Annotated in this window: 112 protein-coding genes, 3 pseudogenes and 1 riboswitch (1 of these 116 cut by a window edge); of the genes and pseudogenes, 44 read left to right on the forward strand and 71 right to left on the reverse strand. The window is 70.3% G+C overall.

The genetic code is table 11. The annotated features are described in order from the left end of the window. Positions 1-54 precede the first annotated feature (54 nt). The gene (locus tag NAG42_RS04115) at positions 55-1,368 is read left to right on the forward strand and encodes an MDR family MFS transporter (RefSeq protein ID WP_250028016.1); all 1,314 of its coding nucleotides are present in this window, start codon (positions 55-57) and stop codon (positions 1,366-1,368) included. A 43-nt stretch (positions 1,369-1,411) separates the two neighbouring features. Further along, positions 1,412-2,629, forward strand: a complete 1,218-nt coding sequence (locus NAG42_RS04120; RefSeq protein WP_250028018.1) for an MFS transporter — start codon at positions 1,412-1,414, stop codon at positions 2,627-2,629. 452 nt (positions 2,630-3,081) lie between these two features. Here the strand turns inward: NAG42_RS04120 and NAG42_RS04125 are convergent, their stop codons facing one another. From NAG42_RS04125 to mshA, 3 genes are all read right to left on the reverse strand, one after another. Beyond that, on the reverse strand, positions 3,082-4,281 hold the full coding sequence (locus tag NAG42_RS04125) for a hypothetical protein (protein WP_250028020.1): 1,200 nt from the start codon (positions 4,279-4,281) through the stop codon (positions 3,082-3,084). A 73-nt stretch (positions 4,282-4,354) separates the two neighbouring features. Further along, positions 4,355-4,846 carry a type III secretion system chaperone family protein gene (locus NAG42_RS04130; RefSeq protein ID WP_250028022.1) on the reverse strand — a complete coding sequence of 164 codons (492 nt, stop codon included), beginning with the start codon at positions 4,844-4,846 and terminating at the stop codon, positions 4,355-4,357. Then, positions 4,840-6,108 (reverse strand): D-inositol-3-phosphate glycosyltransferase, encoded by a 1,269-nt coding sequence (mshA, locus tag NAG42_RS04135; RefSeq protein WP_250028023.1) that lies wholly within the window; start codon positions 6,106-6,108, stop codon positions 4,840-4,842. The genes NAG42_RS04130 and mshA overlap by 7 nt, the downstream gene beginning before the upstream one ends. Positions 6,109-6,266: 158 nt before the next feature. Between mshA and NAG42_RS04140 the strand changes: the two genes are divergently transcribed. Then, entirely contained in the window at positions 6,267-7,022 is a 756-nt protein-coding gene (locus NAG42_RS04140; RefSeq protein WP_250028026.1) for an SDR family oxidoreductase, read from the forward strand. A gap of 3 nt (positions 7,023-7,025) precedes the next feature. Beyond that, positions 7,026-7,778: a class I SAM-dependent methyltransferase gene (locus tag NAG42_RS04145; protein WP_250028028.1), complete on the forward strand. Its 753-nt coding sequence runs from the start codon at positions 7,026-7,028 to the stop codon at positions 7,776-7,778. 121 nt (positions 7,779-7,899) lie between these two features. Here NAG42_RS04145 and NAG42_RS04150 read toward each other — a convergent pair whose 3' ends face one another. Continuing rightward, positions 7,900-8,304: a response regulator gene (locus NAG42_RS04150; protein WP_250028030.1), complete on the reverse strand. Its 405-nt coding sequence runs from the start codon at positions 8,302-8,304 to the stop codon at positions 7,900-7,902. A 315-nt stretch (positions 8,305-8,619) separates the two neighbouring features. On the opposite strand from NAG42_RS04150, the gene NAG42_RS04155 reads away from it, so the two are divergent. After that, positions 8,620-8,832, forward strand: coding sequence for a DUF7455 domain-containing protein (locus NAG42_RS04155; protein WP_250028033.1), 213 nt, complete (start codon positions 8,620-8,622; stop codon positions 8,830-8,832). 98 nt (positions 8,833-8,930) lie between these two features. Continuing rightward, on the forward strand, positions 8,931-10,238 hold the full coding sequence (locus tag NAG42_RS04160; RefSeq protein ID WP_250028035.1) for a sensor histidine kinase: 1,308 nt from the start codon (positions 8,931-8,933) through the stop codon (positions 10,236-10,238). Positions 10,239-10,283: 45 nt separating this feature from the next. Here NAG42_RS04160 and NAG42_RS04165 read toward each other — a convergent pair whose 3' ends face one another. From NAG42_RS04165 to NAG42_RS04200, 8 genes are all read right to left on the reverse strand, one after another. Next, complete coding sequence (locus tag NAG42_RS04165; RefSeq protein WP_250028037.1) at positions 10,284-11,075, reverse strand: SRPBCC family protein; 792 nt, start codon at positions 11,073-11,075, stop codon at positions 10,284-10,286. Positions 11,076-11,158: 83 nt separating this feature from the next. Then, complete coding sequence (locus tag NAG42_RS04170; protein ID WP_250028038.1) at positions 11,159-11,902, reverse strand: hydrolase; 744 nt, start codon at positions 11,900-11,902, stop codon at positions 11,159-11,161. 110 nt (positions 11,903-12,012) lie between these two features. After that, entirely contained in the window at positions 12,013-13,563 is a 1,551-nt protein-coding gene (locus NAG42_RS04175) for a methyl-accepting chemotaxis protein (protein WP_250028040.1), read from the reverse strand. Between the two features lie 124 nt (positions 13,564-13,687). Beyond that, positions 13,688-13,966, reverse strand: a complete 279-nt coding sequence (gene csrA / locus NAG42_RS04180) for a carbon storage regulator CsrA (protein ID WP_438872363.1) — start codon at positions 13,964-13,966, stop codon at positions 13,688-13,690. A 46-nt stretch (positions 13,967-14,012) separates the two neighbouring features. Continuing rightward, entirely contained in the window at positions 14,013-14,450 is a 438-nt protein-coding gene (gene fliW, locus NAG42_RS04185; RefSeq protein WP_250028041.1) for a flagellar assembly protein FliW, read from the reverse strand. Positions 14,451-14,452: 2 nt separating this feature from the next. Further along, entirely contained in the window at positions 14,453-15,349 is an 897-nt protein-coding gene (flgL, locus tag NAG42_RS04190; RefSeq protein WP_250028043.1) for a flagellar hook-associated protein FlgL, read from the reverse strand. Between the two features lie 28 nt (positions 15,350-15,377). Next, positions 15,378-16,787 (reverse strand): flagellar hook-associated protein FlgK, encoded by a 1,410-nt coding sequence (gene flgK, locus NAG42_RS04195; protein WP_250028044.1) that lies wholly within the window; start codon positions 16,785-16,787, stop codon positions 15,378-15,380. Between the two features lies 1 nt (position 16,788). Further along, positions 16,789-17,274 carry a flagellar protein FlgN gene (locus NAG42_RS04200; RefSeq protein WP_250003385.1) on the reverse strand — a complete coding sequence of 162 codons (486 nt, stop codon included), beginning with the start codon at positions 17,272-17,274 and terminating at the stop codon, positions 16,789-16,791. Positions 17,275-17,555: 281 nt separating this feature from the next. On the opposite strand from NAG42_RS04200, the gene NAG42_RS04205 reads away from it, so the two are divergent. The 14 genes from NAG42_RS04205 (at position 17,556) to NAG42_RS43915 (ending at position 30,694) form a co-directional block, all read left to right on the forward strand. Then, positions 17,556-18,836: a flagellin N-terminal helical domain-containing protein gene (locus NAG42_RS04205; RefSeq protein WP_250028046.1), complete on the forward strand. Its 1,281-nt coding sequence runs from the start codon at positions 17,556-17,558 to the stop codon at positions 18,834-18,836. 112 nt (positions 18,837-18,948) lie between these two features. After that, positions 18,949-20,337 carry a flagellar filament capping protein FliD gene (gene fliD, locus NAG42_RS04210; RefSeq protein WP_308201107.1) on the forward strand — a complete coding sequence of 463 codons (1,389 nt, stop codon included), beginning with the start codon at positions 18,949-18,951 and terminating at the stop codon, positions 20,335-20,337. A gap of 52 nt (positions 20,338-20,389) precedes the next feature. Further along, positions 20,390-20,770, forward strand: a complete 381-nt coding sequence (gene fliS / locus NAG42_RS04215; protein WP_250028050.1) for a flagellar export chaperone FliS — start codon at positions 20,390-20,392, stop codon at positions 20,768-20,770. Positions 20,771-20,786: 16 nt separating this feature from the next. Further along, positions 20,787-21,110 carry a hypothetical protein gene (locus NAG42_RS04220; protein WP_250028053.1) on the forward strand — a complete coding sequence of 108 codons (324 nt, stop codon included), beginning with the start codon at positions 20,787-20,789 and terminating at the stop codon, positions 21,108-21,110. Positions 21,111-21,286: 176 nt separating this feature from the next. Continuing rightward, entirely contained in the window at positions 21,287-21,634 is a 348-nt protein-coding gene (gene flgB, locus NAG42_RS04225; protein ID WP_250028055.1) for a flagellar basal body rod protein FlgB, read from the forward strand. A gap of 2 nt (positions 21,635-21,636) precedes the next feature. Beyond that, a complete protein-coding gene (locus tag NAG42_RS04230; protein ID WP_250028057.1) occupies positions 21,637-22,029 on the forward strand; it encodes a flagellar basal body rod protein FlgC in 393 nt (130 codons plus the stop codon). Positions 22,030-22,037: 8 nt separating this feature from the next. Beyond that, a complete protein-coding gene (gene fliE / locus NAG42_RS04235) occupies positions 22,038-22,382 on the forward strand; it encodes a flagellar hook-basal body complex protein FliE (RefSeq protein ID WP_250028060.1) in 345 nt (114 codons plus the stop codon). A 1-nt stretch (position 22,383) separates the two neighbouring features. Further along, positions 22,384-24,009, forward strand: coding sequence for a flagellar basal-body MS-ring/collar protein FliF (gene fliF, locus NAG42_RS04240; protein WP_250028062.1), 1,626 nt, complete (start codon positions 22,384-22,386; stop codon positions 24,007-24,009). A gap of 73 nt (positions 24,010-24,082) precedes the next feature. Next, positions 24,083-25,108 (forward strand): flagellar motor switch protein FliG, encoded by a 1,026-nt coding sequence (gene fliG / locus NAG42_RS04245; RefSeq protein ID WP_250028065.1) that lies wholly within the window; start codon positions 24,083-24,085, stop codon positions 25,106-25,108. After that, positions 25,092-25,772, forward strand: coding sequence for a FliH/SctL family protein (locus NAG42_RS04250; RefSeq protein ID WP_250028066.1), 681 nt, complete (start codon positions 25,092-25,094; stop codon positions 25,770-25,772). Before fliG ends, NAG42_RS04250 begins: the two co-directional genes overlap by 17 nt. Before the next feature lie 36 nt (positions 25,773-25,808). Then, the gene (locus NAG42_RS04255; RefSeq protein ID WP_250028067.1) at positions 25,809-27,116 is read left to right on the forward strand and encodes a FliI/YscN family ATPase; all 1,308 of its coding nucleotides are present in this window, start codon (positions 25,809-25,811) and stop codon (positions 27,114-27,116) included. Positions 27,117-27,389: 273 nt separating this feature from the next. Further along, on the forward strand, positions 27,390-27,830 hold the full coding sequence (locus tag NAG42_RS04260) for a flagellar FliJ family protein (protein WP_250028069.1): 441 nt from the start codon (positions 27,390-27,392) through the stop codon (positions 27,828-27,830). Continuing rightward, positions 27,827-28,822: a transglycosylase SLT domain-containing protein gene (locus NAG42_RS04265; RefSeq protein ID WP_250028070.1), complete on the forward strand. Its 996-nt coding sequence runs from the start codon at positions 27,827-27,829 to the stop codon at positions 28,820-28,822. Before NAG42_RS04260 ends, NAG42_RS04265 begins: the two co-directional genes overlap by 4 nt. A gap of 33 nt (positions 28,823-28,855) precedes the next feature. Then, the gene (locus NAG42_RS43915; RefSeq protein ID WP_284044706.1) at positions 28,856-30,694 is read left to right on the forward strand and encodes a flagellar hook-length control protein FliK; all 1,839 of its coding nucleotides are present in this window, start codon (positions 28,856-28,858) and stop codon (positions 30,692-30,694) included. A 276-nt stretch (positions 30,695-30,970) separates the two neighbouring features. Here NAG42_RS43915 and NAG42_RS45275 read toward each other — a convergent pair. The 26 genes and pseudogenes from NAG42_RS45275 to NAG42_RS04395 all read right to left on the reverse strand — a co-directional run. Then, positions 30,971-31,207, reverse strand: a pseudogene (locus NAG42_RS45275) (zinc ribbon domain-containing protein); the annotation flags it as partial. A gap of 297 nt (positions 31,208-31,504) precedes the next feature. Next, complete coding sequence (locus NAG42_RS04275; RefSeq protein WP_250028072.1) at positions 31,505-31,744, reverse strand: hypothetical protein; 240 nt, start codon at positions 31,742-31,744, stop codon at positions 31,505-31,507. Beyond that, positions 31,741-33,261, reverse strand: a complete 1,521-nt coding sequence (locus tag NAG42_RS04280) for a hypothetical protein (protein ID WP_250028073.1) — start codon at positions 33,259-33,261, stop codon at positions 31,741-31,743. The genes NAG42_RS04275 and NAG42_RS04280 overlap by 4 nt, the downstream gene beginning before the upstream one ends. A gap of 169 nt (positions 33,262-33,430) precedes the next feature. After that, complete coding sequence (gene flhA / locus NAG42_RS04285; protein ID WP_250028075.1) at positions 33,431-35,485, reverse strand: flagellar biosynthesis protein FlhA; 2,055 nt, start codon at positions 35,483-35,485, stop codon at positions 33,431-33,433. Positions 35,486-35,651: 166 nt separating this feature from the next. Then, positions 35,652-36,743 carry an EscU/YscU/HrcU family type III secretion system export apparatus switch protein gene (locus NAG42_RS04290; protein ID WP_250028076.1) on the reverse strand — a complete coding sequence of 364 codons (1,092 nt, stop codon included), beginning with the start codon at positions 36,741-36,743 and terminating at the stop codon, positions 35,652-35,654. Positions 36,744-36,751: 8 nt separating this feature from the next. After that, positions 36,752-37,516 carry a flagellar biosynthetic protein FliR gene (gene fliR, locus NAG42_RS04295; protein ID WP_250028079.1) on the reverse strand — a complete coding sequence of 255 codons (765 nt, stop codon included), beginning with the start codon at positions 37,514-37,516 and terminating at the stop codon, positions 36,752-36,754. Continuing rightward, positions 37,513-38,403 (reverse strand): flagellar type III secretion system pore protein FliP, encoded by an 891-nt coding sequence (gene fliP, locus NAG42_RS04300; RefSeq protein WP_250028080.1) that lies wholly within the window; start codon positions 38,401-38,403, stop codon positions 37,513-37,515. The genes fliR and fliP overlap by 4 nt, the downstream gene beginning before the upstream one ends. Then, positions 38,400-38,843 carry a flagellar biosynthetic protein FliO gene (locus NAG42_RS04305; protein ID WP_250028083.1) on the reverse strand — a complete coding sequence of 148 codons (444 nt, stop codon included), beginning with the start codon at positions 38,841-38,843 and terminating at the stop codon, positions 38,400-38,402. The genes fliP and NAG42_RS04305 overlap by 4 nt, the downstream gene beginning before the upstream one ends. Before the next feature lie 5 nt (positions 38,844-38,848). Further along, on the reverse strand, positions 38,849-39,604 hold the full coding sequence (gene fliN, locus NAG42_RS04310) for a flagellar motor switch protein FliN (protein WP_250028085.1): 756 nt from the start codon (positions 39,602-39,604) through the stop codon (positions 38,849-38,851). Continuing rightward, entirely contained in the window at positions 39,601-40,551 is a 951-nt protein-coding gene (locus NAG42_RS44800) for a flagellar motor switch protein FliM (RefSeq protein ID WP_250028087.1), read from the reverse strand. Before NAG42_RS44800 ends, fliN begins: the two co-directional genes overlap by 4 nt. Positions 40,552-40,673: 122 nt before the next feature. Beyond that, positions 40,674-41,129 carry a flagellar basal body-associated FliL family protein gene (locus tag NAG42_RS04320; RefSeq protein WP_250028089.1) on the reverse strand — a complete coding sequence of 152 codons (456 nt, stop codon included), beginning with the start codon at positions 41,127-41,129 and terminating at the stop codon, positions 40,674-40,676. Positions 41,130-41,141: 12 nt separating this feature from the next. Continuing rightward, complete coding sequence (locus NAG42_RS04325) at positions 41,142-42,170, reverse strand: flagellar motor protein MotB (RefSeq protein ID WP_250028091.1); 1,029 nt, start codon at positions 42,168-42,170, stop codon at positions 41,142-41,144. 3 nt (positions 42,171-42,173) lie between these two features. Then, positions 42,174-42,965: a flagellar motor protein gene (locus NAG42_RS04330; RefSeq protein ID WP_250028094.1), complete on the reverse strand. Its 792-nt coding sequence runs from the start codon at positions 42,963-42,965 to the stop codon at positions 42,174-42,176. Continuing rightward, positions 42,965-43,252: a flagellar FlbD family protein gene (locus tag NAG42_RS04335; RefSeq protein WP_250028096.1), complete on the reverse strand. Its 288-nt coding sequence runs from the start codon at positions 43,250-43,252 to the stop codon at positions 42,965-42,967. The genes NAG42_RS04330 and NAG42_RS04335 overlap by 1 nt, the downstream gene beginning before the upstream one ends. 195 nt (positions 43,253-43,447) lie before the next feature. Further along, entirely contained in the window at positions 43,448-44,731 is a 1,284-nt protein-coding gene (locus tag NAG42_RS04340) for a flagellar hook protein FlgE (RefSeq protein WP_250028098.1), read from the reverse strand. A 40-nt stretch (positions 44,732-44,771) separates the two neighbouring features. Next, the gene (locus tag NAG42_RS04345) at positions 44,772-45,227 is read right to left on the reverse strand and encodes a flagellar hook assembly protein FlgD (protein ID WP_250028100.1); all 456 of its coding nucleotides are present in this window, start codon (positions 45,225-45,227) and stop codon (positions 44,772-44,774) included. 121 nt (positions 45,228-45,348) lie between these two features. After that, positions 45,349-45,837 carry a hypothetical protein gene (locus NAG42_RS04350; RefSeq protein ID WP_250028102.1) on the reverse strand — a complete coding sequence of 163 codons (489 nt, stop codon included), beginning with the start codon at positions 45,835-45,837 and terminating at the stop codon, positions 45,349-45,351. Positions 45,838-45,844: 7 nt separating this feature from the next. Beyond that, positions 45,845-46,207 carry a response regulator gene (locus NAG42_RS04355; RefSeq protein WP_250028105.1) on the reverse strand — a complete coding sequence of 121 codons (363 nt, stop codon included), beginning with the start codon at positions 46,205-46,207 and terminating at the stop codon, positions 45,845-45,847. Beyond that, on the reverse strand, positions 46,204-46,689 hold the full coding sequence (locus NAG42_RS04360) for a chemotaxis protein CheX (RefSeq protein WP_250028107.1): 486 nt from the start codon (positions 46,687-46,689) through the stop codon (positions 46,204-46,206). Before NAG42_RS04360 ends, NAG42_RS04355 begins: the two co-directional genes overlap by 4 nt. Continuing rightward, entirely contained in the window at positions 46,686-47,072 is a 387-nt protein-coding gene (locus NAG42_RS04365) for a response regulator (protein WP_250028109.1), read from the reverse strand. Before NAG42_RS04365 ends, NAG42_RS04360 begins: the two co-directional genes overlap by 4 nt. A gap of 5 nt (positions 47,073-47,077) precedes the next feature. Further along, a complete protein-coding gene (locus NAG42_RS04370) occupies positions 47,078-47,923 on the reverse strand; it encodes a CheR family methyltransferase (RefSeq protein WP_250028110.1) in 846 nt (281 codons plus the stop codon). Then, positions 47,920-49,092 (reverse strand): protein-glutamate methylesterase/protein-glutamine glutaminase, encoded by a 1,173-nt coding sequence (locus tag NAG42_RS04375; protein WP_250028113.1) that lies wholly within the window; start codon positions 49,090-49,092, stop codon positions 47,920-47,922. Before NAG42_RS04375 ends, NAG42_RS04370 begins: the two co-directional genes overlap by 4 nt. A 13-nt stretch (positions 49,093-49,105) precedes the next feature. Further along, positions 49,106-49,978, reverse strand: coding sequence for a hypothetical protein (locus tag NAG42_RS04380; RefSeq protein ID WP_250028116.1), 873 nt, complete (start codon positions 49,976-49,978; stop codon positions 49,106-49,108). Next, positions 49,978-50,415 (reverse strand): chemotaxis protein CheW, encoded by a 438-nt coding sequence (locus tag NAG42_RS04385; protein WP_250028118.1) that lies wholly within the window; start codon positions 50,413-50,415, stop codon positions 49,978-49,980. The genes NAG42_RS04380 and NAG42_RS04385 overlap by 1 nt, the downstream gene beginning before the upstream one ends. Position 50,416: 1 nt before the next feature. Continuing rightward, on the reverse strand, positions 50,417-52,765 hold the full coding sequence (locus NAG42_RS04390; RefSeq protein ID WP_250028120.1) for a chemotaxis protein CheW: 2,349 nt from the start codon (positions 52,763-52,765) through the stop codon (positions 50,417-50,419). Between the two features lie 88 nt (positions 52,766-52,853). Continuing rightward, positions 52,854-53,552: a response regulator transcription factor gene (locus tag NAG42_RS04395; protein WP_250028122.1), complete on the reverse strand. Its 699-nt coding sequence runs from the start codon at positions 53,550-53,552 to the stop codon at positions 52,854-52,856. A gap of 390 nt (positions 53,553-53,942) precedes the next feature. Here NAG42_RS04395 and NAG42_RS04400 point away from each other — a divergent pair, with 390 nt between their 5' ends. After that, positions 53,943-54,452: a CAP domain-containing protein gene (locus tag NAG42_RS04400; RefSeq protein ID WP_250028123.1), complete on the forward strand. Its 510-nt coding sequence runs from the start codon at positions 53,943-53,945 to the stop codon at positions 54,450-54,452. A gap of 3 nt (positions 54,453-54,455) precedes the next feature. On the opposite strand, the gene NAG42_RS04405 is transcribed toward NAG42_RS04400, so the two are convergent. Beyond that, positions 54,456-55,499, reverse strand: coding sequence for a UDP-N-acetylmuramate dehydrogenase (locus NAG42_RS04405; RefSeq protein WP_250028125.1), 1,044 nt, complete (start codon positions 55,497-55,499; stop codon positions 54,456-54,458). 58 nt (positions 55,500-55,557) lie between these two features. Here NAG42_RS04405 and NAG42_RS04410 point away from each other — a divergent pair, with 58 nt between their 5' ends. The 3 genes from NAG42_RS04410 to NAG42_RS04420 all read left to right on the forward strand — a co-directional run bounded on the left by NAG42_RS04410 (position 55,558) and on the right by NAG42_RS04420 (position 58,860). After that, positions 55,558-56,316: a maleylpyruvate isomerase family mycothiol-dependent enzyme gene (locus NAG42_RS04410; protein WP_250028126.1), complete on the forward strand. Its 759-nt coding sequence runs from the start codon at positions 55,558-55,560 to the stop codon at positions 56,314-56,316. 102 nt (positions 56,317-56,418) lie between these two features. Then, positions 56,419-57,843, forward strand: a complete 1,425-nt coding sequence (locus NAG42_RS04415; RefSeq protein WP_250028128.1) for a GH1 family beta-glucosidase — start codon at positions 56,419-56,421, stop codon at positions 57,841-57,843. A 6-nt stretch (positions 57,844-57,849) separates the two neighbouring features. Further along, positions 57,850-58,860: a LacI family DNA-binding transcriptional regulator gene (locus NAG42_RS04420; RefSeq protein WP_250028129.1), complete on the forward strand. Its 1,011-nt coding sequence runs from the start codon at positions 57,850-57,852 to the stop codon at positions 58,858-58,860. Here the strand turns inward: NAG42_RS04420 and NAG42_RS04425 are convergent. After that, the gene (locus tag NAG42_RS04425) at positions 58,825-59,652 is read right to left on the reverse strand and encodes an EI24 domain-containing protein (RefSeq protein ID WP_438872364.1); all 828 of its coding nucleotides are present in this window, start codon (positions 59,650-59,652) and stop codon (positions 58,825-58,827) included. The genes NAG42_RS04420 and NAG42_RS04425 overlap by 36 nt on opposite strands. Positions 59,653-59,690: 38 nt before the next feature. Here NAG42_RS04425 and NAG42_RS04430 point away from each other — a divergent pair, with 38 nt between their 5' ends. Both NAG42_RS04430 and NAG42_RS04435 read left to right on the forward strand, forming a co-directional pair. Further along, positions 59,691-59,930, forward strand: a complete 240-nt coding sequence (locus tag NAG42_RS04430; RefSeq protein WP_250028134.1) for a hypothetical protein — start codon at positions 59,691-59,693, stop codon at positions 59,928-59,930. 334 nt (positions 59,931-60,264) lie between these two features. Then, entirely contained in the window at positions 60,265-61,323 is a 1,059-nt protein-coding gene (locus NAG42_RS04435; protein ID WP_250028136.1) for a hypothetical protein, read from the forward strand. Positions 61,324-61,369: 46 nt separating this feature from the next. Here NAG42_RS04435 and NAG42_RS04440 read toward each other — a convergent pair whose 3' ends face one another. From NAG42_RS04440 to mtfM, 10 genes and pseudogenes are all read right to left on the reverse strand, one after another. Continuing rightward, positions 61,370-62,254 carry an alpha/beta fold hydrolase gene (locus NAG42_RS04440; RefSeq protein ID WP_250028139.1) on the reverse strand — a complete coding sequence of 295 codons (885 nt, stop codon included), beginning with the start codon at positions 62,252-62,254 and terminating at the stop codon, positions 61,370-61,372. After that, positions 62,251-62,565 (reverse strand): DUF2516 family protein, encoded by a 315-nt coding sequence (locus NAG42_RS04445; protein WP_250028141.1) that lies wholly within the window; start codon positions 62,563-62,565, stop codon positions 62,251-62,253. The genes NAG42_RS04440 and NAG42_RS04445 overlap by 4 nt, the downstream gene beginning before the upstream one ends. Positions 62,566-62,631: 66 nt before the next feature. Continuing rightward, a complete protein-coding gene (locus NAG42_RS04450) occupies positions 62,632-63,078 on the reverse strand; it encodes a hypothetical protein (protein WP_250028144.1) in 447 nt (148 codons plus the stop codon). Continuing rightward, positions 63,078-63,512, reverse strand: a pseudogene (locus NAG42_RS04455) (helix-turn-helix domain-containing protein); the annotation flags it as partial. The gene NAG42_RS04450 and the pseudogene NAG42_RS04455, both read right to left, overlap by 1 nt. 69 nt (positions 63,513-63,581) lie before the next feature. Beyond that, positions 63,582-64,489, reverse strand: a pseudogene (locus NAG42_RS04460) (asparaginase). Further along, positions 64,486-65,319, reverse strand: coding sequence for a beta-keto acid cleavage family enzyme (locus NAG42_RS04465; RefSeq protein ID WP_250028149.1), 834 nt, complete (start codon positions 65,317-65,319; stop codon positions 64,486-64,488). Before NAG42_RS04465 ends, NAG42_RS04460 begins: the two are co-directional and overlap by 4 nt. A 15-nt stretch (positions 65,320-65,334) precedes the next feature. Continuing rightward, positions 65,335-66,375 carry a CAF17-like 4Fe-4S cluster assembly/insertion protein YgfZ gene (gene ygfZ, locus NAG42_RS04470; protein WP_250028150.1) on the reverse strand — a complete coding sequence of 347 codons (1,041 nt, stop codon included), beginning with the start codon at positions 66,373-66,375 and terminating at the stop codon, positions 65,335-65,337. 1 nt (position 66,376) lies between these two features. Further along, positions 66,377-66,772 (reverse strand): Fur family transcriptional regulator, encoded by a 396-nt coding sequence (locus NAG42_RS04475; protein ID WP_250028364.1) that lies wholly within the window; start codon positions 66,770-66,772, stop codon positions 66,377-66,379. Positions 66,773-66,892: 120 nt separating this feature from the next. After that, positions 66,893-67,498 carry a heme-binding beta-barrel domain-containing protein gene (locus tag NAG42_RS04480; protein WP_250028153.1) on the reverse strand — a complete coding sequence of 202 codons (606 nt, stop codon included), beginning with the start codon at positions 67,496-67,498 and terminating at the stop codon, positions 66,893-66,895. Continuing rightward, positions 67,492-67,596, reverse strand: a complete 105-nt coding sequence (mtfM, locus tag NAG42_RS43935; RefSeq protein ID WP_284044707.1) for a small membrane protein MtfM — start codon at positions 67,594-67,596, stop codon at positions 67,492-67,494. Before mtfM ends, NAG42_RS04480 begins: the two co-directional genes overlap by 7 nt. A 14-nt stretch (positions 67,597-67,610) precedes the next feature. On the opposite strand from mtfM, the gene NAG42_RS04485 reads away from it, so the two are divergent. Then, positions 67,611-67,985: a DsrE family protein gene (locus tag NAG42_RS04485; RefSeq protein ID WP_250028155.1), complete on the forward strand. Its 375-nt coding sequence runs from the start codon at positions 67,611-67,613 to the stop codon at positions 67,983-67,985. Here NAG42_RS04485 and NAG42_RS04490 read toward each other — a convergent pair. From NAG42_RS04490 to NAG42_RS04500, 3 genes are read right to left on the reverse strand one after another with little or no spacing between them, the layout of a single operon-like run. Continuing rightward, complete coding sequence (locus tag NAG42_RS04490) at positions 67,979-68,788, reverse strand: hypothetical protein (protein WP_250028158.1); 810 nt, start codon at positions 68,786-68,788, stop codon at positions 67,979-67,981. The two genes, NAG42_RS04485 and NAG42_RS04490, sit on opposite strands and share 7 nt — an antisense overlap. Beyond that, a complete protein-coding gene (locus NAG42_RS04495; protein ID WP_250028161.1) occupies positions 68,785-69,195 on the reverse strand; it encodes an NUDIX hydrolase in 411 nt (136 codons plus the stop codon). Before NAG42_RS04495 ends, NAG42_RS04490 begins: the two co-directional genes overlap by 4 nt. A 5-nt stretch (positions 69,196-69,200) precedes the next feature. Further along, positions 69,201-71,234: an ATP-dependent DNA helicase gene (locus NAG42_RS04500; RefSeq protein WP_498370590.1), complete on the reverse strand. Its 2,034-nt coding sequence runs from the start codon at positions 71,232-71,234 to the stop codon at positions 69,201-69,203. A gap of 55 nt (positions 71,235-71,289) precedes the next feature. Between NAG42_RS04500 and NAG42_RS04505 the strand changes: the two genes are divergently transcribed. Next, on the forward strand, positions 71,290-71,796 hold the full coding sequence (locus tag NAG42_RS04505; protein ID WP_250028164.1) for a DUF402 domain-containing protein: 507 nt from the start codon (positions 71,290-71,292) through the stop codon (positions 71,794-71,796). Here NAG42_RS04505 and sigJ read toward each other — a convergent pair. After that, positions 71,776-72,639, reverse strand: coding sequence for an RNA polymerase sigma factor SigJ (gene sigJ / locus NAG42_RS04510; RefSeq protein ID WP_250028166.1), 864 nt, complete (start codon positions 72,637-72,639; stop codon positions 71,776-71,778). The two genes, NAG42_RS04505 and sigJ, sit on opposite strands and share 21 nt — an antisense overlap. Positions 72,640-72,728: 89 nt before the next feature. On the opposite strand from sigJ, the gene NAG42_RS04515 reads away from it, so the two are divergent. The 4 genes from NAG42_RS04515 to NAG42_RS04530 all read left to right on the forward strand — a co-directional run bounded on the left by NAG42_RS04515 (position 72,729) and on the right by NAG42_RS04530 (position 76,816). Next, positions 72,729-73,691 carry a PI-PLC domain-containing protein gene (locus NAG42_RS04515; RefSeq protein WP_250028167.1) on the forward strand — a complete coding sequence of 321 codons (963 nt, stop codon included), beginning with the start codon at positions 72,729-72,731 and terminating at the stop codon, positions 73,689-73,691. A gap of 79 nt (positions 73,692-73,770) precedes the next feature. Beyond that, positions 73,771-74,397 carry a DUF47 domain-containing protein gene (locus NAG42_RS04520; RefSeq protein ID WP_250028170.1) on the forward strand — a complete coding sequence of 209 codons (627 nt, stop codon included), beginning with the start codon at positions 73,771-73,773 and terminating at the stop codon, positions 74,395-74,397. Positions 74,398-74,400: 3 nt separating this feature from the next. Continuing rightward, positions 74,401-75,414, forward strand: coding sequence for an inorganic phosphate transporter (locus NAG42_RS04525; protein WP_250028172.1), 1,014 nt, complete (start codon positions 74,401-74,403; stop codon positions 75,412-75,414). 103 nt (positions 75,415-75,517) lie between these two features. Then, a complete protein-coding gene (locus NAG42_RS04530; protein ID WP_250028173.1) occupies positions 75,518-76,816 on the forward strand; it encodes a Fic family protein in 1,299 nt (432 codons plus the stop codon). Between the two features lie 4 nt (positions 76,817-76,820). On the opposite strand, the gene NAG42_RS04535 is transcribed toward NAG42_RS04530, so the two are convergent. Next, positions 76,821-77,798 carry a Gfo/Idh/MocA family protein gene (locus NAG42_RS04535; RefSeq protein WP_250028175.1) on the reverse strand — a complete coding sequence of 326 codons (978 nt, stop codon included), beginning with the start codon at positions 77,796-77,798 and terminating at the stop codon, positions 76,821-76,823. 83 nt (positions 77,799-77,881) lie between these two features. Here NAG42_RS04535 and NAG42_RS04540 point away from each other — a divergent pair, with 83 nt between their 5' ends. Further along, positions 77,882-78,637, forward strand: a complete 756-nt coding sequence (locus NAG42_RS04540) for an NUDIX hydrolase (RefSeq protein ID WP_250028368.1) — start codon at positions 77,882-77,884, stop codon at positions 78,635-78,637. A gap of 127 nt (positions 78,638-78,764) precedes the next feature. Here the strand turns inward: NAG42_RS04540 and pstB are convergent, their stop codons facing one another. From pstB to NAG42_RS04570, 6 genes are all read right to left on the reverse strand, one after another. Then, positions 78,765-79,541, reverse strand: a complete 777-nt coding sequence (pstB, locus tag NAG42_RS04545; protein ID WP_250028176.1) for a phosphate ABC transporter ATP-binding protein PstB — start codon at positions 79,539-79,541, stop codon at positions 78,765-78,767. 11 nt (positions 79,542-79,552) lie between these two features. Then, entirely contained in the window at positions 79,553-80,602 is a 1,050-nt protein-coding gene (pstA, locus tag NAG42_RS04550; RefSeq protein ID WP_438872365.1) for a phosphate ABC transporter permease PstA, read from the reverse strand. 208 nt (positions 80,603-80,810) lie between these two features. Continuing rightward, entirely contained in the window at positions 80,811-81,881 is a 1,071-nt protein-coding gene (gene pstC / locus NAG42_RS04555; RefSeq protein WP_250028180.1) for a phosphate ABC transporter permease subunit PstC, read from the reverse strand. Positions 81,882-81,919: 38 nt separating this feature from the next. Next, positions 81,920-83,017, reverse strand: a complete 1,098-nt coding sequence (gene pstS, locus NAG42_RS04560; RefSeq protein WP_250028182.1) for a phosphate ABC transporter substrate-binding protein PstS — start codon at positions 83,015-83,017, stop codon at positions 81,920-81,922. Positions 83,018-83,297: 280 nt separating this feature from the next. Further along, the gene (gene mshD, locus NAG42_RS04565; protein WP_250028184.1) at positions 83,298-84,179 is read right to left on the reverse strand and encodes a mycothiol synthase; all 882 of its coding nucleotides are present in this window, start codon (positions 84,177-84,179) and stop codon (positions 83,298-83,300) included. A 10-nt stretch (positions 84,180-84,189) separates the two neighbouring features. Then, the gene (locus tag NAG42_RS04570) at positions 84,190-84,912 is read right to left on the reverse strand and encodes a winged helix-turn-helix transcriptional regulator (RefSeq protein WP_308201108.1); all 723 of its coding nucleotides are present in this window, start codon (positions 84,910-84,912) and stop codon (positions 84,190-84,192) included. Between the two features lie 259 nt (positions 84,913-85,171). Here NAG42_RS04570 and NAG42_RS04575 point away from each other — a divergent pair, with 259 nt between their 5' ends. The 5 genes from NAG42_RS04575 (at position 85,172) to NAG42_RS04590 (ending at position 88,552) form a co-directional block, all read left to right on the forward strand. Beyond that, entirely contained in the window at positions 85,172-86,170 is a 999-nt protein-coding gene (locus NAG42_RS04575; protein ID WP_308201109.1) for a hypothetical protein, read from the forward strand. A gap of 69 nt (positions 86,171-86,239) precedes the next feature. After that, entirely contained in the window at positions 86,240-87,037 is a 798-nt protein-coding gene (locus NAG42_RS04580; protein WP_250028190.1) for an LmeA family phospholipid-binding protein, read from the forward strand. Positions 87,038-87,107: 70 nt separating this feature from the next. Beyond that, positions 87,108-87,185, forward strand: a complete 78-nt coding sequence (locus NAG42_RS45280) for an Ms5788A family Cys-rich leader peptide (RefSeq protein WP_322112171.1) — start codon at positions 87,108-87,110, stop codon at positions 87,183-87,185. A gap of 181 nt (positions 87,186-87,366) precedes the next feature. Next, entirely contained in the window at positions 87,367-88,215 is an 849-nt protein-coding gene (locus NAG42_RS04585) for a sulfurtransferase (protein ID WP_250028193.1), read from the forward strand. Positions 88,216-88,219: 4 nt separating this feature from the next. Then, positions 88,220-88,552, forward strand: a complete 333-nt coding sequence (locus NAG42_RS04590) for a DUF1416 domain-containing protein (protein WP_250028195.1) — start codon at positions 88,220-88,222, stop codon at positions 88,550-88,552. Positions 88,553-88,559: 7 nt separating this feature from the next. On the opposite strand, the gene NAG42_RS04595 is transcribed toward NAG42_RS04590, so the two are convergent. Then, on the reverse strand, positions 88,560-89,813 hold the full coding sequence (locus NAG42_RS04595) for an AI-2E family transporter (protein ID WP_250028198.1): 1,254 nt from the start codon (positions 89,811-89,813) through the stop codon (positions 88,560-88,562). A gap of 139 nt (positions 89,814-89,952) precedes the next feature. Here NAG42_RS04595 and NAG42_RS04600 point away from each other — a divergent pair, with 139 nt between their 5' ends. Continuing rightward, a complete protein-coding gene (locus tag NAG42_RS04600) occupies positions 89,953-90,249 on the forward strand; it encodes a GroES family chaperonin (protein ID WP_249999670.1) in 297 nt (98 codons plus the stop codon). 56 nt (positions 90,250-90,305) lie between these two features. Beyond that, the gene (locus NAG42_RS45455) at positions 90,306-92,738 is read left to right on the forward strand and encodes a PrsW family glutamic-type intramembrane protease (protein WP_438872355.1); all 2,433 of its coding nucleotides are present in this window, start codon (positions 90,306-90,308) and stop codon (positions 92,736-92,738) included. Positions 92,739-92,748: 10 nt separating this feature from the next. Here NAG42_RS45455 and NAG42_RS04610 read toward each other — a convergent pair whose 3' ends face one another. After that, positions 92,749-93,927, reverse strand: a complete 1,179-nt coding sequence (locus tag NAG42_RS04610) for an FUSC family protein (RefSeq protein ID WP_250028200.1) — start codon at positions 93,925-93,927, stop codon at positions 92,749-92,751. A gap of 197 nt (positions 93,928-94,124) precedes the next feature. Between NAG42_RS04610 and NAG42_RS04615 the strand changes: the two genes are divergently transcribed. Continuing rightward, positions 94,125-94,760, forward strand: coding sequence for an HD domain-containing protein (locus tag NAG42_RS04615; RefSeq protein WP_250028203.1), 636 nt, complete (start codon positions 94,125-94,127; stop codon positions 94,758-94,760). Between the two features lie 2 nt (positions 94,761-94,762). Here the strand turns inward: NAG42_RS04615 and NAG42_RS04620 are convergent, their stop codons facing one another. Then, entirely contained in the window at positions 94,763-95,038 is a 276-nt protein-coding gene (locus NAG42_RS04620) for a DUF4031 domain-containing protein (RefSeq protein ID WP_250028205.1), read from the reverse strand. Beyond that, positions 95,035-96,831: a glycerol-3-phosphate dehydrogenase/oxidase gene (locus tag NAG42_RS04625; RefSeq protein ID WP_250028208.1), complete on the reverse strand. Its 1,797-nt coding sequence runs from the start codon at positions 96,829-96,831 to the stop codon at positions 95,035-95,037. Before NAG42_RS04625 ends, NAG42_RS04620 begins: the two co-directional genes overlap by 4 nt. Positions 96,832-96,964: 133 nt before the next feature. Here NAG42_RS04625 and NAG42_RS04630 point away from each other — a divergent pair, with 133 nt between their 5' ends. After that, positions 96,965-102,316: an Ig-like domain-containing protein gene (locus NAG42_RS04630; protein ID WP_250028212.1), complete on the forward strand. Its 5,352-nt coding sequence runs from the start codon at positions 96,965-96,967 to the stop codon at positions 102,314-102,316. A 66-nt stretch (positions 102,317-102,382) separates the two neighbouring features. Here the strand turns inward: NAG42_RS04630 and groL are convergent, their stop codons facing one another. Together groL and NAG42_RS04640 are read right to left on the reverse strand one after the other, a co-directional pair. Beyond that, positions 102,383-104,005 carry a chaperonin GroEL gene (groL, locus tag NAG42_RS04635; protein ID WP_249999546.1) on the reverse strand — a complete coding sequence of 541 codons (1,623 nt, stop codon included), beginning with the start codon at positions 104,003-104,005 and terminating at the stop codon, positions 102,383-102,385. Positions 104,006-104,297: 292 nt separating this feature from the next. Beyond that, positions 104,298-105,218: a hypothetical protein gene (locus tag NAG42_RS04640; protein WP_250028216.1), complete on the reverse strand. Its 921-nt coding sequence runs from the start codon at positions 105,216-105,218 to the stop codon at positions 104,298-104,300. 98 nt (positions 105,219-105,316) lie between these two features. On the opposite strand from NAG42_RS04640, the gene NAG42_RS04645 reads away from it, so the two are divergent. Together NAG42_RS04645 and NAG42_RS04650 are read left to right on the forward strand one after the other, a co-directional pair. After that, positions 105,317-105,826 carry a GNAT family N-acetyltransferase gene (locus NAG42_RS04645; protein WP_250028219.1) on the forward strand — a complete coding sequence of 170 codons (510 nt, stop codon included), beginning with the start codon at positions 105,317-105,319 and terminating at the stop codon, positions 105,824-105,826. Continuing rightward, the gene (locus tag NAG42_RS04650; RefSeq protein ID WP_250028221.1) at positions 105,826-106,323 is read left to right on the forward strand and encodes a hypothetical protein; all 498 of its coding nucleotides are present in this window, start codon (positions 105,826-105,828) and stop codon (positions 106,321-106,323) included. Before NAG42_RS04645 ends, NAG42_RS04650 begins: the two co-directional genes overlap by 1 nt. Here NAG42_RS04650 and NAG42_RS04655 read toward each other — a convergent pair. The 4 genes from NAG42_RS04655 to NAG42_RS04670 all read right to left on the reverse strand — a co-directional run. After that, positions 106,262-107,239, reverse strand: a complete 978-nt coding sequence (locus tag NAG42_RS04655; protein ID WP_250028224.1) for a GNAT family N-acetyltransferase — start codon at positions 107,237-107,239, stop codon at positions 106,262-106,264. The two genes, NAG42_RS04650 and NAG42_RS04655, sit on opposite strands and share 62 nt — an antisense overlap. A 256-nt stretch (positions 107,240-107,495) precedes the next feature. Beyond that, entirely contained in the window at positions 107,496-108,779 is a 1,284-nt protein-coding gene (gene thrC / locus NAG42_RS04660; protein ID WP_250028227.1) for a threonine synthase, read from the reverse strand. A gap of 14 nt (positions 108,780-108,793) precedes the next feature. After that, positions 108,794-108,929, reverse strand: a riboswitch (SAM riboswitch). Between the two features lie 81 nt (positions 108,930-109,010). After that, the gene (locus NAG42_RS04665; protein ID WP_250028229.1) at positions 109,011-109,874 is read right to left on the reverse strand and encodes an ABC transporter permease; all 864 of its coding nucleotides are present in this window, start codon (positions 109,872-109,874) and stop codon (positions 109,011-109,013) included. Beyond that, positions 109,871-112,396, reverse strand: the 3' portion of a protein-coding gene (locus tag NAG42_RS04670; RefSeq protein WP_250028232.1) for an alpha/beta fold hydrolase. It continues 237 nt past the right edge of the window; 2,526 of the gene's 2,763 nt are visible here — the last part of the coding sequence; its start codon lies beyond the right edge, outside the window — the gene reads right to left on this strand; its stop codon occupies positions 109,871-109,873. The genes NAG42_RS04665 and NAG42_RS04670 overlap by 4 nt, the downstream gene beginning before the upstream one ends.

The raw sequence follows: 112,396 nt of genomic DNA on the forward strand, positions 1-112,396 counted from the left end.
CGGCCGTTTAAGTTGTAAGGCAGCAGGAGCCGAGCGCTACTTACGGGGGCACGTGTGCGGGGTTGGTACGAGCAGGCCGTCGGCGGCCTGCCCCGGCAGTTCTGGCTGCTCTGGACCGGGACGCTGATCAACCGGCTCGGTTCGTTCGTGGTGATCTTCCTGGCCATCTACCTGACCGGCGAGCGGCACTTCTCGCAGAGCGAGGCCGGGCTGGTCATCGGCCTCTACGGCGTCGGCGGCGCACTCGGCACCACGGTCGGCGGGGTGCTGGCCGACCGCTGGGGGCGCAAGCCGACGATGCTGACCGCCCAGTTCGGTGCGGCCGCGCTGATGCTCGCGCTCGGCTTCGCCCACGACTACGGCCAGATCATCTCGGTCACGTTCCTGCTCGGCTTCTTCAGCGAGGCGGTGCGGCCGGCCTTCTCGGCGATGATGGTCGACGTCGTGCCCGAGCGTGACCGGGTCCGGGCGTTCTCGCTCAACTACTGGGCCATCAACCTGGGCTTCGCGCTGGCCGCGGTGGGTGCGGGCCTGGCCGCCAAGGCCGATTACCTGCTGCTCTTCGTGGTCGACGCGGGCACGACCCTGATCACCGCGCTGATCTGCCTGACCTTCATCCGGGAGACCAAGCCCTCCCGTACGGCTGTCCGGCTGCCCCACGACAGCGCGGGCGGCGGCATGATGACCGTGCTGCGCGACCGGGTCTTCGTCACCTACCTGCTGGTCTCGCTGGGCGGCATCGTCGTGATGATGCAGCACCTGTCGACGCTGCCGATCGCGATGACCGCCGACGGCCTGTCCGCCGCGACGTACGGCTGGGTGATCGCCGTCAACGGGGTGCTCATCGTCCTCGGCCAGCTGTTCATCCCCAAGCTGATCGGCGGGCGCGAGCCGTCCCGGGTGCTGGCCCTGGGCTCGCTGATCATCGGCGTCGGGTTCGGGCTCAACGCCTTCGCCGACGCGTCCTGGTTCTTCGCGCTGAGCGTGGTGATCTGGACGCTCGGCGAGATGATCCAGTCGCCCAGCAACGCGACCACCGTGGCCGCCCTCTCCCCCGCCGCCCTGCGAGGTCGTTACCAGGGGCTCAACTCGCTCTCGTGGTCGGCCGGAGCGGCCCTGGCCCCGATCGCCGGCGGCTTCACCCAGCAGCACTTCGGCGACACGGTGCTGTGGCTCGGGTGTTTCGTGGTGTGCGCGCTGGTCGCCGGTGGCCACCTGCTCGCCGGGCCGAGCCGGCAGCGCCGGATGAGTGCGATCGCGCCGGCGGTGGCCTCACCGGTCGAGCTCGCGACGTCGTCCGAAACGCACCCGGTGCCCACCGTGGCCGAGCCGGTGGCCGACGCCCCGGCCAAGCTGCCGGCGCGGTAACGTCGCTATCTGTTAAGACGGTTACCGATAGAGGGAGCGGCCCGTGCGGGCTTGGCTTCGGGACACGGCCGGCGGCCTCTCCGCGACGTACTGGTATCTCTGGACCGGCCTGCTGATCAACAAGGTCGGCGGCTTCGCGGTGTTGTTCCTGTCGCTCTACCTGACCTCACAGCGCCACGCCGGCACCGCGCTGGCCGGGCTCATCGTGGGGACGTACGGGATCGGGGGTCTGCTCGGCACCCTGGCCGGCGGCGTCCTGACCGACCGCTGGGGCCGCCGCCGCACCCTGCTCGTGTCCCACTTCGCCACCGTCGTCGCGCTGACCGCCCTGGCCTTCAGCACCAGCCTCGCGGCGATCGCCGTGCTCTGCGCCCTGCTCGGCGTCGCCCAGTCGATGGCCGCCCCCGCCTTCGTCGCCGCGATCATCGACGTGACCCCCGCCGAGAAGCGGTCCCGCGCCTTCAACCTGCAGTTCTGGGCGCTGAACCTCGGGCTGGCGGGCGCCTCGCTGCTGGCCGGGCTGCTGGCGCAATGGAGCTACCAGGGCCTGTTCCTGATCGACGCGGCCTGCACCCTGGCCACCGGCGTGCTGATCACCTGGAAGGTGCCGGAGACGCTGCGCCGCCCGGTGACCCGCTCACCGGGCGGGCTCGGCACGGTGCTGACCGACCGGATCTTCCTGGTCTTCGTGGGGCTGACGCTGCTGCAGGCACTGATCTACACCCAGGCGAGCACGATCGTGCCGCTGGCGATGCACGCGGACGGGTTGAGCCCCTCGGCCTACGGGTCGGTGGTCGCCCTGGGCGGCGCCCTGATCGTGGTCGGCCAGCTCTTCGTGCCGCGCCTGATCGACGGCCGCCGCAAGGCCCGGGTGCTGGCGCTGGCGTTGCTGACCAACGGGGTGGGCTTCGCCGTGCTGGCCGCCGCCGACAGCGTGGTGCTCTATCTCGGCGCGGCGGTGATCTGGACGATCGGCAGCATGCTGGCCGCCCCACCCAACGCCGAGATCAACTCGGAGCTGGCGCCGCTCGCTCTGCGCGGTCGCTACCAGGCCGTGTTCTTCCTGACGTTCCCGGCCGCGTCGTTCCTGGCGCCGTCGCTGGGCGGGGCCGGCTTGCAGTACCTCGGGGACGCCCACTGGATCGTCGTGGGCGTGCTGGGGGCGGCCGCCGCGGCCCTGCACCTGTTGGCCGGACCATCCCGGGAGCGCCGGGTGGCCACAATCCGCGCCGAAACCGCGGTGACCTCGGACGTGGGTTGAGCCCGAATCCACTCCAGCCCCGCGCGGCGCACGCGGGTTGAACCCGAACCACCTCGAGCCAGCGCGGCGCACGCGGGTTGAGCCCCATCCAGTCCGAGCGCGGCGCACAAAAAAGGACGGCCCGAAGGCCGTCCCTTGGCACCGGCGGCGGCGGACGACGCCCATCCCCATAGGCGTCGCCCGCACTAACCGCCGGTCTCGGGTCGCGCCGTCCCCCAACGGCATATGCCACCCGTCCCCAAACGCCGGCCGCGGCGATCGTCTCCGATCAACCAGTTCCCCGAACTAACGGTCCGACGTCCATTGATTACGCTAGTTGGGCCGGTCAAGGCAGACAAGCCAACTGGCTGTCCGCCATCTGTCTGCACCATCACAGTCACCCACTACTGGCCGATCGGCGGATGACCTGTCCCACATCTGGGCTGGACAAATGCGACAGTCCGGACGTTCGTCTATTCGTCGGGATTCTCGAGCTGGAAGAAGTTGCTGCGCTCGCCGCCCGATCGCCGTTCCTGGTAGATGAAGTTCAGCCGGCGCTTGTCGAACGCGTCGAACCATTCCGCCCAGCTGACCTCGACCAGCCCGTCACCTGAATACCCCGGGAAATCGAAACGCAGCACACCGAGATGGCCGTCGTGCTGGGTGCCGGCCACGGTCGACGGCACGGCGCGCCGGGACTTGGCCCACTGACGAATCACTTCGTGATCGGTCGTGACAAGACTGCGACCGTCGCGTTCCGGCCGGTCGCTGGTCGACTTGATCTCCTGGGAGTAGTCGAGCGACTTCGACGCCTTCTTGCCGGTCCGCTTGCCGCCGTCCGCGCTCTTCTTCGCCGTGCTCGACGACTTGGCCGAGTTCGGCGCCTTGGCCGGACTCGACGCCTTGGCCGAGTTCGACGACTTCGCCGTGCTCGACGACTTGGCTGAGTTGGACGACTTGGCGGGACTCGACGCCTTGGCCGAGTTCGACGGTTTCGCCGTGCTCGACGACTTGGCCGAGTTGGACGACGACTTCGCGGGACTCGACGATTTCGCGGAGCTTGACGACTTCGCGGGGCTCGACGACTTCGCGGAGCCTGACGACTTCGCCGACTTCGCCGACTTCGCCGACTTGGCCGACGCGGACGACGACGCCTTCGCGGGCTTGACCGACGCAGACGGCGCCTTCGCAGACTTGGCCGACGCGGACCGTGCCGCGGCGGACGGCGACGACTTGGTGGACTTCGAAGCCGAGGCGGACTTCGACGCCTTCGCGACCTTGAGGCGAGCCTTCACATACCGCTCGACCAGCTCGGCCTTCTTCATCTCAGCGGTGCCCTTGACCCCCAGCTTGGTCAGCTGGGTACGCAGGTTGGCCACCTTCATGCCGGCGATCTTGGACTCGCTCACCTCGGGGGTGTCCGGGGTGTCGTTGTGGCTGGTCGGGTTCTTCCCGCCGCTCTTGGCACCCTTGGCGTCCTTGAGCTCGGCCTTGACCATCTTCTTGACCAGGTCGGGTTTCTTCAGGTCGGCGGTTCCCTTGACGCCGCGGTTCTTCAGTTCCCGGCGCAGCTCGTCGACCTTCATCCGGGCGATCTTGCTTTCGTTGACGTCCGGGGTGTTCGGAGTCTCGTTGCGGCTCGTCCGGTTCTTCGTGGTCTTCGTGGCGGCCACGCCATTCACCTCTTCTTCATCGGCGGATTTCTCTTCCCGTTCACCTACCCGGTTCCCGGAGCGCCGACACGACCTAGGAGGACGAATCCTCGGACGGTGCGAGGTGCTTGAACGCCTGCAGATTGGCCACCGACTCGCCGCGCTTGACCCGCCACTCCCACTCGCGCGTGATGGACGAGCCGAATCCGATCTCGAGCATGGTGTCGAACGATTCGTCGGCGTACGTCAGCACCGACCCCAGCAGTCGGTCGAGCTCGTCCTCGTCGAGCCCGGCCAGCGACACCCGCCCGGTCAGATAGACGTCGCCCGCGGCATCGATCGAGAACGCCACCGCGTACATGCGGGCGTTGCGCCGCAGCAGCCACGCCCACAGTTCCTCGTGCCGCTCGTCGGGGTGGCGCATCACGAACGCCTCGATGCGCAGGGCATGCTCACCGACGATCAGGTTGCACGCCGTCTTGAGCTTGTGCGTGCCGGGCAGGGTCACGACGTAGGCCCCCGGGCCGGTGGACTCCCACTCGAGCTCCCGGTCGGTCAGCGCCTTCTCGATCAGGTCGGTCACCATGCGTACGCCTCCAAGCGCTTCGCGATCAATGCGCGGTGCCCGGTCACGGCCTCACGGTAGACCCGCAGCAGCCCCTCGGCCGTCCGGTCCCAGGAGAAGTCGGAGGCGTGCGCGACCGCCCCGGCCGACAGCTTCTCGCGCAGCGCGGGTGCGGCGAGCAGGTCGTCGAGCACGCGGGCCCAGTCACCCGGATCGTGCCCGTCGACCAGGACCCCGCTCAACCCATCGCGTACGGCGGTGACCAGACCGCCGACCGCGGCCGCGACCACCGGCGTGCCGCAGGCCTGCGCCTCGAGCGCGACCAGCCCGAACGACTCGTTGAAGGACGGGACGGCGACCAGGTCGGCGCTGCGATAGAGCGCGGCCAGCCCGGCCCCGTCCTGCGGCGGCAGGAAGACCACCGAGTCGCTGACGCCCAGCGAGTCGGCGAGCTCGATGAGCGCGGTCGGCCGGTCGAGCCCACTGCCGCTCGGACCGCCGCAGATGACCAGCGTGGTATCCGGTTCACGCATCTTGGCCAGCGCCGAGATGAGGACATCGGGCGCCTTGAGCGGCTGGATGCGGCCGACGAAGGCGATCACCCGGCCGCGCTCGGGCAGGCCGAAACGGGCCCGGTCGGCCGGCCCGGGACGGAACCGGTCGAGGTCGACGCCGGGCTGGACGACGGTGACCCGGGCCGGGTCGGCGTCGTAGTAGGCGACCAGGTCCTGCGCCTCGAAGCGGGTGTTGGCCACCAGCTGGTCGGACTCGGCGACCACCTGCTCCTCGCCGATCACGCGGGCCTTGGGCTCGGGCCGGTCACCGGCCGCGATCAGCCGGTTCTTGACCTTGGCCAGGGTGTGCGCGGTGTGCACGTGCGGCACGCCCCAGCGCTCGCGAGCGAGCCAGCCGACCTGGCCGGACAGCCAGTAGTGGGAGTGGATCAGGTCGTAGCGGCCCGGCGGGTGCGCCGCCTCGGCCCGCAGCACGCCGTGGGTGAAGGCACAGAGCTGGGCCGGCAGCTCCTCCTTGGAAAGGCCCTCGAACGGGCCCGAGGTGATGTGCCGGACGGTGACGCCCGGGGCCATCTCGACGACCGGGGGAAGGTCGCCACGGGTGGCCCGGGTGAAGATCTCGACCTCCACGCCCAGGCCGGCGAGCCGCTTGCTGACCTCGACGATGTACACGTTCATGCCGCCGGCGTCGCCGGTGCCCGGTTGCTCGAGCGGGGACGTGTGAACCGAGAGGGTGGCAATGCGCCGGGGGGTCGGCCATTCTGCCACGATTGTTCCTCCTGGACGGGTGACACGGGGATTGTTGCGCCGTCATTAATCTTCCCCGCCCACGGGCACCGAACCCCCATCGCGCCACCCGGGGGTGACTCATTTCATCGGCGGGCACGCGGCGCCGGGACCGGTGGGACATCGGGAAGGATGGGGGTATGCAGAACATCGCTGTGGTCACGGGAGCGTCGAGCGGTATCGGGGCGGCGACCGCCCGCCGGCTCGCGACCGAGGGATTCCACGTCGTCGCGGCGGCGCGGCGGGCCGACCGGCTCCGGGAGCTGACCGACGAGATCGGGCCGGCCGCGACCGCGGTCGAGTGCGACGTCACCTCCGACGAGTCGGTCGCGGCGCTGGCGGCGGCGGTGGACGCGCTCGGCGGACCGGTGACGCTGCTGGTCAACAACGCGGGTGGGGCGGTCGGCCTCGACCCGGTGGAGTCCGGCTCGCCCGAGGACTGGCAGGCGATGTTCGACGTCAACGTCCTCGGCACGCTGCGTGTGACGAAGGCACTGCTGCCGGCTCTGATCGCCGGTGGCAACGGGACGATCGTGACGGTCGGCTCGACCGCGGCGTTCACGGTCTATGAGGGCGGCGGCGGATACACGGCGGCCAAGCACGCGCAGACCGCCCTGGTCGGCACGCTGCGGCTGGAGTTGTCGGGTAAGCCGGTGCGGATCGTCGAGGTCGACCCCGGCATGGTGCGCACCGACGAGTTCTCGCTCAAGCGTTTCGGCGGCGACCGGGCCAAGGCCGACGCGATCTACGAGGGTGTGCGCGAACCGCTGGTGGCCGACGACATCGCCGACATCATCGCCTTCGCCGCGACCCGGCCGCACCACGTCAATCTCGACCGCATCGTGGTGCGCCCGATCGCGCAGGCCGCCCAGCACAAGGTCTACCGGGAGAAGTAGGCGGTGAAGCCGGTCGGCGCGATCACCCGGGGGACGACCAATCCCAACCGGTTGCGCCGCGTCGACAACTACGTGGCCTACCGCTGCGGCGATCTGCTGCGGGCCGCGGCGGCGCCCCTGGTGATCGATCTGGGCTACGGCGCGACCCCGGTCACCGCCGTGGAGTTGCGGGCCCGCCTGGCGGCGGCCGTTCGCCCGGATGTCTCCGTGGTGGGTCTCGAGATCGATCCCGTACGGGTCGAAGCCGCCCAGCCCCGGGCCGACCCCCCACTCCTGGAGTTCCGGCGGGGCGGCTTCGAGCTGGCCGGCCTGCGCCCGGTGGTGGTGCGTGCGTTCAACGTGCTCCGGCAGTACGCCGAGGACGAGGTGGCCGCGGCCTGGACGGCGATGACCGCGACCGGCGCTGTCCTGGTCGAGGGCACCTGTGACGAGCTGGGCCGGGTCGCCACGTGGGTCGTGGTCGAGGCCGGCCGGCCGAGCACTCTGACGTTTTCCGCCCGGTTGTCCGATCTGGACCACCCGGCGACATTCGCCGAGCGGCTGCCGAAGGCGTTGATCCACCACAACGTGCCCGGCGAGCCCGTGCACGAGCTGCTGCAGGCGCTGGGCCGCGCGTGGGAGTCCGAGGCGACACCGTTCGGGCCGCGCCAGCGATGGCTGGCGACCTGCCGGCGGATGCGCTCGGAGGGTCTGGTGGTGCTCGACGGCCCGGCTCGCTGGCGGCTGGGTGAGCTCACTGTGCCGTACCCGGCCTGAAGGTTTTGCGAAACCGGGCCGGTCCTCCGCAGCGGACCGGCCCGGCCTCAGGGGGTGAGCAATGCCTGCCACCCAGATTGCTGGGCGGCAGGTGCCGTCGGGGTGGACGAGCCGGTGCGGTTCAGTTGTCGTCCGACGCGTCGAGCACAGCCCGCAGTGTCTGCACGAGGACCTCACTGCTGAACGGCTTCTTCACGAGCAGCGCGTCCTCGCCGATCAGCCCGTCGGCCACCGCGATCTCCTTGGGCAGCCCCGAGATGTAGACGACGCTCATCTCCGGCCGCAGCTGGGTGGCCGACCGGGACAGCTCACCACCCGAGACGCCGGGCAACCCGAGGTCGGTGACCAGGATGTCGATGTCGCCCGGATGCTCACGGCAAGCGGCGATGGCCTGCTGGGAGTCGCCCGCGGTCAGGGTGGCGAAGCCGCGGCGCTCGAGCATCCGGCGCATGATGTCGCGCAGGTCCTCCTCGTCGTCCACGACCAGGACCGTGGGCCGCGTCTCGGGTGCGGGCGCCTGCGACATGGATCCTCCTGGTGGTTCGGATGTCACGTTCCGTGCCGGTTCGCGACCTCACGCTATCGGCACCGAGTTGCACGGTCTGGCCTTTGCCGCATCAGTGCGCCGAAGCCATGCCCTGTCACGTACTTCACCCGTTGGAATACGCATGCACGTACGGGGTTGAGGGAATCGTGGAGTTGCCCGGTTGCACCTGGGTTGCAACGCCTTCGGGGCCGTACGCAGAGCCTGGAAGATCGAAGAGAAGAGCTAAAGCGGTGTGGCGCGGAGCCGATCAACTCGGAGTACCGCTACACACCGCCACTGAGCAAGGAGTGCGATATGTCCAGCCTGCTGTCGCCAGAGATCACCACCGTTGCCGCCATGACCGAGCGTTGTGACCGTTGCGGCGCCGCCGCCAAGCTGGTGGTCACCCTGACCAGCGGCGGCGAGCTGGCGTTCTGCGGCCACCACGCCAACCGGCACAGCGACGACATCGTCCGGATCGCCGAGCGCATCGTCCTCGAGGACGGCTTCGAGTGGGCCGGAAAGTAACCGCTTGATCCGCTTGCGTCGCGTTATGCTGGTTTCCTCAGCTCTTGAGGGGATTGTCCTTGAGAGCTCTTGAGGGGATTAGTCCTTGAGGGGACCACGTGCATGATGCGGCGCGTGATCTGGGCAGGCCGTCCCGGCTGATTGCCGGGAGCGCCGGAGCCGCGGTCGCCCTCGCCGGCGTCGCGGCCCTGCTCACGTCACTCCGAGGCGATCCGCCGGACGGCTTGCTCGCCGTGCCGGCGGCCGCGCTCGTCCCGGCCGGACTCGCCCTGATCCTGGGGGCGCTGCCGGCGATCGACCGGACCGCCGGCCGGGTCGTGCACGGCTTCACCGCACTTCTTTTTCTCTTCGCCGCGGTCATCTGTGTCGCGGCTCTCGGCCGGCAGCCGGCCGCCTCCCTCCTGACGCTGGCCGCCGTGGCTCTCCTGGCACTGGCGTTTCGCGCCGCCGACACCGCCGGCCGGCGGCATCTCGCCGACCGTCGAGCGGCTGAGCTCGCCGACGAGCAAGCGGTCGCGGCGGCCGACGAACACGCTGCCGCGCTCGCCGGCGAAAGCGCGGCCGTGCTGGCCGGCGAGCAGGCTGCCGCACTCGCCGGCGAACAGGTTGCTGTGCTGGCCGGCGAACAGGCTGCTGCCCAGGCTGAGATCGGCCGCTTGCGCGAGGAGCACACGGCCGAGGTCGCGCGCCTGCGGGACGAGAACGCGGCGGTCCGCGCGGAGGCCGACCGGCTGCGGGTGGCGCACGGCAACCTCGAGGCCGCCCTCACCTTCAAGAACGACCTCACGTCGATGCTGACCCACGATGTCGCGCAGCCGATCAGCTCCATCGCCAGCCTGGCCGAGCTGCTGCGGGAGGACTGGGCCGAGCTGCCCGACGACCTCCGGCTCGAGCTGACGACGAAGATCGACAAGAACACGCAGCGCCTGATCAAGATGATGAACGATCTGCAGCTGCTGTTCCGGCTGGACACCGGCTCGGTCACGGCGCGGCGTAATCCGGTGCCGCTGAAGGAGGTCGCCGATGCTGTGGTCGCGGCGTCGGCGGGTGCACCGGAGGACGTACGGGTCGAATCGGCCGACGACCTGTCGGTGCTGGCCGATCGGGGGCACGTCCAGGTCGTGCTGCGGAGCCTGGTCACCAACGCCATCACGTACGGGGCCGCGCCGATCATCCTGAGCGCGGTGCGGCACGACGACCGGGTCGAGGTGGTGGTCCAGGACAACGGGCCGGGCATCGCCGACGACCTGGTGCCGACGCTGTTCGGGCGTTTCGTGCGCGGCGCCGGTCTGGGCCTGTTCATCGTCCGCCACCTGGTCGAGGCCAACGGCGGCACGGTCCGCTACGAACACGCCACGCCCCACGGCGCGCGCCTGATCGTGACCCTGGAAGCCGCTCCGGTCTGACGCGGGCGGAGGCCGGCTCGCGGAGGAGCCGGCCCCGGGTCTGAGTCACATGTCGTGGGCGCTGCCGCGGTCCTCTTCGTTGATCATGCCGTCGCCCCAAGTGTCCCGGGTCGGCCGGCCACCCATCGGCGCGGTGGCGCCGGCGGCCGGGCCACCGCTGACGGTGCCGGCCCGGGCGATGCGGCGGCCGGGAGCCAGAACGTCGTCGAGGTCGTGCGCGCTGGTGATGCCGGGTGCACTGGTGATGTCGACGCTGGTGCCCATCGTGGACGCGGACATCCCGTGATAGGGCAGATCGACCCGGCTGGCGTTGCTGTGCTCGGCCGCGCTGGTCCCCCAGCCGGCGCCGGGGTGCGCCCGGTTGCGGGTGCGAGCGGCGATCGCGGCGGGGGACGGCACCGGCCGGGCCAGCTTCTTCGTGCTGGCCCCGCTCTCGACCAGTCCCTTGAACGCGGTCAGGTCGGCCTTCAGCCGCTTGTTCAGCGAGGCCTGGCCGTGCCGGTCGTTGGGCATCAGAAAGGCGATGTCGGCCTCGAGCTGGGCGACCACCTGGGTCTTGGTCTCGCCCATCGGCCGCAGGGTGATCGTCTCGGCGAGCAGCGGCCCCTCCGTGGTCGCCCACGAGACCCGCTCGTCCATCGACCGTTCGATGATCTGGGCGTCGAACTCGCGCCGCTTCCCCTCGACGTCCATGATCCAGTGGGTGCGGTCACCGCCGATCGGGGTGACCTCTCGGACACCGCTCATGAACTGCGGGTAGTTCTCGAACGCGGCGAGTTGCTCGTACACCGTGTGCAACGGTGCACTCACCTCGATGGCCTGCTGAACCATGCTCATCGCATCTCTCCCATGCCTTCGCGAGCTGACTTGTCGGCATAACTGAGAGTACGGAGGCGATTACGGGCTGAGTTCGGTTTCGCTCAGACCCGGCGGAGGTACTGCCACTGGCCGACCTCGGTCGCGTACCGGGCGTCACTCGCGGGGACCAGCGGCACCTCAGCCGCACGGAGCAGAGCGACGAGACGGGCGGACGGCGACCGCCACGCCTCGCTGATCTCGACCACGGTGCCGGTCTCGCGGCAGGCCGCGGCCAGGAAGTCGATCAGGTCGAGGCCGAGCACGGCGTCGTCCAGACCGACCTGGGCGAGCAGGCTCAGCGGGCGCGCGAGCTGGGTCGGGGCGTATCGGGAGGCGCGCTCGATGCCGCGGGCCGTCGCCGTCACCAGGGTCTCGGCCACCTGGTCGGCGGTGAGCCGGCCGGCGGCCAGCAGGGCGCGCAGCTCGCGCGGGCCGGCGACGCCGGTGGGCAGCGGCAGACCGGAGACGGCGACCGAGACGGCCTCGAGGTGACTCAGGTCGGCGGGCAGGGCGAGCCACCCGTCGGGCCGGACGACCTCGATCTCGGCCGCGATGCGCAGCCGGATCTCGGTCCGCCGCTGGGCCCGTCGCACCGAGTCGGCGTAGGCGGGCAGCCAGGTGGTGTCCGGACCGACCTGGTCGGCGAAGGTGACCGCGGTGAGCCCGGCCAGGTCGGCCGCCGAGACGACGACCCCGACCGCGTCCCGCCCGGCCGAGAAGCCGGTGTGCACGTGGGCATCGGTGGTCAGATCCAGGGCGTCGACGGCGCTCACGACGCCGATGACCGATTCCCGCTTCGCGCTCACTGTGTCTCCCCGCACCTGATGCCCGACGGGCTCCTCCCGTCTGAGGATGAGAATGCGGGTGCGGCGTTGTCAGCCCCGGTCACGTGGCGGTGCAGTCCGGGTGCGCGGCCTCACAGCCGGAAGGCGCTGACCAGGCTGCGCAGTTCGTCGGCGGTGCGGGCCACCCCGGTGGAGGCGGTGCGGGTCTGCTCGACGCCATGCACGGCTTCGGCACTCGCCGTCGAGACGTCCGAGATGTTGGTGGCGATGCGGGCCGAGCCGTTGGCCACCTCGGCGATGCTGCGGCTCATCTCGCCGGTCGTCGCCGTCTGCTCCTCGACGGCCGACGCGATGGTGGTCTGGAAGTCGTTGATCTGGGCGATCACCTCGCTGATCCGCGAGATCACCTCGACCGCCCCGCCGGTGTCCTGCTGGATGGCGGCGACCCGGGTCCCGATGTCCTCGGTCGCGCGGGCCGTCTCCTGAGCCAGATCCTTGACCTCGCTGGCGACCACGGCGAACCCCTTGCCCGCCTCGCCGGCCCGCGCGGCCTCGATGGTCGCGTTCAGGGCCAGCAGGTTCGTCTGCTCGGCGATCGACGTGATCAGCTTGATGACGTTGCCGATCTCGGCCGACGACGTGCCGAGCTGACGAACGGTCTCGGTGGCCCGGGCCGCCTCGGACACGGCCACCGACGCGATCTGGGCCGACTCGCTGGTGTTGCGGGAGATCTCCCGGATGGCCAGACCCATCTCCTCGGCCCCGGCCGCCACCGACTGCACGTTACGGGAGATCTCGTCCGCCTCGAGCGAGGCCGACGCCGACCGCTGATCGGTGCGCTGAGCCGCCTCGGCGATCTGTGCCGCCACCGCCGACAGCTCACCGGCCGCGCCGGCCAGAGCATCGGCGTCCCGGCCGATCGTCGTCAGCGAACCGCGGATCGACTCCAGCGCCCCGTCGAGCCCGATGGCCATCCGGCCCAGCTCGTCGCGGGTGGTGATGCCGCTGCGGTTGGTCAGGTCGCCGCGGGCCAGCGCGTCGATGACGGCGCCGAGCCGGCGGACCGGCACCAGGATCGAGCGAGCCAGCGGGATCGCCATCCCGATCAGCAGGGCCAGGCCGAGCACGGCCACCACGATCGAGATCGTACGGGTGTCGCTGACCGTGGTCGCCATGTCGGCGCGCTCGGTCTCGACCGCGGCGCTGACCTGGTCGACCAAGCCACCCAGAGCGTCGTCGGTGACGTTGTTGCGCTCGGAGACCTCGCCGATCCGGGCCCGGAGCGAGGCGGGGTCACCGGCCACGAAGTCGGAGATGAAGGTGCCGAAGTCGACGAAGTCCTGACGGCTCTGGGCGAACGTCGCAGCCAGGTCGTCCGGCAGTCCGGCGGCCACCACGGCATCGGCGGCCTCGGTGGCCGACTGCACGTCGTCGACCACGTCCTGGCTGACGTCCTGGCCCAGCGCGGCCCGGCCGGCGTCGAACTTGAGCTCGCTCTGCCGGGTGTCGAGGTGATTGAGCGCGGCCAGGCCGGTCTGCAGCCGCGAGAGATGATCGGCCTGCTCGTTCAACCGGTTCTGGCCGAGCAGCGTGATGCCGGCCTGGACGCCCAGCAGGAGGGCACCCACCAGCACGATCAGGCCGAGCCGTTTGGCAATGCCGAGTTGCGCCAGTCGCGACATCCATCCCCCTTCGAGCCGATCAGACTTGAGCGGTAATGAACATTTTTCACATTTATTGCGACCGCCGGGGGCTTTTGTCCAAAAAGAAGCCCCGCCGCGGCGCGACGGGGCTTCCGTACAGCATTCAGTCCGATGTGGCCGGTGGTCGCAGCATCTTGCTGACCGCTCGGACTTCGTCCTGTGTGGGCGAGGCGGCCTCCCGATTCGAGGCCTGCAGCTCCCGGTACACCTCTTCGCGATGCACCTGTACGTCACGCGGAGCCTGGATGCCCAGCCGGATCACGTCGCCACGCGCCTCGAGCACGGTGATGACGACAGTGTCGCCGATCATCACGCTCTCTCCGGAGCGCCGGGTCAGAACGAGCATCGTCGGTGCCCTCCTCCATCCGTGGACGGACAGCATCGCCAACCGGACGCGGCCGCTGCCCCGCGACCGCGCCCGCTGTTGATCAGTAGACCGGGTTCATGACCGCGCGGACCGGGAAGCCCGAGCCGCTCAGCACGACCTGGATGGCCCGCATGCTGTCGCGGTCGACCACGATCGGAGCCATCAGGTTGGCCGTGGTCTCGTTGGTGCCGGCCGTGATCACGGTCAGCAGCAGCAGACGGTCGGCGTCCTTGGTGTTCAGCGCGGCGAAGACGTCGGCCTCGATCTCGGGCGCGTAGTCCGGGAAGAAGGGCTCCGGCGGCGCGACGAGGAAGCGCAGGTCGGGGTCCTCAGTGGACGTGAACGCGTAGAGCAGGCCGTCTTCGTTGAGCCGCACCAGGACGAATTCCCGGTGGGCCGGGAAACCGGGCATGGGCACCGCCATCGTGATGGTCGGCAGGCCCAGCGACGGGTCGATCATGGTGTCCTCAATCGTTCGGGACGCGGTGCGAGTAGTCATGGTCACCTCAGGAAATCGATGAGCGAGGGCTGGATCACCTTGGCCGAGGCGGCCAGGGCGGCCTGATAAGACGTCTGCTGGATCTGCAATTCCATGATCGCCTTGGGCAGGTCGACATCCTCGATGTCGGACAGCTGCGACGTCACGGAGAGCAAATGGTCATCAGCGGACTGCTTCATCTGCGTAATCCGATTATATCGGGCGCCAACGTCCGAAAGGGTGGACTTTAGTAAATCGTGCGCCGTATCGATGTTGCCCAGCGCGGTGTTCAGCGCTGTGTCGTCATTGTTGCGAAGCGCCGTGGAAATGTCGCTCAGCACCTTGAAGAGCTGAGTGTCGCTTCCCTCCGCGCCGTACGCCTCGGCCCCGGTCGTGTCGATCCGGACCTTGGCGTTCGGGCCGACGGTGCGGGTGGTCTGCCCGTCGTTCCCGACGTACTTACCGGTCTCGTCGAACGCCACGGCGCCCGGCGTGGTGCCGCCGAAGATCGGCCGGCCCAGGTATTTGGTGTTGGCCTCACCGATCATCGACTGGCGGATGTTGTCGATCTCGACGGCGATGGCCTCCCGGGCCGACGCGTTGTTGGCCGAGCTCAGTCCCTGCACGGTCAGATCGCGTACGCGAATGATCTGCCCCGACGCGTCGCCGAGCTTGTCCTGAATGGTGCCGAGCCAGCCGAGACCGTCGTCGGCGTTGCGGGAGAACTGCTGGGTGGCCCGCAACTCGCCGCGCAGTTGCAGCGACGTGACCGTCCCGGTCGGAGAGTCGGAGGGCCGGCTGAGCTGCTTGCCGCTGGAGATCTGCTCCTGCAGTTTCTGGCCGCGGGCCATGCTGCGATTGAGATCGCCCAGCATGCGGTGCCGCATGCTGGTGTCGGTGACCCTGCTCGGGATGGTCATGCGATTCCCCTACGCCGTCGTCGCCCGCTCATCGGCCGACGAGACCGGTGCGGTTGATCAGCTGATCGAGCATCGAGTCGATCGTGGTCAGCACCCGGGAGGCGGCCTCGTAACCCCGCTGGAAGGTCAGCAGGTTGGTCATCTCCTCGTCGAGGTTGACGCCCGACTCGGCCTCGCGCGAGGTGTCGACCTGGTCGCGGACCGCGTCCTGGATCTCGCTGCGCCGGCCCGAGGCCTGCGAAGCCACCCCGAGCTGGCCGATCATCTGCTGATAGGTGGCGTCCGGCCCGCTCTGCGAAGTCCCGAGCGCGGCCAGCTCGTCGGCCTTGTCGTTGTCGATGGCGGCGACCTCGGGCAGGACGGCCTTGGGGTTGCCGGCCGAGAAGGCGACCTTGCCCGGGTCGTCGATGGCCACCTTGAGGTCGCGAGCGGTCGTGCCCGAGAAGAACTCGGTGCCCGGGTCGCCGTTGACGTCGTACGCCGTGGTGGTCAGTTTGTTGACGCTGGTCGCCAGCGACTTGGCCACGTCGTCGAGCTGCTTGGCGATGCCCGGGATGATGGTGTTCATCGTGTCCAGCATCGAGCCCATCGTGCCGCCGGCGACAGCCGTCGTGTCGGTGCCCTGCCACTTGAGCGCGACCTGCGTGTTCGCGTCCCAGGAGTCGAGGTTGGGCGGGCCGGCGAGCACCAGCTTGCGGGTGGAGAAGTCACTGACCAGCGGCGACGCCCCGACATAGACATTGATCGAACCGTCGTCCTTGGCCAGGGCGGTCGCGCCGACCAGCTCGGACAGCTTCATGACGGCGACGTCGCGCTGATCCTGGAGCTCGTTCGTCTCGAGACCGGCGGCCCGGGCGACCACGACCTGGTTGTTCATCTTGGCGATGTTGTCGGCCATCGTGTTGACCTGGTCGACGTACGCGCTCATCTCGTTCAGGTTCGCGCCGAACTGACTGGCCAGCGAGGCCCGGGTGTCGTTCAGCGTGATCGCCACGGTCCGGCTCTTCTCGAGCAGGGACGAGCGGGTCGACGGGTCCTGCCAGTTGTTGGCGACGTCGTTCCAGCCGTCCCACATGTCGTGCAGACGGGCCTGCAACGCGGTGTCGCTGGGCTCGGCCAGCACGCTCTCGATCTGCTCGTACGTCGCCTTCTGCGCGGCCAGGTACGAGGAGTTCGCGTGCTCGGTGCGGCCCCGCTCCTCCAGATAGGCGTTGCGGCCACGCTCGACGCCGGCCACGGTGACACCGTTGCCGACCTGCGTGGTCGTCGCGTACACACCGGGGTTCAGGCTGCCGGTCTGCGACGCCATCCGGACCCGCTGCTTGGTGTAACCCTCGGTGTTCGCGTTGGCGATGTTCTGGCCCGTGACGTCCAGGCCCCGGCGCTGCGCGTAGAGCGAGGTGAGCGCCGTGTTGATCCCACTGAAGCTGCTAGCCATCTCAGATCGCCTCATCCACCAGGCTCGAGCGGCGGATGCCGCCGGAAACGGTCTGCCCCTGCGGACCGTAGGTTTCCACAGTTTCGGCGAACGCGAGCATGGTTTCGCGGGCTGCGCGTTGACCGGCCGTGAGCAGGTCACGGTTGACGTCGGCGAGTGCGCTGATCTCGGAGGTCAGCAGCAGGAACGCCTTGCGGTGCTGATGCAGGAGGTCGGACCAGGGCGCGGGGGCGGCATCGGCCAGCTCGCCGAGCGAGGCCTCCGGAGCCAGGCCCAGCTCGACCGCCACGTCCTGGGCATAGGCGGCGCGAATGACCTCGGTCTGCCGGATCTGCTCCAGCACCACCTCGACCTCCCGGGTGGCGTGGCTGAGCCAGCGCGAACGGTTGGCCGCGAGGAGCAACTGCTCCTCCTCGAGCTTGAACAGCAGCATCTCGAGCAGCTCACGTGAACGCCACAGGACGCTGGCCAGGTCGGTGAGACTCACCCTGGTCCTCCGTCTCGCCTCTGATCGGGGCACGCCCTCACGACGAACCCGCTCATTCGGACACGTCGGCACGTCTGCGACGCCGCTGAGGAATTTCCCCCGATCCGGTGCATTCCGGGTTCATGTGAGTTCGGCTCGGGTTTCTTGGCGTTCGCCGGAAATGGGCGAGGAAATCTCGCAGACTGCTCATGAACCGTCGGCAACGCGCCGATCGGGCTGGCGTCACGCCACGGCCCCATGGATGGGCCGGCTCCAGACCCCTCTCAAGGAGGAAGCAACCCATGGGTCTTCGCATCAATCAGAACATCGCCGCGCAGAACGCCTACCGGAACCTGTCGGTCACCGACAGCCAGATGTCGAAGTCGCTGGAGAAGTTGTCCAGTGGTTTCCGCATCAACCGGGCTGCCGACGACGCGGCCGGTCTCTCCATCTCCGAGGGCCTGCGTTCGCAGATCGGCGGCCTCAAGGTGGCCGTCCGCAACACCCAGGACGGCGTCAGCGTCGCGCAGACCGCTGAAGGTGCGCTCAACGAGACGACCGCCATCCTGCAGCGTATGCGTGACCTGTCGGTGCAGGCGGCCAACGCGGGAGCCACTGACACCTCGGCCTCCGAGGCCGCCAACAAGGAAATGGGCCAGCTGAACGCCGAGTTGGACCGTATCGGCAAGAGCACCGCGTTCGGCAAGCAGAACCTGCTCGACGGCACCTTCGGCGCCACCAAGCAGGCGGCCGGCACCCGGATGGATGGCACCACCACGGGCGCCGCGGCCTCGCTCCCGGCGGGCGTCACCGGCACCGGCACCTTCACCTTCTCGCTGGAGAAGGTCGGCGGTCTCACCAAGTCGCCCAACGGCACCGACATCTCGACCGGTGGCTCTCCGATTCAGGTCTCGGTTGACAAGGTCGCCGCGGACGCCTCGCCGCAGGATCTGGCCAAGGCGGTCAACGCAGGCCTCGAGAAGGCGCTGAAGGCGGCCGGCTTCCAGGGCAACGAGATCACGATGTCGGCGAAGGTCGACAGCCAGAACCGCACCACGTTCAACGTCAACGGTAGCGGGGACTTCTCGATCACCAACGACACGAACATCGGCACGGCCAGCTCCGTCGACACCACCACGGGCGTCAACTCCGGTGGTCTGGGCGTCGACCTGACCACGATGAAGGCCACCGGCGGCAACACCGGCAAGTTCCAGGTCGGCGCGAACGCCAACCAGAAGATCGGCATCGCGATCGGTGGCGTCGACTCCGAGTCGCTCGGCACCGCCGCCCTCAACCTGACCAAGGACCCCGACGCCGCGCTCAAGGCGATCGACAGGGCCCTTTCGTCGGTCACCGAGAGCCGCGCCACGCTCGGTGCCGTGCAGAACCGGTTCGAGCACACGATCAACAACCTGAACGTCTCGGTCGAGAACCTGTCCGCGTCGGAGTCGCGTATCCGTGACACCGACATGGCCCAGGAGATGGTGTCGTTCACCCGGTCGCAGATCCTGACCCAGGCCGGCACCTCGATGCTGTCGCAGGCCAACCAGTCCGCGCAGAACGTCCTCTCGCTCCTGCGCTAACCGAACTGCCACCGTCAGCAACTGAATATCTCGCGCAAGCGACCGAATAGGTGGGGGTAGCCGTCACAAGCGGCTGCCCCCGCTCTCGTTCAGCAGTGAAAGGCAGGCTCCGGTGAGCAGTTCGGTAGACGGACTCGTCAGTGGCCTTCAGACATCCACGATGATCAACTCGTTGATGCAGGTGGAGGCTGCACCCCAGACCCGCCTCAAGTCGAAGGTGACTACGGCCCAGACCGCGATCGCCTCATATCAGTCGGTCAACGCCGCTCTGACCTCGCTCAAGGGTGCCGCGGACACCCTCGGCCAGCTCAGCACGTGGCGCGCGGTCAAGCCGACCTCCAGCTCGAGCAGCGTGACCGCAACCGCCGTGACCGGCACCAACGCGGCGTCGGGCACCACGGTGTTCAACGTCAAGAGCCTCGCCAAGAACCAGATCACCACGGCCAAGGTGCCCACCAGCGGCGACATCAGCTCAGGCACCATCCAGATCACCACCGGCCCGCTCGACAACAGCGCCAACGACAAAACCCACACGATCAATCTCGGCGACGACAAGTCGGCCAAGGGCGTCGCCGCCGCGATCAACGCGGCCGGCATCGGCATCAAGGCAACCGTGGTCACCACCGGTGGTGCCCACGACATCCTGCAGATCAGTGGCGCCAAAACCGGCACCAACGCCGCCTTCCGGATCGACAGCGGCCTGGAGGGCGTCGCGTCGCCTCTGACCAACGTGGCGTCGGCCTCCAACGCTCAGCTGGACATCGGCGGCGGCGATGACAAGGCCGCGGACGGTGGCTACAGCGTCACCAGCGAGACGAACACTTTCGCCAAGCTCATGCCGGGTGTCTCGATCACTGTCTCGAAGCTCGAGAACGACGTGACCGTCACTTCCGAGCAGGACGTGAGCGGCATCGCCAGCAAGATCCAGGCGCTGGTGGACGCGGCGAACAGCACGCTCACCGAGGTCGGCAACCAGACCGCTTACAACGCCGCCACCAAGAAGGGCTCGCCGCTGACCGGCGACTTCTCGGTGCGCAACATCTCGCAGACCCTGCTCGGCAAGATCAGCCTCGGCCTGACCTACACCAATCCGTCGTACGACAAGGCCCAGGAGGATCCGGCCAACAAGGCCACCCTCCAGAAGATCTCCATCTCGTTGTCGAAGCTCGGCGTGGAACTCGACCGGAGCGGCAAGCTGACCTTCGACTCGTCGAAGTTCACCACCTCATACAACGAGAACCCGACCCAGATCCAGGCGGCCGGCATCGAGTTCGCCGACCAGATGGAGAAGTACGCGGGCGACCAGACGACCAACATCACCTCGGTCATCACCGGCCGCAAGAACGAGATCGACGGGCTCAACACGCAGATCAGCGGCTGGGACCTTCGGCTCGCGGCCAAGCGGACCGCACTGCAGAAGCAGTACGCCGATCTGGAGACCTCACTGGGCAAGCTCAAGAACCAGTCCACCTGGCTCGCCGGCCAGCTCTCCGGCCTCTGATCCATCGCCCCGACCAGCCATCGCAGGGCCCTGACTTAGGAGACCGATGACCGTGACCGCCCCAAACCTCCGCAACCGCTACCTGCAGGACTCGATCCAGACCGCCTCGCCGGCCAAGCTGCTGACCATGCTCTACGACCGCCTCGTCCTCGACCTCGTCCAGGGTGAGGAGGCCATCCGGGCCAAGGAGATCGAGAACGCGCACGAGAAGCTCTCGCACGCTCAGGAGATCCTCATCGAGCTTCAGGTCAGCCTCGACGTCGAGGCCTGGTCCGGCGCTCCCGGGCTGGCCAACCTCTACAGCTATCTGATCACCGAGCTGATCGGGGCCAACGTCACCAAGGACGCCGACCGGGTGGCCGTCTGCCGCGGTTTCGTCGAGCCGCTGCGCGACGCCTGGCGAGAGGCGGCCGCGTCGGCGGTCGCCCACTGACGAGCGGGGGATCGACGTGAGCGGCGGCGACTGGCGGGACGCCTGGAGCGAGGCGCTGGACGAGCTGGAGCTCGACGTGGCCACGGTCGAGGCGATGCTCGACGACGAGCACCGGCACGCCGAGACGCCGCCGGCCAGCATCTGGAAGCCGCCGACCGAGCTGGGCGCGCTGCCGCTGGAGCTCAAGCCGCGGGCCGACGAGATCCTGACCCGCCAGCTCCAGGCGGCCGAGGAAATCGCCCGCCGGATGACCGCCACCCGCCAGCAGATGACGATGACGAAGAAGATCGAGACCGGCGAGGCCGTCAAACGCCCCGTCTACGTCGATCGGGCCATGTAGAAGGACAGACCATCGTCCCGGCTCCCCACCTGGGGGCCGGGACGTTTTCGTGCAACCGGCTGGCAACCGTCTGACACTCAGCGGATCGCCGGAGCCGCCGAAATGCATGGTACGAGCGACGGAACGCTCACCGAACTGCCACGGATCGGCACCTTGGAACGACACAAGGAGCTGCTGTGTTCGACGACGTCTCCACGTCCTCCCTGCGCGTCGCGGCCTCCGGCCTGGCGGCACGGCAGAGCGCCATCGCCAACAACATCGCCAACATCGAGACCCCTGGCTATCGGGCCCGTAAGGTCGAGTTCGAAGAGGCGTTGCGCGGTGCCGTCGCCAAGGGCATGTCGCCCCTGGGCGTCGCCCCGCAGACCCGCTCGTCGCTGGAGCCCACCCGGCTCAACGGCAGCAACGTCAACCTCGACGAGGAAACCCTCTCCCACATCGACACGACCATGCGCTACCAGCTGACTCTGCGGGCGATGGACACCAAGTACTCGATGCTGCGCGACGCGATCAAGGGAGTCTGAGCATGAGCACTTTCAACGCGATCGGCGTCGCCGGCACCGGTGTGACCGTCTACCGCAAGTGGCTGGACGCCGTGTCGGACAACATCGCCAACATGGACAACACCGTCCGGACCTCGGAGAAGGCGTTCCAGGCCCGGTACATCCTCGCCCAGGAGGCCCAGGACGGTAACGGCGCCCAGGTCGGCGGGGTGGCCTTCGGCAGCGCCGAGGGTGTGCTGGTGCACGAGCCGGACAACCCGCTGGCTGACAGCCAGGGCTACGTGCGCAAGGCGGACATCGACCTGAGCTCGCAGATGGCCCAGATGATGATGGCCCAGCGCGCCTATCAGGCCAACCTCGCGGTCGTGGACCGCGCGAAGGACTCCTACACCGCTGCGATCAACCTCGGAAAGTGAGGTAGGCGATGACCTCCCCGATCAGCCCGATCGGCGGTTTCTCGCCGGTCTCCGGGCTCGACGCGATCAGCGGCGTCGGTGGCACCGGTGCCCTGGGCGGCACTGAGAAAGTCACCGCGGCGCAGGGCGAGCACGAGAGCTTCGCGAGCATGCTCTCGCGCGGGCTCGAGAGTGTCTCGGCCTCGCAGGCCAAAGCCAATGACCTCGCCGTCCAGGTCGCCCAGGGCACGCTCAACGACCCGGCGCAATACACCATGGCAGCCAACGAAGCTCAGCTCGGCCAGCAGCTCACTCTCGCCGTTCGCAACAAGGCCGTGGAAGCTTTCCAGGAAATCATGAGGATGCAGGCCTGAGATGACCGACCGCCTTCCCGCTCCGGTTCGCCGCGTCACGGACACGTTCCGGTCCTTCACACCGGGACAGAAGGCCGTCACGATCGCGGCTGTAGTCGCCCTCGTCATCGGCGCGTACTTCTTCGCCACGTGGGCGTCGAAGCCCTCGTACTCCATTCTGTTCAACAACCTCTCGTCCAAGGACGCCAGCGCGATCGTCGAGTCGCTGAAGAAGACCGGTACGAGTTACGAGCTGGCCAACGACGGCCAGACCGTGCTCGTACCGCAGGACCAGGTGAACGACCTGCGCCTGTCGCTGAGCGGCGAGGGCCTGCCGGGCGACGCCGGCACCGGCTACGCGCTGCTCGACCAGCAGGGCATCACCACCAGCGACTTCATGCAGCAGACGAACTACCAGCGGGCGCTCGAGGGCGAGCTGTCCACCACGATCAAGTCGATCGAGGGGGTCGAGGCGGCCACCGTGCACCTCGTCATCCCCAAGAAGGACGTCTTCGCCGACGAGCAGGACAAGCCGACCGCCTCGGTGCTGGTGGCCTCGAGCTCGACCCAGCCGCTGAGCGGCGATCAGGTGCAGGCCATCGTGCACCTGGTCGCCTCGAGCGTCGAGGGCCTCGATCCGACCGAGATCACCGTGGCCGGCGCGGACGGCAAGATCCTCTCCACCGGTGGTGGTGCGGCCATCGGCACCGGCGGGGACAGCGGGACGGAAGCGCAGACCGTCGCCTTCCAGAACCGGATGAACTCCTCGCTCCAGAAGATCGTCGAGAGCCTGGTCGGCCCGGGCAACGCGGTGGTGCAGACCAGCGCCCAGCTCGACTTCGACCAGACGCAGACGCAGAGCCGGACCTACAACGCGGACCCGTCGGTGCCCGCCCTCTCCGAGCAGAACACCCGTGAGGCCTACAACGCCGCGGACAACTGCGCCGGCGGGGTGCTCGGCCCCGACAACATCGCCGGCCCCGGCTGTTCGGCGGGCGGCGCCAGCAGCGGTCCCGGCCAGTACGAGAACAGCTCCAGCGTCCGCAACAACGCGCTCAACGAGATCAACGAGACCCGGAAGAGCGCGCCCGGCGGGATCAAGAAGCTCAACGTGGCTGTCCTGCTCAACAGCAACGTGGCCGGCACCATCGACCCGGCCCAGGTGCAGCAGCTGGTCACCGCGGCCGCCGGCATCGACAGCACCCGCGGCGACACGATCGCGGTCTCGGCCATGCCGTTCGACCAGAGCGCCGCCAAGGCCGCGCAGGAGGCCCTGAGCGCCTCCAGTGCCGCCGCCCAGCAGGCCAAGCAGATGTCCCTGATCAAGACCGGCGCGCTCGGTGCGCTCGTCCTGATCCTGATGTTCCTGGCCTGGCGGTTCAGCCGCAAGAGCAGCAAGCGCCGGGGCCTGACCGCTGAGGAGCGCAAGCACCTCGAGGACATGCAGGCCGCACTCGAGGCGCAGCGGCTGGCCGAACTCAACCAGGCGATCCCGGCTCAGATGCTGGAGGCCGGGATGGGCCTGGACGACACGAACGTGCAGGCTCGCGAGGAACGCCAGCGGGAGATCGAGCAGATGGTCAAAGATCAACCTGATGAGATGGCGGTGCTTCTGCGCGGCTGGCTGGCCGCCGACACGACGCGCTGACCTTTCCGGCGGCGATCGGCTGGAGCCGGTCGCCGCGGGGTTGATTTCCTGCTGACGGTCCGAGGAGTACGCGTTGACTCAACCGGCGCTCACCACCATGTCGATGACGGGCGTGCGCAAGGCCGCAATCATGCTCGTCCAGTTCGGCAAGGAACAGTCCGCCCACATCATGTCGCAGATGTCGGAGAAGGAAGTCGAGATGATCTCGGCCGAGATCGCCCGTCTCGGCAAGCTCGAGCCGACCCAGGTCGACGACGTGATGGACGAGTTCTACGCCATGGCCACCACCCGGTACGCGGGCTCCGGTGGCATGGACTACGCCCGCGAGCTGCTCGAGGCCTCGCTCGGCAAGGACCGCGCGGCGCTGATCCTGGACCGCCTCGAAGCCTCGATGAACGACATCCCGTTCAACTTCCTCAGCCACGCCGACCCCCGGCAGCTGCTGTCCTACGTGCAGTACGAGCATCCCCAGACGATCGCGCTGGTGCTCGCGCACATCCCGTCGGCGCTCGCCTCGTCGATCCTGGCCGGCCTCCCGATCGAGGTGCAGACCGAGGTCGCGCACCGCATCGCGGTGATGGACCGCACCTCCCCCGAGGTGATCCGCCAGGTCGAGCAGGCCCTGCAGCGCAAGCTCTCCACCGTGCTCCAGCCCGACGAGCTGTCCACCGTCGGCGGTCTGCAGCCGCTGGTCGACATCATCAACCGGGCCGACCGCACCACCGAGCGACTCATCCTGGAAGCCCTGGACGCCCGCAGCCCCGAGCTGGCCGAGGAGATCCGGCGCCGGATGTTCATGTTCGAGGACATCATCAACCTCGAGGACCGCGCCATCCAGCTGGTGCTGCGCCAGGTGGAGCCGGCCGACCTGGCCACTGCCCTCAAGGGCGTGCCCGACCCCGTGCGCGACAAGGTCACCAAGAACCTCTCCGAGCGGGGCCGCGAGAACCTGCTGGAGGAGATCGACCTGCTCGGCCCGACCAAGGTCAAGATGGTCGAGGAGGCCCAGGCCAAGATCGTGTCGGTGATCCGCTCGCTCGAGGACTCCGGCCAGATCGAGGTCCAGCGCGGTGGCGAGGCCGATGAGCTCATCGCCTGAGAGCACCAGTCCGGTTCTGCGCGGCACGGTGGCCGACTCGGCCGCCGCCGCGCGGTTCGGTGTCGACCTGCGCACCGGGCTCCCGACCGACGGCGACTCGCTCGGCCGGGCCAAGGAGCAGGCGCGCACGGCCGGCTATGCCGAAGGCTGGGCGCAGGGCCAGCGCGAGGCCGCCGCGGCCGCGCAGAACGCCCAGGCCCGGGCGGCGGCGGCCGAGCAGGCCCACGAACAGCGCCGGGCGACCGCGCTGGCGCAGGCGGTCAACGCGCTCGGCCGGGCCGTCACCGAGCACGAGAACCAGCTCATGCCGACCTTCGCCGAACTGCAGGAAGTGCTGCTGGCGCACGCCTTCGAGCTGGCCGAGGCGATCGTCGGGCGCAGCCTGGAGGACCCGCAAGGCCGTACGGTGGCCGCGCTGCGCCGGGCCATGGCGGCCACCCCGGAGGCCGGCTCGCTGGTGGTGAGCCTGCACCCGGACGACTACCACACGCTGGTCGGCGAGGCCGGCGAGACAGATTTCGAGTACGAGGGACGCCGGGTGCGGCTGCGCCCGGACGGCGCACTGCGGCCCGGCGACGCGATCGCGGAGACCGGCATGGCGACCGTGGACGCCACCATCGCGGCCGCCGTGGAGCGGGCCCGGGAAGCGTTGCGGCTGCTGTAGCGCCGGCCCGGCCGAAAGAGACGGAAGAGGCGCAAGATGACGGACGTGTTCCGCCACCGCATGTCGGCGGCGCTCGCGGCGGCCCGCCCGCTCACCCGCGGCAAGGTGACCGGCGCGGTCGGCCTGCGGGTGACCGTCAGCGGGGTCGACGCCCGGGTCGGTGACCTGGTGCAGATGGGCGAGGGACCGGAGGCCATCTTCGCCGAGGTGGCCGCCATCGACGGCGACAAGCTCTCCTGCCTGCCGCTCGGCCCGATCGCCGGCCTGGGTGCGGGCACTCCGGTGACCAGCACGGGCGGGCCGCTGCGGGTCGCCGTCGGGCCCGACCTGCAGGGCCGCATCCTGGACGGGCTGGGCCGCCCGATGGACGGCGGGCCACCGCTCAAGGGCCACCTGGTGAGCATCGACGCGGCGCCGCCGTCGGCCATGGAGCGCCAGCTCGTCGACAAGCCGATGTCGCTCGGCGTCCGGGTGCTGGACACTCTCGTGCCGTGCGGGCGGGGGCAGCGCATCGGCATCTTCGCCGGCTCGGGCGTCGGCAAGTCGACCCTGATGTCCATGATCACCCGCGGGACCTCGGCCGAGCTGAACGTGGTGGCGCTGGTCGGTGAGCGCGGTCGCGAGGTCCGCGAGTTCATCGAGCACGACCTGGGCGAGGAGGGCCTGGCACGCTCCGTCGTGGTCATCGCCACCTCGGACACCCCACCCCTCGTACGCCTGCGGGCCGGAGCCGTGGCGACCCGGATCGCCGAGTACTACCGCGACGAGGGCGCCGACGTGCTGCTGATGATGGACAGCGTGACCCGGGCGGCGATGGCCCAGCGCGAGGTCGGCCTGTCGGTGGGCGAGCCGCCGGCCACCCGGGGCTATCCACCGTCGGTCTTCGCGATGCTGGCCTCGCTGCTGGAGCGGGCCGGGCCGGGCGCGCGGGGCAGCATCACCGGGCTGTACACCGTGCTGGTCGAGGGCGACGACCACAACGAGCCGATCGCCGACGCGGCCCGCTCGATCCTCGACGGCCACATCGTGCTCGACCGCAAACTGGCCACCGCCGGCCACTTCCCGAGCATCCAGGCCCTGGACTCGATCTCCCGCGTGGCCAACAAGATCACCACACCCCAGCAGCGGGCCGACGCCACCGAGCTGCGGCGTCTGATGGCGGCCCACCGCGAGGTGCGCGAGCTGGTCGAGATCGGCGCGTACGTCGCCGGCACCAACCCGGACGCCGACCGCGCGACCGCCATCTGGCAGCACATCAACGCGTTCCTGCGTCAGGGCCTCGACGAGCGCGTCACCGCCGACGACGCCTGGGCCCACCTCCACGCGCTGGTGAGCTCGGCCTGACCGCCCAGCGGAGCTCGGCCTGACCGCCCAGCGGAGCTCGGCCTGACCGCCCAGCGGAGCTCGGCCTGACCGCACAGCGGGGCGCCCGTCGCACTCAGTTCCGGCTCGGTGGCAAGCACTCAGCGAATCGGTGGGTGCACTCAGTTCCGGCTCGGTGGCAAGCACTCGGCGGATCGGTGGGCGCGCTCAGTTGCGGGTCGGTTGCAAGCACTCAGCGAATCGGTTGGCGGGCCGACCGGGACAGATGAGGCCCGCCGCGCAAGGAGGCAGAACGTGAACCGGTTTTTCCGACTCTCCCCCGTGCTCCGCGCCCGCAAAGCCCAGGAGGACGCGGCCAAGGGCGCCGTGATCCAGTCGCGCGCGGAGATCCGGGACGCCCAGGCCCTCGTACGCCGCAAGCAGCTCGACCTGATGGGAGCCGAAGCCCCGACCGAGGGCACAGCCCGGGCCATCGTCGCCGGCCTGGTGGCCCGCCAGTCCCTCGCGGGGGCGCTGATGAGCGCCCACCGCATGGTCGAGGACGCCGAGCAGGTCGAGCGGGACCGGATCGCCGTGCTGGCCGATGCGGCCAAGCGCCGCCGCGCGGTCGAGATGATGGCCGAGCGGCACGCCGAGATGGTGCGCGCCAACGACCTGCGCAAGGACCAGGCCAACCTCGACGAGCTGGCGATGACCAGCAAGGCCCGTAACGCGGCCCGGGGAGCGGACGAATGAGCATGGGCGTCGCCGGGGTGCTCAACCGCATCCAGCAACTCCAGGGTCAACTCGGCCTCACCCCCGTCAACCCGGCGCCCGGCACGATCTCCACCAACGGCGCCGTCCCCGGCACCTCGTCCTTCGCCTCGGCCCTGGCCTCGGCCAACGGCCAGGCCGGCGCGATGAGCCTGAACAGCCGGGCCACCGGTCAGAACGTGGTCGACGCGGCCAAGAAATACCTCGGGACCCCGTACGTCTTCGGGAGCACCGACCCGGACAAGGGCCTGGACTGCTCGGCGCTGGTGCAGCGGGCCTACGGCGATCTCGGGATCAAGGTGCCCCGCCTGTCGCACCAGCAGGCCAAGGCGGGCGAGCCGGTGGCCAACCTGGCCCAGGCCAAGCCGGGCGACATCCTGGCCTTCGACTCCCCCGTCGACCACGTGGCGATCTATCTCGGCGACAACAAGATGATCGCGGCGCCCAAGCCGGGTGATCAAGTCAAGATCCAGAGCGTGTACGAGAAGCCGACGCACATCCGCCGCGTCGTCGCCGACCCGTCCTCCGTGGCGGGCGGCAACCCCACCGCGGCGGTGCGTCCGGCGAGCCTGCAGAACGGCTCGCTGAACGGGGTGCCCTACGGCGACCTGTTCGTCAAGGCCGGCAACCGCTACGGCGTCTCGCCCAAGCTGCTGGCCGCGGTGGCCAAGGTCGAGTCCAGCTACAACCCGGGCGCGGTCAGCAAGGCCGGGGCCCAGGGCCTGATGCAGCTGATGCCGTCGACCGCCCGCGGTCTGGGCGTGAAGAACTCGTTCGACCCCGAGCAGGCGATCAACGGCGGCGCCAAGCTGCTGGCCCGCAACCTCCGCGAGTTCAAGTCGCTGCCGCTGGCGCTGGCCGCCTACAACGCGGGCGGCGGCGCGGTGCACAAGTACGGCGGCATCCCGCCGTTCTCGGAGACCCAGGCGTACGTCCCGAAGGTCCAGAAGGCCCTGGCCGCGCTCGGCGGCTGACCGGGCGTCGACAGATCTGAGCAGGAGAGCCGCATGAAGATGCCGAATTCCGTCAGCGGCGCCGACCGGGCGCCGGTGACCGACATCGGACGTCGCCCCGGCGCCAAGAAAGGCGAGGGCGGGGAGGAGTTCGGCTCCGCGCTCTCGGCCGAGCTCGACCGGGACGGCCAGGCCAAGACCGACGACCGGCGTACGGCGGACCGCGCGTCCGACCAGCGGGCCGGCGACCGGGCAGCCGGCGACCGGGCCGCGGATCGCCGGGCCGACGCCGAACGGGCCGCGGCCGGGCGCAGCGCCCTCCAGCGCGAGGCGGCCGACCGCGCGGCCGACGCGGCGAACCGGGCCGGCGCCGAGCGAGCCGCGGCCGGGCGCAGCGCCCTCCAGCGCGAGGCGGCCGACCGCGCGGCGGGAGCGGCGAACCGGGCCGATCAGCGCCGGGCCGACACGGACCGCAGCGACCGGGCTGACCGAGGGGACAACCGCCGCACCGAGACGCGAGACACCACGGGTCGAGCTGATCGGACCGACAACCGCCGCGCCGACGCCCAGGAGACCGTGGGCCGGGCCGGCCGCGAGGACACCACGCCGGGCACCGAGGCACCGGCTACCGACCGGCCGGCCGAGACCGGCGCCATCGACTCCCAGGAACCCGACGACGGCACCGGGACGGCGAGCGCCGCAGCCGCGATGGCCGGAGCCGTCGCACCGATGACCGTGCAGCCCACTCCGGTCGAGGGTGGCGCCGCGCCCCGCGACCCGGCGACCGGCGCCGTCCCGCCTGCCGCCGTTCCACCCGTCCCCGCGACCGGTGGAACGGCCACTCCCGATGCTCAGCTGGTTCAACCCGGCGCCGCCGCGCCGCCCACGGCCGGCCCCGGCACCGCTCTCCCACCGGCCCTGGCCGCTCAGCTCGCGCAGAGCGGGGTGGCCGCCGGACCAGGCACCACCGCGCCCGCCGGTCCGGCCACCGGCACCGCCGCCACCGGCACCGCCGCTACCAGCACCGCCCCTACCGGCACCGCTCCCACCGGCACCGCGACCCCGGCTGGTCCGGCCGCGGCGGCCGACGCCGCGGCCACGCTGACCGCCCCGGCCACCACCGCCGTCCCGGTGGCCGGTCCGCGGCCGGCCGCTCTGACTCCGCCGGCCGACACCGCGACGGCCACCCCGCCCACCCCGCCCACCGGCGGCGACCCCGCTCCGGCCGATGCCGCCGCCGCGGGCGCCACACCGCCGCCGGCCGCCGCACCCGCCGGCCAAGCCGCGCCCGACGCCAGCGCCGGCACCGTCACCGCCAATCCGGTCAACCCGGCCGCGGCCCCCGGGGTGGCCCCGGACGGCGCCGCGACTTCGGCGCTGGGCCAGGCCGGCCTGGCCGGCGTGACCGGACCGCAGGCGCCCGCACCGGCGGCTCCGGCCGCGGGTGCCCCGGCGGCTCCGGCCCAGCCGTTCGCGCCGCCCGCCGAACAGCTGGCGATGCGGATCGTGCCGCTCAAGCTCGACGCCGACGGCATCCACCGGCTGACCGTGCACCTGCACCCGGTCGACCTCGGCCCCGTGCAGGTGGTGGCCGAGATCCGCAACGGCGACATCAACGTCCAGCTGACCGGCAGCACCGACGCCGGCCACGACGCCCTGCGCAACGCCCTCGACGACCTGCGCCGCCAGCTCGACGAGGCCGGTTTCGGCAACACGTCGCTCGACCTGCGCCAGGGCAACGCGCAGCAGGACCAGGCACGTCAGCAGTTCGGAGCCGCGGGCTTCCCCGGCGGTCGCCGGGACGCCGGCGGAGCCACCGCGCCGGCCGAGACGACCGCACCGACGATCCGCCCGGCCGCACCGGGCTCCAGCCGCCTGGACATTCACGCGTAGTGCGGTGTCCACGAACGTTGGCCGGGTGGGGCCCGGTGGCGTTGCGGATCCTCGGTCACCGTGATGAGCGAGCGACTCCCCACCGGTGGTGGGGCGGGCCTCCGCCGGCCAATTGAACCCCACTGCCGCTCGTGGTGGTGAGCGGCGGGGGTCACGCCGTGCCGGTCCCCGCCCGGGGAGGTGGGTGCCGGCTCGACGGTGCGTGACCACCCCGCTGTTACGTGGTGAACGCCGCGGCGACATCACGATGCCCGGCGAACTGGCCTGCGAACAGGTCATGGTCCGGCCGCGGGGTTTGGTGATCCGTTGCCGGCAGTGCGGGCAGGTCGAGGAGGTGCCGCGTTCGTCGACCAGGTGCACCCGGATCCCGGCCAGGGCGGCTTTGTCCTGCAGGATGCGCAGGGTGCGGCCGATCTGCCATTGCCTTAGCCGCAGGTTGTGCCGCCGCCCGGCATTCTTGTCGAGGACACTGCGGGGATCGCCGACGGTCAACGTGCCGATCCGCTTGTCCACGGCCCAGCCGATGAGCTCCTTGGTGGCTTCGTACAGGGCTTGCCGGATCCGGCGGCGGTGGCGGGGTCTCGATCAGCTGGGCCCGGCGGCGGATTTTACACCAGCGCCGGGATCCGCGTTGCCCGGTGGCCGGGGCGTGGCCGGCGCAGCAACCCGAAACAGCGCTGCCGCTGAGCCCGGGTCAGGCGCAGCCCGATCCAGGCAGTGCGCCACCGGACCCGTTAATGGCCACCGCACCAGCCGGAACGCCAGGAGGGGTGATCGCTTTCGCGATCACCCCTCCTGGTCCGCCTTCCGTCAGGCCGGCTTTTCCGCGTCCAGGGCGGTCGGTGTCACCGGGGTGCCTTCCGGCTTCCCCTCCGGCCGGCCGTAACCCGCAGTGACGAACCGCAACCCGGCCAGCAGCAGGGCAGCGATGGGCACCGCGATCACGAACCGGATCAGTACCTCGGTGATGTCGACCTCGTCGAGGACGTAACGATAGAGCGCGGGCGCGCTCATCAGGAGCGCGAACAGCAGGACCGACGGACGGATCACTGTCGTGCCGACCGGGTGACCCGCCGCGGGGCCGCGGCGACCGGCATGACGTCGGAGGCGATCCGCGCGCAGAGCATGGCGGCCCAGGCGTGCGGAGTGGCCGGCTTGCCGTCCAGTGAATAGATCGGCAGGTCGAGCCCGAGCACCGACGCCGGGTCGGCGGTGAGCTCGACGCCGTGCACCACGAGCGACTCGACGTCACCGAGCGACCGCAGGTGGCGGGCCGTGTCGGCGGTCTTGCGGGTGGCGTCGACCACCGCCCAGACCGCGGTCGCCCCGATCGCGTCGCACATCTCGTTGATCCAGATCGGGTCGGTGCCGCCCACCGGGGCCTCCAGCACCACGACCCACGGTTCCTCGGCGCTGTGCAGCTTCTCGGCCCGCTGTTCGGCCGCCTCCGGCGTGGAGATCAGGCGGGACGAGTGCAGCCCGGTGCCGGCCGTCGACGTGGCCGCGAGCAGCAGGTGGTTCTCGGGCACGCCGATCTCCTCGAGGAGCTGGCGGCCGATCGTCACCCCGAGGTTGAGGTCACCGGCCAGCACCAGGATCTCGCCCGGGCCGTCCGGGATGCCCGCCGCGGCCGGGCGGGCGGCCAGCACGCTCAGCACACCGGCGTACGTGTCGCTGCCGGTGATCTGGCGGGCCATCGGCTCGGGCATGCCGACCGACATCAGGTTGCGCACGACCGGCTCGTTGTCGGCCTCGACCGGTGCCGGCTGGGTGGCCGGGGCCGGGGCGGCCGAGACCGGCGCGGCCGTCCGGAACCCGTACGTCTCGGCGGCCGGCATGGCCGGCTCGGCGATCGGTTCGGGCGCGACCGCCGGCGGCACCGGGTCCACCTCGACCGCGCTGGCCGCCAGCCCGCCGATCCGCTCGGCCAGGCTGGGCGCCGGCGAGACCGGCGCGGCCATCGGCGGCGTCGCGGGCGCGACCATCGGCGGAGCGGGCGTGATGGTCGGCATCGGCGTGACGGCCGGCGGCGCGGCCATGACGGTCGGCGGCGCGGGCGTGACCAGCGGCGTCGCGGGCGGCGGCGCCATGACCGGTGCGGCCGCGACGACCGGCGGCGGAGCGGGCGACTGCGGCGCCACCGGCGGTGGCGGAGCAGGCATCCGCGGAGCCGCGTTGACCGGCGACTCGCTCGCGGCGGCCGGGCGGAACGGCCGTACGGTCGGGGTGTCCTCCCGCGGCGCGGGCTTGGGACGGGTGGCGAACCGGTCGGCGGTGTTACCTCCGTCCAGGCCGGCCATCAGCTCGGCGAAGGCGGCCCCGGTGTCGCCGAGCGCCGCACTGCGCCCCTCGTCGGCTCCGAAGCTGTGGTCGGGAACCGCCTGCGACGGTGTCTCGGCCGGCCGCGAGATGCCGAACGAGGCCGGTGTCACCGACCGCGGCGAGGACGAGCCGGTGCGGGCCACGCCCCGGCGCGGCTCCTCCAGCCGGTCCTGCGACTCGGCCCGTTCCAGGAGCCGTTCCAGACTGTGCTGACCGTTGTCGGCCGTCTTCGTGCGCTGTGCCATCTCATTCCTGTCCTCGTTCGGGTCCGGCACTTCGACCGACAGCTCGTAATGCTGTTTTGCGAAGAAGCCACCGACACCGCCACTGCGGACCTTGTCGGCAGAGATGATCCGGACACGGGAGCCGTACTCATCGCGTACCTGAGCCAGCAGCGGCTCGATGGCAGGTCCCTCAAGCAGCACCCGCGTAGGCACCGTTCACCACCCCTATCGTCTCGATCTGTGCAGTGGAACCAGAGATTTCGCCGTACGACAGCACCTGGACCCGGCGCGAACCAGCGCGCAGAAGTCGCATCAGGGGCAGTCGCAGCTGTGGCGAGCAGGCCAGCACAGGTGCCAGGCCTTGCTGTTCCGCGGTCTCGGTGAGCCGGGCCGCCTCGCTGACGATCGACTCGGCACGCATGCCGTCGATCGCCATGAAGGCCCCCGTCTCGCTGGGCCGCAGAGATTCGAGCAGTTGCTGCTCGAGCATGGGGTCGAGCGTGATCACCGTGAGCCGGCCGGCGGTCGTGTACTGGGCCGCGATGGCGGGGCCCAGAGCCGCGCGGGCCGACTCGACCAGGCTGTCCTGGTCGACGGAGACCTTCGCTCGCAGGGAGAGCGCTTCGAAGATGCGCACCAGGTCCCGCACCGGCACGCCCTCGTCGAGCAGCGCCTGCAGCACCTTCTGGATCTGGCCGAGGCTGAGCACCGCGGGGGTGAGCTCCTCGACGACGACCGGGTGGGTCCGCTTCACCATCTCGGTCAGCGCGCGAACGTCCTCGCGGCCGAGCAGGCGGCTGGCGTTGGTGCGCACCACCTCGGCCAGGTGCGTGATGATCACGCTGGCCCGGTCGACCACCGTCGCCCCGGACAGCTCGGCCTGGTAGTGCAGCTCGGCCGGCACCCACTTGCCGGGCAGGCCGAACACCGGCTCGACCCCCGCCTTGCCGGGCAGTCCCTGCAGTCCGTCGCCGATCGCCAGCACCGTGCCGGGCGGCGCCTCACCGGTTCCGGCGTCCACCCCCGAGATCCGGATCGCGTACGACGAGAGGGGCAGATCCAGATCGTCCCGGGTGCGCACCGGCGGCATGATCACGCCGAGCTCCATGGCCATCTTGCGGCGCAGGGCCCGGACCCGGTCGAGCAGGTCGCCACTGCTGGCGTCGACCAGGTCGACCAGGTCAGGCGAGAGCGCGAGCTCCAGCGGGTCGACCCGCATCTCGCCCAGCAGCTGCTCGGGCGAGTCGGCCGGCGGCAGGTCGACCGCCTCCGCCGCCGCCACGGCCGCCGCCACCTGGTCCTCGGGCTCGGGCTCCTTGATCCGCTGGGCTGCCACCAGGACGGCCACGCCGACGATCAGGAACGGCACCTTGGGCAGGCCGGGGATGATGCAGAGGGCGAGCGCCGCTCCGCCGGCGATGCGCAGGGCGAGCTTGTTCTGGCTGAGCTGAGCGGTGACCGTCGTGCCCATGTCGCCCGAGGTGGCCGAGCGGGTCACGATCAGACCGGTGGCGACCGAGAGGAGCAGGGCCGGGATCTGCGAGACCAGGCCGTCGCCGATGCTCAGCAGGCTGTAGTGGTTCATCGCGTCGCCGGCGGCCATGCCCTGCTGGGCCACGCCGATCGCGAACCCGCCGACCAGGTTGATCAGCGTGATGATGACGGCCGCGATGGCGTCGCCCTTGACGAACTTGGAGCCACCGTCCATGGCGCCGTAGAACTCGGCCTCCGCGCCGACCTCGGCCCGGCGCTTCTTGGCCTCGTCCTCGTCGATCAGGCCGGCGTTCAGGTCGGCGTCGATCGCCATCTGCTTGCCGGGCATCGCGTCGAGGGTGAATCGGGCACCGACCTCGGCCACCCGCTCGGCACCCTTGGTAACCACGATCATCTGCACGATGACCAGGATCAGGAAGATGACCAGACCGATGACCAGGTTGCCACCGACGACGAAGCTGCCGAAGGCGTGAATGACCTTGCCGGCGTCGCCGTCGCGCAGCACCAGCCGGGTCGCGCTGATGTTGAGCGCCAGGCGGAAGAGCGTGGCGACCAGCAGCAGCGCCGGGAACACCGCGAAGTCGAGGGGTTTCTGGACGAACATGCTGGTCAGCAAGATCAGCAGAGCCGCGGTGATGTTGACCGCGATCAGCAAGTCCAGCAGGAAGGTCGGCATGGGCACGACCATCATGAGGATGATGCCGATGACCCCGACGGGTACGGCAAGCCGGCTGATGTTGCGTTTCTTCACGGCACCTTCCAGGAGTGGATGTTGGAGCCATCCCTGCGCGGTCGTCGCCGTCCTGGCGTCTCTCTGTTCGGCGATCCGTCGCCTTCACTGAGCGGGGTGCGCTGACCCACAAGGGGATCCTCCCTCGTACGAGGGACCTATGTGAGGAAATCTCCCAAGTTTTCAGTTATGCGGCTTCTGAGGCGGAGTTGGGGTTGCGGTGCAGGCCTGCCGCGGATCCACGTGCCTTCAGGCTCATGACGAACGCCAGCACCTTGGCCACCGTCCCGAAGAACTCGGCGGGGATCTCCTGCCCCACTTCGACGGCCTTGTACAACGTGCGGGCCAGCGGCTTGTCCTCGACCATCGGCACCCGGTGCTCGGCCGCCAGTTCGCGGATCTTGGTGGCCAGCGGGCCCTGCCCCTTGGCGACCACCCGGGGCGCACCCTTCTGCGGTTCGTAGCGCAGGGCCACCGCCACGTGGGTCGGGTTGACCATCACCACGTCCGCGGTCGGCACGTCGGCCATCTGCCGGTTGCGCGACATCGCCATCTGCCGGGCCCGGATCTGCGCCTTGATCAGCGGGTCGCCCTCGGAGTTCTTGTACTCCTGCTTGACCTCTTCCTTGGTCATCCGCAGCTGCTTGTTGGTGCGGCGGCGGACCACGAAGTAGTCGGCCGCGGCCATCGCGATGCCGGCGACCGAGGCGGCCCGGATCAGGTTGAGGGTCGCGTCGACGACCGTGCCGAGCAGCGCCGCCAGCGGCAGCTGCCCGGCGCTCATCAGGGCCGGGAAGACGCTCTTGGTCGTGGTGTAGAGCACGCCCGCCAGCACACTGGTCTTGACCAGCGCCTTGGTGCCCTCCCAGAGGGCCTGCGGGCCGAGCATCCGCTTGAGGCCGGGCCACGGGTTGAGCCGGCTGAACTTCGGGATGAACAGCTTGGTGGCGACCCGGATGCCACCCTGGGACCCGGCCGCCGCGATGCCGACGACCATCATCGTCAGCGCCAGCGGCAGGACCGCCCACATCGTGCCCATGATGGCCTGCTTGAGCAGCGCCATGGCCTGGGCCGGTTGAGGGTCGGCGATCACGTCGGGCAGCTGGGCCATCAGCTTCTCGGCGTGCTCCATCGCGGACTCCAGGGTGCGCGGCAGCATCACGCTCGCGGCCAGCATGCCGAACCAGGCACCGATGTCCTGCGTACGGCCGATCTGCCCTTCGCGTTTGGCCTTCTTGAGTTTCTGGGGTGTCGGTTGTTCGGTCTTCTCGCCGGACATGTCACCCCCTACCCGCCGCTGAGCTGGATCACGGCGTTGACCGCGCGCTCGACGATCGAGTCGAGGACGCCGGGCAGGGCCGTGATCGCGATGCCGGAGATGAGCAGGACCATGAAGATCTTGGCCGGGAAGCCGAGCTGGAACGCGTTGAGCGCCGGCGCGACCCGGTTGAGCAGACCGAACGCCACGTCGGTCAGGAACAGTACGGCGATCAGCGGGCCGGCGATCTGCACGCCGGCCACGAACATCTCGCCGATCCCCTTGAGCAGCAGCTCGCTGAACGTGCTGGGCGAGAAGGTCCAGTTGAGGGGCACGGTCTTGAACGACTGCAGGAAGCCGCGCAACACCAGCTGATGGCCGTCGGTGGCGAAGAGCAGGGTGACCGCCACCAGGTTGTAGAACCGGCCGAAGATCGAGCTCTGGTTCTGCGACAACGGGTCGTACCCCATGGCCAGGGTGAAACCGCCGAAGAGGTCGATGAGGTCACCCGCCGCCTGCAGCGCGGCGAAGAGCATGGCGGTGATGAAGCCCAGTCCCGCGCCGACGAAGACCTGGATGGCGACGCTGACGATGATGTCGGAGGTCTGCAGCGACGGGAGGGCACCGCGCAGCTGCGGCGCGACCGGCAGAGTCAGGCCGATCGACATCAGCGCCTTGACCGGGCCGGGGATGAGCCGCGAGTTGAACGGCGGGCAGACCATCATCCAGGCCCCGGTCCGGGCCGCGCCGAGCAGCAGCGCGAGCATCTCGGCGATCGGGACGTTCAGGTTCATCTATACGACGCCACCAGCGCCGTGAGGATCAGCCCCCACCCGTTGACCAGCACGAACAACAGAAGCTTGAAGGGTAGAGCAACTGTCACCGGAGGCAGCATCATCATGCCCAGCGACATCAGCGACGCCGAGACCACCATGTCGATCAGCAGGAACGGGATGAAGATGACGAACCCGATGATCATCGCCGCGCGCAGCTCGGACAGCACGAAGGCCGGGATCAGGGTGGTCAGCTCGACGTCGTCGCGGTTCTGGGGACGGTCGTCACCGGCGAGCCGGAGCATCAGCGCCACCTCGTCGTCACGGGTGGTCTTCCACATGAAGTCGCGCAGCGGCTTGACGCCGTCGTCGAACGCCTGCGACTGGGTCTTGTCGCCCTTGAGGTAGGGCTGCACGCCCTGCTCGTTCATGGCCGAGACGGTCGGTCCCATGATGAACAGGCTGATGAACAGGGCCAAGCCGGCCAGCACCTGGTTGGGCGGCATCGCGGTCAGGCCGAGCGCGTTCCGGGTGATGCCGAGGACCATGAAGATCTTGGTGAAGCACGAGCAGAGCAGCAGGATCGCCGGCGCGACCGAGAGCACGGTCAGGCCGAGCATGATGATCAGCGACGTGGCCGGACGGCTGCCGTCCGGGTTGGTGCCGTTGACGTTGATATTGATGTTGGGCCGGGTCGGCCGCCCGGGCGGGGTCGGCGGGGCCGGGGCCCGGTCGGGCAGCGCGACGACGTGGGTGACGGGCGCGCGCCCGGTCGGCGCGGGTGCTCGTCCCAGCTCGGCCGCAGCCGGCGCGGGTGCGCGTCCCGGCTCGGCCGCGGCCGGTCCGGGCAGCAGCACGAGCGCGAGACCGAGGCCCGCGAACAACAGCATCAGCGCGCGTCTGATCATCGGTGGCTGGTCCGATCGCGGAGGAACTCCATGGCCGAGCGCCACGTCCGCGGCGAGAGGAGCGAGCCCTCCAGCCGGCTGTGCCGCGGCGTCGCCGGATGCCGTCCGGGCAGGTCACCCGGGCCGTTCGCGAGTTCCGCGGCCAGCTCGGCGTCCACCGCGAGGTGGTCACGATGCTCGGCCGGGTGGTGCTCGAACAGCTCGATCTCGGCCTCACCGAGCATGCTGACCTGCTGGTCGGTGACGCCCAGGATCATCGCCCGGTCGGCCACCTTGACCACGGCCACCGCGGCCCCGCGGGACAGCTGCTGGCGGGTGAGCACGACCAGATCGCCGTGTCCGCGCCCGAGCAGCGGTCGGCGCACGAGCCTCGCCAGGCCCCACATCATGCCGAGGATGACGAAGAGCGAGAAGCCCACGCGCAGGACGAGCTCGAACAAGGCCGTTACTCCCGTTCGGTGCCGGGAGAGACGATCTCGGTGACCCGGATGCCGAAGTTCTCGTCGACCACGACGACCTCGCCCCGGGCGATCAGGCGGCCGTTGACCAGCAGGTCGGCCGGGCTGCCGGCGGCCCGGTCGAGCTCGACGATCGCCCCCGGGGTGAGCGACAGCAGCTCGCGCACGCTCATCCGGGTGCGGCCCAGTTCGGCCGAGACCTCCATCTCGACGTCCTGCAGCATGTCCAGGCCGCCGCGCAGCTGCACCGCCGGTGCCGCCTCCCGCCGGGCCACGCCACCCCCGCCCGCGTCACCGCCGGGCCACGGGTTCAGCGCCAGCGCCAGCACGGCCCGGATCTGATCGCCCTCGACCAGCGGGACGGCGATCGCGTCGTCCTTGGCCGCCAGCGCGCTCAACGCCACCTGCGGCTCCATCACGACGCCGGGGTCGAGCACCACCGGCCCGAACACGCGGGCCGCGGCCTCGAGCGCCGGCCGCACCGCCGCGGTCAGGTCGAGCTCGCCGAGCGGGCTCTCCTTGAGCGCGTCGGCCAGGTCCTGGCCGACCACCACGACCACCTCGCCGGCGGCCGCGCCACTGAATCGGGCGGTGACCGCCTGACCCTCGGTCAGGGCGTCCGAGGTCGCCGCGATCGGTTCGGCGGCGACCAGGGGACGACTGGTGGGCAGGACGCCCAGGGCGGCCTCGGCCGCCGAACGGGCGAGCGCCAGCTGGGGCGCGGTGATGGTGGGCGCGGTCATGGGCGACCAGACTCCTTGGGCGAGGACTCCTTGGGGGCGGGCACGACGAGGCAGGCGAGCCGGGACCCCTGATTACCGGGAACTGCATGAGCGAAAACGGTCTCGTTGACAGTCACCTCGAGGGGCCGGCTGGTCGGGTGACCCAACGGGACGACGTCACCGGGCCTCAGGTCCACGATGTCATCGGTCCGCATGCGAATGGGCTGGAATCGGACCGCGACGTCGAGCGGGGCCGAGGAAAGTCCGGCGGTGAGGTTGCGCAGCGCGGTGTCCTTGACGGCCCGCTCGGCCGCGCTCAGCACGACCGTCTCGGTGCGCGAGAGCACGGGGAGGATCGTGTTGAAAGGGAGGCAGATGCTGTGCGTGGTCTCCTCGGCGCCGATCTTGACGTCGAACGACGCGATCACGCAGGCGTCACCGGGCTGATGCGCGCGCAGGAACTGCGCGTTGTACTCGATGTCCTTGAGCTTCGGCTGCATGTCGACCAGCGTCTCGAAGCCGTACCGGAGCTCGCCCAGCATCCGCTCGAGCAGGCCGCGCAGCAGAGGCATCTCGACCTCGGTCAGCGGCCGCTCCGGCTGGGGCCCGCCGGGACCGCCCAGCATGTGATCAATCGCGGTCATCGCGGCGGAGGTGGAGATCTCCACCAGAGCCGAGCCGGGAAGCGGGTCGAGCACCACCACGGCGAGGACCGTCGGGTTGTTCAGGGCGGCGACGTACTCGTCGTAGTTGAGCTGCTCGATCGAGGCCAGCGTGACGTTGCTGACCGCTCGCAGCCGGGTCGTGAGCAGGGTGCCGCAGCTGCGCGCGTACGTCTCGAACGCGATCTGCAAGGTGCGGACGTGCTCCCGGGAGAGCTTGATGGGCTTCCGGAAGTCGTACGGCGCCGGCCCCCCGCCATGGCCGCGGCGCGAGATCCGGCCTGAGGTACGTGCGGCGTTGGTCACGTTGTCCCCATCGGCTCGTTTCCGGAACGGCTGAGCGGGAGGGGCGCTTTTACCTGATTACGACCAGAAGGGCGGGTTCACCGGAGTGAACCCGCCCTGAGTGGCTAATCTGAGCTATTCGGTTACTGGGTGACGAAGGACGTGTAGTAGATGCCCATCACCATCTTCTTGTCCTCCTCGGTGTAGGCCTTCACGATCTTCGCGGTCAGCTCCGACTTGAGCTCCTCGCGGCCCTTCTCGGTGGAGAGCTCGGCCAGGGTCTTGCCGGTGTACTCGTCGATCGCCAGCTCGCGGGCCTCGCTGGTGTCCACGTCCTCGGCGGCGTCCGCGGTCTGCTGGAGCGAGAAGTTGAGCTTCAGGTAGTGGCCGTCGGCCAGGTTGATCGTCATCGCGTCGTCCAGGGCCACCACGGTGCCCTTGACCGGCGCCGCCTCGGCGGTGTCGCCCTTCATCATGAAGAACGCGCCGGCGCCACCGCCACCCAGCAGCACGACTGCGGCGATAACGATGATCATCAGCATCTTCTTGGACTTCTTCGGGGCGTCGGCCGCGGTGGTGGTCGTCTCGTCCTTGCTCATCGAAAGCTCCTCTCAGTCGTGCGTCGGGGTGTTGGTGTTCGGCTCGGTGCCGGACTCATCAGTGTTATCGGTAGTGCTTCCGGCCGGTTGAGCCGACTTGGCTGCAGCTGAGGTTTGACCCGGGTGCAGTTTGTTGTCGGAGCCGGCGGCCGCCGGCAGCAGCGCCGCCTGGTCGGCCGTGAGGGTCGTCAGGACGACGATGTCCACCCGGCGGTTCATGGTGATCGAGCGTGGGTCGGACGGGTCGATCAGCGGCTTGGTGTCGGAGTAGCCGACCGCGCTCATCCGGTTCTTGGCAAGGCCGTGACCCACCAGGTAGCGCACCGTGGTGGAGGCACGGGCCGCGCTGAGCTCCCAGCCGCTGGGGTAGAAGGTGGTCTTGGCCTTGAGCTGGTTGGTGTTGCCGTCGACCTCGATGTTGTTGGGCAGCTTGACCAGGGTCGGGGCGATGGCGTCGAGGATCTTGCGGCCACCGGCCTGCAGCTCGGCCCGGTTGCCGGCGAACACCACCTCGTTGGTCAGCACGGTGACCACCAGGCCGCGGCGGTCGATCGTGAACTGGACCTGGTTGAGCAGCTTCTTGGCGGCCAGCGCGTCGGAGATCTTGTTCTCGAGCTTCTTGAGGCTCTCGGCCTCCTTGGCCGCGGCCTCGGCGTTCTGCGAAGCCTTCTTGCGGTCCTCGGCGGCCATCGCGGCCTTGAGCGCTTCCTGCTGCTGCGCGGTCAGACTGGACGAGCCGGCCTTGCCGTCGCCGGGGTTGGCCCCCGGGTCGATCTGCACGATCTCGGCGCTGTTGCCGGAGCCGTCCATCGGGCCGGTCTGACCCTGGAAGGCGACGCTCTGGGCGCCGAATCCGGAGGACAGACCGGAAGCGAGCTGGGCGAACTTCTTCATGTTGACGTCACTCATCGAGTACAGGACCACGAAGAGAACGAACAGCAGGGTGAGCATGTCGGCGTACGACACGAGCCAGCGCTCGTGATTGACGTGCTCCTCGTGCTCCTCATGGCGCTGCTTGCGCTTGCCGCCGCCGGAACTCATGCTTTACGCCGCCTTCTTGGTGGTCGCGGCCGCCTCGGCCTTCTTGGCCTCGTCCGGAGGCAGCAGACTGCGCAGCTTCTGGGCCACCAGACGCGGGTTGGAGCCGGCCTGGATCGCCAGGACACCGTCGACGACCAGCTCCATCTCCTCCGCCTCGACACCGCTGAGGCGGGCCAGGCGAGCGGCGACCGGCAGCCAGATCACGTTGGCGCTGAGCACACCCCAGAGGGTGGCAACGAATGCCGCGGCGATGGAGTGACCGAGGGTGTCGGGCTTGTCGAGGTTCTCGAGCACGTGCACGAGACCCATGACAGTGCCGATGATGCCGATCGTCGGGGCGTAGCCGCCCATGTTCTCGAACAGCTTGGAGCTGGCCTTGTCGGCCTTCTTCTTGGCCGCGATCTCGGCGTGCAGGATGTCGTGCAGCTCGTCCGGGTCGGTCCCGTCGATCGCCAGCTGCAGACCGCGCTTGAGGAACGGGTGCTCGACCGTCTTGACCGCGTCCTCGAGGGCCAGCAGACCCTCGCGGCGGGCCCGCTCGGCCAGCTTGACGATCTCCTCGACCAGCTTCGTCGGCGGCACGACCTTGGCCAGGAAGGCCTTCTGGAGCATCTTGCCGGCGCCGGTCGCGTCCTTCAGCACGCCGCCGGCCATACCGGCCGCGAACGCGCCGCCGAACACCAGCAGCATCGAGGGGATCAGGATGATGGAGGCCGGCGAGCCGCCCTCGAGGATCTGAACAGTGAAGATGATGATGAGGCCGGCGACCACACCGACGATGGTGGAGATGTCCATCAGCGACCATTCCGGTGCAGCGGGAGCACCTTAGCGTCGGCGTCGTCATCGGACGACGGGGCGGAGGAGTGGGTGGTGGGGGGCTCGGTCTCGAGGCGACTGGCCTGCGCGATCAGTGCGGCGCGGTACTGCCGCACGGAGTCGATGAACTCGGGCACGGACTCGGCGATGACGTACTTCGTGCCGTCGACCAGCGTGATGACCGTGTCCGGCGTGCAGTCCGCGCGCTCGACCAGGTCCGGGTTCAGGGCGAACACGGCACCGTTGATGCGGGTTACGAGGATCACTTACATCCGTCCTTGGTGGTGTAGGTCCTGGGCTGGCAGGCCGTCCGTGGCCCTTCGATATATGTTTCGGCCTGATCCCGGTTGCCGATGAGATCCAACCGGTGGCTGTACGGGTGCAGACGACCGGTTGAAAGACAGACGGCCGGGACGGGCGTGAAACGCCTGTCCCAGCCGCCGATCGATCTCGCGTTACGTCTAGCGCTTCATGCTGACGAGCTCCTGCAGCATCTCGTCCGAGGTGGTGATGATGCGGGAGTTCGCCTGGAAGCCACGCTGGGCCACGACCAGGTTGGTGAACTCCTGGGCCAGGTCGACGTTCGACATCTCCAGCGCGCCGCTGATCACCTGGCCGAGACCGGCGCTGGTGGGCTGGCCGACCTGGGCCAGGCCGGAGTTGACGGTGGCCCGCCACTGCGAGTCTCCGGTCTTCTCCAGGCCGTTGACGTTCTTGAAGGTGGCCAGGGCGACCTGGCCGAGCACCTTCTTCTGGCCGTTGCTGAAGGCACCGATGATCTGGCCGGTGTCCGACACCGTGTACGACAGCGAGGCCAGCGTGCCGGCCGCGTTGCCGTTCGAGTCCGAGACCCGGGCCTCGGTGAGGCCGTGGTACATCGTCAGGTCCCCGGCGTCGAAGGTGAACGTGTCACTCAGGTTGGGGTCGATCGCAGCGGCCCCGGTGAACGACAACGTCGCCTTCGTCGCCGGCGGCGTGGCCACCGGCTTACCGTCCTTGAATTGGAGCGTCGCGGTGACCGGCGTAGCGGGTCCGGCATCACCCGACTTCGTCAGAGTCACGGTCCAGTCCTGTTCCGAGGCGGTCGGATCGGTGGTGCTCCGGGTGAACTTCGCCGAGAGGCTGATCGGATTGCCGGTCTTGTCGAAAGCCTTGAACGGGATCTCGATGGCCGGGATGGTGGTCGGGTCGGTGACGTCCTCGGGCATGTCGTTGGTCAGGTTTCCCTTGATCTCGACCGTGCTCGTCGCCACCGGCGAGATGCTCTTGCCCAGCGGCATCTTGATGTCGCCCGGCTTGGCCGCCGGGTTCACCACGCCGCTCTCGTCGGCGGTCCAGCCCTGCACCGGCTCGCCGGTCGCCGTCGCGAGCGTGCCGTTGGCGTCGAAGAAGAACGATCCGGCGCGGCTGTAGAGCTCCTCGTTGCCCCGGCGGGTCATGAAGAAGCCGTCGCCCTGGATCATCATGTCGCCGGCCTTGCCGGTGGTCTGCGCCGAGCCCTGGCTGAAGTTCGAGGTGATGCCGGCGTTGCGCACACCAAGGCCGACCTGGCCCGGGTTCGTGCCGGCGCCGCCGTTCTGCGGAGCACCGGCGGCGGCGGTCATCTGGCTGAGGGTGTCCTGGAACTGGACCGAGCTCGCCTTGAAGCCGACGGTGTTGACGTTGGCGATGTTGTTACCGGTCACGTCCATCATCTGCTGATGCGCGTGCAGGCCACTGATGCCGGAATAGAGAGAACGCAGCATGAATGGATCCTTTGCGGTTGAGGACTACAGCGGGTGAGGGTTACGGCTTGGGTGTCGCGTCGGTCGCGTCCGGCTTGATCTCCTGGACTTCCGTGACCTTGGACAGCGGCACTTCCGTGTTCCCGATCCGAAGCATCGGTTCGCTGTCGCCGTTGAGCTTGGCCGCCGAGATGACCCCGGTGCTGCGGGCACCGGCCGGGTCCATGAACTCCACGGTCTTGCCGACCAGCGAGCTGGCAGTGATCAGCTGCTGGCCCTTGAGCATGTCGGCGATGCCTTCCAGCTTTTCGACCTGGGTGAACTGGGCGGTCTGGGCCAGGAACTGGGTCGAGTCGGCCGGCTTGCTGGGGTCCTGGTATTTCAGCTGGGCCACCAGAAGCTTGAGGAACGTGTCCCGATCGCCCAGGGACTTGCTCTTCTCCTTCTCGGTCCCGGTGGCACCGGTGCCGGCGGCTGCGGCCGCGGCACCGGGAAAACCGGAGATCGGCGAGGTCATGGCGTGCTCCCGTCCGTTGGCAAGGCTCGTAGTCCGCTTCGACCGGTTCGGCGATTTGCTTAGAACCAAAAAAGAACGGGCCTGCCACCAAGGGCAGACCCGTTCCTGGCGACAGCAGTCGTCACGGTGCGAGAGACAGGCTGAACTTCCCCTTGCCGTACCGGTTGACCTCGACCAGCAGGTCGACCCGGCGGCCGAGCGCCATCAGGTGGGCCCGCGCGTCGCCCGGCAGCGGATCGCCGGGGTAGACCACCTGGTGGAGCTTGATGTGCGGGCTGCCCTCGCGGTTGAGCAGGCTGGTCAGCACGTTGCAGAGCTCGCCGACGTTCTCGGCGAGGTTCGGGAACAGTTGCTTCTCGTCGATGCTGTCCTCGGCGGCACCGGCCGGCAACAGACCGAGCGCGGCGCCGGCATTGGCCGCCAGTTTGAGGTCCATGCCGAGGACGGCGAAGACCTTCTGAGCGGAGTCGGTGAAAATCGCGACCGTCGAGGTGGGGATCTCATCTGCGCTGATGGGCTCACCGGGGTTGACGGTCACCTCCCGGCCGAGCAGATCCTCGAAGAGGTTGCGAACGGCCAGGGTGCCAGGAAGAACCGAGACGTCGGACATGTCGTAATCATCCCAGAATAGGAGCGAAGACCTCATCGAATCGTTCAGCCGAGAACGGCTTCACGATGAAAAAGAGAGCACCGGCCGACTCGGCCTGTTCCTTCATCTCGGGGGTGCTCTCGGACGTCACGAAACCGAACTTGACGTCGTTGCCGGCCGCGCGCAGGTGCCGCAGGGCCTCGATGCCCGTCATCTCGGGCATGTTCCAGTCGGACAGCACAAGATCCGGGCTCTCCGACTGGGTCATCTCCACGGCCTCGCGCCCGTTGGCCGCCTCGATCAGGTCGTGGTCGCCGAACCCGGCCTGACGCAGGGTACGGATCACGATCTGCCGCATCACCCGGCTGTCGTCCGCAATGAGAATCTTCATTCCGCGCCCTCCTTGTTGTCTCCGCGGCTCTGCCACATGGAAATCGACACCGGCTCGCCGTCCCACATCCCGTAGACCCCACTGATCCGCTGGGTGTTGGGGTAGCGGGCGGTGGCTTCGGGGGCGAGCACCACCTGCGGCAGCGACAGAAGCGCGCCGGGTGGAAGCATCGCCTTGACGTTCCCGCCGATGATGTTGGCGAGTTCGCCCAGTACGTCGGACAGGTCCTCCTCGCTCACCTCGTCCGGCTCCATGGCCAGAAAGGCGCCGGCGGCCCGGCGGGCGGCCGGGGTCGAGGACGCGTAGACGACGTATCCGGTCCAGGAACCGGTGATGGAGACCGACGAGTGCACCTCGGACGCCTGGTTCTCGTCGTAGGTCGGGATCAGCGGGCTCACGCCCTCCGGATCCAGATACGACTCCCACACCTGTTCCACCATCTCGGCGAGGTCGTTCTCGTTGACCTCGACTTCGACGCTCATGAGTTCGCTCCGGTCGGGACAAGGCCCAGCAGGGCCAGCTTCTCGATCATGGCTCCTTCGGTGAAGGGCTTGATCACGTATTCGTGCGCGCCCGCGGCCAGCGCCCGGACGATCTGACTCTGTTCGCTCTCGGTGGTGACCATGACGAGCGTCATCTCACGCAGGCGCGGGTCGGCCCGGACGTGCGTGACGAACTCGAGCCCGTTCATGTTGGGCATGTTCCAGTCGATGAGGGCCAGCTCCGGCACCTCGGCCATCGAGGTCACCAGGTCGAGCGCCTCCTTGCCGTCGCCCGCCTCCACGGCCTCGAAGTTGAGCTTGGTGACGATGCGTTTGAGGATCATGCGCATCGCGCGGGAATCGTCGATCACCATGGCGCGCATCGGCGTCATCCCCTTCTCAGGGCGCCGGTGGGCGCCCCGGTACGGACTCGATAGGCGGAGGTGCGGCCGGCGGCCACCCGCTCGTAGTTGTCATCGATCCCGATCGTGGTCTCGGCCGCACCCAGGAAGAGCCAGCCGTCCGGGCGCAGCAGCTTCGCCACGTTCTGCAGGACGGTCCGCTTGGTGGCGACATCGAAATAGATCAGGACGTTGCGCAGGAAGATCACGTCGAACGGCTGCATGGCCGGCAGCGGCGCGGTCAGGTTCATCAACCGGAACGAGACGTTGCGGCGCAGGGCCTGGGTGATCCGCCAGTGTGCGCCGGCCCGCTCGAAATACTGCACGAGCTGGGCCGCGGGCAGGCCCCGGTTGACCTCGACCTGGCTGTACTCGCCGGTCTCGGCCCGCTTGACCATCTCGGTCGAGATGTCGGTGCCCATGATGTCGTAGGTCCAGCCCGGCGGCAGCTTCTCCTGCAAGGTGATGGCCAGGCTGTAGGCCTCCTGACCGCTGGAGCTGGCGGCCGACCAGATCCGTACCTTGCGGGTTGCCGACCGCGACTTGACGAGCTCGGGCAGGACGACGTCGTTGAGCGCCAGGAAGGGCTCCCGGTCACGGAACCACGACGTCTCGTTGGTGGTCAGCGCGTCGATGATCCGCCGCTGCTTGGCCGGGTCGGGCCGGCGCTGCAGGTCGGCCAGGAACTCGCTGACCCCGGCTGCCCCGACCGCGCGGGCGACCGGGATGAGCCGCGCCTCGACCAGGTATTCCTTGCCGGGGGCGAGCACGATCGAGGCCTCACGCCGGACGAGCTGCGAGACGAAGACGAACTCCGACTGCGAGAGCGTCATCGGGCCACCGCCGCCGACCGTCCGGACTTGACCCGATTGACCAGGTGCGCGGCGATCCGGTCGAGCGGCAGGACCTCGTCCGCCAGGCCCGCGCCGACCACGGCACCCGGCATGCCCCACACCACTGAGGTGGCCTCGTCCTGTGCCAGCACCTCGGCTCCCGCGTCTCTCAGCACCTTCGCACCACCCCGTCCGTCGTGTCCCATTCCGGTCAGCACGGCGGCATAGGCCGACCCGCCGTACAGCGCTGCCACGGACCGGAACATCACGTCCACGGCCGGCCGGCAGGAGTTCTCCGGGGGCGCACCGCTGAGCTGGGTCAGGGTGCTGGTGCCCCGGCGGTGCAGGACCAGGTGCGAGTCGCCGGGCGCGACGTAGGCCCAGCCGGGTGTCAATTCCATCCCGTCGCCCGCCTCGACCACCCGCAGCGGCGTGCTGCGGTCGAGCCGTTCGGCGAACATCTTGGTGAAGACGGGTGGCATGTGCTGGGTGATGACGATGGGCACCGGGAGGTCGGCCGGGATGCCCTGCAGCACCTTGGTGAGCGCGTCGGGGCCGCCGGTCGAGGAGCCGATGGCCAGGATGTCGATGCGGCCACCGGGAGCGGCGCGGCGAGCGACCGGACGGCCGCCGGCGGACCCGGGCGGGGCGGTGGGCGGCCGGCCCGGTCCGGTGGGCGGAATGCCGGCGCGCGGCGGCGCGGAGCCCGGCCGGGTGGCCGGACGGGCCGGTGCCGCCGGTCCGGCCGGGGCGGCACCCGGCCGGCGCCGGCCGGCGAGCGCATGGATCTTGGGGACGAGCTCGTCGCGGACCGCACGGATCGACTCCTCGACGGAGCCGACGTTGCTCGGCTTCGTCACGTAGTCGGTGGCACCGGCCGCGAGCGCCTCCAATGTGGCCGTGGCCCCCGAGGCGGACAGCGTGCTGAACATGATCACGGGGATCTGCTTGTGCCGCTTGCGCAGCTCGCGGACCGCGGTGATGCCATCCATCTGCGGCATCTCGATGTCCATCGTGATCACATCTGGCTTGAGCTGATCGATCTTGGCCTGAGCCAGCAGGCCGTTGGAGGCCGTACCGACGACCTCGATGTTCTCGGCGCCTCCGAGGGCGTCGACGATCAAGCGACGGACGACCACCGAGTCGTCGACAACGAGGACCGATATCACTCGGTCACCTCCTTCACCCGAGCCACGCGGGACCGAGGGCCGCGACCACCGGGGCGAGCAGCCGATGGGCGGTCGAGGTGTCCAGCAGGTCGCGAACGACCAATGCCTGCACCGCGCCGCTGAGCATGTTCCAGACACCGCCGGCCCGATCGGCCAGCGGAATGGCGGCCGTGTCGACCGCCTGTACCAACAGCATCTGCGCCGCCGCGGCCGTGCGGACGCGATCGGACAAATAGGCCGCCCAGGACGCCGAATGCACGGCCGGCGACCAGCCACCGGCGTTGCGGCGGGAGTCCTCGGCGGCCGAGACGAGCCGGTTCAAATCGGTCGTCCGCAGCGAGCGCAGCCGATCGAAGAGGGCGGAGACCGTGTAGTGGTGCGGGCCGAGGTCGATCGGCGCGCCGGTGGGCAGCTTGCGCATGGCCGCGACCCAGCCCGCGCCGAGCCCGCGCCGGGTGTCGGCGTCGAGCACCTCCCGCAGGTAGCTCGCCACCGCGGCGTCGCAGAGCAGCGCCGTCGCCGCGGCCGCGACCTCGGACTGCTGTGCGTCCCGGCCGGTGCCGGTCCAGGTCCAGGCCATCACGTCGTAGCGGAGACAGGTGAGCAGCGAGTCGACCGTGCCGATCGGGGCCCGCTCGACGAGAGCCAGGCTGCCCGCGGGGTCGTCCTTGTTCATCGCCTTGAGCGACGGCATCCGGCGGGCGGCACTCTCGACCTCGACCCAGAGCGGTCCGCGGACCCCCTCGTCGGGCAGCCGGCCGGCCAGCACCGGCAGGTCGGCGGCCTGCAGCCGGAGCCCGCGCAGCAGCACCTCGGCCGTGGCCGACCCGCCGGTCAGGCGGGTCAGGTCGAAGCCGAGCACCGGGGCGCTGACGAGGCTGTACATCAGGTGGTGGCGCGGGACGTGTCGACGGCCTGGTGGACGTCGAGAGCCAGCATCAGCCGCCCGTCGAGCTTGAACGTCCCCACGACCAGCTCCCGGGTCGGTCCGCTGAGCGTGTCCGGCGGCGGCTCGAAGGTGTCGTCGTCGAGGTCGACCACCTCGCCGATCCGGTCCACGACCAGGCTCACCGGCTCGCCGTCCCCCCGCAGGATCACGTTCATCACCGGTCCCTCGAGCGCTTTGCGGGCCAGTCCGAGCTGGACCCGCAGGTCGACCGCCGCGATCACCTGACCGCGCAGGTTGAAGAGGCCGCCGATGGCCTGCGGGGCCAGCGGCACGGGCGTGTACTCGTTGTACGAGAGCACTTCCTGCACCGTGTGCACCTCGACCCCGAAGAGCTGGCCGGCCACCTCGAACGTGGCGAACTGTCGGCTCGCCATCTCAGGCCTCCACCAGCAACTCGTCGTTTTCCAAATCGGTGTAGAAATTCGGGTCGGCCGCGAGGATGGCCCGGCGCACGTCCAGCAGCTCGGTCACCCGCTGCTGGATGACCGCGGTGCCGACCAGGCCGTCCTCCTCGGCGTCGCGCCGGGCGGTCGTCGAGTTCTCGGCGATGTCCACGATCCGGTCGACCACCAGGGCCACGCTGCGCGCACCCTCGCTGTAGACGACGACCGACACGGTGTCGCCCTCGGGCTCCTCGCCGTACGCCCCCAGCAGGTGCGACAGGCGCACCAGGGGCAGGATCTGCCCGCGGTACTGGACGACCTCACGGGAGCCGGCGTGCTCGATGCGCTCGCGCGGGAACTCCTCGAGCCGGGTGACCGTGTCGAGCGGGATCGCCACCCGTCGTTCGCCGACCGCGGTGACCAGCAACCGCTCGCCCGAGCCGCCCTTGCCCGAGGCGCGCGACGAGGCCTCCAGGTTCTGCCGCTCGGCGTCGGCGGTCAGGTGGCTGCGCCGGGCCAGCGACGAGACGTCGAGGATCAGGCCCACCTTGCCGTCGCCCAGGATGGTCGCGCCGGCATACAGCCCGATGTCCTTGAACCGGCTGTTGAGCGCCTTGACCACGACCTCCTCGGTGTTCAGCACCCGGTCGACGACCAGGCCGAACCGCCGGCCGTCGGCCTGCAGCACCATGATGTAGACACCCTGGTCGGCGCCGACCTCGAGGCCGAGCGCACGGTCCAGGCGCACCAGCGGGAGCAGCTTGCCGCGCAGGCGATAGACGGGCGCCCCCGAGGCGTACTCGATCTTGGTTGACTGCCCGTCGATGAAGACCAGCTCGAGCACCGCGACCTGGGGCACGACATAGCGCTGATCGCCGCAGTCGACGGTGAGGGCCTGGATGATGGCCAGCGTCAGCGGGATGGTCAGCCGCCAGACTGTGCCCTCGCCGGGCGTCGAGTCGACGCTCACGGCGCCGCCGATGTTCTCGATGTTGGTCTTGACCACGTCCATCCCGACACCGCGGCCGGAGACGTTGGTGACCTTGGCGGCGGTCGAGAAGCCAGGCTGGAAGACCATCGCCATGATGTCGCGGCGGTCCATGTTGGGGATCTGATCGGGGCGCAGCAGGCCGTTCTCGACCGCCTTCTGCGCGATCCTCTCCACGTTCAGGCCGGCGCCGTCATCGGCGACCTCGACCGCCACGTGACCGCCCTCGTGATAGGCGCGCAGCGTCAGTTTGCCCTCGGGATCCTTGCCGGAGGCGATCCGCTCGTCCGGGTTCTCGATGCCGTGGTCGACCGCGTTGCGCACCAGGTGGGTCAGCGGGTCCTTGACCGCCTCGAGCAGGCTCCGGTCGAGTTCGGTCTCCTTGCCCTGCATGACCAGCTGGACCTGCTTGCCGAGGCCCTGGCTGAGGTCGCGGACGACTCGGGGCAGCTTCGACCAGATGTGCTCGATGGGCTGCATCCGGGTCTTCATGATGCCCTCTTGCAGCTCGCTGGTGATCATGCCGAGCCGCTGGGCGCTGCGCACCAGCGTCGTGTCGCCGATCTCCATCACGCCGCGGACCAGCTGGTTGCGGGCCAGCACCAGCTCGCCGACCATGTTCAGCAGGGTGTCGAGCAGGTCGACGTCGACCCGGATGGCGCTGTCGGCGATGCTGCGCTTGGGTGTCTGCGCCTGCAGGGCCTCGCTGACCGCCGCCGGCTGGGCCTTGCCCTCCTCGAGCAGGATCGTGCCGAGCTTGCGCTCGTCGCCCTCGATCTGCTGGGCCAGGGCCGAACCGACGTCCTGGGCCTGGGCGGCGCCCGACTCGACCAGGATCTCGCCGATCGGGCGGCGCTGGTTCTCGACCGGCTCGGGGGCCGGGCGGGCGGGTGTCTCGTCGAGCGGTTCCGGCGCCGGCGCGGCGTCGGCGACGGGTGCCGCCGGTGCCTCCGCGGCGGCCGCCTCGCCGGCCTTCATCTGGGCGTTGACCTGCGCGATGGTGGCCTCGACGTCGACCTGACCCTCGTTGCCGCTCTCCTCGATCTCGGCCAGCAGCGAGCGGACCCCGTCGATCGTGGCGAGCAGGGTGGTGATCGTCGCCGGGGTCACCGGCTGGGCGCCGTCGCGCAGTTTGGACAGCAGCGACTCGCCGGCGTGGGCCAGCTTCTCGAGGCGTCCGAATGCGAGGAACCCGCTGGTGCCCTTGATGGTGTGGATCGCCCGGAAGATGCGCGAGATCAGATCACGGGAGTTCGGGTCCTGCTCGAGCTGCACCAGATCACGGTCGATCTGGTCCAGGTTCTCGTGGCTCTCCATGAGGAATTCGCCAACGATCTCGCCAAGGTCTTCCACGCTCGTTACCTCCTGCTCGGCGCTCCAAGGCCCTCATCGACCCACCTACGGATCACCTGAGCGCACCCGGACCACAACCGAAGGGAAATCAGGACTCTCCGCCGGGCCGGCGGTAGCGGTAGCCGAATCCACGCACGGATTCGATGGGTGACTCATCGGGGTCGGACCAGCCGAGCTTGCGGCGCAACCGCAGCACCGCGAACTTGACCCGCTCCTGGCCGATGCCGGTGGGGTCGTCCCACGCCTGGGTCAGCAGCTGGTTGGGACTGAGCACCGCGCCGGCGTGCCGCACGAGAGCGTTGAGCAACCGGAACTCGGTCGGCGTCAGACGCTTCTCGTCGCTCTTGACATAGACCCGCCGCTTGGTCGGGTCGAGGTGCACCAGCCCGTCGTCGTAGACCTGGCTGGCCCAGCTGTTCTGCCCGCTGGACGAGCGGCGCAGCAGCGCCTCGACCCGGGCGAGCAGCTCGTTGTTGGCGAACGGCTTGGTCAAATAGTCGTCGGCGCCGCCCCGCAGCCCGCGCACTTTCTCGGCCTCCTGGCCGTGTGCGGTCAGCACCAGCACCGGCACGTCGGAGACGTCACGCAACCGCTCGAGCACCTGCCAGCCGTCCATCTCGGGCAGACCGACGTCGAGCACCACCAGGTCCGGGTGCTCGGCATAGGCCTCCTTGAGACCGGTACGGCCGTCGCCGGCGTGCGCCACCTCGTAGCCCGCGCGGCTGAACAACATCCGCAGAGCCAGTGCGATGTCCGGATCGTCCTCGACGACGAGTAGGCGACTCATCCTGCGCTCACCCTCCCCCACCCCTCGCTCGCACTCGTGTCCGGACACGACCGCCCGTCCGGTACGCCGATGGCGCCCGGCCGAAGGTCGGTGTCGTATGCCCGGCGGCTTTGCGATCGCCGGCAGCGGAATCAACCGCGCAAAGCCACGATAGCGTGATGTCACGGTCTATTTACGGACAGTCACAGATTAGCGGGCTATCCGGTCCCCGGGGCCCGGTCCGGACGGATCACCACCGCACCCGCCGCCGCCCGATCGCGGCCAGTCCTTCAGCCTGACAAATTTTTCGGCCCGGGATTCCGGTTCCGGCAAAGAAGGGACGTACGGCCGGGAAACGGATGCGATATCCCTGGTGGGCGACTCGGCCCGCCCCAGGGAGAGGAGGCATCCGTGCTTCAACACCTCGTGCGACGTCTCGTCCTGCTCGCCGCCACGCCCGTCGCGCTGCTGGCCGCACCCGCTCCGGCCGACGCCGCGGTGCCCGTGCCGGCGGCCCCACCGAGCGTCGTCGCCCCGCGGGTGCTGATGTCCCAGGTGGTCACGATGACCAACCAGCAGCGGTGGGCCAACGGCTGCCGGCGCCTGCTCGAGGTCGACCAGGAACTGATCGTGGCCTCGGTGCGGCAGAGCGTCTACATGGCCCGTACCGGCCGCTTCAGCCATGTCTGGAGCGACGGCACCACCTTCGTCCGCCGGTCGCACCTGGCCGGATACGAACAGCCCTCGGGCGAGAACATCGCCTGGGGCTACCGCACGGCGACCGAGGTGATCCAGGCCTGGATGGCCAGCCCGCGGCACCGCGCCAACATGCTCAACTGCGGCGCCCGCTCGATCGGCACCGGCGTCGTCTACGCCGCCAACGGCGTTCCCTACTACACCCAGGTCTTCGGCTGGGACTGACTCTCAGAGCGCGCAGTTGATCAGCACGGGCTCGGGGTGCAGCTCGACGCCGAACTTGTCGTGCACCCCGTCGCGCACCCGACGGGCCAGGCCGAGCAGCGCCTCGGTGGTGCCGCCGCCGCGGTTGGTCAGGGCCAGGGTGTGCTTGCTGGAGATGGCCACCCCGTCACCGGCGAAGCCCTTGGCGAAGCCGGCCCGCTCGATCAGCCAGGCCGCCGGGATCTTGACCGAGCCGTCGTCGCCCGGCCAGTGCGGGGCGTCCAGGCCGAGCTCGGCCCACCGGCCGGCGCTCACCACCGGGTTGGTGAAGAACGAACCGACCGACCACGTGTCCCGGTCGTCGGGGTCGAGCACCATTCCTTTTTGTTCCCGCAGCTTGCGTACGGTGTCCCGGGCCTCCCGCAGCCCGGCCCGGTCGCCCGCCTCGACGCCCAGGTCGCGCGCCAGCTCGGCGTAGCGGATGGGCGCCGACTCGGACGACCGGGCCAGCCGGAAGTCGACCTCGAGCACCACGAAGCGGTCGTTGTGCTTGAAGACGCTGGTGCGATAGGCGAAGCCGCACTCGTCCGGGGACATCGCCCGGATCGTGTCGCGCTCGCGGTCGTAAACGTGCACCGCGGCGATGGTGTGGGCGACCTCCTGCCCGTAGGCACCCACGTTCTGGATCGGGGTGGCCCCGGACGAGCCCGGGATCCCGCTGAGGCACTCGACACCGGAGAAGCCCTGATCCACCGCGTACGCCACGAAGTCGTCCCACGGCTCGCCCGCGGCGACCCGCACGACCACGCTCCGCGGGTGCTCCTCGACGACCCGGATGCCCCGGGTGCGCAGCAGCACGACCGTGCCGTCGAAGCCGCCGTCTCCGATCACGACATTGCTGCCGCCGGCCAGCAGCAGCACTTTCGGGGCGGATTGACGAACCGTTTCGACTATTTCGTCCGGCTCTGTGGCCACCGTCAAGGTGCCGGCCGGGCCGCCGAGGCGTAGCGTCGTGTACGCCGAGAGGTCGGTTTGCGGGGCGGCGGTAGCGTCAGGCACGTCAACCACCCTAGGCTCAACGGTTCGGGGATCTCACCGGCGGTCCGGTGGAGCGGAGAGAATCGCGATGAACAGGCTGCACGCGACAAAGGACTTCTGGCTGGCCGCGCTGCGCGCCGACAGCCCCGCGCTGCAGGATGCCGTGGCCCAGGCGGGCGCCGGCGCCGACATACCCTCATGCCCCGGCTGGAGCTGTGCCGACCTGGTCGAGCACCTCACCACCGAGTTGCACTGGGTGCGCGAGTCGGCGGCGCGCGGCGTCACCGAGCGCCCGGCCCCGGCCGAGATCCCGCCGCGGCCCGCGTGGGAGGCCGCGCTCGACGGCCTGCGTCGCGAGCTCACCGGCACGATCGAGACGCTCGAGGCCCTGGACGCCGACTTCCCGGCGTGGAACTGGGCGCCGCAGGCCAAGAAGGCGTCCTTCTGGCAGCGCCGGATGGCCCACGAGATCTCCGTGCACCGCTGGGACGCCGAGTCGGCCGCCCGGCGGGCGACGCCGATCGAGACCAAACTGGCCGCCGACGGGGTCAACGAGGTGCTCGACACCTGGCTGCCGGCCGGCCGCCGCCAGGGTCCGACCGACCTGCACGGCGTGGTCCACCTGGTGGCCAACGACGCGGCTTACGAGTGGTTCGTGCGGTTGCGCGGCGCCGGGGTGGCGCTGCTCGACACCGGCACGATCCTCGACTCCGACGATCACCACGCCCGCGCCCAGGCGACCGGCACGGCCAGCGATCTGCAGCTGATGCTCATGGGCCGGATCGCCACGGACAGCCTGGTCGTCACCGGCGACCCCCGCCTGATTGCCGCTCTCCGCACGGGGTAGGCGGCTTACATTCGACTTACCGGCTTAGCAGCGGACTGTTCCGCTCCTATAGTTAACCGGTTAAGTTCGGATGTCAGCACTCACCTAGGAGCGGGGAAACGCATGACGGCAACCGTCACGTCCACGTCGGCGCAGCCGGCCCTCTCCGCGATCACCTTCCCCGACGGCTTCATCTGGGGCGCTGCCACGGCGTCGTACCAGATCGAGGGCGCCGCGCGGGAGGACGGTCGCGGTCCGTCGATCTGGGACACCTTCAGCCGTACGCCGGGTCGTGTCTTCAACGGGCACACCGGCGACGTCGCCTGCGACCACTACCACCGCTACGTCGACGACGTGGCGCTGATGGCCGGGCTCAACCTGGCGTCCTACCGGTTCTCGGTCGCGTGGCCGCGGATCCAGCCGGACGGCACCGGCCCGGTCAACACCAAGGGGCTGGACTTCTACGACCGGCTGACCGACGAGCTGCTCGGCCAGGGCATCGACCCGGTCGTCACGCTCTATCACTGGGATCTGCCGCAGACCCTCGAGGATCTCGGCGGCTGGGCCAACCGGCTGACGGCGGAGGCCTTCGGCGAGTACGCCCAGATCGTCCACGCCCGGCTCGGCGACCGGGTCAAGACCTGGACGACGCTCAACGAGCCCTGGTGCTCGGCCTATCTCGGCTACGGCAGCGGCGTGCACGCGCCCGGCAAGCAGGACCCGGCGGCCGTCTTCGCCGCGGTGCACCACCTGCTGCTCGGCCACGGTCTCGCAGCCCGCGCGCTGCGGTCGGCCGGCGCGCAGAGCATCAGCATCACGCTCAACCCGAACGTCGCCCTGCCGGTCGACCCGGCCAACGCCGGTGACCTCGAGGCCGTGCGGATCATCGACGGACTGTCCAACCGGATGTTCCTCGACCCGCTGTTCAAGGGGCAATACCCGGCCGACATGATCGAGCACATGTCGCGCTTCACCGACCTGTCGTACATTGCGGACGGTGACCTGGCGACCATCAACGCGCCGATCGACGTGCTGGGGATCAACTTCTACCAGCCCTCGTACGTGTCGGCCAAGCCGGGCGCCCCGGCCGCGCTCGAGCAGCCGGGCAGCGAGGGCATCGGGTGGCGCGCGCCGGACGGCCCCGTCACCGACATGAACTGGCTGATCGAGCCGTCGGCGCTGACCGGCCTGCTCAAGCGGATCAACGACGACTACCCGGGCGTACCGCTGCTGATCACCGAGAACGGGGCCGCCTACCCCGAGGTGCCCGCGGCCGACGGCGAGGTTCACGACAGCCGGCGGATCGAATACCTCGACGGCCACCTGCGGGCCTGCCATGATGCCCTGGCGGCCGGCGTCGATCTGCGGGGTTACTTCGTCTGGTCGCTCATGGACAACTTCGAGTGGGCCGAGGGGTACCGCAAGCGGTTCGGGGTCGTGCACGTCGACTACGCGACCCAGGAGCGGACGCTCAAGGACAGCGCGAAGTGGTACCGGGAGGTGATCCGGCGCAACGGCATCGCCGCGCCGGGTTCTGACGAGGGGTGACATCTGTTGGTGACGCGGGAACGGCCCACTCTGGAAGCTGTGGCGCGTCGCGCCGGGGTGTCCCGGGCGACCGTCTCCCGCGTCGTCAACGGCTCGACCTCGGTGGCCGCCTCCATCCGGGAGGCGGTCACCCGGGCCGTCGACGAGCTGGGCTACGTGCCCAACCAGGCGGCCCGCAGTCTGGTCACCCAGCGCACCGAGTCGATCGCGCTGATCCTGCCCGAGACGGCCAACCGGGTCTTCTCGGACGACCTGTTCTTCCCGGCCATCATCCGCGGCGCCGGCGTCGAGCTCGAGGCGGCCGACAAGCAGCTGGTGCTGATGATGGCCGGTTCCGCCCGCAGCCACGGCCGGGTGGAGCGCTACGCGGTGGCGGGCCACGTCGACGGCGTCATGTTCGCCTCGATGCACGGCGCCGACCCGCTGCCCGGCACGCTGGTGAGCCTGGGCATCCCGGTGATCTGCAGCGGCCGTCCGGTCGGCGGCGCCCCGGTGCCCTATGTGGACGTCGATCACTTCGGCGGGGTCTGCGCCGCCGTCCGCCACCTGGTCGCCACGGGCCGCCGCCGGATCGCCACCATCGCCGGCCCGCAGGACATGGTGGCCGGCCTCGACCGGCTGGCCGGATACCGCGCCACCCTCGAGGAGGCCGGGCTGGCCCAGCACGTCGCGTTCGGCGACTTCACCCGTGAGTCGGGCATCCACGCGATGCGGACGCTGCTGGCCGACGACCCGGCCCTGGACGCGGTCTTCGTGGCCTCGGACATGATGGCCCACGGTGCGCTGCTCGCCCTCAAGGACGCCCGGCGCCGCGTGCCGTCGGACGTCGCGGTGATCGGCTTCGACGACTTCGAGATCAGCCGGTACAGCGATCCCCCGCTGACCACGGTGCGCCAGCCGATCGCCGACATGGGCCGCACGATGGCCCGCCAGATGCTCGGCCTCATCAACGGCGAGCAGGGCCTGCCCGACGCCGTGGTGTTACCGACCGAGCTGGTGGTCCGCGACTCGGCCTGACCCGGGATCGCTCACCGGCTGCCCCAGCACGGTGCGAGCCAGCAGGGTCGCGCCCGCGATGGCCGCCGGCATCATCAGGATCGCGCCCAGCGGAATCAGGAAGCAGCAGAAGACGGCCACTCCGAAGCCGAGCGCGAGCGGCCGGTTCGCCGCCAGCACGGCCCGGCGCCGGCGGAGCCGCTGCCCGCGCCGCTGGAACGGGACGCCGGTGAGCTCGACTGCCAGCAGCCAGCCGCCGAGCGCGCCACCGAGCACGGGGATCACCGTCTGACCCACCACGGGCAGGAAACCGAGCATGAAGAGCGGGACACCGATCAGGACGGACAGCCCGATCAGGCGCACCGAGTCGGCCAGGCTGCGCCTCAGCGACGGCCAGAAGCCGACCTCGACCTCGCCCGGCACGCCGCCGAAACGGTCCTCGACCAGCTCCGAGATGCGCTCGTAGAAGGGGTCGCCGATGAGCAGCGTGACGGCCGTGAAGGTCAGCACGCCGAGCAGCACGGCCAGGCCGAGCAGGCCGAGGCCGGCGAGGACCCGGACGAGGTCGCGGATCCCCTCGGCCCAGTCGCCGGCGAACCAGGTGACCCCGCTGGAGAGCTGGGGCAGAAAGTCGATCAGAAAGAACAGCCCGGTGCCGTAGAGCGCGCCCGCGATTAGGGCCGGCAGCAGCCCGAGCCCGAGCAACTTGGGCCGGCGCAAAACCAGGCCGAGCCCGCGCCCGAGCAGCCCGGCGCCGACCAGGAACTGCTTCACGACCCCCAGCGGCCGACCGCGATCACCACTCACGCCCAGCAGGGTAGAGCAGGCGTCACGGGATCACCGAGGGCGCCGTGCTCTCGGGAAGGGACGACGGCGGCTCCCAGTCCGGCGGCGTGCCGGGCACGGAGGGGTCGGTGGGGGTCGGCACGGGTGGCTCGTCGAGCGGTGGCAGCGGCGGCTCCGAGGTCACCGTCGGACTGGGTGAGGGCGGGGCCGGCGGCGTGGTGGTCGCGACCGGGGATGCCGTGGGGGTCGGGGAGGACACCGGCGCCGCGGAGGTGACGGCGGAGGCCGACGGCCTCGGGCGATAGGGACGGGAGGAGTACTGGACTGCCACGGGCTCGGTCTCCGTCCTGGCCGGAGCGGCGCCGAGGCCGCCCTCGCCGCCGGGAACGCCCACTGCAGCGGGGCGCTGGGCCGGGACGGCGAGGTGCCAGCCGGTCGCGACGGCGAGAGGGAGCCCGAAAGCCACGAGTCCGAAAAAGACTGATTTAGGGGAAAGCCGCACGTTCTAGACAACGTAGGCGGAGCCGACAAAGGTTACGGCCCAACTGGCAGAACGGGCTTGATCAATGTGGGTACCGGCCGGTACTGTCCGCAGGCTCCCCCTCTGTCGGGACGGGGGAACACACCAACGGGGGATTGATGAAACTCGTTCACCGACGCACTCTGCCCGCCCTCTTCGCCGCCGCGCTGACCGCGGGCGTAGTGGGCGTCAGCGCACCGGCCCACGCGGCCGAGGCGGCGCCGACCGGCACTTACACGCTCGACAGCAACGCGATCTGGGCCGGTCAGACGGTGACGGTCACCGAGACCGCCCTCGACGACGACGACGTCGAGAACGCGGCGATCTCCCGCGTGATCAGCTGGGGCGATGGCAGCCCCACCACCGTGGCCGAGGCCGGCTCGACGAGCTGGACCCACACCTACGCCACCACCGGCACCCGCACCATCGGGGTCGTGCTGAGTGACGGCACCGTCTCGGGACCCGGCACGGTCACCTCGCCCACGATCGCCGTCACCACCGCCCCGGGCACGCTGAGCTGGCAGAAGAGCAAAGTCTTCACCACCACCGACTCGGCCGGCACGCCCTATCTGACCGAGGCGATCTTCACGCCGAAGGATCTGGCGACCACGCCCGTGGCCACCCATGTCTGGACCGAGTGGGGCGACAAAGAGATCTCCCTGCTGAAGGAGCAGGCGTCGTCGACGACGGTGCCGCACTGGTTCGGCGAGGGCGTCTTCCGGCCCCAGGTCCGGTATGAGAACGCGCAGGGCAACGCGACCCCGCGCGTCGCGTCGCCGCTGACGGTCGAGGTCGACAAGGGCAAGCCGAACGTCTCGCTGAAGCTGCCCGCCGGCCCCGGCAAGGCCAGCTCGTGGTCGACGGTCCGCGGCAGCGCGAGCGACTCGCAGTCCGGCCCCGACGTCGTCAGCCTGATCGCCTACAAGTGGAACGCCGGCGGCGACTACATCTACAACTTCGGCACGAAGAAGTGGATCAAGCTGGTCGGCCAGACCTGGGCCCAGCTGCCCGCCTCGGTCGAGAACATCGCGCCGGTGGCCGCGAACGGCACCTGGGCGTCGAAGCCGATCGCCGGCCTCGCCAAGGGCTGGCACTTCGAGGTGTGGCCGGTCGCCATCGACAAGGTCGGCAACTTCAGCAGCACCGAGTACTACTTCCCGGTCTACCTCTCCAGCTGAGCACGGAGACACATCCACTGAGGCCCGCCGCGAAAGCGCGCGGGCCTCAGTCGTTCAGGAATGCGGAAATGCGGTCGCGCAGCTCGCGCCGGTTGTTCCACAGCACGGCCGGATGGTCGTAGACCTGCAAGGCGGCCCCGGGCAGCAATGCGGCCAGCCGTTCGGCCCAGGCGACCGGGTGCAGCTCGTCGCCGACGCAGCCCAGCACCAGGGCCCGCCCGCGGAAGGCCCGCAGCGACGACTCGTCGGGGACCGCGGGCTCATGCCACAGGGTGGTCAGCTCGGGGGCCAGGCCGTCGCGCTGCAACTGCTCGACCCGCCGGCGCAGGAAGCTCCAGCCGGTGGGCGTGTTGCGCACCGACGGTGGCAGCTCCGGCTCGACAGCGGCCGCGATCGACGCCGCCTCGCCGGACTCCACCGCGGACAGCAGGCGATCGAGCCGGGCCTCGGCCGCCGCCGGCCGGTGGCCGTCGAGCGGGGCGGGCAGATAGAAGACGACCCGTTCGAACCGGGCCGGTGTCTCGCTGAGCAGCCGGGCCAGGGCACCGGCGCCCAGGCTGACGCCGAGCGCCCGGGTCGCGCCGGTGCGGTCGGCCACGGCGCGCAGGTCGGCCGCGAGATCGCCGAAGCTCCACGGGCCGACCGGGGCGTCGGAGCGACCGTGCCCGCGGAAGTGGAAGAAGACCCGGCGGCCGGCGACCGCACTGGCCAGGGGCCGGGTGCCGGAGATGTCGCCGGCCAGCCCGTGGGCGAAGACCGTGACCGGGTCGCCGACGCCGGTGATGAGGCCCTCCAGCCGTACGCCGGAAGGGGTCGACATCATCTCGGTCGGTGGCTCGGGAAGGGTGGGACGACCCGAGCGTGGCCCGGTGGGCTCACGACGATGCAGGCGCGGTCCGCCATCGGGTGGCGGCGGACCGAACCGCCTCACCAGAAGCCTTTGCCGTCCGACAGATCCTTGAGACCCGGACGCACGTCGAGCAGATAGATCAGGGCCGCGGCGATGCCGATCAGGCCGAAGATGCCGATCGCGCTCTGCAGGAGCAGGGTCAGCACGATGCAGATGGCGAGAATCGCCGCCCACGCGCCCTTGGGCAGGGTGCCGATGGCCTGGAACCCGTCACCTCTCTGGGTCAGGCAATGGATCAGCGCGACCGCCTGGACGACCAGCGAGAAGATGAGGACGAGCAGGTTGAGGTAGCCAACGACGTCGGCGTAGAAGAGCGGCGCGGAGGAGGCCATGAGGGAAAGTCTATGCCGCGGGGCCCAGCGGATGCCGGGCCCCGTGGATCATGTGTTGCCGAGTCGTCACTTGGAGGCGGCGCGCTTCCGCGGCTTCGGGGTCGGCTCGGCCTGGGGAGCGGCCTCGATCGCGACCGGCTCCTCGGTGGTCTCGATGTCGGCGTTGACCACGTCGGCCGCCTCGACGACACCGGTGCCGACCACCCGCTCACCCCGGGCGACCAGGGCGGTGTACGCCGCGAGGGCGCGATCCTGGGCGATCTGGGCGAACGAGGTGGCGACGCTGGCCGCGTTGCCCCGCAGCGCGGAGAAGTCGGTGGTGGAGGCCTTGTCGCGCAGCTCGGCGGCCTTGCTGCCGGCCTGCACGTTGTAGACGCGCAGCGAGGCGGCGGCGCGCTCGCTGAGCTCGGTCACCACGGCGGGCAGCTTGCGCAGCTGCTCGACGGCGAGGTCACCGGCGCCGGCGGCGGCGTAGAGCGGGGCGGGGATGCGGGTGTTGGTCTGGTCGGTCATTTCTGCTCCTCGGCTGTGGGAGTGGTCTCGGGTGCGGGAGTGGTCTCGGGTGCGGGAGTGGTCCCGGGTGCGGCCTCGTCGGGCCGGTTGCGCGCGTTCTCGTTGCGGAACGTCTCGTAGATCTGCGACAGCGTCTGCTTCTGAGCGATCGTGAGCTCGGAATCCGCGGCGACCGCGGCCAGCACGCCCTGCTGGCCCTCGCTGTCGAGCAGGCCCGCCCGCAGATACATCGCAGGCGTGGAGACCCGCAGCGCGCTGGCGATCTGCTGCAGCACCTCGGCGCTGGGCTTGCGCAGGCCACGCTCGATCTGGCTGAGATAGGGATTGCTCACGCCCGCCTTGTCGGCGAGCTGTCGCAGCGAGATCTTCGCGGTCTGCCGGAGATCACGGATGAAACCGCCGATGTCCTCGGGCAGATCCTTGGGCGTGGCCATGCGTTCGACGGTAGCCCGGGGTGCTAGCTGTTGCAAGCAAAACGCTTGCTCCAGCTAGCGTGAAACGAGTCACCGCACCGGGCGGATCTCCCCCACCGGCTCTCCCCCGCCGAGCACGGGCTCGCCGATCACGGGCACGTCGACGCCAAGCCGGCGCAGCTCGTCGAGCAGCACTGGGGTCCGGGCCCGCATCCCGCCGTCGTCGATCTTGATGGCGATCGCTCCCCGGCCGGGCACGGCGACCGCGACCACACCCTCGGCGCCACCCTTGGCCAGCAGGCCGGGCACCGCGGCCATCAGGACCGTGTCGTCGGCCCCGGTACCGGCCACCAGCTCGGGGTGGGCACGCATCTCGTCGGCCACCCGGCGCTCGTGGCTGCCCGGCTCAGCCAGGACCAGCCGTTCGAAGGCACGGGCGAGCCCGGTCAGCGAGAGCGCCAGCACCGGCGCGCCGCAGCCGTCCACGCCGGTCGCGGCGATGCGCTCGCCGGCCAGATCGGCCACCGCCTCGGCGACCGCGACCTGGAGCGGATGGCCGGGGTCGCGGTAGGTCTCGAGCGGCCAGTCGTTGACCACGCAGGTGGCGAGCATGCCGGCGTGCTTGCCCGAGCAGTTCATCAGCACCCGCTCGGGGCCGCCGCCGGCGCGCAACCAGTCGTCGCGCGCGTCCTCCGCGAGCGGCAGTGACGCCGGGCAGCGCAGGGCGTCCTCGCCCAGGCCGGCCGCCTCGAGGATCTCGCGGACCCGGCGTACGTGGAACGGCTCGCCGAAGTGGCTGCCGCTGATCAGGGCCAGGTCGGCGTCGTCCCGCGGGACCAGGCCGGCGCGCAACAGGCCGACGGTCTGCAGCGGTTGTTGGACGAGCGCGGGAAGATCGGGCTGGTCACGTCGCCCCGGCCGGTGCCCCCGAGGACGGCGACCGAGCCGTGGTGCACGCTCTCGACGAAGCCCGAGCGCACGACTTCGGCAATGATCATCGGGCCGGGATCCCCAGCAGCTCGCGGGTCTCGCGGGCGGTCAGCGGCGGGCGCTGGGCCAGCTGGGCGAATCCGACGGCGCGCGCCACGAGCTGCATGTTCGACTCGACGGGGCGGCCCTTGGCGTACGTGATGGTGTCCTCCAGGCCGACCCGCAGGTGGCCGCCGGCGCTGAGCGAGGCGAGCATGACCGGGATGGTGCCGCGCCCGATGCCGGTGGCCGAGAAGCTCGTGCCCGCCGGCAGGTCGCGGATGGCCTGCTCACAGGCGACCAGCGCGGCCGCCGTGGCCGGCATCCCACCCGGCACGCCCATCACCAGGTCGACGTGCACGTGACCGCCGGCCGGCAGGCCGTATCGGCCGAGCAGCCGCTGCAGCGAGGTGAGCTGGCCCAGGTCGAAGATCTCGTACTCCGGCACGATGGCCCGCTCCTGCATGCGGGTGTGCAGGTCGACGATGAACTCCCAGCGGTTGAGGAAGACGCCGTCGCCGAAGTTGACCGTGCCCATCGTGCACGAGGCCATCTCGGGCCCGGCGTCGAGCACGGCCAGCCGGTCGGACTCCGGGTCGGTGACCGCGCCCCCCGAGGAGAGCTGGACGATCAGGCCGGTCGACTCGCGCAGCGCCGAGACGGTCGCGCGCAGCCGCCCCTGATCGAGGGTCGGCTGGGCCTCGGCGTCCCGGATGTGAACGTGGATGATGGCGGCGCCCAGCGCTTCGCACTCCTTGGCGGTGGCCACGAGTTCGTCGAGCGTGACAGGCAGCGCGGGCACGTCGGCCTTGCTGCTTTCGGCGCCGGTCGGAGCAACGGTGATCACGGTCCCGGTCATGGGGCTGATACTGCCTTAGGCAGGATCGACCTTGACTACGGACTCCCCGACCAGCAGCTCGTCGCCGTCGGCCACGTTGCGCTTGAGGACGGCGAGGGCGATGAGGCCCAGCTCGTGGTGGCGCACCGCGGTGCCGATGAAACCGACCTCGCGGCCGTCGCGGGTCACCGGCGTGCCCTGGACGGGCGGCTGGTCGGAGGCCACGCCGTCGAAGTGCAGCAGGGCGAGGCGGCGAGGCGGGCGACCCAGGTGGTGGACCCGGGCCACCGTCTCCTGGCCCCGGTAGCAGCCCTTGTCGAGGTGCACGGCAGCGGCGACGAGCTCGGCCTCGGACGGGATCGTGCGGTGGTCGGTCTCCCAGCCCAGGCGGGGAACCCGATGCTCGACGCGGATCGCCTCGTAGGCCCACAGCCCGGCCAGGGGCACACCCAGCTTCTCGATCACGCCCAGCCGCGCCACCCGGGGGACGAGCAGGTCGACCCCGAGCGGCACCCGGCGGGCGAGGCCACCGGCGAACTCGCTCACCGCGTAGAGACTGGTCGGCTCGGGGGGCACGTCACCGGCGGCGAATTTCGCGCCCGGCACCGGCTGCACCCGGGGCTCGGCCAGCTCGGGGAAGAGGTCGGCCGCGCCCGGGCCGACCAGCGACAGCACGGCCAGCTCACCGGTCGCCTCGCGCGGCTCGACCTTGGTGAAGAACCGCATCATCTCGAGGTATTTGAGCAGGCCGGCACCGGCCCCGGGCTCGGTGTCGAGCCACGCTGTCGTGCCGTCCTCGGTGACCATCGCGTGCTGCTCGACGTGGCCGTGCGGCGAGAGGACCAGCAGCTCGGTGCCCTGATGGGGGCCCAGATCAGAGAGGTGCTGGGTGGTCAGCGTGTGCAGCCAGCTCGCGCGCTCCTCGCCGGGGACGGCGATCACGTCACGGTTCGATCGGTCGACCAGACCCACGGCGGTGGCCAGCGTGCGCTGCTCGCGCATCGGGTCACCGTAGTGGGCCGGCACGCCGGCGTCGGCGGACGCGGGATCGAGATCCTCGACCATCACCACGGTCATCTCACAGCTCCTTGCAATCCCCGCACACCCCGAAGAGCGACACGTGGCCCACGTCGACGCGGAAGTCCCGCTCGCTCAACAGCCGGTCGGTCACCGGCTGCATCACACTCGGGTCTACCTCACTGATCGACCCACATCCACGGCACACGAGGTGAACGTGCTGATGCTCACCCGCCGCGTGGTAGGTCGGCGAGCCGTGCGACAGGTGGGTGTGGGTGACCAGCCCGAGCTCCTCGAGCAGCTCGAGCGTGCGATAGACGGTGGTGATGTTGACCCCGGCGGCCCGCTCGCGCACGTGGTTGTGCACCTGCTCGGGGGTGGCGTGACCGAGCTCGTGCACCGCCTCGAGAATCAGCTGGCGTTGCGGGGTCAGCCGCAGACCACGTTCCCGGAGCATGGCAGCAAGCGCGGTGGCGGACACGTAGGCCAGATTACGCCCTCGCCGCCCAGCCGCGCCGACCCTGCTGAGGCGCCGGCCGCTCGCTGAGCTGTCAGCCCTGCTGAGCCGTCGGCCCTGCTAGCCGCCGATCCGCAGCAGCCGGGCCGACATGTGCGGCTGGAGCTCGCTCTTGTCGATCGACACCTCGTGGGCGTAGAGCAGGGCGGCGTCGACGATGCCGAAGAGCCGCCGCGCGCCGGTCAGGTGCTGACCGGTCGGGGTGTAGGCCACCGCGTCGGTGTCGATCTCGAGCCGCGTGGTGCCCACGGTGTTGCCGACGTAGATCTCGACCACGCCCTCGGGGTTGACGATCACGGCTTCCATGTCGTCGGTCGCGCGACCCTCGGCGTTGAGCACCGGACGCCAGAAGCCGGACTCGACGATCCACTCGCCGGCCGGCTGGGACTCGTCGTCGAGCAGCCAGGAGCGCGACTCGAAGCGCAGGAACGGGCGGCCGTCGTGGCTGATCCGCACCTCCTGCGCGAAGTCGTAGTCTTTCTCGGCCGGGAAGCCGCCCTGGCCACGGCCGCGCCACAGCCCGACGAACGGCAGCAGGCCGAGCAGCGCCGGGTGGAGGTCGGCGCCCTGGCGGAGGTCGTGGGTCTCCTCGTACGGATAGGGGCCGACCGGCGGCGCGTTCAGCCAGGGGGGTGGCCCCAGAGGATTGTCCTGCTCGCTCACCAACGCCCCCTCGACACGCGCATCGCCAGATAGCCGAACCCGCCCGCCAGACCGCCGAGACCGGCGACCAGCAGGCTCACGAACCCGATTTCCGTAACCATGACCGGCCCATCCTATGCTGGCGCTCATGGCACGTTTGCTGGTCGTCAAGGCAACCGCCGGAGCCGACGCCCCGGAACGCTGCTCGCAGGCTTTCACGGTCGCGAGCACGGCACTCTCGTCCGGCGTGGACGTGTCGTTCTGGCTGACCGGCGAGTCGACCTGGTTCGCTCTGCCCGGGCGGGCCGCCGAGTTCGAGCTGCCGCACGCGGCGCCGCTGCCCGACCTGATCGACCTGCTGCTCTCGGCGGGCCGGGTGACGGCCTGCACGCAGTGCGCGGCCCGCCGCTCGATCACCCCGGACGACGTGCTGCCGGGCATCCGCATCGCCGGCGCGGCCGTTTTCGTCGAAGAGATCATGTCGGACGGCGCGCAGGCGCTCGTCTATTGACAAGCGGTGCTGACCGCCACGCTGAGCTGATCGCCCTCGGCCCGGACGACCACCGAGTCGCCCCGGCTGCGGTAGGCCCACAGGTCGTCACCGACGTGCACCACCTCGAGGCCACGGATCTTGCTCGCGACACCGTCCGGCTTGGACAGGCCGGTCACCGTCCACGAGCCGGCCACGCCGCCGGACGGGCACCGCACCGCCTGGGCCTCGGGCTCGCCCACGGTGCCCCCGAGCGCGCCGACCACAGTGCTCAGCAGGGCCGGGGCGGGCGGGGTGGACAGGGTGTCACCGCTCGGCGCGTCGCCGTCGACGGGCCGGCAACCGGTCGTCAGCCGCAGCGTGAACTCCGTCGCCACCGACTCGCCGCTCATGTCGATGCCGACGAAGTCACCCGCGTCGGCGTGCAGAGACAGCTTCGTGCCGCCGTGGCTGCGGCCCACGTCGGCTTGGTAGTCCGCCGGCAGCCCGGCCGCCACGTCGTCGAGCACCCCGCCCGCCTGGCCGTCGCCGACATGGACGGTCACCGTGCGGGCGGCGGCCAGCCCCGAGCGGACCGGCGTGATGCGGCACGCCGGTGAGAACTGGAGCTCGCCGAGCACCACCGCCCGGCCGTCGCCGCTCGCGGCGGCGTAGACGACACCGGCCGCCCGCTGCAGGTCGGTGACCGCGAGGCCGAGGTCGCGCTGCTCGGGTACGGTCGCCCGCTCGTGCCCGACCGACCAGACGGCGAGCACGCCGACCACGACGATCCAGGCGGCGACGATGCCGGTGAGCCACCAGCGGCGCCGGGCCGGAGCGGTCACCGCAGGGCCGTGTATTCGGCGGAGGCCAGGAAGCGGCTGATCACCTCGGCCGTGCCCGGGGTGAACTCGCGGGCCGGGACCTCGGCGGCCGGGATGAACAGCATCGCGGCGCCCTCGCCGAGCACCACATCGGACTGGACCGCGGTCGTCGGGGCGTAGAAGTAGTGCTTCACCCGGCCCTCGGCGGGCAGCTCCTGAGCCTCGTACAGCCGGAGCGGAGCCGACGGGCGGAGCGAGGTCTCCTCCCAGAGCTCGCGCTCGGCCGCCTCGAGGAAGGTCTCGCCCTCCTCGACCGAGCCGCCGGGCAGACCCCAGACGTGGGGGTAGTAGGGCGCGTTGCCGTCGCGCAGCTGCAACAGCAGGGCGCCGGACTGGTCGACGAGGAACGTGCAGGCGATGCGGCGCATGGGGCTCATTTCCCGGCGAGGCGCTGCAGGGCGCCGAGGGCGACGTCGGAGCGTGTCGTATACCAGAAAGGGGGCAGCGAATTGCGCAGGAAGGCTCCGTAGCCGCGGGCTGTCTCGAGCCGGGAGTCGAGCACGGCCACCACTCCCTTGTCGCCGGTGGACCGGATCAGACGGCCGACCCCCTGGGCCAGGCGCACGGCGGCGATCGGCACGCTCACCGAGGCGAACCCGGAGCCGCCGTTGGCATCGACCGCCGCCGCCCGGGCCGCGGCGAGCGGCTCGTCGGGGCGCGGGAACGGCAGCCGGTCGATGACGACGAGCTGGCAGGAGTCGCCGGGCACGTCGACCCCCTGCCAGAGCGACATCACGCCGAACAGGCAGCTCGCCTTGTCCTCCTTGAAGCGGCGGACCAGGACAGGCAGCGATTCCTCGCCCTGCAGCAGGATCGGCAGGTCGGTGCGGGCGCGCAGCAGCTCGGCGGCCTGGGTGGCGGCCTTGCGCGACGAGAACAACCCGAGCGTACGGCCGCCCAGGGTCTCGACCAGCTTGACCAGTTCCTCGCCGGCGGGGGCGGGCAGGCCGGACATCTGCGGGCGGGGCAGGTGGGCGGCGACGTAGAGGATGCCCTGTTTCGGATAGTCGAACGGGGAGCCCACGTCGAGCGACGTCCAGCCGTCGCCGGCCACCGGCGGGGCCTCGGCCGAGATCGGCGAACCCGAGCGGGCCGCGGGGGCGGACGTGGCGGCGGGCAGGCCGAGCGAGCGGGCCACCGTGTCGAACCGGCCGCCGAGCGTCAGCGTGGCCGAGGTGGCCACGACCGTCCGGTCGGCATAGAGCCCCTGGGCCAGCGTGCCGGCCACCGAGAGCGGAGCCACGACCAGCGCCCGCCGGCCGTTGCCGAGATCGGATTTCTCCACCCAGGCGACGTCGAAGTCGGACTCCTCGAGCAGCCGCTGCGCGGTGTCGCTGAGGTCGGTCAGCGCGGCCTTGGCCTGCTGCTTGCGGACCGGGTCGGGGTCGTCGCTCTTGATGTCGCCGATCGCGGTGAGACCGGCCCGGGTGGCCGACTCGACCAGCGTGACCGCCTGTTGCAGCAGCTCGGGCAGGTCGCCCGTGATGCGGCCGGCGGGCGTCTCGGCCAGCCCGACAGTGAGCGCGTCGGCCGCCTCGGCCAGTGCCTCGGTCGCGGCGGGCGGGATCAGCGTGCGCGAGCGGCGCGACGACCGCTCGATCGCCTCGGGGGTCAGCTCGGCCTGCGAGGCGGAGGAGACGCGGTCGGCCAGCTCGTGGGCCTCGTCGATGATCAGCAGCTTGTGCGGGGGCACGATGTGGCGCTCGGCGAGCATGTCGACCGCCAGCAGGCTGTGGTTGGTCACGACGATGTCGGCCTCGCGAGCGCGGGCGCGCGACGCCTCGGCGAAGCACTCGGCCCCATACGGACAGCGCTGCGCGCCGACGCAGTCGCGGGCCGGCATCGACACCTGGCGCCAGGCGGTCTCGTCGACGCCCGGGTCGAGCTCGTCGCGGTCACCGGTGGTGGTCTTGTCGGCCCAGGCCTGGAGCCGCTGGATCTGCTTGCCGAGCCGGCCCGCCTCGCCGAGCCACTGGGTGGTCTTGGGTGGCGCGTCGTCGAACAGCGTGTCGGTCGGGGCTTCTTCATCGGCGTGTTCCATCTTGGCCACGCAGAGGTAGTGGTGCCGGCCCTTGAGCACGGCGAAAGTGGGTTTGCGGCCCAGCACCGGCTCGACCGCCGCCGCGAGACGGGGGAGGTCGTGCTCGACCAGCTGATTCTGCAGGGCGAGGGTGGCCGTCGAGACCACCACGGGCCCGTCGACCAGCAACGAGGGAGTCAGATAGGCCAGGCTCTTGCCGGTGCCCGTGCCGGCCTGGACGAGCAGGTGCTCCCGGTCGCGTATCGCCTTGTCGATGGCCGCGACCATGGCCTCCTGGCCGGGACGGGAACTGCCCCCGGGCACGGCGCCGACGGCGGCTTGGAGGAGCTGGTCGGCACTGGCCTTCTTCTTCGTTGCTGCGGGCACGGGCAGACGGTACCCGCCACCACCGACAGAAGCCGACCACCGTTAGGGTTCTTGCATGCCGAGTGACACGGTCCGGGTCGTCTACACGAAGTACGACGGGTCGGCCCATCGGGACTATCCCGCCCGCCGTTTCGACTCCGACGACCTCGGTGTCTGGGTGGGCGTCACCAAGGGCACAGCGTCGGTCTACCACGGTCGCCCGTCGGTCGAGCAGATCCCGTTCGTGCTGTTCATCCCGCATCACGCGTGGTGGACGGGCATGTTCAACCCGCAGCCGCGCACCAGCGAGGTCTACTGCGACATCACCACTCCCGCGCGCTGGGAGGGCGACACCGTCCACATCATCGACCTCGACCTCGACGTCGTGCGCCGCCGGTCGACCGGGCTGGTCGAGCTGCGCGACGAGGACGAGTTCGACGAGCACCGCACCCAGTTCGGCTACCCCGACGATCTCGTCCGCGAGGCCCGCGCCGCGGCCGACCGGCTGCTGGTGGCGCTCGGCGACGGCACTGAGCCGTTCGCCACCGAGTACCAGAAGTTCCTACAAAAGGTCGCTGACTAGCAGCTTCGACGGGTTGAGCTGCTGAAACAGGCCGGTGATACGGCCATCGGCGACGGTCACGCCCAGCGCTCCCCGCACCGGCCCGCCGGCCCAGATCCCGGCCGTCCCGTTGATCAGCGCCGGCTTCAGCACGACGCCCTCCATGCGCTGGCCGTGCCGGATGCCGACGAAGAAGCGGGCGACCTTGTCGGCCCCGACGATCGGCCGCAGCGCGGTGCTGGTGAAGCCGCCGCCGTCACTGATCGCCACCACGTCGGGCGCCAGCACGGCGGCCAGCGCCTGCAGGTCGCCACTGTCGACCGCGGCGATGAAGGCGGCCAGCACCCGTCGCTGCTCGGCCAGATCGGCGTTGTGCCGTATGCCGCCCTCGGCAGCCGCCCGCCGACCGCGGGCGGCGTGCTGACGGGCGGTGGCCTCGGACGTACCGAGCACCGCGGCCACCTCGCCGTAGGGCACCGCGAACGCGTCGTGCAGCACCAGAGCCACGCGCTGCTCCGGGGACAGCCGTTCGAGCACCACGAGCAGCGCGAGCCCGACCTCGTCCCGCTGCTCGGCCTGGGCGGCCGGGCCGGCGTCGGGGTCCACGAAGCACTCCGGCAACCATTGCCCGGTGTAGGCCTCGCGGGCCACGCGGGCCGACTTGAGCACGTCGAGACAGAGGCGGCCGGTGACCGTGATGAGCCAGGCGCGCAGGTCGCGGATGTCGTCGTCGCCGGCCCGGGTGTAGCGCAGCCAGGCCTCCTGAACGACGTCCTGGGCCTCGGCGACACTCCCGAGCATCCGGTAGGCGACGGAGACCAGGTGCGGGCGCTCGGCTTCGAAGGCCTCGGCGGAGGGTGGCATGGGGGGAATTCTGCGCGACATTCCCGGTCCGGGGTAGCACCTGTGACAGAGTGTAAAACGCCCATTTCGTACGAATCGGATGGTGTGGTGTGAACGAGTGGCTTGCTATCACGGGCGGCCTGGTGGGCGTCGCGGGTATGGCCGGAGTCGCCGCGGCCGGATTCGTCGCGCTGCGCCGGCGCGGCACCTATCTGGCCGCCGGGCACGCACTGGCCCGGCCGGACGACCTCGACCCGCTGCCCGGCACCTTGCGCCGGGGACTCGGCGGCCTCACCGTGCCGGTCACTCCCGGCCCGCGCGGCGAGCTCTTCCTGGGCCGCGGAGCCCCGCAGCCCGGCCGCACCCTGCGCCGGCTCGTGCTCACCCCGCTCTTCGCCCGGGCCCGCGGCCACGGCGGCCGGCTGGCTCGCGACCAGCAGGTGCCGTTCCGGCTCGTGGTCGAGTTCGCCGGGGCGGTCCGCGACGCCGAGACGTTGATGCGGGCCTACAGGGTCCTCGACCAGCAGCTGCAGGATCACGCCGCACTGCTCAGTCACTGCGACCGCGACGAATTGGTGCCGGGTGCGGTCACGGTGTCGGTGACCGGCATCGTGGACGTCCGGGGGCTGCTCGCGACTCAGCCGAAGAGGTACGCGTTCGCCGAGGGGTCGTTCGACGACATCGGCTCGCAGGCGGCGCCGCCCGCGCTCGTACCGGTGGTCAGCGAGCCGTGGAGCCGGCGGTTCGGGTGGGACGGGCTCGAGCCGATCCCGGCCGAGGAGCGGCACCTGCTGCACGCCTTGGTGCGGTCGGCCCACAACGACGGGCGTACGGTGCGGATCTCGGGACTGCCGGAGGGGCCGCGCCGGGCCCGGGCCGCGATCTGGGCCGAGCTGAGCGCGGCGGGCGTCGACGTGCTCGCCGACCACGACCAGACGGGCCTGGCCCGGCACCTGCGGCGGCACCCGGTGAGCCACGGGACGGCGTGGGACGAGCTGCCCTCCCGGGCTGTGCGGCGTCCGTCGCCCCGGCCCACCGGGGCACGCACGGAACGGCGACGGGAACCCGTTTAACAGGCGACCGAAAGGTGAACCAGGGGAGGCCGTAGCATTCCCCGAGATCAGCCACCGCCCGTCGATCGAGGTTCGCGCCGTGAAGTTCTCCTTCCGCCCCGTCGAGGGCGCCTTCTACGACCTGTTCACCCAGGCCGCGAACAACCTCGTCAAGGGCACCGAGCTGCTCAACGAGCTGGCCTTGCCGGGGGTGGACGTGCAGTCGGTGAGCGACCGGCTCACCGACGTCGAGCATGACAGCGACCAGATCACCCACGATCTCTACAAGAAGATCAACTCGACCTTCATCACCCCGTTCGACCGGGAGGACATCTATTCGCTGGGCTCGCAGCTCGACGACGTGATGGACCACCTGGAGGCGGTCGGCAACCTGCTCTACCTGTACGGGCTGACCGAGTTGCCGTCGCTGCCGCGCGAGATGCACGAGCTGGTCGACGTGCTCGACCAGCAAGCCAAGATCACCGCCGACGCGATGCCCAAGCTGCGCGCGATGAAGGGTCTCGAGGAGTACTGGATCGAGATCAACCGGCTCGAGAACGAGGGCGACCGGTCGTACCGGATGTTGCTGGTCCGGCTCTTCTCCGGCGAGTACGACGCGCTCACCGTGCTCAAGATGAAGGAAGTGGCCGACGAGCTGGAGGCCGCCTGCGACGCGTTCGAGCACGTGGCGAACACCGTCGAGACCATCGCGGTCAAGGAGAGCTAGACCTTGTCGCCCGAGTTCTTCGCGGTCTCGGCGGTGATCATCGCCGCGATGGCCTTCGACTACACCAACGGCTTCCACGACGCCGCCAACGCGATCGCCACCAGCATCAGCACCCGGGCCCTGACCCCGCGGGTGGCGCTGGCGATGGCGGCGGTCGGCAACTTCGTGGGTGCCCACCTCGGCGGCGAGGTGGCCAAGACGGTCGGCGACGGCCTGGTCAAGCTCGAGCTGGGCATCCCGAGCCTCGGTGTCGTCTTCGCCGGCGTGCTCGGCGCGGTCACCTGGAACCTGATCACCTGGTATTTCGGGCTGCCGTCGAGCTCGTCCCACGCCCTCTTCGGCGGACTGGTCGGCGCCACCCTGGTCGCCGGTCCGGCGCTCGGCGAGGTGCAGTGGCGCACGATCGTCGACAAGGTGCTCATCCCGATGGTCGCCTCGCCGGTCGTCGGGTTCCTGCTCGGCTTCGCGGTCATGGTCGCGATCATGTGGACCTTCCGCCGGGGCAACCCCGGCCGGCTCAACCGCGGCTTCCGCATCGCGCAGACGGTCTCGGCCGCGCTGATGTCGCTCGGTCACGGCATCCAGGACGCCGCCAAGACCATGGGCATCGTGGTGCTGGCGCTCTACACCGGTGGCTTCCAGAGCAACGCCACGCACATCCCGTGGTGGGTCTACATCACCACGGCGACGATGCTGGCCGCGGGCACCTACTCGGGCGGCTGGCGCATCATCCGTACGCTGGGCCGCAAGATCATCGACCTCGGCCCGGCCGAGGGCTTCGCCGCCGAGACGGTGGCCAGCACCGTGCTCTTCTTCAACGCGTACGTGCTGCACGCGCCCATCTCGACGACCCACACGATCACCTCGGCGATCATGGGCGTCGGGGCGACGAAGCGCTTGAACGCCGTCCGCTGGAACGTGGCCGGCAACATCGTGATCGCCTGGGTGACCACGTTCCCCGCCGCCGGCCTGATCGCCTGCGGCCTGTACTTCCTCTTCCGCCCCCTCTTCACCTGAGCCGGCCGCGAAGAATCCGGCTCAACCTTGAATGGATCATCGATCCATGAAACCTTGAGGGCTAACCTTTAATAGACGAGGTATCCAGTAAAGGTTAGTGGTGATGACGGAGCTTCGCGAAGCGCATTGGGACATCTCCTGGGGTGCCCCCGCTCGGAGAGACCAACGAGGCGGCCGGTATCTCACCTACATTCCCGACGACCTGCTGACTCGACCGATCGTCCTTCCCTCCGATCTGGCGCTGGAAGCCGCCGAGGTCGAGACAGCCGTACGAGGTCTGACTGACGCCCGCGGATCAATGGGGCTGGAGAGCCTGGCTCGCTTCCTTCTGAGGTCAGAGGCGATCGCCTCGTCGCGCATCGAGGGCCTGCAGGTCTCCGCACAGCAGGTCGCCTTGGCCGAGCTGGCGTCGGTGGAGGACGCCCCGATCGCCGGTTTCACCGAGAACGCCCGGCTCGTCGCCAACAACATCGTCACGCTCCGGCAGGCGGCCGGCGATCTGGCCTCCTGCCGGATGATCGAGCCGGCCCGACTGGGCGAGCTGCATCGTGCGCTCCTGCCGGAGCATCCTCAGCAAGGATTGCGTAACGCACAGAACTGGATCGGTGGCAGCGATTGGCATCCGCTGAACGCCGACTTCATTCCACCGCCACCCGGGGAAGTGCATCGGTTGATCAAGGATCTGACCGACTACATGACCGGCGCCGTGCACGCACCCCTGCTTCAAGCAGCCCTGGTCCACGCTCAATTCGAGACTGTCCACCCCTTCGCGGATGGCAACGGGCGGGTGGGAAGAGCACTCATTCATACTGTTCTGACTCGCCGTGGCCTCACCCGGACAGCGGTGCTGCCCATCAGCCTCGTTCTGCTGACCCGCTCCCGGGAATACGTGGAAGGACTGACGGCGTACCGATATCTCGGCGCTCCGGATGGGACGGAAGCTCGCGAATCGATCGCGACCTGGTTCGCGGTCTTCCTGCAAGCCGTCAAGGTTGCCGTCGGACAGGCCGAGCAGTTCGTCACACAACTGGGCGAGTTGCAGATTCAGTGGGCCGATCAATACTCGGATCACCGGCTGCGCAGCGGTGCCAAAGCGCAGGCGCGCTCCGGCTCCACTGTGATGCGGCTGCTCCCGCTGCTTCCAGAGGTGCCGGTGGCTACGGCCCAGTCAGCGCAACGCCTGCTTGATATTTCTTTCCCCGCCGCCCGGGCGGCGCTGGAGGACCTGGCCGAAGCGGGCATCCTCAGTCGGAAACGGGTCGACCGGGGAACCACTGCCTATCTCGCACGCGATGTCTTCGATCTGCTGACCATGACCGAGCGTCAATTGGCCAGCACACACTGGGACACCCGCGAGTCGGCTCCGCGGCGACCCGTTCCGGCCCGTCCGCAGAGCCGATGAGACGTCAGTAGACGACGCCGATCTCCTCGCGGATCGTGTCGAGCAGGGTCATCACCTCGAGCGTGGTCGCGTGCGGCATGAGCGGGCTCTCCAGCTCGCCGGCGAGCAGGCAGCGCTGCACCTCGGCCGCCTCGAACTGGTAGCCGCTGCCGGGGAAGTCGAAGTCGAACGTCTCGGGGTCGTGGCCGGCGCGGCGCAGCACGAAGGAGCGCGGCACGAAGAAGCCCTCGGGCAGCTCGATCCGGCCCTCGGTGCCGGTGATCGTGGCGTTGTTGCGGCTCTGGCCGTTGATGCTGCAGGTGAGCGCGGCCACCGCGCCGGGCTCGTAGCCGAGCAGGATGCCGGTGTTCTCGTCGACCCGCTCCGGGGTCAGGTGGGCCCACGCCTGCACCGAGGCGGGCGCGCCCAGGATCAGGTGGACCAGGTTGATCGGGTAGACGCCGAGGTCGAGCAGCGCGCCGCCGCCCAGCTTGGGATCGCGCAGCCGGTGCTCGGCGTCGAACGGGCCCTGCAGCCCGAAGTCGGCGTGGATGGCGCTGACCCAGCCGATGGTGCCGTCCTCGACCAGCTCGGCGATCTTGCGGATGGCCGGGTTGAGGCGCATCCACATGGCCTCCATCAGGAAGACGCCCTTGTCCCGGGCCGCGGCCACCAGTTGCGCGGCCGACGCCAGGTCGAGGGTGATCGGCTTCTCGACCAGGACCGACTTGCCGGCCTCGATGCAGAGCAGGGCCGCCTCGTCGTGGAAGGCGTGCGGGGTGGCGATGTAGATGACGTCCACGTCCGGGTCGGCGGCCAGATCGGCGTACGAGCCGTGGGCCCGGGCGAAGCCGAAGCGCTCGGCGAACGCGTCGGCGGTCTGCTGGTTGCGCGAGCCGACCGCGGCGAGCTCGGCCCCCGGCACGAGCGGCAGGTCGGCGGCGAACGAGGCGGCGATCCCGCCCGGGCCGAGGATTCCCCAGCGAACCTTCTGTTCGGTCATGATCGCTACGGTATCGTTTTGGCCCGCTCAGGTGTCAGGATCTGCACGTGACCGATTCGACGCCCGTGCGGCTTCCCCCGGCAATGGTCAAGAGGGCCCGCGAGTTCTCCGGGACCCCGGCGACGGTGCGCGACGCGGCCACGGTCGTGCTTCTTCGCCCGTCGGGCGAGACCTTCGAGCTGTACGTGTTGCGGCGCGCGGCCACGATGGCCTTCGGCGGCCTGTACGCCTTCCCCGGTGGCGGCGTCGACCCGACCGACCGCCCCGAGACCATCCGCACCGACTGGCCGGCTCGTCTCGGCGTCCCGCCCGAGCGGGCCCACGCCGTCGTCGGTGCCGCCGTGCGGGAGCTCTTCGAGGAGACCGGTGTCCTGCTGGCCGGCCCGGTCGAGCAGCCCGACCGCACGCTGGCCGACGTCGGCACCGCCGAGTGGGAGGCCGACCGGGCCGCCGTCGCCGCCCGCGAGCTCACCCTGACCGATCTGCTGGCCCGCCGGGGCCTGCGGCTGCGCGACGATCTGCTCTTCGCCTGGGCCCGCTGGATCACCCCGGAGTTCGAGCCCAAGCGGTACGACACCTGGTTCTTCGTCTCGCTGCTGCCCGAGGGTCAGGTGGCCCGGGACGTCTCCGGCGAGGCGACCGAGGCCACCTGGACCGCGCCGGGCGCCACCTCGGGCCTGGCCATGCTGCCGCCCACCCGCCGGACGGTGGACTCCCTCACGGCGTACCGCGAAATGGCCGAGGTCATCGCGGCCGCGAGCCGCCGCGACGCCGCAACCCCGGTCACGCCGCGCGTCGAACTGACCGACGACGGCGGCGCCCTGCTGCACCTTTCCTGACGCCCAGCAGAACGCCGCATCAACTTGCCCACCCCGCCCGACCAGGGGGCGGGCCCGAGACTACGCGTCGCCGGCCGGCGGAAACGGGTTATCCACAGGCCCTGGCGCGTGATCCCGCGGACAATCTCTAGCCGAATCGACCGGTGATGTAGTCCTCGGTCTTCTTCTCGGTCGGGTTGCTGAAGATCTTCTGGGTGTCGTCGTACTCGATCAGGCGGCCGGGGTCGCCGGTCTTGTCGATCGAGAAGAACCCGGTCTTGTCGCTGACCCGGGCGGCCTGCTGCATGTTGTGCGTGACGATGATGATCGTGAAGCGGTCCTTCAGCTTGAACATCAGGTCCTCGATGGCCAGCGTCGAGATCGGGTCGAGGGCCGAGCAGGGCTCGTCCATCAGCACGACCTGCGGCTCGACCGCGATGGTGCGGGCGATGCAGAGACGCTGCTGCTGACCACCGGAGAGACCGGCGCCGGGCCGGCCGAGCCGGTCCTTGACCTCGTTCCACAGGTTGGCCGATTTGAGCGACTGCTCGGCGGCGTCGTCCAGCAGCGACTTCTTCTTGACGCCGTTCAGCTTGAGGCCGGCCACCACGTTCTCGTAGATCGACATCGTCGGGAACGGGTTGGGGCGCTGGAACACCATGCCGATCAGGCGGCGCACGGCCGTGACGTCGACGTCCGGGTCGTAGATGTTCTGCTCGTCGATCCGGAGCGAGCCCTCGATGCGGGCGTTGGGCAGCACCTCGTGCATGCGGTTGATCGACCGCAGGAAGGTCGACTTGCCACAGCCCGACGGGCCGATCAGAGCGGTGATGGTCTTGGGCTCGACCACCATCGACACGCTGTCGATGGCCTTGAACGAGCCGTAGTAGGAGGAGACGTTGCTCGCCTCGATGCGCTTGGCCATGGGGGTTACCTCTACTTCGACAGACTGTTGCGACGGGCGAGCAACTTGGCGGCGACCGTCAGGACGAGCACGATCGCGACCAGGGTCAGCGCGGCCGTCCAGGCGCGCGCCGGGGCGTACCGCGAGGCGTCACCGGCCTGCTGGTACACGAAGAGCGACAGGGACTGCTGACCGCCGGCGAACGGGTCGAAGTTGATCGCCGCGGCGCCACCGGCCACCAGCAGCACCGGTGCGGTCTCGCCGGCCGCGCGGGCGACGGCGAGCATGACGCCGGTGACGATGCCGGGCAGGGCGGTGGGGACGACGACCTTGAGGATCGTCTTCCACTGGGGCACCCCGAGCGCGTACGCGCCCTCGCGCAGCGGCCCGGGAACCAGGCGCAACATCTCTTCCGTGGAGCGCACGATCGTCGGCAGCATCAGCACGGTCAGCGCCAGCGAGGCGGCGAAACCGGAGAACCGCGGCGTCCCGTTGTTGAACCACGGGCTGACGATCAGCACCCAGAACGAGAGGATGAACAGACCGGCGACGATGGACGGGATGCCCGTCATGACGTCGACGAAGAAGCGGACGGTGGTGGCGAACTTGCCCCGGCCGTACTCGACCAGATAGATCGCGCCGAGCACACCGAGCGGCACGGCCATCAGCGTGGCGATGCCGACCTGCTCCAAGGTGCCGATGATGGCGTGGTAGGCGCCGCCGTCGGGGTCCCGGGCGCCGATGTTGTTCATCGACGAGCCGAAGAAGTCGCCGTCGAGGCGCCCGACGCCCTTGGAGATCAGCGTCCACACCACCGACGCGAGCGGCAGGATGGCCAGCACGCAGGCGGCGTAGATGAGCGTCTTCCACATGCGGTCGCGCGCGGCCCGGCGGCCCTCGATGCGGCCGGCCACGATCTGAAGACCCACCAGATAGAACACGACGCCGAGAACGACACCGAGCACGTAGTTGCCGATGCCGAAGCCGTACGCCACGGCCATGCCGACGACGAGCGCGGCCACGGCGATGCCGATGTTCAAGCCCGGGTGGAGCTTCTGAGATCGAATGTTGTCCGGCGTCATGACGACGCCGGCGGACTCACGTTCAAGAAGGCTCATGCTGGGCTCCCCTGGGACATGCGCTCCTGGCCCTCGCCTGCGAGGCCGTCCATAGGTGCGGCTGAGTGCCGCTCGGTGCAGTCGCTCATGCTGTGCTTTCGAGGCATGCGCTCCTGGCCCTCGCCTGCGAGGCCGTCCATAGGTGCGGCTGAGTGCCGCTCGGTGCAGTCGCTCATGCCGCACTGTCCCGGAACTCGCGCCGACGGTAGATGATCGCCCGGGCTGCCATGTTGACCACCAGGGTGATCGCGAAGAGCACGAGGCCGGAGGCGATCAGGGCGCCGCGGCCCGTCTCGTTGGCCTCGCCGAAGGAGTTGGCGATGTTGGCGGCGATCGAGTTACCGCCGTTCTCGATGATGTTGAACGAGATGTTGAAGACCACACCCAGCGTCAGGGCCAGGGCGATCGTCTCGCCGAGGGCGCGGCCGAGACCGAGCATCACGGCGGCGATCACACCGGGCTTGCCGTAGGGCAGGACCGCGGTGCGGACCATCTCCCACTTGGTGGCGCCGAGGGCGAGCGCGGCCTCCTCGTTCATGCCCGGGGTCTGCATGAAGACCTCCCGCGACAGCGAGGTCACGATCGGCAGCACCATGATCGCGAGCACCAGGCTGCCGAGCAGGACCGAGCGGCCGAACGGGCCGTCGCCACCGAAGATCGGGATCCAGCTGAAGTATTCGTTGAGCCACAGGGAGAAGTTGCGGACCGGCTCCAGGAAGACGTCCCGGCCCCAGAGGCCGAAGACGACGCTGGGCACGGCGGCCAGCAGGTCGATCACGAAGCCGAGCGGGGTGGCCAGCCGCTTGGGGGCGTAGTGCGAGAGGAACAGCGCGATGCCGAGAGCGATCGGCACCGCCACGAGCAACGCGATGATCGAGGTCAGCACGGTGCCGAAGGCGAGGACCGCGATACCGAACTTCGGCTCGGTGTCGTTCGGGAACCACGACTTGTAGGTCAGGAAGTTCTCGGTGTCGGCATTGATCGCCGGCACGGCCTTGGAGATCAGGAAGACCGCGATGGCGACGATGATGACCAGCACCATCGCGCCCGCCGCCACGGAGAGGCCCTTGAAGCCGGCCTCCATGCCGAACCGGGTCTTCTTGGGCAGGGCGCCCCCGCCGCCGAATGGGGGTTCTTCGTAGCTCCTCGGAGAAACACCGGTGCCGGCGCCCCGGGCATGACGTCCAGTCACACCCAGGTCGCCGGCGGTGGCGTTCTCCGAGCGGGAGGGGTTGTCACCCATCTGCTCGCTCGCTGTCGTCTCGGAGGGATTCAGTCAGTTCAGGAGATCGAGGCGACCGCGGTCTCGACCTTGCCGCGGATGGTCTCCGGCAGCGGGGCGTAGCCCAGGTCGTTCAGCGCCGTCTGACCACCGGTGCTGGAGGTGTAGGTGAAGAAGGCCTTGAGCTCCTTGGCCTTCGGGCTGCCCTTGCTGCAGACGATCTCGTACGTGGTCAGGACGATCGGGTACGCGCCGGCGGTCTTGGCGGTGTAGTCGATGCTGAGCTTCAGGTCGTTGCCGGTGCCCTCGATCTTGGCGCCCTCGATGCCCTTGCCGGCGCTCTCACCGGTCAGCTCGGTGTACTCACCGGCACCGTTCTTGATCTTGGCCTTCTGCAGGTCCTGGTTCTCGGCGTACGACAGCTCGACGTAGGAGATGGCGCCCGGGGTGCTCTTGACCGCGGTGGCCACACCGTCTGACTTGGCCGCGCCGGTGCCGCCCTTGGCCTTCCACGCCTTGGCGTGGTCGTACTTCCACTCGGCCTCGGCGGCCTTGCTCAGGTACTTGGTGAAGTTGTCGGTGGTGCCCGACTCGTCCGAGCGGTGCACGGCCGTGATGGGCGAGTCCGGGAGCTTGGCGCCGGAGTTCTGCGCCGCGATCGCCGGGTCGTTCCACTTGGTGATCTGGCTGTCGAAGATCTTGGCCAGGGTCGGCGCGTCGAGCTGGAGGTTCTCGACACCCTCGGCGTTGTAGACGACCGCGATCGGGCCGACGACCATCGGGAGGTTGAGCGCGGCGCCACCGGGGCACTTGGCGTCGGCCTGCGGCTGCTCCTCCTCCTTGAGGGCGGAGTCGGAACCGGCGAAGTCGGCGGTGCCGGCGATGAACGCCTGGATACCGGCGCCCGAGGCGGTGCCCTGGTAGTCGATCTTGGCGTCGGCGCACTGACCCTGGTAGGTCTTGATCCACTCGTCCATGGCGTTCTTCTGCGCCGACGAACCCTGGGCAGTCAGGCTGCCGGCGACACAGTTGCCGGACGCGGCGGAAGCGTCACTTCCACCCTCCGGCGATTCGTTGTCCGAGCCGCACGCGGCGAGCGCGAGCGTCGCAGTCAGAGCAATGCCGGCTGCGAGGTAACCGGACCGCTGGAGCTTCACAATTTTCCCTTCGGTGGGGTGCACGCCGGCGTCGCACCGGCATCACCGAAGCTAAGAGCGCGAGGTAGCCGGTTAACCGGGGCCAAATGAACGCGCGGTGAACACGTCGACGCCCCCATATGACCTTCCCCTGAGGGCGAGTTGTCCGTTGCGTGAACTGAGTGACCAGGGACCGACATGTCCGGTTTATCGGGACGGAGGTTACCGCCCTGAGACACGGGCTTGTCCTGGTTGTTACTCAAGAGGTTCGCGCGCTGTGGCGACCGCCACTTACCTGGGATTATGCGCGGAAGTAGGAGATGTCCGTCTTGAAAATGTCGAATCCGAGCCGGCGGTAGAGGGCAACGGCGGCCGCGTTGGACTCGTCGACATAGAGATTCGAGACGGTCAGGCCCAGCCCGGCCAGGTGACGCAGGCCGGCCACGCTCAGCGCCGCCCCCAGGCCCCGCCGGTGGCCGGCCGGGTCGACACCCAGCACGTAGATCTCGCCGATCGCCGGGTCGACCCCGGACGCCGGGTGCACCTTGGTCCAGTGGAAGCCCAGCAGGGTGTCCTCGATGTCGACGGCCAGCAGGAAGCCGGCCGGATCGAACCATGGCTCGGCCTCGCGCAACCGCAGATCGTCCTCGGTCCAGCGACCCTGCTCGGGGTGGTGGGCGAAGGCCCGGGAGTTGACGCCCAGCCAGGCCTGCTCGTCGTGGCCGGGGCGGAAGCTGCGCAGGGTGACGCCGGGCGGCAGCGGGATGTCGGGCAGGGGCTCGGTGAGCGGGCGGCGCATCTGCCACAGGACACGGACGCGCTCGAAGCCGTTCTTCTCGGCGAACGCCCGGGCACCGGGCTCGTCGCCGTGCGCCCAGAAGCGCAGCGGGCCACCGCCGGCCGCGGCCAGCAAGGCGGTGCCGTGCCCGTGGCGGCGCGAGGACGGGTGCACGAACAGCTCGCCCGAGCCGTCGTGCTCGAGATAGGCGTACCCGGACAGGTGGTCACCGGTGTAGGACAGAAAATGCGTGTGCGCGGCCGGGTCACCCCCGCCGCGCACACGCAGCACAACGTCTTCAGACAATGGGTAGACGCCGTCGGCCTGCTCGGCGGCGGCGGCCAACGCGAGCACGTCGGCCGCCTGAGCAGCACTCAACCGGTCAAGAGAGCGGACGGTCGTCATGCCACCGACACTAGACCGGAAGCGAGACCGGCTCGTTGTCGGGCAGCTGGCGGCCGGACGGCGGGGTCACGAACTTGTAGCCCACCTGGCGCACCGTGCCGATCATCGACTCGTACTCCGAGCCGAGCTTGGCGCGCAGCCGGCGGACGTGCACGTCGACCGTGCGGGTGCCGCCGAAGTAGTCGTAGCCCCAGACCTCGCGCAGCAGCTGGTCGCGGGTGAAGACCCGGCCCGGGTGCTGGGCCAGGAACTTGAGCAGCTCGAACTCCTTGTAGGTGAGGTCGAGCGGGCGGCCCTTGAGCTTCGCCGCGTAGGTGTCGGGGTCGATGTTGAGCTCCCCGGCGCGGATCGAACCACCGGCACCGGCGGTCGCGTTGCTCAGGCGGCCGACGGCCAGGCGCAGCCGGGCCTCGACCTCGGCCGGGCCGGCGCTGGCCAGGATGAAGTCGTCGACTCCCCAGTCGGCGTTGAGCGCGATCAGGCCGGCCTCGGTGACGACCGCCATGAGCGGGACGCCGATGCCGGTCGCGTGCAGCATGCGGCACGTGGCGCGGGCCTCGGAGAGCTCGGAGCGGGCGTCGACCAGCACAGCGTCGGGGCTGGGCCCGGACACCAGAGTGCGGACGTCGCGGGGGGCGGTGCGTACGGAGTGGGGAAGCAGATCCAGCGCGGGCAATACGGCGGAAGTCTCGCCGGCCCGTGCGGTCACCAGCAGAAGGATTTCCACACTCACCTCCGTCCTTGCGGCACGAGGCCGCTCGGGTGACTCGATGGCGTCACATCTCGGCGTCCGCCACCGGCGGACATTTCCCGGCGTCACCGACGGGTGGGCTGGGCTTACCTTAACCGATGCATCACCGAGAACGCCTCGATCGTTTGACTGAGTGATGTAGTGAACGCCCTTCCGGCGTACGAATGGCAGTTTCGTAACAGGCCTTTAACGCAGGGCCGGGGAATTGGGCCTTCGCGTGGGTTCTGGCACCATCCCAGGGGTGTTCCCCACCATGCCGCAGGACGAGTCCTGGGACGCCGACGCCTCGCGCGAGATCGCCAGGGCCGGCGGCAAGCGTCCGCCGGCCGGTTCCCGGGACGACATCGACCCCGACGACAACACGACCGAGCCCGGCGAGGAGGACGATCTCGACCTCGACGAGCTCGAGGTCGTCCCGGTCCGCCGGGAGCTGTCGCTGGCCATCGCCGGTTTCGCCGGGCTGCTCGCGCTCGGCCTCGTGCTGGGTGCCCTGACCTCGGCGCCCGACTCCCGCCTGCCGTACGCGATCGTGCTCTTCGGGGTGCAGCTGCTCGCGCTGCTGGCCTGGGTGATGGCGCTGCACCCGCCGGCGCTGGCCACCACGGCCGGAGTCTGCGTGGCGGTCGCGCTGGTGGCCGACTATCTGGCCGTCACGAGTACGCGGGCCGCGTTGCTGCCACTGGTCTATGTGGCCCTGGGCGGCTTCGTCGCGGCGGTGCTCGGTCAGCTGGTGCGGGCCGACGACCGCAAGCGGGTCACCGACTCGTGGCGTACGACCCTGGTGATCGTGTCGGGCGTGGTGGCCTACGCGATCCCGATCGTCCTCACCCGGCAGGAGCTGGGCACCCAGACGCTGACCGTCTGCGCCGTCGCCGCGGGTGTCGCGCTCGTGGTCGCCCGGGCCACCGACGCGATCTTCCCCAAGCCCCGGCTGGCCGCCCAGGTGCCGCGCGGGGCCACCGGGATCGTGCTCGGCGCGATGCTCGGCACGCTGGCCGCGGCCGCCCTGGGCAGCCGGCTGGTGCTGCCGTTCACCCCGGCCAAGGGTGCGATCGTGGGCCTGATCGCGGTGCTCATCGCGCACCTGGTCGACCTGGCGGTCAACTTCGGGCAGGCCGACCGCCGGCTGGCCGGGGACGCGCCGACGTTCTGGGTGGCCCGGCACATGCAGGGGCCGCTGGGCGCTTTCGCCCTGCTCGCCCCGGCCACGTACGCCTTGAGCCATTGGTTCCTGGCCTGACTGTTTCGCCGGGGCCTGGCCGGGGGCATGTACGGTTCTCGGCAGTTTCGGCTCTGGGAGAGGACGGCCGTGAGCGGCGAGGTCTACGGCACTGAGCGCCCCCGTAAGAAGAAGCGGTGGGGTCGGCGGCTGCTCATCACCCTGCTCGTCTTCCTGATCCTGCTGGCCGCGGTGCTCGTGGGGCTCGACCGGTTCGCCGCGGGCTATGCCGAGCGCATGATCGGCGACCGCGTCTCCGAGCAGATCGCCGATCAGAAGGCGACCAGCGAGAAGCCGGACGTCACGATCGAGGGCATCCCGTTCCTGACCCAGGTGCTCGACGGCCGCTACGAGCAGATCCGCATCCAGCTGGCCAACCTCTCCGGCCCGGCCGGCAACAACCGGACCGTCCGGGTGGCCAACCTCGACGTGCACGCCAACGACGTCGACGCGCCGCTCGACACCATCCGCAGCGGCACCGGCGACATCGTCGCCCAGACGGTCACCGGCACCGGCACCATCGACTACCCGCAGCTGGCCGAGCTGATCGGCCAGCCCGGCCTCAAGCTCACCGAGCGGGACGGCAAGCTCGTCGGCAGCGCGCCGGTGCAGGCGCTCGGCCAGACGTTCGACGTCTCCGGCACGGCGACGGTCGCGGTGAAGGAGGGCGTGGTGCAGGTGCGCTTCTCCGACGTGACCGCCGAGGGCCTGCCGAACGTGCCCATCATCCGCAACCTGATCGACGCCTACGTCCAGAAACTGTCGGTTGACCTGCGGGTTCCGGAGCTGCCGCTCAAGCTGGCCGTGCAGAAGGTCGAACCCACTCCCGACGGTCTGCGGTTCACCGCCGGAGCCAACGACGTGTCACTCAACGCGGGCGGTCTGTGACCCCGGCCATGTTCCCGGATCGTGGTCGGCGCTGTTACCGGCACGTGAACCGCTGGTAGGGTCCATTCCCATGAGCCCGTTGCTCACCAAAAGGCGTGCGGTCGACCTGTGCCGCATGGCCGCCTGCCTGTGTCGCCCTGTCATCTGACGGGGCCACCAGTGCTGAGCACGTTCTAGCTCTCCCCGCCGGCAACGCTGCCGGTTCGTGGTGCCCGTCGCACGACAGCTCGAGATCCGTTCTCCATCTCCACTGGGTCCCGCGCGCGGTGCGACACACAATCTCCGTGCGCTGACTCTCCCCCATCTCTCACCTCACAGGGAGTGAATCGATGAGTCGCGACACCGCACTCGTTTCGGCCGACTGGGCCGAGCAGAACCTCGACACCCCAGGCCTGGTCTTCGTCGAGGTCGACGAGGACACCACCGCCTACGACGGCGGGCACATCCCCGGCGCCATCAAGCTCGACTGGAAGAAGGACCTGCAGGACCCGGTCCGGCGCGACTTCGTCAACCAGGAGCAGTTCGCCGCGCTGCTGTCCGAGCGGGGCATCTCCAACGAGGACACGGTGATCCTCTACGGCGGCAACAACAACTGGTTCGCCGCGTACGCGTACTGGTACTTCAAGCTCTACGGCCACGAGCAGGTCAAGCTGATCGACGGCGGCCGCAAGAAGTGGGAGCTGGACGCCCGTCCGTACACCAAGGACGTGCCGGTCCGCGAGAAGACCAGCTACGTGGCCCAGGCGCCCGACCTGTCGATCCGCGCCTTCCGCGACGAGGTCGTCGAGGCCATCGGCGTCAAGAACCTGGTCGACGTGCGCAGCCCCGACGAGTTCGCCGGTCGCCTGCTCGCCCCGGCCCACCTGCCGCAGGAGCAGTCGCAGCGCGGCGGCCACATCCCGACCGCGATCAGCGTGCCGTGGAGCAAGGCGGCCAACGAGGACGGCACCTTCAAGTCGGACGAGGACCTCGCCAAGATCTACGGCGAGGCGGGCCTGGACGGCAGCAAGGACACCATCGCCTACTGCCGCATCGGCGAGCGCTCCTCGCACACCTGGTTCGTCCTGCGCGAGCTGCTGGGCCACGAGAACGTCAAGAACTACGACGGCTCGTGGACCGAGTACGGCTCGCTCATCGGCGTCCCGATCGCCCTCGGCGACGAACCCGGAAAGGCGTGACACCATGACGTCTCCGTCGAACATCGCGGCCGGATGCGCCGCTCCTGACCAGTCGGCCCCCATCCCGGCCAGCGTGGACATCCACCGCGAGACCGTGCTGACCGGCATCGTGCGCAACGCCGAGGGCGAGCCGGTCGGCGGCGCGTACGTGCGCCTGCTCGACTCGACCGGCGAGTTCACCGCCGAGGTGGTCTCGTCGCCCGAGGGTGTCTTCCGCTTCTTCGCGGCGCCCGGCTCGTGGACCCTGCGCGCCCTTTCCCGCAGCGGGAACGGTGAGGCCATCGTCGACGCCACGGTCGGTGTCAACGAGGTCGGCCTCAGCGTCGCCCCGGCCTAGTCCAGGCTCAGGTGCCGCCGCCCGTGACCACCACAGCGGTCGGCGGCACCTCCGGACGGCGACGGGTCAGCCGGCGGACGCCCGTGTTGAGCACGGCGATCAGCGGGACCGCGACCAGCGCGCCGATGATGCCGGCCAGCACGACGCCCGAGGTGATGCCGACGATCACGGCCAGCGGGTGGATCGCGACCGCCCGTCCCATGATCAGCGGCTGGAGCACGTGACCCTCGATCTGCTGCACGAGGATCACCGCGCCCAGCACGACCAGCGCGATCACCCAGCCCTTGTCGACCAGGGCCACCAGCACGGCGACCGCCCCCGAGACCCCGGCCCCGACGATCGGGACGAACGCCCCCAGGAAGACCAGGGCGGCCAGCGGGAACGGGAACGGGATGTCCAGGATCATCAGCGCGATGCCGATGCCGAGCGCGTCGATGAACGCGACCAGCACGGTGGCCCGCACGTAGGCGCCCAGCGTGGCCCACGAGGCGTCCCCGGCGTCGGCCAGCGACCAGCGGGCGTTCACCGGCAGCAGCCGGACGATGAATCGCCAGATCTTGCGGCCGTCACGCAGGAAGAAGAACGTCGAGAACAGCACCAGCAGCGCCCCGGTCAGCACCTCGAAGACGGTCGTCGCGGTGGCGATGCCGGTCGAGGTCAGCGACGCGGTGTTCGAGTTGATCCAGTCCTGCGCGTTGTCGATGGCCTGGTTGACCTGGTCGTCCGACAGGTGCAGCGGCCCGGTCTTGGCCCACTGCTGGATGGTGCGGATGCCCGCGGTGGCGCCCTCGGTGAGCTGGGGCAGACCGTTGACGAACTGGGTGATCACCAGCGTGAGGGTGCCCGCGACGGCGGCCAGCCCGCAGATCAGGACCAGGAACGTGGCCAGCGACGGCGGCAGGCGCAGCCGGCGGAGCCAGCCCACGGCCGGAGCCAGCAGGGCCGACAGCAGCAGGGACACCGCCAGCGGGATGACCACCACGCTGATGATGCCGATGAAGCGCAGCAGCGCCCAGCCGACCAGGCCGACGACGATCAGCCGCCAGCCCCAGGCGGCGGCCATCCGCAGCGAGTGCGGCACCTCGGCGTCATCCCGGCTGCTGGTCGAATGGTGCACGTCGTCCGGCTCGGGCGGTGGCGGCATGAATTCGGCCTCGGTGTCCTGCTCCGTCCGCGAATCGTCGCGCGCGAGGCGCACGGACTCGCGGCCGGTGTCATAGGCCCGCCGCAGGTTCTGCCGGACTCGCTGCAAGCGGCTCACAACCGCCTACCCCCTCGCTTTCGGTACGAGATAACAACCTAGTGCCGTGCGCTCCCGGCCGGGGCCCGCCACGGCGAGCGGCGTACCGTCAGCAATCGTGAGTGCCGACACCCAAACCGAGAGCGCGCTGCCGATCCGCATGCTGCACGACCGAGTCCTCGTCCGGCAGGACGGGGGTGAGGGTGAGCGGCGCTCGACCGCGGGCATCGTCATCCCGGCCACGGCGTCGATGGGCCGCCGGTTGTCGTGGGCCACGGCGGTCGGGGTCGGGCCGAACGTACGCTCCATCGTCGTCGGTGACCGGGTGCTGTTCGATCCCGACGACCGCTCCGAGGTCGAGCTCCACGGCCGGGAATACGTTCTGCTGCGCGAGCGTGACGTGCACGCCGTGGCGGCCGTCCGGGTCGAGCCGGACGGCACCGGGCTCTATCTCTGAGCCTGCTTGATCGCCTGGGGGCGGTCGGTCACCGTACGGGTGACTACGCTGACTGCATGGCCGACGATTCGCCGCCCTCGCCCGCCCCCGTCGAGCCGACGGCTGCCGCGGCCACCGATGTCATGCCGGGCACGGTGCTGCCCGTGGCGGGCCGCAAGACGGGTTGGCGGCGCTGGCTGCCAATCGCCGGGGTGGTCTCGTTCCTGCTGGCCGGCGCCATCGGCATGCTGCTGTTCCTGGGTGTCAACATCGGCGTCACCGGCCTGGTCATCGGCCTGACCGCCGCCGTGCTGCCGGTCCCGCTGCTGGTGGCCGCGTTCCTGTGGCTCGATCGCTACGAGCCCGAGCCGATCCGCTACCTGGCGTTCTGCTTCGCCTGGGGCGCCGCGATCGCGACCGCGGTGGCGCTGCTGGTCAACACCGGCTCGGCCGTGCTCTTCGACAAGATCGGGCTGCCCGACGCGCTGGTGGCGGTGCTCGTGGCGCCGTTCATCGAAGAGTTGATGAAGGCGGCCGGCCCGCTGCTGCTCTTCTGGCGGCGGCGCGCGGAGTGGTCCGGCATCACCGACGGCATCGTCTACTGCGGGCTGTCGGCGCTGGGCTTCGCCATGGTGGAAAACGTCCTCTATCTGGGCGAGCACGGCTACGCGGCGGGCGTCGAGCAGTACGGCCCGGCCACCGGCCTGCAGAACCTCTTCGCCATCTTCATCGTGCGGATCCTGTTCACCGGCTTCGCCCATCCGCTGTTCACGGCCATGACCGGCATCGGGCTGGGCCTCGCGGCCCGCTCCGGCGACCGCAAGGTGCGCTGGCTGGCGCCGATCGCCGGCCTGCTGCTGGCGATGATCCTGCACGGCACGTTCAACCTGCTGCCGACGCTCTCGGTCAGCCTGGCCCAGCCCCTGATCATGCTGTACGGCTATCTCGGGTTCATGGTGCCGTTCTTCTTCGCGGTCGTCGGCTTCGCCATCGCGCTGCGCGCGTGGGAGGGCCGGCTGACCGAGCGGGTGCTGCCGTTCTACGTGTCCACCGGCTGGTTCTCACCGCCCGAGGTGGCCGCACTGGGCAGCCTCGGCCGGCGATACTCGGCCCGCCAGTGGGCCCGTCGGGTGGCCGGCGACGCCGGGCAGAAGGCCATGAAGAGCTTCCAGTTCGCCTCGACCCAGCTGGCTTTGCTGCGCGACGGCATGAACCGGGGCCTGGACCGCAAGCCGCGCGACGTCGAGAAGGCGGCGGCCGAGGAGCGGCGCCTGCTGACCGAGATCCTCGAATACCGCGCGATCTTCACGGCCAAGGACCCGCAGGCGCCGCAGGCCTTCTGGGACGGCCACAACTATCAAATCGCCTTCCCCGACGGGATCACCCGCACCGTGCCACCACCGTCCGAACCGGTGGTCCCGCTCCCCATCCGGGCGCCGCAGCCGGCCTTCGCCTATGGCGGCTATCCGCAGCCCTTGAGCGCGCCGCCGTCCTACGGCGGGCAGCCCGGCCATCCGCTCGCCGCCCAGCCGACCAGTGGCGCCTACGGCCCGCCTGCCGGCTACAACGCGTGGCCCCAGCCGGGACAAAACCAGCCCGGATACGGAACTCAGCCCGGCTACACCCAACCCGGATACGGCAGCCAGCCCGGATACGGCAGTCAGCCCGGATCCACCCAGCCCGGCTACGGGAGCCAGCCGAACTATGGCGGCCAGCCGACGCAGGGCGCTCAGCCTGGCTATGCCGGCCAGCCCGGCTATGGCGCGCAGCCTGGCTATGCCGGCCAGCCCGGCTATGGCGCGCAGCCTGGCTACGGCGGCCAGCCCGGCTACGGCGCGCAGCCGGGCTATGGCGGCCAATCTGGCGATGTTGCTCAGCCTGGCTACGGCGGCCAACCTGGCTACGGCGCGCAGCCGGGCTACGGCGGCCAGCCTGGCGATGGTGCCCAGCCTGGCTACGGCAGCCAACCTGGCTACGGCGCGCAGCCGGGCTATGGCGGCCAGCCCGGCGATGGCGGAGGACCGAACTCGTACGGTGCTCAGCCGGGACACAACGGCCAGGCTGGGTATGGCGCTCAGCCCGGGCATGGCGGCCAACCCGGACAACCGCCTACCGACGGTGCACAGCCCGGACAGCATGCTGGACACGACGCCCAGCCTGGACAACACCCTGGATACGGCGCACAGCCCGGATACGGTGCTCAGCCCGGATATGGCGCTGCGCCCGGACAGCAGCCCGGATATGGCGCCCAGCCGACCATCGGCGCTCAGCCTGGCTATGGTCCCCAGCCGGGCTACACCTACCCCGCTGCCCAGAGCCCCCAGCACGCACCCGGCGGCGCCTATCCGACGCCGCCCCCGTTCGCGCCCGCGCCCTCCGAGATCCCAGCGGCCGCGACCGACGTATCCCCGCCCGCGGAAGCCCCCACGGCTACGACTGACGCCTCCCCGCCCTCCGAAGCCCCCGCGGCAACGAACCAGGAGAGCCACCCGAACCCGCCTCAGCCGTAGGCCCGACGGATCAGGCCGGCGGGCGGCTCAGTCCCGAGCGCGGGGCCGGCCGCCGGCGGCCGGAGTGCGGACGGCCGACGGCCCGGCGGACCAGGCGCGGCGCTTCGGCGTAGTCGATGCCGCTCGCGCGGAGGATGTCCGTGGCTGTCGTGCGGATCTGGGCGACGATCACGCCGCCCGAGAAGCCCACACCCTCCTCGTACGCCTGGCCGCACTCCGTCGCCGCCCGCAGCGCCCGCTCGCGGGCCGCGACCGGCTCGACGCCCTTGGCCCACTCCTGGCGCAGCAGGTCGACCGCGTCGCCGAGCAGCCCCACCGAGACGGCCAGCACTTGCGGGATCGGTTCGTCGTCGCCCAGCGCCGTGTCGGCCCGGCGGCTCATCACCCGGCAATTCCGCAACGCGTACGTGATGTGGTTGGCCCCGTCGACATAGAGCGCCAGCGCCCCCCGGCTCCGCCAGCGGGCCGGCGCGAAGGCGACATTTTCCCGGGCCGCGGTGACCGCCGAGGAGAACGCGGCGAACGTCTTTTCCGCCGCTCGCAGCCCGATCAACGCGTCCGCGATCGTGGTGCGGTCACGCTCGGCCAGCCCCTTGCCGAGCTGGTGCAGGCCGGCCGCCAGCGCGCGCAGGGCCGGATCGGCGGCCCGCCGCACGACGACGAGCGGGTTGAGCGGCAGCAGCACAGTCATCACGGCCAGCCCGACTCCCCCGCCGACCAGCGCGTCGAAGAACCGCGTCCACGGCAGCCCGGTGGTCGAGGTCAGCGTGGCCACCAGCACCGCCGACGATGCCGACTGCACGACCAGCGGCGTGCCTCCGCCGACCGCCGTCGCCAGGACCACGGCGAGCAGGACGATCAGCCCGATCTGCCACGGCCCGCTGCCGATCAGCAGGATGAGGGCGTCGCCGATGCCGATCCCGATGGCCACCCCGAGAACCAGCTCGGCCGTGCGGCGGGCCCGCTGCCCGACCGACGAGGCCAGCGTGATCACGGCCGCGATCGGCGCGAAGAACGGCGCGGGCCGCCCGATCACGTCATGCGCCAGAAACCAGGCGATCCCGGCTGCCACGCCGGCCTGCATCGCCAGCGCCAGCCCGTGCCGAGCCCGCCGTAGCCCCTCGCGCACGCCGGCCGCCGCCCGGGCACCCACCCGTGCGACCCGCTCCTGCCGTGCGCTGTCGGTCATGACCTCTGACCCTAGGTGCTTCCTCACCCGAGCATGCACAGGCAGGCGCCGCCTGTGGACAACTCACGATTCCGGGCGGACAAAAAGTGCATGGGCTGGACGAGGGACGCTGCCTGTGGACAAGCCACCGGCCGGCTCACCGAGCGCGTACCGTCGCCACCTGCGAACGCGGATCGGCTGCGGGGGAGGATGGCTCGGTGGAGAATCTTGTGGGGCGGTTCCGGGAGGCTGTTCGGGCCGCCGGGGCCACGGCGGCTGATGCGGATCTCGATGCCGCGGCCGGCTATCTGATCGGGCGGTGGTCGGAGCCGCAGCGGCAGTATCACACTGTTGCGCACCTAACCGCTGTGCTCGACGTGGTGGATCGGTTCGCCGGGCTGGCGCCGCATCCGGAGCGGGTGCGACTGGCGGCGTGGATGCACGACGCCGTCTACGATCCGCGGGCGCTCGGCGACGCCAACGAGCGGGACAGCGCCGAGTTCGCCGAGGGCCTGCTGGCCACGCTGGGCGTGCCCGACGAGACCGCGGCCGAGGTGGCGCGGCTGGTCAGCCTCACCGCGGGCCACGCCACCGAGGACGACGACCCGGACGGTGAGCTGCTCTGCGACGCCGACCTGGCCGTTCTGGCCGGCGACGACGAGGCATATGCGGCCTACACCGCGGCCATCCGGCGGGAGTACGCCCACGTGCCCGACGACGACTTCCAGGCCGGCCGGGCCCAGGTGCTCAAGGCGTTGCTCGAGCTGCCGTCGATCTACCGCCTGGCACCGCTGCGCGAGCAGTGGGAGTCGACGGCCCGCGCCAACCTGGAGCGTGAGCTGAACGGTCGGTGAGATCAGTGGCGGGGCGGCCGGGTGAGGTGTTTGGGGCGGCGGAGACCGGCGGCTCGCAGGCGGAAGGCCAGCTCGCGGGAGGGCAGCAGGACGGCACCCAGCCACAGGGCGCTGCGGAAGCGCATGTCCGGGATGTCGTAGTGGTCGCGGTCGAAGGCCCGGCGTGGAGCACCCAGCATCTCGGCGAAGACGTGCAGTTCGTCGTAGCTCAGGTCGCTGACCAGGTGCGACCAGAGCCGGCCCCGGGCCGGCCAGAGTGGCTCGTCGACGAGGATCAAAGGTCGATCTGCAGCAGGTCGGTCCCGCGGTCGGCGGCGTAACCCCGGACGTCGGCCGCCCCGAGCCGGGCCGCGTCGGCGGCGACGTCGTCGTCCATCGTCTGGCTCTGCCGTTCGGCGGTCACCCGGGCCACGTAGTGCTCGATCTCGCGCTCGCGCACCGCCTCGTCCCAGCTCAGGGCCTCCCCCATCACGGCCGCCGCGTGGGCCACCGACTCGCTGCCCCGGTGGGCCGTCTCGATCGAGATGCGCAGCCGCCGGGTCAGCACGTCGTCCAGGTGCAGGGCGCCTTCGGCGAGAGCGGCGTACGCCACCTCGGCCGCCAGGTATTCCGGCGCCCCGGCCAGCGGCGCGGCCAGCTGCGGATCCGCCTTGATCATCGCCAGCAGGTGAACCGTCAGCGTGCCGTACCGCTCGAGCAGGTGCTCGATCACGCCGGTGGTGACGCCGTGGCGCCGGGCCGTGTCCTGCCGGTCGCGCCACGCGGCGGCGTAGCCGTCGGCCCCGAGCAGCGGCAGATCCGCCGTCCGGGATGGGTGCTCCACCCCCAGCCGCCGCACCGCCCGGTCGATGACGTCGGCCGCCATCACCCGGTAGGTCGTGTATTTACCCCCGGCCACCAGCAGCAGCCCCAGCATCGGCTCGACCACCGCGTGCTCGCGGGACAGCTTGGACGTCGAGTCGGCCTCGCCCGAGAGCAGCGGCCGCAGCCCGGCATAGACGCCCTCGATGTCGTCGACGGTCAGCGGCCGGTCGAGCACCTCGTTGACCTGGTCGAGCAGGTAGCGGATGTCGCGCGCGGAGGCCGCCGGGTGGGACCGGTCGAGCTTCCAGTCGGTGTCGGTGGTGCCGATGATCCAGTGGCCGCCCCACGGGATGACGAAGAGCACCGAGGTGGGCGTGCGCAGGATGAGCCCGGCCTCGCCGGTGATCGCCGAGCGCGGCACGACCAGGTGCACGCCCTTGGACGCGCGGACCCGCAGGCCGGGGCGCACGCCCACATCGCGCAGCATCTGCGACATGTCGTCGCTCCAGACGCCGGTCGCGGCGACGACCGTCCGCGCCCGCACCTCGAACTCCGGCGAGTCGGGCGACTCCAGGTCACGGACCCGGACGCCGACCACCTCGCGCGCCTCGCGGACAAAACCGACCACGCGGGCGCTGGTGACCACGGCCGCGCCCAGGCTGGCGGCCGTGCGGGCCAGGTTGACCACCAGGCGGGCGTCGTCGACCTGGCCGTCGTAGTAGCGGATCGCACCGCTGACTGCCTCGGCCCGCAGGCTCGGGAAGAGGTGGCGGGCGCCGTCGCGGCTGAGGTGCCGGTGCAGCGGCATGCCCCGGCCGGGGCCGAAGACGCCGGCGAAGACGTCATAGGCCGCGACGCCGAGCCCGTAGTAGGCCCGGCGGCCCACCCGGGCGACCGGGTGGCCGGCCGGCAGCGGCACCAGGATCGGCACCGGCCGGACGAGATGGGGAGCCAGCCGGGTCGAGAGCAGCCCCCGCTCGGTGAGCGCCTCGTGCACCAGGTGCAGCTCGAGCTGCTCGAGATAGCGCAACCCGCCGTGGATCAGCTTGCTGGAGCGGCTCGAGGTGCCCGCGGCCAGGTCACGGGCCTCGACCAGGGCCACCTTGAGCCCCCGGGAGGCCGCGTCGAGAGCGGCGCCGGCGCCGGTGACCCCGCCGCCGATGACCAGGACGTCGAACTGCTCGTCACGCAGGCGTCGGAGGTCGGCCAGGCGCCGGATCGGGGAGAGCCGGCCGGCCGCGTAACGGGAGACGGTGGGTTCGCGCACCTGTCCCACGTTAGCGCTCGCACCGCTCCCGAAGTCGCTCGCTGCCGCAACCGTCCCGCACTCAGCCGTCCCTAGCGTCGATAGTTCTGGACCGCTGGAGTCCGGGTGCGACGCCGAGACAACGGGGATCTTCATGCACCGTGCCGTTCTGCGGTCCCAGGCCTATCGAGGATTGGTCCTGGTAGTGGTGACCGCGGTCGCGCTGACTGCGACGATCACCTTGCTCGGCAACCGGGCGGACGCGGCCATCACCACCGCCTTCAGCTCCCGCTTCGAGGCCAACGTCAACGGCTCGATCGTGCTCCGCGGCAACACCAACATGGTGTGCCCGGTCGCCGCGACCGGCTGCACCGACGGTCAGAACGGCCTGGCCACCGGAAACACCGGCACGTTGAACAACAACAACTACGTCATGGAGTACGCGAACGCGGACAACGACGCGTCGACCTTCAACGACAGCACGACGACCATCGGGCTCCCGGCCGGCAGCAAGGTCCTCTTCGCCGGCCTCTACTGGAGCGCCGACACCTCGGCCGGCGCGAACGGCGCCGTCGCCCGGAGCGCGGCCGGCAAGGGCACGGTCAAGTTCCGTACGCCCGGCGCGGCCTGGCAGGCGGTGACCAGCTCGACCGTCTTCACGAACGCCACCAACTCGGCCTATCAGGGCTTCGCCGACGTGACGGCGCTGGTGTCGGGCGCGGGCAACGGCGTCTACGGCGTGGCCGACATCCAGGCCGGCACCGGCAAGGACCGGTACGCCGGCTGGTCGCTCGCGATCGCCTATCAGAACTCGGCCGAGCCCATGCACAGCCTGCGCGTCTACGACGGCTTCGGCGTGGTCAGCAGCAGCGACACCAGCGTGGTCATCCCGGTCACCGGCTTCGAGACCCCGCAGAGCGGCACCGTGAAGACCACCGTCGGCACCGTCGTCTACGAGGGTGACCTCGGCCTGACCGGCGACAACCTCAAGGTCGACAACCAGAAGATGTCCGACGCGGTGAACCCCGAGGACAACTTCTTCAACAGCACGGTGAGCGAGGCCGGCAAGCTGATCACCAGCGGGAGCTCGCCGGGCAACAAGAACCTGATGGGCGTCGACATCGACCAGTTCGACGCGACCGGCAAGCTGGGCAACAGCGTGCGTGGCACCCAGCTGACGCTGACCACCGGCGGCGAGACGTTCTATCCGGGCGTGGTCACTTTCACCACCGACCTGTTCGCGCCGGACCTGGTGCCGACGGTGACCGGCGCCGACGTCGACGGCGGCGACCTGCTGCCGGGCGACGTGATCGAATACCGGGTCGCGGTCAGGAACAACGGCACCGACGTCGCCCTGAACACCGTCCTCAGCAACGCGATCCCGACGCACACCACCTACGTTCCCGGCACGCTCAAGATCGAAGGCGCCGCGCGGACCGACGACTCCGGTGACGACACCGCGCAGTTCGCGGGCGGCACCGCGACCTTCGGCGTCGGCTCCACACCCAACGGCATGGCGGGCGGCTCGCTGGCCCACAACGACACCACCCACGTCACGTTCCGGGTCCGGGTCGACGTGGACACCCCGGCCGGCTTCACGATCATCAACGTGGCCAACACCGCCTACACGGCCAAGTTCACCGGCATGGCCATCAACGGCACGCCGGCGAGCAACGGCCTGATCGTGCAACAGCCCCAGGCCGACCTGTCGGCCGCGGTCAGCGTCTCCCCCACCGCCGTCCAGCGTGTCACGTTGCCCACGGGCATCACCTACACCGTCGTGGTGACCAACAACGGCACCGACCTGGAGCCCGCCGCGCAGGCACAGCTGACGCTGCCGACCGGCATCACCACCGGGCCGCTGCCGTCGGGCTGCACGCTCGCGGGCGCGGTCGTCACCTGCTCGGCCGGCGCCCTGCTGGCCCGCAGCCAGGCCACGTTCACCATCCTGGCCTCGGCCGGCTCGAACGCGGCTGCCGGCCCGGTGGCCACGGTGAAGGTCTCGGGCACCGGTGCCGACTCGGTGCCGGCCGACAACACCGCCTCGGCGACGCTGCGGGTCAACGCGGCGCCGCAGGCCGGGGCCGACACGGCGAGCACCACCAACGGCGTCCCGGTCCCGATCGAGGTCCGGGCCAACGACAGCGACCCCGACGACGCCCGCGGCGACCTCGCCGTCACCCTGGGCACCCCGCCGGCCCACGGCCACGCGGTGGTCGAGCCGGACGGCACCATCACCTACACGCCCGACCTGGGCTGGACCGGCACCGACTCGTTCGGGTACTTCGTGGCCGACGGCCACGGCGCCGGCGACAGCGCGACGGTCACCGTGACCACGGCCAACGCCGCCCCGGTGGCGGTGAGCGACAGCCGCTCCACGCCGTCGGGCACCCGCCTCGACATCCTGGTGCTGGACAACGACTCCGACCCCAACAACAACCCGCTCCACGTCGACTCGATCAGCCAGCCGCAGGCCGGCGCGGGCACCGCGACGCTGACCGGCGACGTCGTCTCCTACACCCCGGCCGCCGGGTTCACCGGCACCGCCGCGTTCAGTTACGTCGTCCAGGACAGCCTCGGCGCCCGCACCACCGGCCAGATCACGGTCGTGGTGGGCAACGCCAAGCCGCACGCCGCCGACGACCTGGCCACCGTGGCCTACCGCGGGAGCGTGACGATCGACGTGCTCGGCAACGACACCGACGCCAACGGCGACACCCTTACGGTCGCGTCGGCCGGCTCGCCCGGCCACGGCACCGCGACCATCGCCGGCGGCCGGATCGTCTATCAGGCGCCGGCCGGGTTCTCCGGGGACGCCACCTTCACGTACGTCGTCACCGACGGCACCGACACGGACACCGCGACCGTCGTCGTCACCGTGGGCAACGCCGTCCCCACCGCGGCCGACCAGTCCGTGCACACGGCCGGTGACACCGCCGTCCGCATCGACGTGCTCCGCGGCTCGAACGACCCGAACGGCGACCCGCTGACGGTCGGCGGCTTCACCAGCCCGGCTCACGGCACCCTGGTCCACAACGCCGACGAGACGCTGACCTACACGCCGGACACCGGCTGGTCGGGTACCGACACGTTCGACTTCACGGTCGGTGACGGCCGTGGCGGCACCGCCACCAAGAAGGTCACCGTGGTGGTCACCAACGGCGTACCGGTCGCCCAGCCCGACTCGGTCACCGTCCCGGCCGGCACCGCCGCGACCATCGACGTGCTGGCCAACGACCGCGACCCGAACAACGACCCGCTGACTGTCACCATCGACGTCGCGCCGGCCCACGGCACGGCCACGGTCGGGGCGAACGGCAGGGTCACGTACACCCCGGCGGCCGGCTACCTCGGCACCGACTCGTTCCACTACACGGTCGACGACGGCCGGGGCGGCACGGCCGGCGCCACAGTGACGGCCGGGGTGGTCAACACCGCTCCGGAGGCCCGCGACGACGCGGTCACCACCGACACCGACACCGCCGTCGTGATCACGCCACTGGGCAACGACCACGACCTGAACGGTGACGCCCTGCAGGTCACCGCGATCACCGCGCCCGGCAGCGGCTCCGCCGTACTGGCCGCGGACGGGACCGTCACCTACACCCCGCGAGCCGGATTCACCGGCACCGACACGTTCACCTACTCGATCCGGGACGTGCCCGGGCTCACCGACTCGGCGCTGGTGACGGTCACCGTACGCAACGCCACGCCGATCGCCGTGGACGACCGGTTCACCGTACGGCCCGGTCTGACCACGACCCTGAACGTGCTGGCCAACGACCGCGACCCGAACACCGGCCAGTCGCTGAGCATCGCCTCGCTCGGCGCGCCGGCCAAGGGCACCGTGACCCGGAACGCGGACGGCACCGTGAGCTACCGCCCGAACGCCCTCACCGGCGGCACCGACACGTTCACCTATGTGGTCACCGACGACCTGGGGGCCACCGACACCGGCACGGTGACTGTGGTCATCGACGCGGCGCCCATCGCGACAACCGACACCGCGGCGACGGCGGCCGGCACGGTGCTCAACGTCGACGTCACGGGCAACGACACCGACCCCGAGGGCGGCGCGCTGACCCTGGTCTCGGTCGCCACCCCGCAGCACGGCACGACGTCGGTCGTCGACGGCCGGATCCGCTATCTCCCGGTCCCCGGCTTCAGCGGCACCGACAGTTTCACCTATGTGGTGCGGGACCGGGCCGGCAACACCGCCACCGGCACGGTGACCGTGACCGTGGCCAACGCCGTCCCGGTGGCCACCGACGACGCGGCCGCGGTGCTCGCGGGCAAATATGCCGACGTGGACGTGCTGGCCAACGACACCGACGCCAACAGCGGCCAGACGCTGACGGTGGCCTCGGTGGGCACTGCGGCCCACGGCACCGCGTCCGTCGTGGCCGGCCGAATCCGCTACACGGCCCGGCCCGACTTCGCCGGCACCGACACCTTCACCTACACGGTGAGTGACGGTCATGGCGGCACGGCCCAGGCCACGGTCACGGTGACGGTCAGCTCGGGTGCCGCGGTCGCCGTAGCCGACCAGCGGACCACGCCCTACCGGCAGCCGGTCACCGTGCCGGTGCTGGCCAACGACCTCGACCCCGACCGCACCCTCGCGCTGCTCAGCGTCACCACGCCCGACCACGGCACCGCGACGATCGTCGGGGACAAGGTGAAGTTCACGCCGCCGGCCGACTTCACGGGCGTGGCGAAGTTCAGCTACACGGCTGTCGACGGCGACGGCAACCACGTCACCACCACGGTCACGGTCGCCGTCGGGGCGCCGCCGGTGGTGCCGGACAAGTCGCTGAGTGCCCACCCGGACAAGGCCGTGAAGATCACGCTGCCCACCACCGACGAGCACGGTGTGCCGGTCACAGTGCGGTCGATCAGCCGGCCGAAGCACGGAACGGCCAGGCTCAACGCCGACGGCACGGTCACCTACGTGGCGGCGAAGGGCTTCAGCGGCACCGACAGCTTCACCTACGAGGTGGTCGACGCGGACGGCAACGTCGCCCAGGGCACAATCACGATCAAGGTGGTCGGAGTGAACACGGCTCCCACTGCCCAGAACGACGCCGTCGCGGTCGATGCCGGCGACTCGGTGGTGATCGCTCCACTCAAGAACGACATGGACGCCGACGCGGACGCCCTGACAATCGTGAAGATCGGTAAGCCGCGGCACGGCACGGCGGTGCTCAACAGCGACGGCACGGTCACCTACGCACCCAGCAAGTCCTACGCGGGCGGGGTCGACTCGTTCCTCTATTCGGTCAGCGACGGCCACGGCGGCACCGCCACCGCGATCGTCACCATCACCGTGAACGAGGTCGCGGCGGGCACCGGCGACGACAAGCTCGCCAAGACCGGCCTGAACGTGATCTCGGTGGTCGTGGCGGGCGGCATCGCCGTCCTGGTCGGCGGGTTCCTGCTGATGGCGGGCGGCGTCCCGATGCTGGGCAGCCCCGGTCGGCACCGCCCCGGACGCCACCGCGGCTGATCCGGGCCGACGAAAAGGGCGGGTCGCCGAGGCGACCCGCCCTTTCCTGTGAACTAGAGCATGGACTTAGAAGTCCATGTCACCGCCGCCCGGGGCACCGGCCGGAGCCGGGTTCTTCTCGGGCTTGTCGGCCACGACGGCCTCGGTGGTGAGGAACAGCGCGGCGATCGACGCGGCGTTCTGCAGCGCCGAACGGGTGACCTTGGCCGGGTCGATGATGCCCGCGGCCAGGAGGTCGACGTACTCACCGGTGGCGGCGTTGAGGCCCCAACCGGCTTCGAGGTTGCGCACCTTCTCCACCACGACGCCGCCCTCGAGGCCGGCGTTCACGGCGATCTGACGCAGCGGGGCGTCGAGCGCGACCTTGACGATGTTGGCTCCGGTGGCCTCGTCGCCCACCAGGTCCAGCTTGTCGAAGGCCGACTTGCCGGCCTGCACCAGCGCGACGCCACCACCGGGCACGATGCCCTCCTCGACGGCCGCCTTCGCGTTGCGAACGGCGTCCTCGATGCGGTGCTTGCGCTCCTTGAGCTCGACCTCGGTGGCCGCGCCGACCTTGATGACCGCGACGCCGCCGGCCAGCTTGGCCAGGCGCTCCTGCAGCTTCTCACGGTCGTAGTCGGAGTCCGACTTCTCGATCTCGGCGCGGATCTGGTTGACCCGGCCCTGGATCTGCTCGGCGTTGCCGGCACCGTCGACGACGGTGGTCTCGTCCTTGGTGATGACGATCTTCCGGGCCTGGCCCAGCAGGCTCAGGTCGGCGTTCTCCAGCTTGAGGCCGACCTCTTCACTGATGACCGCGCCACCGGTGAGGATGGCGATGTCCTCGAGCATGGCCTTGCGACGGTCACCGAAGCCGGGGGCCTTGACGGCGACCGACTTGAAGGTGCCGCGGACCTTGTTGACGACCAGGGTGGCCAGGGCCTCGCCCTCGACGTCCTCGGCGATGATGACCAGCGGCTTGCCGCCCTGCATGACCTTCTCCAGCACGGGGAGGAGGTCCTTGACCGCGGAGATCTTGCTGTTCGCGATCAGGATGTAGGGGTCGTCGAAGACGGCCTCCATGCGCTCGGCGTCGGTCATGAAGTACGCCGACACGAAGCCCTTGTCGAAGCGCATGCCCTCGGTGAGCTCGAGCTCGAGACCGAAGGTGTTGCTCTCCTCGACGGTGATGACGCCTTCCTTGCCGACCTTGTCCATGGCCTCGGCGATGATCTCGCCGACCGTGGAGTCACCGGCGGAGATGGAGGCGGTGGAGGCGATCTGCTCCTTGGTCTCCACGTCCTTCGAGAGCTGCTGAAGGCCCTCGGAGACGCTCGCCACGGCAGCCTCGATGCCCCGCTTGAGGGCCATCGGGTTGGCGCCGGCGGCGACGTTGCGCAGGCCCTCGCGGACGAGCGCCTGAGCCAGGACGGTCGCCGTCGTCGTGCCGTCACCGGCGACGTCGTCGGTCTTCTTGGCGACCTCCTTGACCAGCTCGGCGCCGATCTTCTCGAAGGTGCCCTCGAGCTCGATCTCCTTGGCGATCGACACACCATCGTTGGTGATGGTGGGAGCGCCCCACTTCTTCTCGAGCACGACGTTGCGGCCCTTGGGGCCGAGCGTCACCTTGACGGCGTCGGCGAGCTGGTTCATACCGCTCTCGAGGCCGCGACGAGCTTCCTCGTCAAATGCGATGATCTTGGCCATACGGCTGTGTCCTCCTGGACAATCGAGGTGCTGGGCCGTGTGGCCCCGCCCTCCGCACGTTGTAAACAAACACTGCGCGGAACTCTGCGGACGTCACCACCTGGCGATGTGACGTCCTCAGGTCGAGCCGGATAGCCCGCGACGACCGGCCCCGTGCCCCGGCGCCGATGGCGGCACCGCGACCGGAACCCCACCGTCCCGACCTGCTTGGCACTCAGGAGACCCGAGTGCCAATGACCTGTTTAGCACTCCCCGGGGTCGAGTGCAAGAAAACGGCCCGCGACGGGGACCCTCACTCCTCGGGGGCGGCCTGCTCGCCGAACAGGGATCGGCTGGTCACCGGTTTCTCGGCCCGCCGAGCCTGGGCGTACGTGACCAGGGCGGCGATCGCCCACAGCTGAACCGCCACCACGCCGGCCACGGTCGCGGCAGCCTCGCCGAGCCAGGCGTCGGCCGCCCGGGGCACCACGGTGACCCCGGCCGCCGCGGCGATCAGGCCGACCGGCCGGACGAGCGAGAGCAGGTGCACCGCCCGGCGCCGCCCATGACCGCGTTCGATCAGCACGACACAGCCCAGGACGCCGCCGAAGGTCAGCACCCCGGTCGAGACGACCCCCAGCACGAGGGCGAGCGGGACGGCCGCGGCCAGGCCGAACTGCTCCTCGGTGAGCAGCAGCGGCAGGCTGCCGGTGAGCACCGAGAAGGCGGCGAACCACAGCCACAGCGAGCGCAGCCGCAGGGCGACCAGCGACCAGACGCGGCCCGGCCGGGGCCGGAGCCGGTCGGCCGCCCGGGGCAGCGCGATGCCGGCCACCCCGGCCAGCGCGAGCACCTGGGGCAGCGCCGACACGGCCAGATAGGCCAGCCACATCACCGGGAGCAGCAGCAGACCCAGGCCGCTGGCCAGGTCGGAGAGGGCGGGCGCGGTCACCACGGCCTCGTCGATCCGGCCGACGAAGAAGTGCATCGGCAGCGCGGCCAGCGCCATCACCGGCAGCAGGGCGAGCCCGTTGCGGGCCAGCACCGCCCCGAACCGCTGCGTCCACGCCGTCTGGCCGGGCCCGGCGACGAGCGGATCGGTCCACGACGGGGCCGGCGGCACGAACCCCCGGGACAGCGTGAGGTCGGCCGTGCGTCCCTCGGGGTCGAAGGGATCGGCGGCGGCCACCACCGGTGCCTCGACCATGAAGATGCGCGCTTCGCCGTGGTCCACCGGCACACCTTGCCTGACCAGCGGCCCTGACCGCCACCCCGTCCGATTCGCGCCAATCCGCTTGCCGGGACGACCACGATCAGGGTAGTCAGGACGGCATGGGGAGCTGGACTGTGCACCGGGTGACGCCCGACGACGCGGCTCGCATGCGCGCGCTACGGCTGGAGATGCTGGCCGACAGCCCGCTGGCCTTCCTCGAGACGCTGGCCGACGCGGCCGCGCGGCCGCACGAGGCCTACCGGCAGCGGATCGTCCAGGCCTCGGCCGGTGACAGCATCGCCAATTTTGTGGCCGACCCGGGTCACGGCGGCCGGCTGATCGGGCACGCGGGCGGCACGGTGGCGCCCGAGTTCCCGGGCGAGACGGTGATCTTCGCGGTGTATGTCACGCCGGCTCACCGCGGCGGCAAGGTGCTGGCCGAGCTGATCGAGGCGGTCAACGAGTGGACCCGGGCCGCGGGGCGCAAGCGGGCCCTGCTCGAGGTGGTCGTGGGCAACGATCGAGCCGTCCGGGCGTACGAGAAGCTGGGGTTCACCGACACCGGCGAGCGCGTGCCGCACCCGGTGATCCCGACGCTCACCGAGCTGCGGATGCGCCGGAGCCTCTGATGGCCGCGCGACACGTCACCAGGGGCGTCCTGACCGCCCTGAACGGCACCACGGGGGCCGGGCTGCTGCTCGCCCTGGCCACCCGGGCCCGCATCCGCCGGGGCCGCCACGGCGTGCTGATCGCCGAGGGATACCGCCTGCCCGTCCCGCCGGCGTCCTGCTTCACGGTCGGCTCGGTGATCCTGACCCGGCGCAGCGCGCAGTGGCTGCTCGACGAGCAACGGGCCGAGCTGTTCGCCCACGAGCACCGCCACGCGGGGCAGTACGCCGTGCTCGGGCCGCTGTTCTGGCCGGCCTACTGGGTCGCCTGCGGCTACTCCTACGTGACCACGGGCTCGTGGGGCGTCCGCAACTTCTTCGAGAGGAACGCCGGGCTGAGGGCCGGTGGATACCCCACCGACCTCCCGCTGCGCCCGTGGCTGAACCGGCTGCCGCTCAGAGGTCCTTCTGCCACTCGATCCAGGCGTCGACGGGACGGAAGCCCATCGCCAGATTGATGCTGAGCATGAAGGCGTTCTCGGTGGCGTTGAAGGTGTCGATCGCCTCGAGCTGGGGCCGGTGCTCCCGGATGTGGTCGAGGTTGTCCAGCTTGACCAGCATGCCGAGCCGGTGGCCGCGGTGGCCGGGGGCGACCAGCGTCGTGTTCTGCCAGGCGTGGACCGGTCGGTCGAGGTCGGTGACCAACCAGGTGAAGGCGACCATCCGGCCGTCGATCAGCGCGCCGGACTGGTAGCTGCGGCGCCCGCGTTTCTGCCGGGCCAGCTCGCCCTGACGCATGCGGTCGGCGTCCACCTTCTCCGGCTCCCAGTTGAGGTCGCCGGTGGGCGCGTCGACGTTTAGCCGGGCCTCCAGACAGGCCAGGTCGTCGATGATGTCGTCCGGCGCCACACCGACCCAGCGCCGCAGCTGGTATCCCTCGGCCCGCTTCTCGGCGTCGGCCCGCAGCCCGGCCAGCCGCGCCTCGTCGAGCGCGGTGACGTCGAGCCGGCTGCGGGTCTCGGCCAGACCCAGCTTGGCCCCCATCGCCTCGGCGAAGGCAGCACCGTCCGGATGCCGGTCGACCGTGGCCGAGAGCAGATGCTTGCGCCCGCGGGCCCGGGCGCGCTCGACGGCCAGGTCGTGCAGCGCCCGGCCCACTCCCTGCCGCCGGCGGTCCGGCCGGACGAGCAGGTCGACGTCGACATTGCTCAGATTGTCGAGCTCGGGATAGGACAGATTCAGGTAGCCGACAGGTTCACCGTCGAGGTGACCCAGGAAGTGCTCCGTCGTCACGTCCGGTGGCGGATTGTCGAAGAACGCCAGAAAGTTCTTCTCCGACTGGAACGGAATGTCGGGACAGTCGTGGACCGCGGCGGCGCGGGCGATCCCATAGGCGATCTCGGGTGTGGTCAAAGAACCCGTAGAAATGCGCATGGCCGTCACCCTGCTCGGTGACGGCCATGAACGCGAGCGAATTTAATCGCCGGAAGTTGGTCGGGAGGACGGACACACAGCGCCTCCGGCACTGGGTCGTTGGGCACCCTCGGAGATTGTCGCCAAGCTCGAAGGTGAGGGGCCGCGTACGGCATCACGCCCTCCCGCAGAGAGCATCCTGCCGATCCTGAGATCCCGGCGCAAGTCCTCTCGCGATGGAATTCTCACTTCCTGGCGGAACGCCGATCACCCAGCGTCACCCGAGCAGGCCCGCCTCGCGCGCGCCCTTCAGCGAGGGCTTGATCCGATGGGTCGGCCCGACCTGGTCGGCCACCGCGTCCAGAGTCTTGAGTCCCTCGCCGGTGTTGTAGACGACGGTCTCCTTCTCCGGGTCGAGCTTGCCGCTCTCGACCAGCTTCTTGAGCACCGCGACGGTGGTGCCGCCGGCCGTCTCGGCGAAGACGCCGGTGGTCTCGGCGAGCAGCCGGATGCCGGCCCGGATCTCCTCGTCGTCGGCGTAGTCCATCCAGCCGCCGGTGCGCCGGACGGCCTCGATCGCATACGCCCCGGCGGCCGGGTCGCCGATGTTCAGCGACTTCGCGATGCCGGTCGGCTTGACCGGGGTGATCTCGTCGGTGCCCGCGTGCAGGGCGGTCGCGATGGGGTTGCAGCCGGCCGACTGCGCGCCGAACACCCTCCAGCCGCCCTCGGGGGCCTCGACCAGACCGGCCTCGACCAGTTCCGAGAACGCCTTGTCGACCTTGGTCAGCAGCTCGCCGGACGCCATCGGGATGACCACCTGGGCCGGGATGCGCCAGCCCAGCTGCTCGGCCACCTCGTAGCCCAGGGTCTTGGAGCCCTCGGCGTAGAAGGGCCGCACGTTCACGTTGACGAACGCGGTGTCCTCGAACTCGTCGGTCTCGACCAGCTCGCCGCAGAGCCGGTTCACGTCGTCGTAGGAGCCCTCGATGGCGACCAGGTCGCCGCCGTACACGGCGGTCGTGATGATCTTGCCCTGCTCGAGGTCGTCCGGGATGAAGACGATGCTGGGGACGCCGGCCCGGGCCGCGTGGGCGGCCACCGAGTTGGCCAGGTTGCCGGTGGAGGCGCAGGCGAACCGGGTGAAGCCGAGACCGCGGGCGGCGGTGAGGGCGACCGAGACCACCCGGTCCTTGAACGAGTGGGTCGGGTTGGCCGAGTCGTCCTTGACCCACAGCGGCGCGCGCAGTCCGATCGCCGCGGCCAGGGCCGGGGCGCTGACCAGCGGGGTCAGGCCGGGGTCGAGGGTGACCCGGGTGGCCGGGTCCTGGCCGGCCGGGAGCAGACCGGCGTAGCGCCAGATGTTCTGCGGGCCGGCCTCGATCTGCTCACGGGTGACCCGCGCGAGGGCGGCCTGGTCGTAGGCCACCTCGAGCGGGCCGAAACACTCGTAACAGGCGTGCTGGGCGATCAGCGGGTATTGCGCACCGCAGGCGCGACAGACCAGCCCGGTGGCGGGCGAGTCGGAGACAGCAGCGGGTGCACTGACGGCAGACGTCATTCTAGAGGCCTTCCCTCTCATCTTTCCCCGCGGCGATCTGCCGGACCGGGGACGGAATTAGCACCTGCCACGAGCGGCCTCGTCATCGAGACATGCGTGGTGGTTGCCGGGGCTTCACAGGGCCGTTCCCTCTGCCCCTCTGGATGAGGTATTCAGTTGTGTTTCCAACACCTTACGTCGAGATCCGCGGAAAGGAAGCCGGGCATCCCGAGGTGTGAGCAAGACCCGCGGCTACGAGGTGACGTCCTTGCGGGTGAAGCGCCAGAACGCGATGCCCCAGCACAGGGTGGCGTAGGCGACCGCGCTGATCGCCCCCTTGACCAGGCCGTCCACCTGCACCGGGGTGGAGAGCAAGCCCATCCAGGCGTCGCTGAAGTGGGTCGGCAGCAGGTAGCGGATGTTTCCCAGCGCGGTGATCTGGTCGAGGATGCTCGACAGGATCCAGAGCATCACGGCGCCGCCCACCGCACCCAGCGGCGCGTCGGTCAGCACCCCCAGCAGAAACGCCAGCCCGGCCACGACCAGCATCGAGACGGCCAGGTAGCCGACGATCGCGAGCAGGCGCAGCAGACCCGGCCCGGGCGCGATCTCGGCCGCCACCGTGCTGCCCAGCGGGTGCCAGCCGTACCGCAGGGTGCCGGCGATCAGCGCGACCCCGGCCAGCACGACCAGCGCCACGGCCGAATAGGCCAGCGCGACGATCAGCTTGGCCGCGAGCAGCCGGGCCCGCGGCACCGGCACGGCCAGCAGGTAGCGCAGGCTGCCCCAGCTGGCCTCGCTGGCCACCGTGTCGCCGCAGAACAACGCGACCACCACGACCAGCAGGAAGCCCGCCGAGACGGCCAGGCAGAACAGCGCGAAGTTGAGCCCGCCCGAGGTGGCCAGGCCGACCAGGCTGTCGAAGGCGCCGCCGCTCTCGTCGTCCTCGCCGCCGCCGAACTCGAACGCGGCCAGCACGATCAGCGGCAGCACGGCCATGAAGCCCAGCGCCAGCTGGGTACGCCGGCGGGACGCCTGGCGGCGTGCCTCGGCCCACAGCGGCATGGTCCGCGACGGCCGATAGCCGGCCGCACCGGCCGAAGTGTCCACGCTCATCGGTCTCCGCTCCCCCGCGAGTTGTCCCCCACCAGCGCCAGGAAGGCGTCCTCGAGCCGCCGCCGCGGCACCACCCGGTCGACCGCGACCCCGGCGCGCACCAGCGACGCCACCACCTCGGAACGGGGTGTGCCGTTCATGTCGACGATCAGCCCGGACGGCCCGTCGGGCAGCACCGAGCGCACGCCCAGCTCGCCCAGCACCCGCTCGGCGGCCGGCACGTCGGACACGTCGAGCAGCACCGACGGGGAGTCGCCGACGATGTCCTCGACCGGGCCCGACGCCACGATCCGGCCCTTGTTGACCACGACCGCGTGCGTGCAGGTCTGCTCCACCTCGGCCAGCAGGTGGCTGGAGACCAGCACCGCCCGGCCGTCGGTGGCGTAGCGCTTGAGCACCCGGCGCATCTCGGCGATCTGCGGCGGGTCGAGGCCGTCGGTCGGCTCGTCGAGCACCAGCAGCTCGGGCAGGCCGAGCATGGCCTGGGCGATGGCCAGCCGCTGGCGCATGCCGTGGCTGTACTTCTTCGTCCGCCGGTGGATCGAGTCACCCAGCCCGGCGATCTCCAGCGCCTCGTCGAAACGGGCGTCGGCCCACGGTCGTCCGGTCGCCTTCCAGTACGCGTGCAGGTTCTCCAGCCCGGTCAGGTGGGGCAGGAAGCCGGGCCCCTCGACCAGCGCGCCGACCCGCGACAGCACCGGCGAGCCGGGCACCAGCCGGTGACCGAACACCATGGCGTCGCCCGCGGTCGGCATGGTCAGGCCCATCAGCACCCGCAGGGTCGTGGTCTTCCCGGCGCCGTTCGGACCGAGCAGACCCACCACCTGGCCCCGCTCGACCGTGAAGCTGATCTCCTCGACGGCGACGAACCCGTCCCCGTACGCCTTGCGCAGGTTGCGGACCACGAGCGGCGTCTCGGCGTATTCGGGGAGCGTCGGGGTGTGCCGGCTCCGCAGCCGCCGGCGCCGCACCAGCAGCACCACGGCCAGACCCACCACGATCGCCGCGAGCAGACCGGCCAGCACGTACCGCCAGATGGTCTGCGGGTCGGCGATCGGCTTGCCCACCGCGGTCGGCAGCTCCAGCGCCGCAGCCACCTGCACCGAGTACGTCGCCGGCTGCACCGGGGAGAGGAACGCCTGGTCGGTGGTGGCCACCACGACGCGTACGGTGTGGCCGGCCTCGATCCGGCGGACGATCGCGGGCAGCCGGATCGTGCGCTCGGGCGCCTCGTCGATCGACTGTGGCAGGTCGGTGAGCCGCACCGGGGCGACCAGCCCGGCGCTCAGCGTCTCGGCGCCCGACTCGTCGACGTCGTAGAGCTTGACGAAGAGGGTGGCCTCGCCGGTCGGCGAGGCCGCGCGCAACCGTACGGTCGGCGAACCGACCACATCGACGGCCGCACTCACCGGCGAGGTCTCGAAGCTCGCGTTCTGCCCCGGGATGTCGGCCGCGACGCCGGCCAGCAGCGTGCTCAGCCGCCCGCCGGTGCCGGGCAGCGACGAGATCGCGCCGGGGTTGCCGTTGGGCGGGTTGGCGATCGGCTGCGCCGGGCCACGCAGCTCGAGCTCGGTGCGTCCGGTCCCGGTCAGGCCCGGGTACGCGTCGATCGAATACCCGTTGGTCACGAGGTCGCGGTCGAGCGCGCTGAAACCGGCCACCCGCGAGTAGGTGAAGTCGTCGGACGGCGTGCCGCCCCCGCCCTTCACGTAGTGGTCGAGCCACTGCAGGGTCAGGAACTTCACCCTGTCCTGATCGCTCTGCGGCCCGGCGCCCCCGTCGTGGCCACCGGTGAACCAGGCGACCCGTACCGGGGTGCCGGTCGCGGCGATCGACCGCGCGTTGGCGTCGGCCTCACTGAGCGGGAAGAGGGTGTCGACCGCACCCTGGATGAGCAACGTCGGCGCCTTGATCCGGCCGACTGTCGCCGCGGGGCTCGACCGGCGCAGCAGATCGAGCGTCTTCTGCTCGGGATCGCCGGTGGTGGCCACATCGAGGTAGGCCGCGCAGACGTCGGCCGCGAACCGCCCGCACGCCGGGTCGACGGTCATCCCGGTCGGCGGGGCGACCGCCCCCGTGGCCGGCACGGCGCCGCCGTTGCCGAAGAAGACCCCGGCCCAGCCCTTCTTGAAGACGCCGGTGGCCGACGTGTCGGCCGACTGCGGCAGGAAGACGTTCGTCAGGTCGTTCCAGGTGATCGACGGGACGATCGCGTCGACCCGCGGGTCCTGCCCGGCCAGCATCAGCGCCAGCGCCCCGCCGTAGGAGCCGCCGACCACGCCCACCCGCGGGTCACCGGCCGCGTCGGTCTGGATCTCGGGGCGGGCGGCGAGCCAGTCGAGCAGGCCCTGCGCATCCCGGATCTCGTGGTCGGGACTGTTCAGGTGGATCTGGCCGCCGCTGCGCCCGAAGCCCTCGGCGGTGTAGGCCAGCACCGCGTAACCCTGCTCGGCCAGCGACTCGGCGTCGTCGCTGACCGACTCCTTCGTGCCGCCGAAGCCGTGCGCCAGCAGGACCGCGGG

Source organism: Paractinoplanes maris (assembly GCF_023544465.1).
In the GTDB taxonomy this organism is placed as follows: Bacteria; Actinomycetota; Actinomycetes; order Mycobacteriales; family Micromonosporaceae; genus Actinoplanes; species Actinoplanes maris.

Excerpts from the sequence above, each read along its gene's own strand:
- NAG42_RS04600 (WP_249999670.1), top strand. The coding sequence starts at position 89,953 with ATGCTGCACGACCGAGTCCTCGTCCGGCAGGACGGGGGTGAGGGTGAG.
- NAG42_RS04415 (WP_250028128.1), top strand. The coding sequence starts at position 56,419 with ATGACGGCAACCGTCACGTCCACGTCGGCGCAGCCGGCCCTCTCCGCG.
- NAG42_RS04630 (WP_250028212.1), top strand. The coding sequence starts at position 96,965 with ATGCACCGTGCCGTTCTGCGGTCCCAGGCCTATCGAGGATTGGTCCTG.
- NAG42_RS04345 (WP_250028100.1), bottom strand. The coding sequence starts at position 45,227 with ATGACCTCGCCGATCTCCGGTTTTCCCGGTGCCGCGGCCGCAGCCGCC.
- NAG42_RS04250 (WP_250028066.1), top strand. The coding sequence starts at position 25,092 with ATGAGCTCATCGCCTGAGAGCACCAGTCCGGTTCTGCGCGGCACGGTG.
- sigJ (WP_250028166.1), bottom strand. The coding sequence starts at position 72,639 with ATGCCACCCTCCGCCGAGGCCTTCGAAGCCGAGCGCCCGCACCTGGTC.
- flgK (WP_250028044.1), bottom strand. The coding sequence starts at position 16,787 with ATGGCTAGCAGCTTCAGTGGGATCAACACGGCGCTCACCTCGCTCTAC.
- NAG42_RS04380 (WP_250028116.1), bottom strand. The coding sequence starts at position 49,978 with ATGTACAGCCTCGTCAGCGCCCCGGTGCTCGGCTTCGACCTGACCCGC.
- NAG42_RS04355 (WP_250028105.1), bottom strand. The coding sequence starts at position 46,207 with ATGAAGATTCTCATTGCGGACGACAGCCGGGTGATGCGGCAGATCGTG.
- NAG42_RS04540 (WP_250028368.1), top strand. The coding sequence starts at position 77,882 with ATGGTCAAGAGGGCCCGCGAGTTCTCCGGGACCCCGGCGACGGTGCGC.
- NAG42_RS04175 (WP_250028040.1), bottom strand. The coding sequence starts at position 13,563 with ATGTCGCGACTGGCGCAACTCGGCATTGCCAAACGGCTCGGCCTGATC.
- csrA (WP_438872363.1), bottom strand. The coding sequence starts at position 13,966 with ATGCTGTCCGTCCACGGATGGAGGAGGGCACCGACGATGCTCGTTCTG.
- NAG42_RS45280 (WP_322112171.1), top strand. The coding sequence starts at position 87,108 with ATGAGCCCGTTGCTCACCAAAAGGCGTGCGGTCGACCTGTGCCGCATG.
- NAG42_RS04590 (WP_250028195.1), top strand. The coding sequence starts at position 88,220 with ATGACGTCTCCGTCGAACATCGCGGCCGGATGCGCCGCTCCTGACCAG.
- fliP (WP_250028080.1), bottom strand. The coding sequence starts at position 38,403 with ATGATCAGACGCGCGCTGATGCTGTTGTTCGCGGGCCTCGGTCTCGCG.
- NAG42_RS04475 (WP_250028364.1), bottom strand. The coding sequence starts at position 66,772 with ATGCTCCGGGAACGTGGTCTGCGGCTGACCCCGCAACGCCAGCTGATT.
- NAG42_RS04330 (WP_250028094.1), bottom strand. The coding sequence starts at position 42,965 with ATGGACATCTCCACCATCGTCGGTGTGGTCGCCGGCCTCATCATCATC.
- NAG42_RS04385 (WP_250028118.1), bottom strand. The coding sequence starts at position 50,415 with ATGGCGAGCCGACAGTTCGCCACGTTCGAGGTGGCCGGCCAGCTCTTC.
- groL (WP_249999546.1), bottom strand. The coding sequence starts at position 104,005 with ATGGCCAAGATCATCGCATTTGACGAGGAAGCTCGTCGCGGCCTCGAG.
- NAG42_RS04360 (WP_250028107.1), bottom strand. The coding sequence starts at position 46,689 with ATGAGCGTCGAAGTCGAGGTCAACGAGAACGACCTCGCCGAGATGGTG.
- fliW (WP_250028041.1), bottom strand. The coding sequence starts at position 14,450 with ATGACTACTCGCACCGCGTCCCGAACGATTGAGGACACCATGATCGAC.
- NAG42_RS04265 (WP_250028070.1), top strand. The coding sequence starts at position 27,827 with ATGAGCATGGGCGTCGCCGGGGTGCTCAACCGCATCCAGCAACTCCAG.
- thrC (WP_250028227.1), bottom strand. The coding sequence starts at position 108,779 with ATGACGTCTGCCGTCAGTGCACCCGCTGCTGTCTCCGACTCGCCCGCC.
- NAG42_RS04535 (WP_250028175.1), bottom strand. The coding sequence starts at position 77,798 with ATGACCGAACAGAAGGTTCGCTGGGGAATCCTCGGCCCGGGCGGGATC.
- NAG42_RS04370 (WP_250028110.1), bottom strand. The coding sequence starts at position 47,923 with ATGACGCTCTCGCAGTCGGAGTTCGTCTTCGTCTCGCAGCTCGTCCGG.
- NAG42_RS04610 (WP_250028200.1), bottom strand. The coding sequence starts at position 93,927 with ATGACCGACAGCGCACGGCAGGAGCGGGTCGCACGGGTGGGTGCCCGG.
- NAG42_RS04280 (WP_250028073.1), bottom strand. The coding sequence starts at position 33,261 with ATGGCACAGCGCACGAAGACGGCCGACAACGGTCAGCACAGTCTGGAA.
- fliE (WP_250028060.1), top strand. The coding sequence starts at position 22,038 with ATGACCTCCCCGATCAGCCCGATCGGCGGTTTCTCGCCGGTCTCCGGG.
- NAG42_RS04365 (WP_250028109.1), bottom strand. The coding sequence starts at position 47,072 with ATGCGCGCCATGGTGATCGACGATTCCCGCGCGATGCGCATGATCCTC.
- NAG42_RS04435 (WP_250028136.1), top strand. The coding sequence starts at position 60,265 with ATGAAACTCGTTCACCGACGCACTCTGCCCGCCCTCTTCGCCGCCGCG.
- NAG42_RS04495 (WP_250028161.1), bottom strand. The coding sequence starts at position 69,195 with ATGCGCCGCATCGCCTGCACGTTCCTCGTCGACCAGTCCGGCGCCCTG.
- NAG42_RS04325 (WP_250028091.1), bottom strand. The coding sequence starts at position 42,170 with ATGAGTTCCGGCGGCGGCAAGCGCAAGCAGCGCCATGAGGAGCACGAG.
- pstB (WP_250028176.1), bottom strand. The coding sequence starts at position 79,541 with ATGGCCAAGCGCATCGAGGCGAGCAACGTCTCCTCCTACTACGGCTCG.
- NAG42_RS04165 (WP_250028037.1), bottom strand. The coding sequence starts at position 11,075 with ATGAGCATGGTTCAGCAGGCCATCGAGGTGAGTGCACCGTTGCACACG.
- fliN (WP_250028085.1), bottom strand. The coding sequence starts at position 39,604 with ATGACCGCGCCCACCATCACCGCGCCCCAGCTGGCGCTCGCCCGTTCG.
- mtfM (WP_284044707.1), bottom strand. The coding sequence starts at position 67,596 with ATGGTTACGGAAATCGGGTTCGTGAGCCTGCTGGTCGCCGGTCTCGGC.
- NAG42_RS04485 (WP_250028155.1), top strand. The coding sequence starts at position 67,611 with ATGCTGGCGCTCATGGCACGTTTGCTGGTCGTCAAGGCAACCGCCGGA.
- NAG42_RS04150 (WP_250028030.1), bottom strand. The coding sequence starts at position 8,304 with ATGTCGCAGGCGCCCGCACCCGAGACGCGGCCCACGGTCCTGGTCGTG.
- NAG42_RS04445 (WP_250028141.1), bottom strand. The coding sequence starts at position 62,565 with ATGGCCTCCTCCGCGCCGCTCTTCTACGCCGACGTCGTTGGCTACCTC.
- fliF (WP_250028062.1), top strand. The coding sequence starts at position 22,384 with ATGACCGACCGCCTTCCCGCTCCGGTTCGCCGCGTCACGGACACGTTC.
- pstC (WP_250028180.1), bottom strand. The coding sequence starts at position 81,881 with ATGGGTGACAACCCCTCCCGCTCGGAGAACGCCACCGCCGGCGACCTG.
- NAG42_RS04650 (WP_250028221.1), top strand. The coding sequence starts at position 105,826 with ATGGCCGCGCGACACGTCACCAGGGGCGTCCTGACCGCCCTGAACGGC.
- NAG42_RS04290 (WP_250028076.1), bottom strand. The coding sequence starts at position 36,743 with ATGTCCGGCGAGAAGACCGAACAACCGACACCCCAGAAACTCAAGAAG.
- flgL (WP_250028043.1), bottom strand. The coding sequence starts at position 15,349 with ATGACCATCCCGAGCAGGGTCACCGACACCAGCATGCGGCACCGCATG.
- NAG42_RS04585 (WP_250028193.1), top strand. The coding sequence starts at position 87,367 with ATGAGTCGCGACACCGCACTCGTTTCGGCCGACTGGGCCGAGCAGAAC.
- NAG42_RS04155 (WP_250028033.1), top strand. The coding sequence starts at position 8,620 with ATGTCCAGCCTGCTGTCGCCAGAGATCACCACCGTTGCCGCCATGACC.
- NAG42_RS04340 (WP_250028098.1), bottom strand. The coding sequence starts at position 44,731 with ATGCTGCGTTCTCTCTATTCCGGCATCAGTGGCCTGCACGCGCATCAG.
- NAG42_RS04505 (WP_250028164.1), top strand. The coding sequence starts at position 71,290 with ATGCCGAGTGACACGGTCCGGGTCGTCTACACGAAGTACGACGGGTCG.
- NAG42_RS04205 (WP_250028046.1), top strand. The coding sequence starts at position 17,556 with ATGGGTCTTCGCATCAATCAGAACATCGCCGCGCAGAACGCCTACCGG.
- NAG42_RS04320 (WP_250028089.1), bottom strand. The coding sequence starts at position 41,129 with ATGAGCAAGGACGAGACGACCACCACCGCGGCCGACGCCCCGAAGAAG.
- NAG42_RS43915 (WP_284044706.1), top strand. The coding sequence starts at position 28,856 with ATGAAGATGCCGAATTCCGTCAGCGGCGCCGACCGGGCGCCGGTGACC.
- NAG42_RS04410 (WP_250028126.1), top strand. The coding sequence starts at position 55,558 with ATGAACAGGCTGCACGCGACAAAGGACTTCTGGCTGGCCGCGCTGCGC.
- NAG42_RS04645 (WP_250028219.1), top strand. The coding sequence starts at position 105,317 with ATGGGGAGCTGGACTGTGCACCGGGTGACGCCCGACGACGCGGCTCGC.
- NAG42_RS04350 (WP_250028102.1), bottom strand. The coding sequence starts at position 45,837 with ATGTCCGACGTCTCGGTTCTTCCTGGCACCCTGGCCGTTCGCAACCTC.
- NAG42_RS04255 (WP_250028067.1), top strand. The coding sequence starts at position 25,809 with ATGACGGACGTGTTCCGCCACCGCATGTCGGCGGCGCTCGCGGCGGCC.
- NAG42_RS45455 (WP_438872355.1), top strand. The coding sequence starts at position 90,306 with ATGGCCGACGATTCGCCGCCCTCGCCCGCCCCCGTCGAGCCGACGGCT.
- NAG42_RS04530 (WP_250028173.1), top strand. The coding sequence starts at position 75,518 with ATGACGGAGCTTCGCGAAGCGCATTGGGACATCTCCTGGGGTGCCCCC.
- NAG42_RS04465 (WP_250028149.1), bottom strand. The coding sequence starts at position 65,319 with ATGACCGGGACCGTGATCACCGTTGCTCCGACCGGCGCCGAAAGCAGC.
- NAG42_RS04130 (WP_250028022.1), bottom strand. The coding sequence starts at position 4,846 with ATGGTGACCGACCTGATCGAGAAGGCGCTGACCGACCGGGAGCTCGAG.
- ygfZ (WP_250028150.1), bottom strand. The coding sequence starts at position 66,375 with ATGACCGTGGTGATGGTCGAGGATCTCGATCCCGCGTCCGCCGACGCC.
- NAG42_RS04655 (WP_250028224.1), bottom strand. The coding sequence starts at position 107,239 with ATGCGCATTTCTACGGGTTCTTTGACCACACCCGAGATCGCCTATGGG.
- NAG42_RS04450 (WP_250028144.1), bottom strand. The coding sequence starts at position 63,078 with ATGACCGACCAGACCAACACCCGCATCCCCGCCCCGCTCTACGCCGCC.
- pstA (WP_438872365.1), bottom strand. The coding sequence starts at position 80,602 with ATGACGCCGGACAACATTCGATCTCAGAAGCTCCACCCGGGCTTGAAC.
- mshD (WP_250028184.1), bottom strand. The coding sequence starts at position 84,179 with ATGACGACCGTCCGCTCTCTTGACCGGTTGAGTGCTGCTCAGGCGGCC.
- fliR (WP_250028079.1), bottom strand. The coding sequence starts at position 37,516 with ATGAACCTGAACGTCCCGATCGCCGAGATGCTCGCGCTGCTGCTCGGC.
- NAG42_RS04665 (WP_250028229.1), bottom strand. The coding sequence starts at position 109,874 with ATGAGCGTGGACACTTCGGCCGGTGCGGCCGGCTATCGGCCGTCGCGG.
- NAG42_RS04230 (WP_250028057.1), top strand. The coding sequence starts at position 21,637 with ATGAGCACTTTCAACGCGATCGGCGTCGCCGGCACCGGTGTGACCGTC.
- NAG42_RS04140 (WP_250028026.1), top strand. The coding sequence starts at position 6,267 with ATGCAGAACATCGCTGTGGTCACGGGAGCGTCGAGCGGTATCGGGGCG.
- NAG42_RS04395 (WP_250028122.1), bottom strand. The coding sequence starts at position 53,552 with ATGAGTCGCCTACTCGTCGTCGAGGACGATCCGGACATCGCACTGGCT.